Source organism: Pseudomonas sp. PARCl1 (genome assembly GCF_947311875.1).
Classification (GTDB): domain Bacteria; phylum Pseudomonadota; class Gammaproteobacteria; order Pseudomonadales; family Pseudomonadaceae; genus Aquipseudomonas; species Aquipseudomonas juntendi.
This window is the reverse complement of record NZ_CAMZMX010000017.1, coordinates 1-106,322: the sequence shown is the minus strand read 5'-3', so window position 1 is coordinate 106,322 and position 106,322 is coordinate 1. Positions and strand designations below refer to the sequence as shown.

Below are 106,322 nucleotides of genomic sequence, written 5' to 3'. Positions count from 1 at the left end.
CGGCTACGAACCGAGCGGTCGCAGGTTCGAATCCTGCTGAGTCCGCCACTTTTTGAAGTGGTTTTGCTTGCAAGGCTACTCAGTCAACCAGTGGTAATCTGGTCTAAAACTACCATCACGGACTCATAGCTCAGCTGGATAGAGTACTCGGCTACGAACCGAGCGGTCGCAGGTTCGAATCCTGCTGAGTCCGCCATACCCCATCAAAAAGCCCGCTCAACAGAGCGGGCTTTTTGTTTCTGCGTGTCACAGAATTGTCGACCATGGCCATCTAAGCTTTCCTGTAAAGGTTGTGCCGTGGCCGGGGCGCTTCGCAGTTCCAAGGCCGCACTGCCGCGACATATGCGAAATTCAATGTGCTTTCGTACCCACGACAACCGTCGCACTGTTGGCTTCGTGCGTTGTCCCAGCTTTATCGCGCAAACGATTGTTCTAGCCAAAAATTTAAGCGATCTGACAGCTTTAGCAGTGTATGATTGCGCCCGTCAGCCCCGCCGGGGCTTGTGGAAAACCACCATGGACTTACCCAGTAGTTACTCGCTAACACGATTCATACCGAAAGATCTGACCGATTGATTCTCCCGGCGTGCTCCGCTGGTGGGAGTGGAGTTCGCCTATGACCGAAGTAGAAGTAAAAAAAGCACAGGACAGCCTGCAGGACCGCCTGGCCCAGGTGATCGAGTTGCTGCAGCGCCAGCGTGTGGTTGAAGACCTGACCCACCGCCAGGAAGGTGCGCACAACGACCTGGTCGAGAACCTGGTCCACCGCCAGAACCTCGTCGAGTTGCAGCGCAAGCTCGATGACCTTCACCCCGCCGACGTCGCCTACATCCTCGAAGCCTTGCCCCTGGAAGACCGCCTGACGGTCTGGCAGCTGGTGCGCTCGGATCGCGACGGCGACATCCTGCTCGAAGTCTCCGACTCCGTACGTCAGTCGCTGATTGCCGACATGGACGACCACGAGCTGCTGGCGGCGGCCAAGGAAATGGACGCCGACGAACTGGCTGACCTGGCGCCTGAGTTGCCGCGTGACGTTGTCCACGAGCTGATGGAAACGCTGGATGCCCAGCAACGCGAGCGGGTGCGTTCCGCGCTGAGCTACGACGAGGAGCAGGTCGGTGCGCTGATGGACTTCGAGATGGTCACCATCCGCGAAGACGTTAGCCTGGAAGTGGTGCTGCGCTACCTGCGCCGCCTCAAAGAACTGCCCAACCATACCGACAAACTGTTCGTGGTCGATTACGACGGCATCCTCAAAGGGGTGTTGCCGATCAAGCGCCTGTTGGTCAACGACCCGGAGAAGAAAGTCGCGGAGGTCATGGCGACCGACCCCGTGTCTTTCCAGCCCGAGGAAGATGCCTACGATGCCGCGCAGGCCTTTGAGCGTTACGACCTGGTATCGGCGCCGGTGGTCGACAAGAGCGAGCGCCTGATCGGCCGTTTGACCATCGACGAAATGGTCGACCTGATTCGTGAGGAAAGCGAGAGCGAAGTCCTCAACATGGCCGGTCTGCGCGAAGAAGAGGACATCTTCGCCTCGGTCTGGCGTTCGTTCCGCAACCGCTGGGCCTGGCTGGCGATCAACCTGATCACCGCGTTTCTGGCTTCGCGGGTGATCGGCGTGTTCGAGGGTTCGATTGAAAAACTGGTGGCCTTGGCCGCGTTGATGCCGATCGTTGCTGGTATTGGTGGCAACTCCGGTAACCAGACCATCACCATGATCGTCCGTGCCATGGCGCTGGATCAGGTGTCGCCGGGCAATACCAGCCGTTTGATGCGTAAAGAGCTGGCGGTATCGCTGATCAACGGCCTGGTGTGGGGCGGGGTGATCGGTGCGGTGGCTTTCTGGCTGTATGGCAGCTGGTCATTGGGGGTGGTGATGACCGCAGCGATGACCCTCAACCTGTTGCTGGCCGCGCTGATGGGCGTGCTTATCCCGATGACCCTGGCGCGACTGGGCCGGGACCCGGCGATGGGCGCGAGTGTGATGATCACGGCTGTGACCGACAGTGGCGGGTTCTTCATCTTCCTGGGGCTGGCGACGCTATTCTTGCTGTAACCCCTTTCTTGCCTTGCGCGATCCCTGTAGGAGCGGCCTTGTGTCGCGATGGGGCGCGCAGCGGCCCCGGGTTCTGGCGTTACAGCCGACATTGCCGGGGCCGCGCTGCGGCCCTTTCGCGACACAAGGCCGCTCCTACAGGGGGGCGAATTCCCTGTAGTGACCCACAAAAAAGCCAGCTGACGCTGGCTTTTTTGTATCCGCTGGCAACCTTCAGGAAGCGTCGGCTGCCATCTCTGCATCGTGCGCGATCAGCGCAACCAAGGCGTTTTGCTGGCGGTGGGACAGCTGACGGAAACGTTGCAGCAACTCGCGTTCATGCAGGGACAGCTCCGGGCTGTCCAGGCGCATGCTCAGCTCGTCACCCAACGCGCCTTCCTGGATAAGGCTCTGCTCCAGGCGTGCGATGATTTCGGAGTTCATGCTGCGGTGATGGTTGCGCGCTACCTCGGCAATGCGCTCACGCATTCCGTCTGGCAGGCGGACGACGAACTTGTCAGCGGTGCGGCTCGAATAAATAGCCTGTTTCATTGGGCGCATATAAATTGACCGGATTTTGGTTCAGGGGAAGCGGTTCTCAAATTGGCCGCACGGGGGTGAAAATACGACCGTCGTGGCGACAAAATGTTCAACCGTCAGTGAAAATTGGATGCTCATCTTGCCTCAAGGTCGCCGTTTCCTTGGCGTCAATTATGTGACAAATAGTGAGCCGGGTAAAGGCTTTGTGCCAGTACCAATTATCAGAAATGAGTACTGGTTTGAAAAGTTTTACATGCTCCGGCTCGCCTGACCGTCAGCCTTTTGCCGTCAAAAACTGGTAAAAAACAGCAAAAGACCAGGAAAACCCCTAGAATGCGCCGGGTTCCCTCTATAGAGCATAGTGGCTATGCAACATGACGCAAGCGACCGCCGATCAGGGGCAGGGCGGCTGATATTTTTGATGGGCCCGTCAGGGTCTGGGAAGGATTCCATCCTGGAAGCTTCCCGTGAGCAACTGGCTGCCGCCGGCGTGGAAATCGCCCACAGGGTCATTACCCGCTCGGCAGAAGCGCGGGGCGAAGCGGCCCATGGCGTTACCCCGCAGCAATTTGCGGCCCTGCTCGCGCAGGGCGCGTTCGCCATGCATTGGCAGGCCAATGGCCTGGACTATGGCATTGCGGTGCAGGTGGACGCCTGGCTGCAGGCGGGCAGGCCGGTGCTGGTCAATGGCTCGCGCGCCTATTTGGCCGAAGCCCGTGCGCGTTACCCAGACCTGTTGGCGGTGCTGGTCGAAGTCAGCCCCGAAGTGCTGCGCGAGCGCTTGTTGGCCCGCGGGCGGGAAACGGCGGCGCAAGTCGAGCAGCGCCTGGCCCGTAATGCACGTTTACAGCACACCAGCGACCCCACCGTGCATGTGCTGGACAATTCCAACCGCCTGGAAACAGCCGTCGCCGGCCTGTTCACACTGCTGCGCGAAACGGGCGTGCTGCCCGGGGCGACGTAGTGCCAGAAAAGGATTACGCGAAAAAGCCCGGTACAGGCATGACAAACGCTGGCATGCTGGTTAACATGCTCGCCGTCCCGCTGTGCAGCGCTCGCTGCCGGTGTTTGCGTCTCAGTAGCTCAATTGGATAGAGCATCCCCCTCCTAAGGGGAAGGTTGCAGGTTCAATTCCTGCCTGGGACGCCATTTCCCCCCCTGTTTGCCTACCTCTCCAAAGCCCTGAGGCTTCCCGCCGATCAGGCCGTCATGGCCAGTAAAAATATACGCCGTTGGATCTCTTCCGGTCTCCCAGCGCCAGGCTTATGCTTGCCACTGACAGACATGATCTTGCCGCCTGCGGCAAACACATAATGTCGGCAGCCCCTTGATGGGCACGCAGTTGCTGGGCATCAGGGAGAGCGCATGAATCAGGAAACCAGGCCGGCGCCCGCCGGCTTCAGTGAACAGCAGTTGCACACCTTGTTCGAGTTGGTCAGCGATGGCATCTGGGACTGGAACGCCAACACCGGCTACGTTTATCGCAACCCCGGTTGGTACGCCATGCTGGGCTATGCCAACCATTCCAAGGCCAACTCGGTATTCACCTGGGAAAGTGTGATCCATCCCGAAGACTACCCCCGGGTGATGGCGCATTTCGAGGCCTACATCGAGCAGCGCACCGAGCGTTACCTTATCGAGTACCGTTGCCGCTGCCAGGATGGCAGTTACCTGTGGATCGAGGACACTGGCTATATCATCGACCGCAACGCCGATGGCTCGGTGGCACGCATGCTCGGTGCGCACCGCAACATTGACGCTGGCAAGCGCCTGGTTGCGCAGCTGCAACAGAAGAACCAATCACTGGAGAGCCTGGTTGCCGAACGCACCCGCGAACTGTCCTGGGTCAACCAGCAGTTGCAGCGCCAGCTGGATGAAAACCGCGAGCTGGCCGAACGCGATGCCCTGACCCGCGTCGCCAGTCGCTACCGGCTGGAAAAGGAGCTGCAACTGGAGTGTCAGCGCGCTCAGCGCTTTCGCCAGCCGTTGTCGCTGATTGCCATGGACATGGATGATTTCAAGCCGATCAACGACCGCTATGGCCACGCGCAGGGTGACAGGGCATTGGTGCAGGTGGCGGAAAACCTGCGCAGCTGCCTGCGTGATTTTGACCTGTTGGCGCGTTGGGGGGGTGACGAGTTCATCATCGTGCTGCCGCAGACCGCCCTGAGCGAAGCGTTGGACGTGGCAACGCGCCTGCGCCAGGCCGTACAGCAGCTGGAGCCGGTGGGCGACTGCCAGCTGACCATGAGCTACGGCGTGGTACAGCGGCGCGGCGGGGAAGACCAGGTCGAGCTGCTGGCGCGGGCGGACCAGGCGCTGTACCGGGCCAAGGGCAATGGCAAGAACGTCATAGCCGAGTAGCCTGTGCCGGCCCCGTGAGTAAAAAAAAGACCCGCGGCGCCTCACGGCGCAGCGGGCCAAATCGGCCTTGGCCGCTTCAGTGTCAGATATGCAGGGCGTGCCCCAAGGCGCGCAGTGCCGCTTCCTGTACCGCCTCACCCAGTGTCGGGTGGGCATGGATGGTACCGGCCACATCCTCCAGGCGTGCGCCCATCTCCAGCGACTGGGCAAACGCCGTGGACAGCTCGGAAACGGCCACGCCAACCGCCTGCCAACCCACGATCAAATGGTTGTCACGGCGCGCCACCACGCGCACGAAACCGCTTTTCGACTCCAGGCTCATGGCCCGGCCATTGGCGGCAAACGGGAACTGCGCGACGATGCAGTCCAGGCCCTGCTGGCTGGCCTGCTCCGGGGTTTTGCCGACTACCACCACTTCCGGGTCGGTGAAGCACACGGCGGCAATGGCTGCCGGTTCGAAACGGCGGGTTTTGCCGGCGATGATCTCGGCCACCATCTCGCCTTGGGCCATGGCCCGGTGCGCCAGCATCGGCTCGCCAGCCACGTCGCCGATGGCCCAGACATTGTGCATGCTGGTCTGGCAGCGCTCGTCGATGGCGATGCCGGGGCCGTTCATCTTCAGGTCCAGGCATTCCAGGTTGAAGCCGCGGGTGCGTGGTCGGCGGCCGACCGCCACCAGTACCTGGTCAGCCTCCAGGCGCAACTGCCCACCCTGGCCATCATTGGCCAGCAGGCAGCCATCTCGGTAACCCTCGACGGTATGGCCCAGGTGCAGGGCGATGCCCAGCTTTTTCAGCGACTCGGCCACCGGTGCCGTCAGTTCAGTGTCGTAAGTCGGCAGAATGCGCTCGCGCGCTTCCACCACGCTGACCCGCGCGCCCAGTTTGCGATAGGCGATACCCAGCTCCAGGCCGATGTAACCACCGCCCACCACCACCAGGTGTTGGGGCAGGGCTTTGGGTGCCAGCGCTTCGGTGGAGGAAATGACCGCGCCACCCAGCGGCAGCATCGGCAGTTCAACGCTGCTGGAGCCGGTGGCCAGCAGCAGGTGTTCGCACTGGATACGTTGGCCATCGACCTCGACCTGCTTGCCGTCGAGCAGCTTGGCCCAGCCATGCACAACCTTGACTCCGTGTTTTTTCAGCAAGGCGGCGACCCCGGTGGTCAGGCGGTCGACGATGCCGTCCTTCCAGGCCACGCTCTGGCCGATGTCCAGGCGCGCCGAAGCCACGCTGATGCCCAGCGGCGAGGCTTCGGTGTAGCGGGTGGCCTGGTGGTACTGCTCGGCCACGTGGATCAGTGCCTTGGACGGGATGCAGCCGATGTTCAGGCAAGTGCCGCCCAGCGCCTGGCCCTCGACCAGCACCGTGGGTATGCCCAGTTGCCCGGCGCGGATGGCCGCGACATAGCCGCCAGGGCCGCCGCCGATGATCAGCAAGGTGGTTTGTAGGGTTTGTTGCATGATCACTCCACGAACAGGCAGGCAGGTTGTTCGAGCAGGCCACGCACGGCCTGGATGAACAGGGCGGCGTCCATGCCATCGACCACCCGGTGGTCGAATGAGCTGGACAGGTTCATCATCTTGCGCACGACGATCTGGCCGTCGATCACCACCGGCCGCTCGACCATGCGGTTGACGCCGACGATCGCCACCTCCGGCGTGTTCACCACGGGCGTGCTGACGATACCGCCCAGCGCTCCGAGGCTGGTCAGGGTGATGGTCGAACCGGACAGTTCTTCGCGGTTGGCCTTGTTGTTGCGCGCGGCATGGGCCAGGCGTGTGATCTCGCTGGCGTTGGCCCACAGACTGCCTGCTTCGGCGTGGCGCAGCACCGGCACCATCAGCCCGTTGTCCCCTTGCGTGGCGATGCCGACATGCACCGCACCATGGCGGGTGATGACCTGCGCTTCGTCGTCGTAGGTCGCGTTGATCTGCGGGAAATCACGCAGCGCCACCACCAGCGCACGCACCAGGAACGGCAGCAGGGTGAGTTTGCCGCGGCTGTCGCCGTGCTTGCTGTTGAGTTGCTGGCGCAGGGCTTCGAGGGCCGTGACGTCGATTTCTTCCACGTAGCTGAAGTGCGCGACCCGGCGCTTGGCGTCCTGCATGCGCTGGGCAATCTTGCGGCGCAGGCCGATCACCGGCACCTGCTGGCTGTCGGTGCGCTTGGCATAGCCATTCGGCGCCTGCCCAGTGCTGCTTTGCGGCTTGCTCATGAAGGCGTCGAGGTCTTCGTGCAGAATGCGCCCGGCCGGGCCGCTGCCATGCACGTAGCGCAGTTCGATACCCGCATCCAGGGCGCGCTTGCGCACGGCGGGCGAAGCCAGCGGCTTGTCGCCCGGCTGACGCGGCACGATGGGCGCGGTTTCATGGTTGGCCGGTGCCTGGCAGGCGACCGGTTTAACGGGTTCCTGCGGCGCTGCCGGCGCAGCTGCAGTTTCCACCTGTTTGGCCTGCGGCACATCCACATGGTTACCGCTGCCTTCCACCTCGATGCGGATCAGCTCGCTGCCGACCGCCATCACTTCCCCGGGTTGGCCGCCCAAGGCCAATACTTTGCCACTGACCGGCGAAGGGATTTCCACAGTTGCCTTGTCGGTCATGACATCGGCCACCACCTGGTCTTCGGCGATGGTGTCGCCGACCTTGACGAACCATTCCACCAACTCGACCTGCGCAATGCCTTCGCCAATGTCCGGCATCTTGATGACGTGCGTGCCCATTCAGACCTCCATGACCTTTTTCAATGCCGCGCCTACCCGCGAAGGCCCAGGGAAGTAAGCCCATTCCTGTGCGTGAGGGTAGGGGGTGTCCCAGCCGGTGACACGCTCGATTGGCGCCTCCAGGTGGTGGAAGCAGTGCTCCTGCACCAGCGACACCAGTTCGGCACCAAAGCCACAGGTGCGGGTGGCCTCGTGCACTACCACGCAGCGGCCGGTTTTTTTCACCGATGTGACAATGGCCTCGAGGTCCAGCGGCCAGAGGCTGCGCAGGTCGATCACTTCGGCATCGACGCCGCTCTCTTCGGCTGCCACCTGGGCGACGTACACGGTGGTGCCGTACGTCAACACGGTCACGTCATTGCCTGGCCGGGCAATGGCGGCCTTGTCCAGCGGTACGCTGTAGTAGCCGTCGGGCACGGCACTGTGCGGGTGTTTCGACCAGGGTGTCACGGGGCGGTCGTGGTGGCCGTCGAACGGGCCGTTGTACAGGCGCTTGGGCTCCAGGAAAATCACCGGGTCGTCGCATTCGATCGAGGCGATCAGCAGGCCCTTGGCGTCGTATGGGTTCGATGGCATGACCGTACGCAGGCCGCACACCTGGGTGAACATGGCTTCCGGGCTCTGGCTGTGGGTCTGGCCACCGTAAATGCCGCCGCCGCAGGGCATGCGCAGGGTCAGCGGGGCGATGAATTCACCGGCCGAGCGGTAACGCAGGCGGGCCATTTCGGAAACGATCTGGTCAGAGGCAGGGTAGAAGTAGTCGGCAAACTGGATTTCCACCACCGGGCGCAAACCGTAGGCGCCCATGCCTACCGCGGTGCCGACGATACCGCTCTCGGAGATCGGCGCGTCGAATACGCGCGACTTGCCGTACTTGGCCTGCAGGCCTTCGGTGCAGCGGAACACGCCGCCAAAGTAGCCGACGTCCTGGCCGTACACCACTACATTGTCGTCGCGTTCAAGCATGACATCCATGGCCGAGCGCAGGGCCTGGATCATGGTCATGGTGGTGGTGGCCATGGCGGTTTCCGGGTTGATGCTGTTGTTGTGGTCGTTCATGTCAAACCCCCAGTTCCTGGCGTTGGCGGCGCAGGTGGTCGGGCATTTCCTTGTACACGTCCTCGAACATCGAGGCAGCGCTCGGGATGTGACCGTTGGCCAGGGTGCCGTATTGCTCGGCCTCTTTCTGCGCGGCGATCACCGCCGCTTCAAATTCGGCGGTGGTGGCCTGGTGTTCTTCTTCGGACCAGTGGCCGATCTTGATCAGGTGCTGCTTAAGCCGGGCGATCGGGTCACCCAGCGGGAAGTGGCTCCAGTCATCGGCGGGGCGGTACTTGGACGGGTCGTCAGAGGTCGAGTGCGGGCCGGCGCGGTAGGTGACCCACTCGATCAGGCTGGGGCCCATGCCACGGCGCGCGCGTTCGGCGGCCCAGCGCGAGGCGGCGTACACCGCGACGAAGTCGTTGCCGTCGACCCTCAGCGAGGCGATGCCGCAGCCCACGCCACGGCCGGCGAAGGTGGTCGATTCGCCACCGGCAATGGCCTGGAAGGTCGAGATGGCCCACTGGTTGTTGACCACGTTGAGAATGACCGGCGCCCGGTACACGTGAGCGAAGGTCAGGGCGGTGTGGAAGTCCGACTCGGCGGTGGCGCCGTCGCCGATCCACGCCGAGGCGATCTTGGTATCGCCCTTGATCGCCGAGGCCATCGCCCAGCCGACGGCTTGCACGAACTGGGTGGCCAGGTTGCCGCTGATGGTGAAGAAGCCGGCCTCGCGTACCGAGTACATGATCGGCAGCTGGCGGCCCTTGAGCGGATCGCGCTCGTTGGACAGCAACTGGCAGATCATGTCCACCAGTGACACGTCGCGGGCCATCAGGATGCTTTGCTGGCGGTAGGTGGGGAAGCACATGTCGGTGCGGTTCAATGCCAGTGCCTGGCCGCTGCCGATGGCTTCCTCGCCCAGGCTCTGCATGTAGAAAGACATCTTCTTCTGGCGCTGGGCAACTACCATGCGGCTGTCGAACACCCGGGTCTTGAGCATGGCGCGCATGCCCTGGCGCAGGACCTGCGGGTCGATGTCTGCAGCCCACGGGCCCTGAGCGTTACCTTGCTCGTCAAGGACGCGGACCAGGCTGTAGGAAAGGTCGGCGGTGTCGGCAGCATCGACATCCACAGGAGGCTTGCGGGCTTGACCTGCGTCGTTCAGGCGCAGGTAGGAAAAATCGGTCTGGCAGCCTGGCCGGCCGGTGGGCTCGGGCACATGCAAACGCAGGGGGGCGTACTCGTTCATGCTTTTTACGCTCGCTCGGGTATTTGTTTTTGTGAGCTTTGAAGCGGCCGCCGCTGAGTGCCGGCTTGTGACTGGCAGGTCAGCGTCACCTACATCTTAGTGGCCCGGCAGGAGAATTTTTCTCTCAAGTTGATTGCCTTTGCTGTGCGCGGCAGATAATCATTCCGTATAACCAAAAAAAACCGGTGATTTTGTCTCATGCGCAAACTCGATCGTACCGATATCGGCATTCTCAACAGCCTGCAGGAGAACGCCCGCATCACCAACGCCGAGCTGGCACGCTCGGTGAACCTGTCGCCCACGCCCTGTTTCAACCGGGTGCGGGCCATGGAAGAGCTTGGCGTGATTCGGCAGCAGGTGACGTTGTTGTCGCCCGAAGTGCTGGGGCTGGATGTGAACGTGTTCATTCATGTCAGCCTGGAGAAACAGGTGGAGCAGTCGCTGCATCGCTTCGAGGAAGAAATCGCCGAGCGGCCCGAGGTGATGGAGTGCTACCTGATGACCGGTGACCCGGACTACCTGCTGCGGGTACTGCTGCCAAGCATCCAGGCGCTGGAGCGGTTTCTCGATTACCTGACCCGGTTGCCGGGGGTGGCCAATATTCGCTCGAGTTTTGCCCTGAAGCAGGTGCGCTATAAAACCGCCCTGCCGCTGCCAGCCAATGGCATGACCTTGCGCGAGTGAGCCATGCAGCGCCGTTGGCGTGGGAACTGTTGAACTGCGAATTCATCGAAGGCTAGGTCGCCAGCAGCCGTGCCAAACAGCGCGTGCTGGCAGTACCAGCCTGATCGCGACACCACCTGCACCGGACACGCCGCCATGGCGGCAAATCGCTCAAGGGGGCCTGCGCCGAGCGGGTTTTGCCCTTATGCTGCTAGCAGCCCGCCACCTGACCAGGGAGCTCCTCGGTACCTATGCGAAATGTATGGAAGCCGTTTCAGTCGTTGTATTTCGCCGCGCTGATGATGTTGATCGGCTCGGGTCTGCTCAGTACCTACCTCGCCTTGCGCCTGGCTGCCGACCACGTCGACAGCCTGTGGGTCGGTGCCTTGATGGCGGCCAACTACTTTGGCCTGGCAGTGGGCGGCAAGGTCGGCCACCGGCTGATCGGTCGGGTCGGGCACATACGTGCCTATGCCACCTGCGCCGGCATCGTTGGCGCGGCGGTGCTCGGCCATGGCCTGACCGACTGGCTGCCGGCGTGGGTCGGCCTGCGCATGATTGTTGGCCTGGGCATGATGTGCCAGTACATGGTCATCGAGAGTTGGCTCAACGAGCAGGCGGATGTGAAGCACCGCGGCGCGGTGTTCAGCGGGTACATGATTGCCTCGTACCTGGGCCTGGTGCTCGGCCAGCTGATTTTGGTGGTGCACCCGGCGCTTGGCCCGGAATTACTGATGCTGGTGGCTATGTGCTTCGCCCTGTGCCTGGTGCCGGTGGCCATGACCCGGCGTATTCACCCGGCACCCTTGCGCCCGGCCCCGATGGAGCCGAAGTTCTTCATCAAGCGCGTGCCGCAGTCGCTCAGCACCGTGCTCGGCTCGGGGCTGATCGTGGGTTCGTTCTACGGCCTGGCGCCGTTGTATGCCTCCAGCCAGGGCATGAGTACGGAGCAGATCGGTTTGTTCATGGGTAGCTGCATCTTTGCCGGCCTGCTGGTGCAGTGGCCGCTGGGCTGGTTGTCCGACCGTTACGACCGGGCGGTACTGATCCGCAGCGTGGCGGTGGGCCTGGCACTGGCGGCAGCGCCGTTGGCGGTACTGCCCAGCGTGCCGCTGGAGTTGCTGTTCGGCATCGGCTTCGTGATTTCGCTGTTGCAGTTCTGCCTGTATCCGCTGGCGGTGGCGTTTTCCAACGACCACGTGGAAAGTGAGCGGCGGGTGTCGTTGACCGCGATGCTGCTGGTGACTTACGGCGTTGGCGCCTGTATCGGGCCATTGGCGGCTGGCGTGCTGATGAAGGTGCTGGGCGCGCAGATGCTGTATGCCTTCTTCGTGTTCTTTGCGCTGGTGCTGGTGTGGCGCATCCGGCCGAAGGCGGTTACCGGCTTGCACCAGGTGCAGGACGCACCGCTTGGTCACGTGGCGATGCCGGCGGCCGGTTCGCCATTGTCGGCGGCCCTGGACCCGCGCGTGGATGAGCAGACCGTGCAGGATGTAATGCAGGCACCGGTGGCGGCAGAGGATACCGAGGCGGAAGAGAAGGGGGCCGAGCAACAGGCGCCCGAGGCTGAAGACGCGAGCAAGTCAGTGTAAGCCTGTGCTGGCCTCTTCGCGGGCTTGCCGCTCTCACGGGGTCACTGCCAGCCTTGAGGGCAGTGCAATACCTGTGGGAGCGGGCGAGCCCGCGAAGGGGCCAGCACTGGAGAAACACAAACGAAAACGCCACCTCGAAAGGTGGCGTTTCTGCTTCAACCAGCCGACGGTCAGTAGTCGTCTTTGTCGAACCGCCGCGCCTCACGCTGCAGCTGGTACACGAAACTCTCGACCTTGCGCTGTGCAGGGCCGCTGAGGTTGTGGAAGCGTACGCCGGCAAAGGTGGTGTTGATGCGCTCTTCGTAATGCAGGTGGCGCAGCTCGACCATGGTGTCGACCAGGCCCAGCGGGTTACCCGCCTTGAAGCGCTCATACACCTGGCCCAGTTGCAGGCGGCTTTCGACATTGCCCTCGAAGCGCAGTTTGCAGCCGGTGGCGGAGATGTCCAGCAGCTTGCCGCGCAGGGCACCGTTGCCTTTGAGGTGGGTACCGTCAAGGATCACGTCGACCAGTTGCGACAGCTTCAGCGCGGCGCGGAAGGCATTGCGGCGCTGGTGGTAGGTCATCTCGACTGGCAAGGGGCCGCTGTAGCAGCGGTGGCCGTTGACTTCGCTGATCTTCAGGGCGTGGTTGCATTCCCAGGCAATACGCACGCCGTCGTGGAAGCCTTCGACACGGAAGTGTTCACCGCTCTCGATGAACTTCTCGGCGTCACGGGGGATCATTTCATCCAGCGCCAGGGTGTTGCTTTCACGGTCCACGTGCGTCACGTAGCTCTGGAAGCGGTGGCTGCGGTCATGGAAGGTGATGATCAGCGGGTCGTGGCTTTCTTGCAGTTGCCGCAAGTTGGCCGCAATCTCCAAAGGGGTGCTCAGCACCTTTGGCGGTTGCGGGGCATCTGATTCATTGAACACGGCTTATCGTTCTCCAGGCAAAAGCGACTCACGCAAGTAACGGCATTTTGCCAGTATGTTCCGTGCCTTGATAGAAAAATCAGACTTGGCTGAGGGCGCGTGGCTTGCTCAGCAGCGATGTGCCGCCACGGCTATTGTACAGCGACGGTGAATCGCCGCCTTGAAGGATGCGGATCTGGTTATTGGTGACGTGTTGCTGCACCTGGATGATACGGCCATTAGTCTCATTGACTTGCTGGCAGGCTTGCATCAGCTGGCTAATTACGTCGAGTTGCTGCAGTAGCAATGCGCCATTTGGCGATTGAGCGGCAACGGCCTCGACCCCTGCGCGATCGGCGCTAAGGCCTAGGCTGGTGAGCAGGTTGCCGCGACGGATCCCTTGCTGCTCGAGCAGCACGATCAAAGACTGCTTGCGCGCCAAGATGCTCTCCAGTGGCGACATGTCGCGACCATGCAAAGCAACGGCTTCTTTCTGCAGGAGCTCAAGCAGTTCCTGCAGCGGGGCAATGTCATCTTCGATCAGTTGCAGCAATGTGGTGTCGTGCATGGCTAACTCTTGGCTTTTCTAGCGTCCGTGAAGTCAGCGCGCCGCTCGGTCAGCGCTGGGCTTCGAAATCAAGCAGTTTGCTGGCGACCCGGCCGGCATCGACCTGGTAGCTGCCGTCGGCGATAGCCTGTTTCAACTGAGCCACACGGGCGCTGTTGACCACCGGTTCGTCGCGCAGCTTGTCGCTGATCTTCTGCAACTGCTGGGCCTCTTGGCTGAGGTGTACCGCTTCTCCGCTGGCGCCGGTGTCTTTCACCGCTTCCTGGCTGGCTGCCGGTTTTTCGGCGCTGCCGGTGGCGCTGTTACCGCGCACGCCGCCCGTGACGGACGGAGAGTTATTCAAACGACTGAAGTCGATGACCATGATCAGAAACCTCTGGGTATTTGGACGCTTGCCTTGTTTTCGGCCAACCCGATAGAAACTTTAGGCACAAATGCGTTGCCGCCTGTCAGCAAGCTCGCCACCCGTTTTCTGACACAGTTTAGGAAATGCGGTTCCGCACCGCCAGCGCCTTCTGGCGATTGGTCTACATGCTGACCTCGACCTGGCCAGGGCCGGTGACCCTGGCCTTGACCACCCGTTTCGAATTGAGGTTGCGTACCCTTATCTGCTCGCTGAGGCCGCCCTTGCTCAGGGCTTCGCCTGGCATGCGCACGCTCAGGCTACCGCTGCGCGCCACGATGACCACCTGATCACCCTTGCGCACCACCTCGGCCTGCTCCAGGTGCTGCGGGGTGAGCACCTGGTCGATCACCGTGGGGCGCAGCATCTTCATGCCCACGGCTTGGTCCAGTTCGCTGAGGAAGCCCTGGCCCAGGGTGCCGACATCCCGTTCGCGCAGGGCCACGTCGCCTTCACCAACGACGTTATCACGCTTGAGCGGGCGGGTTACCACCACCACGTCGCGGAACAGCCGCACCGTGGCGGGAACGAATACCGTCCACGGCGCGGCGCCATTGCAGCGCACCCGCACGGTCACCCGGCCCAGTGGCTGCGCGGGGCTTTCCAGCGAGGCGTCCAGTTGCTGGCTGCACAACGGCATGCGCAGGCGCGGGTCCAGCGAGCTGACCTCGATTTCATAGCGGCCGGCGGTCTGGGTACTGGCCAGATAATCTTCGACGGTAAATTCAAGAAACCCTTGGGTGACACCGATAAGCTGTTCAGGCAAGGTGAACGCGTCCGCTAGCGTGCGAACGCCGGGCATCAGCAGGCACAGCGTGGCCAGCGAGCCAGTCAGCAGGCGCGTCAATCGTCGGAAAAATGTCGTTTTCGTGTACATGACGCTCAAAAAAGCAAAGCCCGTGCCGACTCACTGTTCGAGTTGCAACGTAAGGCTGAAATGTTAAGGAGTCTGGCATGGCGGGTGTGATGGATTCGGTCAACCAGCGCACGCAGCTGGTGGGGCAGAATCGCCTGGAGTTGCTGCTGTTCCGCCTCAATGGCGAACAGCTTTACGGCATCAACGTATTCAAGGTCAGGGAAGTGCTGCAATGCCCTGCGCTGACCCTGCTGCCCAAGGCGCACCCGGTGGTGCGCGGGGTGGCCAACATTCGTGGGGCGACCATCCCGATCCTCGACTTGTCGATGGCGACCGGGCTGCGACCGCTGCAGGAAGACACGCGCAAGAGTTTCGTGATCATCACCGAGTACAACACCAAAACCCAGGGCTTTCTGGTGCATTCGGTCGAACGCATCGTCAACATGAACTGGGAAGAGATCCACCCACCACCCAAGGGTACCGGCCGGGACCACTACCTGACCGCCGTCACCCGGGTGGATAACCGCATGGTCGAGATCATCGACGTGGAGAAAGTGCTGGCCGAGGTGGCACCTTCTTCCGAATCGGTATCGGCCGGGGTGGTCGATGCCGAGGTGCAGGACAAGGCCGTGCTGCTGCGGGTGCTGACCGTCGACGATTCGTCGGTGGCACGCAAGCAGGTCAGCCGCTGCCTGCAGACCGTCGGGGTGGAAGTGGTGGCGCTCAATGACGGCCGCCAGGCCTTGAACTACCTGCGCCAGCTGGTAGAGGAGGGCAAGAAGCCGGAAGAGGAGTTCCTGATGATGATCTCCGACATTGAAATGCCGGAAATGGACGGCTATACGCTTACCGCGGAAATTCGCAGTGACCCGCGCATGCAAAAACTGCACATCTGCCTGCATACTTCGCTTTCCGGGGTGTTCAACCAGGCGATGGTCAAGAAGGTCGGCGCTGATGACTTCCTGGCCAAGTTCAAGCCGGACGACCTGGCCCAGCGGGTGGTCGACCGGATCAAGGCGGCGCATTGAAGCAGCCGGGGCAAGCCCTGGCACCAGTGATTGAAAAGAGGCGGCAGTAGTGTCTACGGGTAATTTGGATTTCGAACAGTTCCGGGTCTTCCTGGAGAAAGCCTGTGGCATCCTGCTGGGGGAAAATAAGCAGTACCTGGTTTCCAGCCGTCTCAACAAGCTGATGGAGCAACAGGGCATCAAGAGCCTGGGTGAGCTGGTGCAGCGCATCCAGACCCAGCCGCGCGGCGGCCTGCGCGAGCAGGTGGTCGATGCCATGACCACCAACGAGACCTTGTGGTTTCGCGACACCTATCCGTTCGAAGTGCTGAAGAACAAGGTCATTCCCGAGTTCATTCGCAACAACCCTGGGCAGCGGCTGCGCATGTGGTCCGCTGCCTGCTCGTCGGGCCAGGAGCCGTATTCCATCTCGATGGCCATTGACGAGTTCGAGCGCAGCAACCTCGGCCAGCTGAAGATGGGTGCGCAAATCGTGGCTACCGACCTCTCCGGTACCATGCTGACCAACTGCAAGACCGGTGAGTACGACAGCCTGGCGATTGCCCGCGGTTTGTCCCAGGAGCGCCTGCAGCGTTATTTCGACCCCAAGGGGCCTGGGCGCTGGGCGGTCAAGCCGGCGATCCGCAGCCGCGTCGAGTTTCGTGCCTTCAACCTGCTCGACAGCTATGCCAGCCTGGGCAAGTTCGACATCGTGTTCTGCCGCAACGTGTTGATCTACTTCTCGGCGCAGGTGAAGCGCGACATCCTGCTGCGTATTCACAGCACGCTGAAGCCGGGTGGCTACTTGTTCCTCGGCGCCTCGGAGGCGTTGAACGGGTTGCCGGACCATTACCAGATGGTGCAATGCAGCCCGGGGATCATCTACCAGGCCAAGTAAGCAGAAGGCCGGCGGCGAAAGTTGCCGGCCTTTTTGTTTGCCTGTACCGCCTTCAGGCTTGCATGGCCCCTGTGGGAGCGGGCATGCCCGCGAAGAGGCCGGCTCAGGAAAACCCTGACGTCAAATTTTTGTTTTGCCGCTTTTGCCAACCGGCAATTGCCGCTTTCACTGCCAAAGGCGGAAGGCCTTTGCCGCTTTTCTGGCATCACCCTGACAGCATGCCGCGCGCATACCCCATATTTCGGGGGGCAGGGGGGTTGGCACAGCCCTTGCTATAACTTGCTCAACAAAACTCCGGTCAACCTCTGAAGGTTTCCCCGATATGAGCATCAGTTTCGACAAGGCGCTTGGCATTCACGAAAAGGCCCTGGGCTTCCGCGCCCAGCGCGCCGAAGTGTTGGCCAACAACATTGCCAACGCCGACACGCCCAACTACAAGGCGCGTGACATGGACTTCTCTTCGGTGCTCGCCGCCGAAACCAGCAAGCAGCAAAGTGGCCGCTTTGCCATGGAGCGGACCAACAGCCGGCACATCGAAGCCGAAGGCCTGGCCGTCGCTGCTGACGACACGCTCAAATACCGCACGCCGCTGCAGCCTTCGATCGACCAGAACACCGTCGACGCGCAGATCGAGCAGTCGAACTACACCGAAAACGCCATTGGCTTCCAGGCCAGCTTCACCTTGCTCAACAGTAAATTCAAAGGGCTGGTTTCCGCCCTGCGGGGAGAATGACCATGTCCCTTTCCAGTGTCTTCAATATTGCCGGTAGCGGCATGAGCGCGCAGAACACGCGCCTGAACACCGTCGCTTCCAACATCGCCAACGCCGAGACAGTCTCGTCGAGCATCGACCAGACCTACCGCGCTCGCCATCCGGTGTTCGCCACGACCTTCCAGGATGCACAGGCTGGCGGCAGCCAGTCGCTGTTCGAGGACCAGGGTGAAGCCGGGCAGGGCGTGCAGGTAAAGGGCATCGTCGAAGACCAGAGCAACCTTGAAGCCCGCTACGAGCCGAACCACCCGGCGGCGAACAAGGACGGCTATGTCTACTACCCGAACGTCAACGTGGTCGAGGAGATGGCTGACATGATCTCGGCCAGCCGCGCGTTCCAGACCAACGCCGAGCTGATGAACACGGCCAAGAGCATGATGCAGAAAGTGCTGACTCTCGGGCAGTGATAAGGAATCCAGACCATGGCAATCGAGACTACCGGCGTCAACCTCAATGATGTGCTCACGGCGTCCGGTGTGGGTAGCAGTACGAAGAAAACCACGGATACCGCTTCCAAGACCGGCACTGATTCGTTGGGTAAAGATGCTTTCCTGCAGCTGCTTGTAACGCAGATGCAGCATCAGAACCCGCTGGACCCGCAGGACAACGGTGAATTCGTTGCTCAGTTGGCGCAGTTCAGCAGCTTGGAAGGTATTACCTCCCTGAACGAGTCGGTTAGCAGTATCACCAACGCCATGGCGTCGTCGCAGGCGCTGCAGGCTTCATCGTTGGTAGGCCGATCGGTGGTGGTGCAGAACGATAAAGCTGTGGTTGATACCACTGAAAGCTTCAATGCCCAGTTCGTTGTGCCTCAGGCTATCAGCGAAGCGAAGATCACCATCAAGGACAAGGACGGCAACACCGTCAAGACCATCGAGTTGGGTGAGCAGAAGGCGGGTTACGCTGACTTCATCTGGGATGGCACCAACAGCAGCGGGGAGAAAGTCGACCCGGGCACCTACACGTTCACTGCCACCACCACAGTAGATGGACAGTCGGTGCAGATGAACACCCTCTTGCCGGCCAAGGTGACCAGCGTCAGCTTCAGCGCAACGGGTGAAATGGTGCTCAACCTCGCCGGTGTCGGCAAGGTGTCTCTTTCCGACGTACAAACCATTGGTATCTAAGGCCCGTTAGCGCGGCACAAGGAGCGAATTCATGTCTTTCAATATCGGCCTTAGCGGTCTGTCTGCGGCGAACAAGCAGTTGGACGTCACTGGTAACAACATCGCCAACGTCAATACAACTGGCTTCAAGTCTTCGCGTGCCGAGTTCGCGGATGTCTACGCGGGTGCCAACCGCTTGGGTGTCGGCAAGAACCAAGTGGGCAACGGGGTGCGCCTGGCTGCCATTTCCCAACAGTTCACCCAGGGCGATGTAAACACCACAGGCAACGTGCTGGACATGGGAATTCAAGGGCAGGGCTTCTTCGTGTTGTCCGATAATGGCTCGCGTGTTTACACCCGTGCAGGTGCTTTCCAGGCCAGCAAGGACAACTTCGTGGTGACTTCCGACGGCTTGCGCCTGCAGGGCTATACCGCTGATGCGGCTGGCAACATTCAGAAGGGTGTACTGAAGGACTTGCAGATTGATACCTCGGCGCTGCAGCCAAAGGCGACCTCCCTGATCGATCAGGGTATCAACCTGAATTCTTCGGCCGCCGATATCCCTCTCGAGGTCGATGACGGCAATGGCGCGATGGTGCCTAACCTGCCGTTCGATCCTGCCAACGCGTCGACGTATACCAAGTCGTTCCCGACCAAGGTGTATGACAGCCAGGGCAACGAGCACACGCTGGAGCAGTTCTACCGCAAGACCGGCACCAACGAGTGGACCATGTATACGCTGGTCGATGGGCGCAACCCGTTCGATCCTTCTTCGACTATGCCACTGACGGGCACCATCAGCTTCAACAGCGATGGCTCGGTCAAGAGCATGACAGCTGATAATACTGGCCACCCGGCGGGTTCGTCTTTCACCGTGACCAACAACACATTCAGCATGACCGGTTGGGTGCCTGCGGTGGAAGATGCGCAGGGTAACTGGGCTTCCAACGGTGCCGTGGGTGACGTCGGTGGTATGCGCCTGGCGATGGACAGTACTACGTCTTACAACACCGAAACCGCGCGAATGTCGCAGTCTCAGGACGGTTACGCCACCGGTATTCTGTCGAGCCTGAGCATCGACGCAACAGGGGTATTGTTCGCCAGCTTCAGCAACGGCAAATCCAATGCCATTGGCCAGGTGGCGCTGGCGAGCTTTGCAAATGAGCAAGGCTTGCAGCAAATTGGCGGTACCCGCTGGACCGAAACCTTCACCTCGGGCATTCCCGGCATAGATGCGCCGAAGACTGGAACCTTGGGGGCTATCGAGTCCAACGCACTGGAAGGCTCGAACGTCAACCTGACCCAAGAGCTTGTTGAGCTGATAAAGGCGCAAAGCAACTATCAGGCGAACGCCAAAACCATTTCTACCGAAAGCACCATCTTGCAGACCGTCATCCAAATGGCCTGATGGCTGCTGTTTGATCGTGTGCACGCGAGCCCCTTTCTTTTTGAAGGGGCTCGTCGTTTTTGCAGGAGGGTTCATGGGCAAATTGCTGGTGGCGTTGTTGATCGCGTTCAGCCTCTACCAAGTGCAAGCTGGTACGGCTAACTGGTGGCGTTGGGAAAGCCAGATCGACGGCCGTCTGGTATGTGCACAATGGCCGCCAGGAGACGGCTGGAGGAAATTTGCCGGTCCCTACAGCAATGGTCGTTGCCGGGAACCTTGATGAGTGAGTGTCAGCGCCGTTCGTGGGCTGGCGCTCTTGGATAAAGCGCTGGCCATGGCGGCTCTGCTTGCTTTAGTGGGGCGGGCCTGGCGCCAGGTGGCTGGTACAAGCTTGCCGCAATCGGCAAGCCGGCGCCGGATAACCGGCGGGCATGGTGCGAATGCGATCCCGAAACCCCCGTATTCCCGGGGGGTTCTCCCAAAAACATGAAGTTGGTTCGGAACTTGCTTCTTTGCCAGTAAAGCAGCGGCGTACGGCAAACGAGCGCCAGTGCAGCGGAGGATGACTGTGGACAAGATGCTTTACGTGGCCATGACCGGCGCCAGCCAGAACGCGCTGGCGCAGAAGGCCCACGCCAACAACCTGGCGAACATTTCCACCAACGGTTTTCAGCGTGACCTGGAGCAGGCGCGTTCGATGCCGGTGTTTGGCGACAGCTTTCCGGCGCGCGCCTTTGCCATGACCGAGCGTCCGGCCACCGACTTCAGCGAAGGGCCGATGGTCGAAACTGGTCGAGATCTGGACGTGACAGTAACCGGCAAAGGTTTTATCGCTGTACAAGCCCCGGACGGTAGCGAGGCCTATGTTCGTACAGGCAGCCTGAATATCGATGCTTTGGGGGTGCTGCGTGCCGGCAACGGCATGCCCGTGATCGGCAACGGCGGCCCGATTGCCATCCCGCCAGAACAGAAGGTGGAGGTGGGCGCCGATGGCACCATCAGCATTCGTTCCATGGGTGAAGACCCGCGAGTGATGGCCGAGGTCGACCGTATAAAGCTGGTCAACCCGGACACCAAGGGTCTTACCAAAGGCCTCGATGGCATGATTCATACCACCTCTGGCCAGCCAGCCGACGCCGACGTCAACGTGCGGGTGGTATCTGGTTTTCTCGAGGGCAGCAACGTCAACGCCGTCGAAGAGATGACCTCGGTCCTGGCGCTGTCGCGTCAATTTGAACTGCACGTCAAGATGATGAATGCGGCCAAGGAAGGCGACGAAGCCATGGCGCGTGTTTTGCAAATCGGCTAATCACTTTTGAACGGGTGCCGTAAAACAGGCGCACGAGGAGAACACTAATGCTTCCGGCTCTTTGGGTCGCTAAAACCGGCCTGTCCGCCCAGGACACTAACCTCACGGTCATCTCCAACAACCTGGCCAACGTCTCGACCACCGGTTTCAAGCGTGATCGTGCCGAATTCCAGGACCTGCTTTACCAGATCAAGCGCCAGCCTGGCGCACAGTCCACCCAGGACAGCGAACTGCCCTCAGGCTTGCAGGTCGGTACCGGCGTGCGCATTGTCGGTACGCAGAAAAACTTCCAGACGGGTAGCCTGCAAACGACCGAGAACCCGTTGGACATGGCGGTCAACGGCCGTGGTTTCTTCCAGGTGCTGCAGCCTGACGGCACCGTTTCGTACACACGTGACGGGACCTTCCACCTGAACTCTGACGGCCAGATCGTCACTGCCAACGGTTTTGCCCTGGAACCCGCCATCGTTGTGCCTAACGACGCGCAGACCTTTACCGTCGGCCAGGACGGCACCGTGTCTATCACGACCGCCGGCAACCCTGCAGCGCAGGTGATCGGCAACATCCAGACCGCCGATTTCATCAACCCGGCCGGCCTGCAGGCAATCGGCGACAACCTGTTCCTGGAAACCGCGGCCAGTGGCGCGCCGCAAGTCGGCACCCCGGGCCTGAACGGTTTCGGCACCACCCTGCAGCAGACCCTGGAAAACTCCAACGTCAGCACCGTAGAAGAGCTGGTGAACATGATCACCACTCAGCGCGCCTACGAGATGAACTCCAAGGTCATCTCCACCGCCGACCAGATGCTGTCGTTCGTTACTCAACAGCTCTGAGGCCGGCAGCTCTGAGCCTGGTAGTTTTTTGCACTCGTGAGGTAAGCGTCATGAATCGTCTGTTGTCCGTTTTCGCCCTGGGGGGGGCGGTGTTGCTGGCAGGTTGCGTCGCGCCGACGCCCAAGCCCAACGACCCGTACTACGCGCCGGTTCTGCCGCGCACCCCATTGCCGGCAGCGGCCAACAACGGTTCGATTTACCAGGCCGGTTTCGAGCAGAACCTGTACAGCGACCGTAAAGCGTTCCGGGTGGGTGACATCATTACCATTACCCTCAACGAGCGTACATCGGCTAGCAAGAACGCCGGCTCGCAGATCGCCAAGACCAGCAAGACCGATATTGGCCTGACCTCGCTGTTCGGTGGCACACCGAACACCAACAACCCGTTTGGCGGCGGCGACCTGTCGCTGGAGGCGGGCTACAGCGGTGACCGCGCCACCAAGGGCGATAGCAAGGCGACCCAGGGCAACACCCTGACCGGCTCGATCACCGTAACGGTGGCCGAAGTACTGCCCAACGGCATCATCGCGGTGCGCGGTGAAAAGTGGCTGACCCTGAACACCGGCGAAGAGTTGGTGCGCATTGCCGGCATGGTCCGTGCCGATGACATCGCCACCGATAACACCGTACCGTCCACCCGTGTGGCCGACGCGCGCATTACCTATTCCGGTACCGGCTCGTTCGCCGATGCCAGCCAGCCTGGTTGGCTGGACCGCTTCTTCCTCAGCCCGCTTTGGCCTTTCTGAGTACGGATGACCATGTTCAACGTGAGGCAGCTGATTGCCGCAACCCTGCTCCTGTCCTGTGCCTGTGTGGCCCAGGCCGAGCGCCTGAAGGACATCGCCAGTATTTCTGGCGTGCGCTCCAACCAGTTGATTGGCTATGGCCTGGTGGTTGGCCTGAACGGTACGGGTGACCAGACCACCCAGACCCCGTTTACCTTGCAAACCTTCAACAACATGCTGTCGCAGTTCGGCATCAAGGTGCCGCCAGGCTCCGGTAACGTGCAGTTGAAAAACGTCGCTGCCGTGTCGGTGCATGCCGACTTGCCGCCGTTCGCCAAGCCGGGCCAGGTGGTCGACATAACCGTATCCTCGATCGGTAACTCGAAGAGCCTGCGCGGCGGCAGCCTGCTGATGACCCCGCTCAAGGGTATTGACGGTAACGTCTACGCCATCGCCCAAGGCAACCTGGTGGTCGGCGGCTTCGACGCCGAGGGCCGCGATGGCTCGAAGATCACCGTCAACGTTCCGTCGGCGGGTAGGATTCCAGGTGGTGCCAGCGTGGAGCGGGCCGTGCCAAGCGGCTTCAACCAGGGCAATACCCTGACCTTGAACCTGAACCGCCCCGATTTCACTACCGCCAAACGTATCGTCGACAAGGTCAATGACCTGCTGGGGCCAGGTGTGGCCCAGGCGGTGGACGGTGGCTCGGTGCGGGTCAGTGCGCCGATGGACCCAAGCCAGCGCGTGGACTATCTGTCGGTCCTGGAAAACCTGGAAATCGATCCCGGCCAGGCGGTGGCCAAAGTCATCATCAATTCGCGTACCGGTACCATCGTCATTGGCCAGAACGTGAAGGTTTCGCCAGCGGCGGTGACCCACGGCAGCCTGACCGTGACCATTACCGAAGACCCGATCGTCAGCCAGCCGGGCCCGCTCTCCAACGGCCAGACTGCCGTGGTGCCACGCTCGCGGGTCAATGCGGAACAGGAGGCCAAGCCGATGTTCAAGTTCGGCCCAGGCACCACGCTGGATGAAATCGTCCGCGCGGTGAACCAGGTGGGCGCAGCGCCCGGTGACCTCATGGCCATTCTCGAAGCCCTGAAACAGGCCGGCGCCCTGCAAGCCGACCTGATCGTGATCTGAGGACGGTACCGATGAACAGCAAAAGCCTGGTTTCTGGCAGCGGCGACAGCGGTGCTTACACCGACCTCAATCGCCTCAGTTCGCTCAAGCATGGTGACCGCGACAGCGATGCCAACGTACGCAAGGTGGCCCAGGAGTTCGAGTCGCTATTCATCAGCGAAATGCTCAAGGCCTCGCGCAAGGCCAGCGACGTGCTGGCCGACGACAACCCGATGAACACCGAAACGGTCAAGCAGTACCGCGACATGTATGACCAGCAATTGGCCGTGAGCATGTCCCGCGAGGGGGGCGGTATCGGCCTGCAGGACGTGCTGGTGCGCCAGTTGTCGAAAAAGAAGAGTGCATCGGTCAATACCAGCCCGTTCCCGCACGTTGAAGGCCGCGCCCCGGCGCTATGGGGCAACAAGGTGGCTGAGCCCGTGCAAGCCACCCTGGCGAGCGCTAACCGCAATGATGTAGCGGCGCTCAATTCGCGGCGCCTGGCCTTGCCGAGCAAACTCACCGACCGCCTTTTGGCTGGTATCGTGCCGTCGGCGGCCAGCCCGAACAACGCCGCCGTACCTGCCCGTGACGGCCAGCAACCGGCCAAGGTCTTTGCCGTGCCGGACAACGGCCTGCGTATTGTCGGTCGCGCGGTGGCCCAGCCGCCGTTGGCGCCGAAGAAGGCGTTCGCCGACAGTGATGAATTTGTCGCCACCATGCTGCCGATGGCCGAGCAGGCCGCCAAGCGCATTGGTATCGACCCTCGCTATCTGGTAGCCCAGGCCGCGCTGGAAACCGGTTGGGGCAAGTCGGTGATGCGCAACAGCTACGGCAGTAGCAGCCACAACCTGTTTGGCATCAAGGCAACTGGCAACTGGGAGGGCGGCGAGGCGAGAGCGATTACCAGCGAGTTCCGCGATGGCCAGTTCGTCAAGGAGACGGCAGCGTTCCGTTCGTACGATTCCTATCAGGACAGCTTCCATGACCTGGTGAACCTGTTGCAGAACAATTCGCGCTATCAAGATGCGGTGAAAGCCGCCGATAAACCTGAACAGTTCGTGCAAGAGTTGCAAAAGGCCGGGTACGCCACCGACCCGAATTACGCCAGCAAGATCTCGCAGATAGCAAAACAGATGAAGTCGTACGAGCACTACGCGCTGCTCGGTACCGCAACGAAAATCTAAAGGTAGGAAACCATGGCGAGTCTGATCAACATTGGTATGTCGGGGCTGGGTGCCGCGCAGTCGGGGATGTATACCCTCGGTAACAACATTGCCAATGCCGACGTCGAGAGCTACTCGCGCCAGCAGAACGTACAGAAGAGCAAGGGCGGTCAGCAGGTCGGCCAGGTCTTTATCGGCAGCGGGACGACGCTGGCCGATGTGCGCCGGGTGTACAACGCATTTCTGGAAAACCAGTTGCGCACTACCACCTCGCTCTCCAGCGACGCCAGCGCATACCTGAACCAGATCACGCCGCTGGACACCGCCCTGTCGGGCAGCGACACCGGCATTACCGCAGCGTTGCAAAGCTTCTTCAGTTCCATGCAGGATGCCGCGGCCAAGCCCACCGAGGACGCCTCGCGCCAACTGCTGCTAACCAGCGCGCAGTCCCTGGCCAAGCGCTTCAATACTTTGTCGGCACAGCTCAACCAGCAGAACAGCGACATCAACGCCAACATGGCGTCGCTCGCCGATCAGGTGAACAACCTGACCAAGAGCATCGCTGAGCTCAATGACCAGATTTCCCGCGTCAGCTCCATCTCCGGCCAGCCCAACGACCTGCTCGACCAGCGCGATGGTGCGGTACGTGAACTGAGCAAGTTGATCGGCGCCGATGTGGTAGAGCGCGATGGCAACTACGACATCTACCTGAAGAATGGCCAGGCCCTGGTGTTGGGCAAGACCACCCAGACCTTGGGCGTGGAGCCAAGCGCGACCGACCCGACCCGCATGAGCCTGATCCTCAACCGCGGTTCGACCAAGATGGACATCACCAGCAGCACCACCGGTGGCGAACTCGCTGGTTTGATTCGCTACCGCAAGGAAACCCTCGACCCCGCGCTCAACGAGTTGGGCCGCGTGGCCTTGGTGGTGGCGGATGCGATCAACGGCCAGCTGGCCCAGGGTATCGACAAGAATGGTGACTTCGGTGCCACCCTATTCGGTGATATCAACAGCGCCGCGGCCATCAGCCAGCGCAGTATCGCCAAGCAGGGCAACAGCGCCGGCTCCGGCAACCTCGATGTGACCATCAAGGACACCGGCAAGCTGACCACCAGCGATTACCAGGTGACCTTCACCAGCGACAAGCAGTACACCGTGCGCAAGTTGCCCGATGGTACCGATATGGGCAGCTATAACCTCGACGACGACCCAGCTCCGGTCATTGACGGCTTCAGCCTGGCGCTCAATGGCGGCGGCCTGAACGCGGGTGACAGCTTCAAGATCACCCCCACCCGCAATGCCGCGGCCGGCATCGATACCGTGCTGACCGATCCCAAGCGCCTGGCGCTGGCCGCGCCACTGACCGCCACCAGCGGCTCTGGCAACAAGGGCACTGGCGTAATTACCCAGCCGACGCTGACATCCGAGATGGACATCTACGATGCAGCCCAGCGTGCGCAGTTGCAGACCGGCCTGAAGTACTCGACCCCGGTCAAGCTCGTATTTGGTGACAACAGCACCTCGCCCCAGGCCTACAAGATGTATGACGCCAAGGGCACCGAGATCGGCAGCGGCACCATCGTGCCAGGCCAGGAGAACAAACTGCAGTTGTCGGTGCCGATGGTCGATGGCAACGGCAACTCGCTGGGCAGCAGCTTCACCTTCGAGATGAGCGTCTCCGGTGCCCCGCAGAACGGCGACAGCTACACCGTGGCGCTGACCGGCGCAGGTTCGGCGGACAACCGCAACAGCCAGTCGGTGATAGACCTGCAGACCAAGTCCACGGTCGAGGTAGGTGCCAACGGCAAGGGCATCAGCTTCACCGATGCCTACGCCAAGCTGGTGTCCAGTGTCGGCGGCAAGGTCGGGCAGGCACAGATGGACAGCGATGCCACCAGCGCCTTGCACACTTCCGCGCTGGACAGCCGCAACGGTCTGTCGGGCGTGTCGATCGACGAAGAGACCGGCAACCTGATCAAGTTCCAGCAGTACTACACCGCGTCGTCGCAGATCATCAAGGCGGCCCAGGAAACCTTCGCCACCCTGATCAACAGTCTTTAAGGAGCCGTAGATCGTGAGCGTACGCATCTCTACTTCGCAGTTCTACAACACCAATAGTGCCAACTATCAGAGCAACTTTGCCAAGACGGTGAAGACTCAGCAGGAGGCCAGCGATGGCATTCGCGTGCGTTCGGCCAAGGATGACCCGGTGGGGGCGGCGCGGTTGCTGCAGTTGGAGCAGCAGCAGAATATGCTCAAGCAGTACGCCACCAATACCGTCAATGTGCGTAATGCGCTGGGGACTGCGGAAAGCACGCTGACCTCGATTGGCAATATCTTGCAGCGGGTCAACGAACTGGCTATTGGCTCTGGTAACGGCGCGTTCACCGATGCTGATCGCAAGGCCAATGCTGATGAGCTGGCTTCGCTGGAGGATCAGCTGTTCAACTTGATGAACAGTCGGGACGAGAACGGCAAGTACATCTTCTCGGGTTCCAAGGGTGATACGCCGCCGTACGTGCGTAACGCCGATGGCACCTATAGCTACCAGGGCGATCAAGGAAAGCTGAACCTGCAAGTGGGCGACATGCTCAGCCTGGCTGCCAACGAGACCGGCTACGATGCTTTCGAACAGGCGCTCAATACCAGCCGTACCCAGACGCAGATGACTGCGCCGGCAACCAATGATGGCCGTGTCAACCTGTCCAATGGCCAAGTTTCCGGTAGCTCGACTTACAATGACCGGTTCCGTAGTGGAGAGCCGTATACGATCGAGTTCACCAGTAGCACTGAATACAAGATCACCGATGCCGCGGGTAATGACGTTACTCTCGAGGCTAGTCAGGGCGGTAAGTTCGACCCCAATGGCGATAACGCCAGCATCAGCTTCCGCGGTGTCGATCTGCGCCTGGATATTAACTTCAAGGACGGCGACAAGGGCAACGAAGATGCCGCTATTGCGGGGCATACGTTCAACTTGAGCTCCAAAGCCGATGAGGTGTCCGGCACCCGCAGCCTGGGCAACGCCTCGTCCGAGCAGGTTACTGGCGCGACCATCACCGACCAGGACGCCTACAAGGCAGCATTCCCGTCAGGGGGGGCAGTGCTCAAGTTTACCAGCAGCTCGACGTTCGAGCTGTATGCAACTCCGGTCACTGCCAATAGCCGCCCTGTAGCGTCTGGGGCGCTTGGCGGGGCGAGTGGCACTACCGCGACAGCGGCTGGCGTCAGTTTCGAACTGTCGGGCGCGCCAAGTGCGGGCGATTCGTTTGCGGTCAAGGTCGATACCCACCAGACCCAGAACCCGCTGGACACCATCAGCAAGCTGCGTACCGCATTGACCACGTCGATGGACAATGATCCGGTTGCTCGACAGAACTTCCTGGCTTCGCTGGATTCGGCCGTGGGTAACATTACCAGCGCTATCAATCAGGTTTCGTCGTCCGTCAGCGCCATCGGTGGTCGTGGACAGGCACTGGACGTTCAGTCGGAGACCAACGAGGCGCTGAGTACCGAGAACACTAAGACGCAGAGCTCGATCCGTGAAAGCGACCCGGCAGAAGTGATGCTACGCCTGCAGATGCAGACCAACATGCTGCAAGCTTCACTGCAAGCGTATGCGAAAGTCGCCGGGCTTTCGCTGGTCAATTACATCTGATCTTCCCCTCCTGTTTCAACTTCGCTGTGTCAGTGTGCCCGCTCTGACGCAGCCCCTTTTCTCAAGGCTCTAACGTGAACGAACAACCCCTCGTCAGCATCGTCATTCCTGCTTACAGCGCGCGCTTTTTCGCCGTGGCGTTGCAGAGCGCGGTGGGGCAATCCTACGAGAACCTCGAGGTCCTGGTCTGTGATGACAGTGAAGGGGATGAGATCGAAACGATCGTGCGTTGCGTTGAAGAGCAGAGCGGCAGGACGGTGCGTTATGTTTGTAACGAGCGCCGCCTTGGGTTTGTCGGCAATCTGATCCAAGCTGTGCAGATGGCATCGGGCGAGCTGGTCAAGGTGTTGTGTGACGATGACCGGCTGATGCCGCTATGCGTGGCGCGCCAGGCAAAGTGTCTGGCAGATGATAGCGAGGTCAGCCTGGTTCTCGCTCAGCGCATGTTCGTCGACGAGAACAGCTATGTACTGCCGATGCGCTTGGCCAATGCCCGGTTCGTTGACACCGACAGCCTGTTCAATGGCAATGACATACTGTCGATCCTGAGCGATAACCCGGCCAATTTCCTCGGTAACTTTTCCTCAGCGATGATGCGGCGTGAGCAGGCCTTGAGCTTCCTGTGCGCATTGACACAGGATGAGCAGGGATTTGTGGCAGTGCTGGATATGGCTCTCTTCTGCTGTCTGATGCGCACCGGGCAACTGATGCTGGTCGGCGACGTCCTGGTGGTTGAACGCCTGCATTCCGAACGCTTGAGCAAGCAGTCGGCGGTGAGGGCATCGCTCGTACTCGAATGGGGCTGGCTGCGTCAGATGCTGGAGCAGCGTGGTGGCGAGCAAGCCCCGGCGCAAGGGTGGGTACGTTATCGGGCGCTATCGGACACCTCGCTCATGCCGGGCCAATGGCGCGAGATGAATCTGGTGTTGCTGTTGGGCAACTGGCAGCAGACCATGCGTTGCCGTATTGGTAGTGACAGTGAAAGTTACGCCGAGCTTTACCAGGCTTGGGTGGATGAGCGTCAGCTGAGTGCTGCGCAGCTCAAGCGGCTGCCCCGTACCTTCGAGTCTTGGCCCCGCAAACCCCGAGTTGCCGTAGTGATACTGGATCTGGCCGGTAGCCTGGATGAGCTAAGTCAGACTGTGTACAGCGTTCAGGCGCAGTGCTACGCAGCCCAGGATTGCGTTGTGTTGTCTGATGTCAAAGGCTGTGTTTGGTCGGGGGTTGCCCAGCATGCGCTGGAGGGGGACTGGGTCGGTCAGATCAATCGAGTCCTAGCCGCTTTGCCTGAAAGCGATTGGGTCTACCTGTTGCATGCGGGTGACAGGCTTGTCGACGCCGCGTTGCTGTTGCTGGCGGAGCGCATCGCTGTCATGCCGGGGTTGGGCTGTATCTACAGCGATGAAGATACGTGGGCGGATGGCGCGCTCTGCGAGCCGATTTTCAAACCTGCTTTCAACATCGACCTGATGCGTAGCTATCCGTACGTCGGGCGAACGTTAGCCTTCGATCGAGCAGCGTTCGCTACTCTGGGCGGCCTAGATCCGCGTTTTGCAGACCTGGCGGCGCATGATCTGCTCTGGCGGTTGGTGGAGACCAAGGGCCCTCAGACAGTCGAGCATATTGCCGAGATTCAGGTGCATTCTACCCTCGGATATGCGAAGTGGCTGTCGCAAGATTCGGTGATTGCCCAGAGCGAGCGCGTGGTTCACGAGCACTTGAGTCGTCTGGGTGTCGCTCACCAGATACGTCACGATGAAGTGCCTGTACTTAACCGAGTCGACTATCTGCACACCGAGCAGCCGCTCGTCACGCTTGTGCTGCCCTGTAACCAGCCGTTGCAGATACTTCAGCGCTGCGTCATGTCGGTGCTGGAGCAGACCACGTATTCGCGCTATGAATTGGTACTGGTCGCGGCTGATGATATCGAGCCCGCTGCAGGCAACTGGCTTCAGGCAATGGCCGAGGTGGGCGGCGCGATGCTTCGGGTATTGCGTTTGAATGGGGCTGCCGATGTCGGGCGGATGATCAACGAAGCCGCTACGACAGCGCGCGGTGATTACCTGCTGATGTTTTCATCAGGGCTGCAAGTCCGCGAGGGCCAATGGCTAGGAGAGTTGCTCAACCATGCCCAGCGTCCAGAGGTGGCAATCGTCGGCGCCAAAGTGGTGGACGTGCATGACAGGGTCGTTCACGCAGGCTTGGTTCTGGGCGGCAGTGGCGGCGTAGGGCTGGTATGTGCGGGTGAAGAAGGGCAAAGTCGAGGCTATTTGCAACGTCTGCAGGTCACTCAGAACTGGAGTGCGGTGGCAGGTGACTGTCTGATTGTGCGCAAGTCAGTTTTCGACGCGTTAGATGGTCTGGATCTCACCCAGTTCTCCGCGGGGTTGAGTGAAGTCGATCTGTGCCTGCGCGCGAGAAGCCTGGGTTATCTGGTCGTCTGGACGCCCTATGCGTGTCTGTATGCGATTGGAGCAGCCTCTGGAGAGCCTCATGCAAACGCGACGCTCGAGCAGCAGTCGGTCTTTTTCGAGCGTTGGCGTTCGTTGGTCGTGCGCGATCCCGCATATAACCCTAACCTGGGGCTGGGGCGTGTCAATTTCGACCTGGATGCCAGCCAGCAAGGCAGTTGGGACCCATTCTGTGCGCGGACGCTGCCTTCGGTGCTCGCTTTACCTGTGAACGCCTCGGCAGTTGGCGCGTATAGGGTCACCGAACCGTTCGCCCGGCTGGAGGCTGGCGGGCGTATTGTCGGACGGGTTTCGTACGAGTCCCCGGATACCGTCCAGCTCGCCCGCATGAATCCCGATATCATCGTGGTGCAGTTGCGGCATAACGAAAACTCGGTTAGCGACCTTGAACGGCTGGCCAGGTTTTCCAGTGCGCGGCGTATCTACGAGATTGACGACTATGTGCTCAAGGCGCCGAAGAAGAACAAGCATGCCCGTAACAAACCGGCAGACATCGAGCAGCACCTGCGCCGCGCAATCGGATTGTGTGATCGTGTCGTCGTTACCACCCAGGCGCTGGCAGATGCGCTGGGCTCGATGCACAGTGATTTCCGTGTAGTCCCGAACATGCTCGACCCGCAGGTCTGGGACGCTTTCAAGTGCGAGAGGGCAACGGCCTCGAAACCACGTGTTGGTTGGGGTGGCGGCACCAGCCATTCGGGTGACCTGGAAATCATTGCCGAAACCGTTCAGCTTTTGGCGGATGAGGTTCATTGGGTGTTCTTCGGCATGTGCCCAGATGAGCTTCGCCCGTACGTGCATGAGTTTCATCCGCCAGTAGCCTTGGCCGACTATCCGGCCAAGCTTGCCAGCCTGAATCTGGACCTGGCCCTGGCCCCGCTGGAGTTCCATATCTTTAACGACTGCAAGAGCAACCTGCGCTTGCTGGAATACGGCGCCTGTGGTTACCCGGTCATCTGTACCGATACCGAGGCGTACCGCGGTTATTTGCCTTGCACGCGGGTGTATGGCAACAGCACCAAGGAATGGGTCGAAGCGATTCGCTCGCACCTCGCAGACCCGGCCGCCAGTTATCGCATGGGCGATGAGTTGCGCGAGGCGGTGATGCGTGATTTCGTTTTGCGCGATGACAACCTGCGCCATTGGGAGTGGGGCTGGTTGGCGGATTGATACGGCTCTCCGGCCACCGTGGTAGCGCTCTGCGTATTGTGATAAGGCTGCCTTGTGGCCCTTTCGGTTTGCTGCTCTGTTAACCCGCCAGTGTGTCGTTGCGGGAAGGGCCTGTGCTGTCTACCGCATCGGATCAAAAAACTGTTGGCCCTTCAAGCGGGTTGGCGCATTTCCTGCAAATACCCATCGATATCGCCATAAATCCTTCACCCTGGCGGTCCTGGGGCGCGAAGCACATGAGGAAATCGATGAAGGCAGTCATTCTGGCGGGTGGGCTCGGCACGCGTATCAGCGAAGAGTCACACCTCAAGCCCAAACCGATGATCGAGATCGGTGGCAAGCCAATTCTTTGGCACATCATGAAGCAGTACTCGGCGCACGGCATCCACGACTTCGTGATCTGCCTCGGCTACAAGGGCTACGCGATCAAGGACTTCTTCGCCAACTACTTCCTGCATACCTCCGACGTCACATTCGACATGCGTGCCAACCGTATGGATGTGCACCAGAACTACAGCGAGCCATGGCGTGTGACGTTGGTGGACACTGGTGACGATACCATGACCGGTGGCCGCTTGCGTCGTGTTGCCAGATATCTGGAAGACGAGGAGTCGTTTTGCTTCACCTACGGTGATGGCGTCTCTGATCTGAACATCGGTGCGTTGGTCGACTTCCATCTCGGTCACGGCAAACTGGCCACTGTCACAGCGGTACAGCCACCAGGTCGATACGGAGCACTGGAGCGCGAGGGCGACCGGGTGCGAGGTTTCAGCGAGAAACCGCGCGGTGATGGAGGTTGGATCAATGGCGGTTTCTTCGTGCTCTCTCCCAAGGTCATCCCCTATATTGTCGGTGATGCGATGCCGTGGGAGGCCGAACCGTTGGCCACCCTGGCCCAGCAAGGCCAGCTGATGTCGTTCGAGCACGACGGCTTCTGGCACCCGATGGATACCTTGCGCGACAAGAACCACCTCGAGCAGTTGTGGAGCAGCGGGGAGGCACCATGGAAGCAGTGGGTCTGAGTCCCGCGTTCTGGGCCGGCAAGCGCGTCCTGGTCACTGGTCACACTGGTTTCAAGGGCAGTTGGCTGGTGCTCTGGCTGCAGAGCCTGGGCGCTCAGGTCACCGGTTTCGCCCTCGACTCATCGACCGAGCCGAACCTGTTCGATCTGGCACGGGTTGGCGAGGGCATCGATGATCGCCGTGGTGATGTGCGTGATCTCGGCGTTCTGCTGGAACTGGTCGCCGAAGTGCAGCCGGAAATTGTCTTGCACCTGGCAGCCCAGCCGCTGGTACGTGAAGGGTACCGCGACCCGTTGGGCACCTATTCGAGCAATGTCATGGGGACCCTCAATCTGCTAGAGGCCGTGCGGCAGGTAGGCGGCGTGCGCGCCTGCGTGGTGGTCACCACCGACAAGGTCTACGCCAACCAGGAGTGGGTCTGGTCCTACCGCGAGAACGAAGCGCTCGGCGGCCATGATCCGTACAGCAGCAGCAAGGCTTGCTGCGAGATTCTTGCGCAGTCCTACGCGGCGTCATTCTTCCCGGCCGAGCGGTACGCCGAGCATGGCCTGAGCCTGGCTACCGCACGCGCCGGCAATGTGCTGGGCGGAGGAGACTTCTCGCCCGAACGGCTGATCCCCGACGTGCTCAAGGCGTGGTCTGCTGACGAGCCGGTGACGCTGCGTTTTCCCCAGGCGGTGCGCCCTTGGCAGCATGCCCTGGAGCCGCTGGCCGGATACCTGCTGCTGGCCGCCAGCCTATACGAGCAGGGCCAGCGCTATGCCGGTGCATGGAACTTCGGACCGGATGACGACGACATGCGCAGCGTCGGTGAGGTGGTCCAATTGCTGGCTAGGCAGTGGCCTCAGGCCCCAGGGGTCAACGTCGAGAAGAGCGACCTGCACGAAGCCGGGCTGCTACGCCTGGACAGCTCTCGGGCCCGCCAGCTGCTTGGCTGGCGCCCACGCTGGACGCTCAACGAATGCCTGGAGCGAACCCTGGGCTGGCACCTGGCCTGGCGTAAGGGCATGGACATGCGTGCAGTCTGTCTGACCCAGTTGAGCTTGTATCAGGAGTCGCTGTGAGCGAGTACACCTTGCACCCCTTGCCATTGCAGGGCCTCGCCCGCGTCGAACATCGCCGCCATGAGGATGCCCGTGGTGCATTCTCGCGGCTTTACTGCGAAGGAAGTCTGGAGCGTTTCGGCGCGCCGTTTCACATCCGCCAGATCAACCGCTCGCTGACTCGCGGGCGCGGTAGCGTGCGCGGTTTGCATTATCAGGTCGGGCCGCAGCCGGAGAGCAAGTACATCACCTGCCTGCAGGGTGAAGTGTGGGACGTGGTGGTTGACCTGCGTGCCGATTCGCCGACCTTCCTGCAATGGCATGCCGAGCACCTCAAGGCCGGTGAGGGCAACAGCTTGCTGGTACCGGCCGGTTTCGCCCACGGTTTCCAGGCGCTGAGCGACGATGCCGAGCTGCTTTACCTGCACAGCGCCGACTATGCCCCGGAACACGAGGGTGGTCTGTCGGTGCTTGACCCGCGCCTGGCCATCGCCTGGCCGTTGCCCGTGATCAACCTCTCGGCCCGGGATGAAATGCATCCTTGGCTGGACAGCCGCTTTACTGGAGTGACCGTATGAATTGCCGTGGTTGTGGCAGCGCCCTGCACCTGCCGTTGATCGATCTGGGCACAGCGCCGCCTTCCAACGCCTACCTACGTGCCGAGCAACTGGCCGGGGCTGAACAGTGGGTACCGTTGAGGGTTTCAGTGTGCGAGCAATGCTGGCTGGTACAGACCGAAGATTATACCCGCGCCGAGCAGCTGTTCGATGCGGACTATGCCTACTTCAGTTCCTATTCCAGTTCCTGGCTGGGCCATGCCGAAGCCTATGTGGCGAGCATGGCCGAGCGCTTCGCGCTGAGCGCCGACAGCCGTGTGGTGGAGATCGCTGCCAACGATGGCTACTTGTTGCAGTACGTCGCCCGGCGCGGTATTCCCTGCCTGGGGGTCGAGCCGACCCGCAGCACTGCCGATGCCGCGCGTGCCAAAGGGCTGGAGATCCGCGAAGTGTTCTTCGGTCGCGACGTGGCCACGCAACTGGTGGCCGAAGGCTGGAGTGCCGACCTGATGGCGGCCAACAACGTGCTCGCCCATGTGCCGGACATCAATGATTTCCTCGGTGGTTTCGCCACCTTGCTCAAGCCGGCCGGCGCGGCCACGTTCGAATTCCCGCACTTGCTGTCGCTGATCGCTGAGCACCAGTTCGACACGCTTTATCACGAGCACTATTCCTATTTGTCACTGACGGCGGTGCAGATCCTCTGCCAGCGCAACGGCCTGGAAATATTCGACGTGCAGGAACTGCCGACCCACGGTGGTTCACTGCGGGTGTTCGTGCAACGCACTGATGGTCAGCGCCGTACGGTGGAGCTGGCCGTCGCCGACCTGCTGGCGCTGGAAAACGACGTGGGCGTGCGTAGCGCTGGCTTCTACGGCACCTTGGCGCCTGCCGCCGAGCGTATCAAGCTGCAACTGCTGCGTTTCCTGCTCGACGCCAAGGCTGCCGGCAAGCGTGTGGTCGGTTACGGTGCTGCCGCCAAGGGCAACACCTTGCTCAACTACGCCGGGGTCAAGGCTGACCTGTTGGCCTGGGTGGCCGATGCCAGCCCACACAAGCAGGGCAAGTTCCTGCCTGGTAGCCGCATTCCGATAATGGCGCCCGAGCGCCTGGCCGAGGAACAGCCAGACTATGTGCTGGTGCTACCGTGGAATCTGCTGCATGAAGTCAGCGAGCAACAGGCTGGCATCCGCGAGTGGGGCGGGCAGTTCGTCATCGCCGTCCCCGAGTTGACCGTGCTATGACCGCGTTGCATGTACTGGTAACCGGCGCCACCGGTTTCGTTGGCCGCCATCTGGTGGCCGAACTGCTGGCCCGCGGTTGTCGCGTGCGCGCCTTGGCGCGTGACGTCGAGCGCGCACGGGGCATGGCGTGGTTCGACAAAGTGGAGTTCGTTGCCGGTGACCTGCAGTTGGCCGACGCCGCAGCGGTGGCCAGTTGGGTTGATGGTATCGACGCCCTTGCACACCTGGCCTGGCCGGGGCTGCCCAACTACCAGGCGCTGTTCCATCTGGAGCAGAACCTGATGGCCGACTACCGCTTCATCAAGCACGCGGTCGAGGCTGGTGTACGACAGGTGCTGGTCACCGGCACCTGCTTCGAGTACGGGATGCAGAGCGGCCCGCTGGACGAACAGTGTCCGGCGCGCCCGACCAACCCCTATGGCTTGGCCAAGCACAGCCTGCACCAGTTCCTTCAGGCATTGCAGTTGCATCAGCCATTCACTCTGCAATGGGCGCGACTGTTTTACCTGTACGGCCAGGGGCAGAACCCCAACAGCCTGCTGGCAGGGCTCGATCGAGCCATTGATAGCGGCGAGGCATCGTTCGCCATGTCCGGTGGCGAGCAGTTGCGCGACTTTCAGCCGATTACCGATGCTGCCCGCCAGTTGGCTGGCGTGTTGCACTGTCGCGAATTCTCAGGGGTGGTCAATTGCGCCAGTGGTCAGCCGGTTGCTGTGCGCAGTCTGGTCGAACAGCGTCTGCGTGAGCGAGGTGCCAGTCTGAGCCTGAATCTTGGTTATTACCCTTATCCAACCCATGAGCCGATGGCGTTCTGGGCGGTGACCGATCATTTGCAGCGCATGCTGCAATCCACTATCGAGCCCTTGCACCGCTGACGCTGCCGGGCCAACACTTTTCAAGAGGCTGCAAATGAGCGACAAAACGCCACTACAGGTATTTGCCGAAGAATGCCAGGCCGAGATCCGTGCCCAAGGCAGCGATGCGGCGCTGGGCGAACTGGCCCAGGTCTTCTACAACGAATCGGCCAAGCACAAATACACCTACCACTTCAGCTGGATGGGCCGCCCGATCATCCAACTGCCCCAGGACATGGTTGCCATGCAGGAGCTGATCTGGAAGCTCAAGCCTGACTTGATCATCGAATGTGGTATCGCTCATGGCGGCTCGATCATCTATTACGCGTCGATGATGGAGTTGGTGGGGCATGGTGAGGTCCTTGGCATCGATCGCGATATCCGCCCACATAACCGCGAAGCCATCGAAAGTCACCCAATGTTCAAGCGTATCAGCATGATCGAAGGCTCCAGCATCGATCCGGCCGTTGTCGAGCGGGTGTGGATGCTGGCCGAGGGCAAGAAGGTCATCGTCGTGCTCGATTCCAACCACACCCACGACCACGTGCTGGCCGAACTGCGCGCCTATGCGCCGTTGGTGTCGCAAGACTGCTACTGCGTGGTGATGGATACGGTGGTCGAAGACATGCCTGCCGATGCCTTCCCTGATCGGCCATGGGGTGTTGGCGACAACCCGCGCACTGCCGTGTGGGCCTACCTGAAGGAAACCGAGGACTTCGTCATCGATGCCGAAATCCACGACAAGCTGCTGATCACCGTGGCGCGTGATGGCTACCTGCGCCGAGTGCGCTGAACCAACCAACAGGCAGAAACAGATATGCAAGCACATGTACAGCACCGGGGCGACGCATCGCTCAAGGATCGCCTCACATTGGTGTTGCTTACCCACGATCGCCCAGACTTTCTGCGCCGGGCCTTGTGCTACTACCGCAACTACCCTGCCAGCATCCTGGTGCTGGATTCATCGCTGAAGGCTGACGATGAAATTGCTCGCGATTACCCTGATGTCGATTACCGCCATCTACCGCAGTTTTCTTACACTGCATTGTTGGAAAAGCTGGCTTTCGGGGTCAAGCAGGTCGTCACGCCGTTCATGCTCTTCATTGCGGTCGATGACTTTCTGCTGCATGACAGCATAACCCGCTCAGTGGAATTCCTTGAGCAGCACCCCGATTACGGTCTTTGCCATGGTTACGGGATGATGTATGTACCCGGTGGCGCGCAGGTCGAGTACTACAAACGTGATAATCGGGTGCAGGAAGACTACTGTTCGCAAGATCCAGAGCAGCGCTTGCTGGAGTTCATGGGCCAGTTCCTCCCACCTTTTTACGCCGTGACTCGCACTGACCTGTTGCAGCAGTGGTATGAGCTGCTGCCGTTGGGCACTAGCTTCGAATGGCAGGAAATCGGCCACGCTTTCTACCTGCTGGCCAATGCTAAGGCTCGAATTCTGCCGATTCCCTTTGCGGTTCGAGAGGGCAACTATGGCGGTTCGGAGCATGGCACCAACGTACTCACGGTGCTTGCCTTGCAGGACGAGAAGTCACGCCAGGGGCGTGAAGCCTTTGCAGAGTTTCTTGCATCGATTCCTACCGAGCTGAGCAGCAGGGGCGCCGCTGCAGTCAAGCAGATCGCCCTCGAAAGCTTCAAGAGCATGGCCGACGGGTTGCTGACGGGGCGTGCGCTACAAGCTTGCCCAATTGTTCGCTCCGAATGGCAGCGGCCGATGTACGAACCTAAACGAATCTTTGGCGAGCAGCAGTTCGTGGAACTTCCGTTCTACAACAAGGCGTTCTTCGACTTGCTGACCGAGATCGAATTCCATATTCATGCCATGCCGGCCGGGCGTCATCAGCTCACCGAACTGGAATCGATCCTGCAAAGGCAATGGCGCTTGCTCCAGGCGCGTGCCAGTGATGATGCCACTGCCCTGCGAGCTCGCCTCTGGGAGGCGCTTGTCATCAGTCCGTTCAACCGGACGGTGGTCGAACGCCTGTTGATGCAACTGGAGCAGGACGACCAAACCCAGGCCGAAGCGGAGCAGTTACGTGACTGGTTGTGCCGGTTGGAGTCGCTTCCTTGCTTCGACAGCGAGATGTTGTTAAGCAGTATGTCTTCGGGGCGTCTGCTTAACTGGCTCAAGGCTCGTGAGCCAGGCGACGGGTTGGTACGCCAGGCTGCCAAGCGTCTGGACAAGCATCACGGCGGTCCGAGCTTTGGCATTCTCTTGCTCGATCTGCAAGCCGACATCGTCAAGCTCCAGGCTACCTTCGACAGTCTCATGAACGGCCACTCGCGTGCCTTCAAGGTGGTTGTGTTGACCGCCGGAGAGCTGCCGTCGGTGACCAAGCCGCAGCAGACTGTGCATTTCATCAAGGTTACCGAGCAGGACCATGTCCAGCGCATGAACGAGGCGGCCAGGCAACTGAGCACTGACTGGATCATGCTGGCCGAAAGTGGTGATCAATTCACTGCCGGCGGCCTGATGCGTGCCGGGCTCGAGTTGCTAGGCGTCGAAGGGGTGCGCGCCGTGGCGATGGACGAATTGCAGGAGCAGGCCAACGGCTTGCTGAGCGATGTCATGCGTCCAGGCATCAACTTGGATCTGCTGCAGAGCGTGCCTGGACTGATGGCACGGCACTGGCTGGTGCGTCGCGACCTGTGGTTGGAGGCAGGTGGGTTCGACGCACGTTACCCGCAGGCGCTGGAGTTCGACCTGTTACTGCGCTTGATCGGCAAAGGAGGCATGGCGGGCCTTGCCCACCTGGCGGAACCACTGTTGCTCTGCGCTGCGCCTGACAATAGCCGGCACGATCAAGAGCGTGCCGTGCTGGTACAGCATGTGGCCCAGCGGGGGTATGCGGTGTCGGTCGGGTCGGTCCGTCCGGGAACGTTGGCCGTTGACTATCGGCATGAGGCGCGGCCGATGGTTTCGATCATCGTGCACTGCCAGGACAACTTCACAGCGTTGCAAGCGTGCCTACTCAGCGTGTTGCAGCGCACTCGCTATCAGCAGCATGAAATTCTCGTTGCTGACAATGCCAGCCAGTCGCCCGAGCTGTGCGATTGGCTGGCTAGCTTGCAGGTAGCAGGGAACCGGTTGCGGGTGGTCCGTAGCGAGCGGGCCCTGGCGCCTGTTGCGATGCTCAATCTGGCCATTCAGCAGGCTCAGGGCGAGTATCTGGTGCTGTTCGACAGCGAGCTCGAGGTGCTTAACGCCAACTGGCTGGAAGGTATGCTCAATCACGCCCAGCGTCCGGAAGTGGGTGTAGTGGGTGGCAAGTTGCTGAACCCCGAGGGGCGGGTGGTCGAGGCTGGGCTTGTGCTGACAGGGCAGGCGGGTGTACGTGCCGCGTTCGTCGGTGAATCCAGGGATGCGCTTGGTTACATGCAGCGCCTTCAAGTGGAACACGGTGTTTCGGCGGTGTCGGGTTGTATCATGCTACGTGCGGAACTGTTGCACGCTGTCGGTGGGCTCGAAGAGCAGTCACCGAATCTGCGCGCCGCGCACGTCGACCTGTGCCTGCAAGCGGTGGCGGCGGGCCTGTTGATAGTGTGGACACCACAGGCCCAGGCGGTACGGCATGCTCTGGTGAGCGACGATGCGATGGCCTGCCCGCACATGCGTGAGCGCTGGGCGCACGCATTGGCTCAGGACGCTTGCTATAACGCAAACCATAGTCTGGACGGCAATCTGTTCAGCGTTGATCTGGATGGCCGGGTCGACTGGCAGGCGTTGATCGCCTGACATCTGTTGCGGAACTACGCCGAGCCATGACCGCCTCGCGGCGGTTATGGCTTTTTTGGGGGGGGGCGCTGCCGCACCGGTTTGTCGATTCGACAAAAAAAGCGTGACTTGAGAGTCAGAACGCGCATCTTCACTGTATATTGTCGAAACCGGGAACCGCCGCGCCGCTCCGAACAAATTGTCAGGGATCGGAAACCACCGCATCGCCTGGCGTTTTGCCGTTTGGTTCCGTGGCGGGTATTTCGCTGTTATTGAATTGGGACGCCATATGATTGGCATTAAAAGCATCGCCAGTTACGTGCCGACTGAAGGCGTGGACAACTACGCCCAGGGCGCGAAATTCGGCAAGGACCAGGATTTTATCTTCGGCAAGATCGGTTCGACCTTTTTGCCACGCAAGGATGCTGCCCAGGAAACGTCCGACCTCTGTGTAGAGGCCGCGAAAAACCTGTTCGCTGTCAATCCATCCCTGGACCCGGCATCCATCGATGTGGTGATCGTGGTCACTCAGAACGGTGATGCCGAAGGTTTGCCGCATACGGCGGCGATCGTCCAGCACAAGCTCGGCCTGTCGACAGCGGTTGCCGCCTTTGACATGTCGCTGGGCTGCTCGGGTTACGTCTACGGCCTTTATGCGATGAAAGGCTTCATGGAGGCCGCAGGCCTGAGAAACGGCTTGTTGATCACCGCCGACCCCTATTCGAAAATCGTCGACCCCGAAGATCGCAATACCACCATGTTGTTCGGTGATGCCGCCACGGCCACTTGGATGGGTGAGGGTGCCGCCTGGCAGTTGGGCAGGTCGTTGTTCGGCAGCGACGGTGCCGGTGCCGAGCACCTACGTACCACCGACGGCAAGTTCTTCATGAATGGTCGCCAGGTCTACAACTTCGCCTTGGTCAAGGTGCCTGCACACCTGCAGCAGTTGCTCGAAGCCAGCAAGTTGCAGGCTGACGATATCGATCTGTACTGCTTGCATCAGGGGAGCGCCGCGATCGTCGACGCGGTGTCGTCGCGCTTTGTCGAAGGCGAATATAAGCAGAAGTTCGTCAAGGATATGGTGGAAACCGGCAACACGGTGTCGTCAAGCATTCCACTGCTGCTCGAAAAGCACGTGCTCGGTTCGCAGCACAGGCGCGTGGCGCTCAGCGGCTTTGGTGTGGGGCTGTCTTGGGGGTCGGCGATCCTCGAAAGGGCGCCTGAGTAAGATCGTGCCGATAGATCGTCCGATGCCACTGCAAGGCATCGGACGATTGTTGCGGTATCAGACGCGGAAATAGCCCACGGTCGAATCGAACGGGAGACGCTTGAGTTCGATTTTGTTCAGATCCAACACGTCGCGCAATGCGGCGGTCTCGCCGGGGAAGTTTCGGTAGGCGACTTCGTCGAGTACTACGATCGCACCTTTTGGCATGTAAGGCAGGAAGGTTTCCAGGGCCACTTTGGTCGAAGCATACAGGTCGGTGTCAAGAATCAGCATCGCCACCACGAGGTCGGGGCGGGTCTTGACGAAAGCAGGTACGGTCTCGAGGATGTCGCCTTTGACGATCTCGCAGCGCGGAATGCGATTGACCGGGCGCACCAGGTCATTGGTGTCGATCATTTCCTGAAGAATCGAGTCATCGGTGTCGGAGAACATCGTTTCGTTGATGTCCGTCGGATCATTCTCTTTGTCGATGCTGGCAAATCCTTGGAAAGTATCGAAACCAATGATCGAGCGATTGATTGCATACGGTTCCAGAATCATCGACAGGTGCATGTAGAGCATCAGTGAGTTGCCCTTGTAAACGCCGCATTCGACGATTGCGCCTGGCACGTCCTGCACCATCTTGAACAGCTCCATGCGCGATAGCGCGGCTGTCACGGTGATTCGGTTGGCAAACACGAACGGTGCATCGGCAACGTACTGCGCGTCTACCTTGCTCAGCACGGTGGCGCGTTTTTCGTTGTACTCAACTTCCGCAGCAGTCAGGCGGCGCTTTGTCATGGGTTGACTCCCTGGAATCTGGAAAAATCTTTGGCGTGGAAAAGGTCTTTAAAACCGGCGTGGGCGTCGACGCAGCCATTGTCTACGTTGGGTGCGCCGCGCTTGTTGATCAGATCTTGCAAGTGAATCAGGCGGAAATCGACACTGAAACGCACTTGATCGGTGGTGTTGGCTACGGTGCCATGCAAGTGGGAGCCACTGAAGATCAGCATCTCGCCGCTGTTGCCGGCAATGCGCAGCTCCGAGCGGTCATCAATTTCTTCCAAGGGAACCGGGTGAACGCGGTTTTCCTGTGTGATGTTTTCCTTGGCTTTGAAGCGTTGTTCGGTGATCCAGTGCTCCAAGCTCCAGCCGTCGGATGAGTTTTTCACCGGGCGGTTGAAGTAGGCAGGGTTGATCATCATGGTTTGCTCGGGCTTGAGCGAGTACAGCGGCATCCAGGTATTGATCTGGCAGTCGACATTGCCGTACCAAGTGTCCCGGTGGGGTTTGTAGGCATAACTGACGCCTGCATGCAGGTAATCGTAATGTGGCACTACCCGTACGCGTGGCACATCGAACAAGTATTCGCCCGGATCGGCGCCGATTTCCAGAATGAACGCCTGGATCAGCGCCTTGGCTTCTCCACCATTGGTGAAATGGCGTTTGAGGGCGGTTACTCGGTCAACGAAGCTTTCCACCGGCATCATTTTATGCAGCGATTGGTGATCGGTTTCTCCATCGAACGCTTGAGTGATAGAGGTCCGGGCAAGGGCGCATAGGTCGTATGCACTGCGCAGGGATGTGTCGAGAAAAATGTCGCCCTGGTAAATGTCGTCTCGCAGCGCCGGCCTGTTCTTCGTCTGGTTTATGTATAAATTCATGCCTGATCAGCTCTTGGAGGGTTCCAGAAGGTATCGAACCTTTGTTGCACGGCTCTATTCGGGTTCTGGCTGCCAGGCGCGGGCTTTCGCGTGCTGACAACGGAGAGTGAAAATGGGATCGGCCGCGTGACGGGCAACTTTAGAGTATGTTGACCATTTTCACTGGAGGCGGAGTGAGGCATCAATGGTCACGGCTGATGCCGCCTTTGAGGTGGTGCTCCATGCGTGCGAATTTTTTTGGCGTCAACTTATTGATTTTCTTGGGCTGGCAGGTGGCTAGTAATTTTTTTTAAAAAAAACCTCAAGCAACACGCCCTGACGACGATAACCATGACGAAGGTTCTCTGTGCCACACCCGGCGAATTGCCAAGGCCGGAAGCCGTAGTACCCAATCCAACGAGGAATTCGTCATGGCTTTGACCGTTAACACCAACACCACCTCTCTGGGTGTTCAGAAAAACCTGAACCGTGCTACCGATGCACTGAGCACCTCGATGACCCGTCTGTCTTCCGGCCTGAAAATCAACAGCGCCAAGGACGACGCCGCCGGCCTGCAAATTGCCACTCGTATGACCTCGCAGATTCGCGGTCAGACCATGGCTATCAAGAACGCCAACGACGGTATCTCCATCGCCCAGACCGCTGAAGGTGCGATGCAAGAGCAGACCAACATCCTGCAGCGTATGCGTGAACTGGCCATCCAGGCCAACAATGCTTCGAACAGCGAAAAGGACCGCGATGCTCTGAACACTGAGTTCGCCTCGATGTCCGACGAGCTGACTCGTATCGCCAACAGCACCCAGCTGAACGGCAAGAACCTGCTCAACACCACTGCCACCTTGAGCTTCCAGGTTGGTTCCAACACCGGTACTGAAAACCAGATCTCCATCAAGCTGGCTAACCTGACTGCTTCCGCCCTGGGTGTTAACTCGGGTGCTATTGCGATTTCTGGTGCTGACAGCGCCATCAGCGCTAACTTCAGCGCTGCTGTGAACGCGATCGACTCCGCTCTGCAGACCATCAACAGCACCCGTGCTGACCTGGGTGCTGCCCAGAACCGTCTGACCAGCACCATCAACAACCTGCAAAACATCAACGAGAACGCCGAAGCCGCGCGTGGCCGTGTACAGGACACCGACTTCGCTGCTGAAACTGCCCAGCTGACCAAGCAGCAGACCCTGCAGCAAGCTTCGACCTCGGTTCTGGCCCAGGCCAACCAGCTGCCATCGGCAGTGCTGAAGCTGCTGGGCTAATCTGCCTAGTTGCTGGCGGGGAAGTGCCCTTGCGGTGCTTCCCCGCCTTTTCATTGCGAGGTGGTGGACATGGACATGAGCGTCAAGCTGAACCTGTCTTATCCGGCCGCACGTCCGGCCGAGCAGGTTGCCGAAAAACCGGTTGCCCGGTCGACGGAACAAGTAAAGCTCGAAGACGACAAAAAAGACCTTTACGCGGTGCAGGATGCCGATAAGGTCAAGAGTGCCGTCTCGGAGATCGAAAAATTCCTGAAGGCGTCCCAGCGCAACCTGGAATTTTCCACGGATGAAGAATCCGGCAAGATCGTTGTCAAAGTCATCGCTACCGACAGCGGTGAGTTGATTCGCCAGTTGCCCTCCGAGGAGGCCTTGCGGATTGCTCACAGTCTGAGCGATGTCAACAGTGTTCTGTTCAACGCCAAGGTATGATTGGCGGGGAACATCAATGAAGTGATGCATGTCTGTCCCGCAGGAGTGGGCTGACGGTTAACGAGAGGGAGAACAGCATGGCAAGCCCAATCGCCTCCAGTACTGGCCTAGGGTCCGGTCTGGACATCGGTTCGATCGTCAAGGTCCTGGTCCAGTCCGACACTGCCGCCAAACAGGCGCAGATTACCCGGCAGACCAGTAACAACAGTGCGATGATCTCCGGCATCGGCTCGCTGCGTAGTGCCCTTACGGCCTTCCAGGCCGCCATGACCAAGCTCAACGACAAGACCGCGCCATCGTTCAATGCCTACGCTGCTACTTCGGCCAATGACAAAGTCGTTAAGGTCACCTCGGGCAACACCGCGGTTGCCGGTAGTTACGACATCCAAGTGACAAAGCTGGCAACAGGCTCGAAGGTGGCCAGCCAGGCGTTTTCCGAAGGCGCCTCCAAAGCGGTCGCCGCGGGAACCCTGACGATCGAGCAAGGCGATCTCGCGGACGGCGGCAAGGCCTACACGATCGAGGTCGGTGCTGGCGCCACGCTGCAGAGCGTGCGCGACCAGATCAACAAGGAAATGAGTGCCAACGGCATCAGTGCCAACATCATTACGGATGAGGGTGGCGCTCGTCTGGTGTTGACGTCTTCAACGACTGGCAAGGGCAATGATCTCTCCTTGAAGGGAGATGTCGGTCAGACTGAGCTGGATATTGTCGGCACCCAGAAGATGGTAGGGACGGGTGCAGGTTATATCACCGATAAAGCCCAGGACGCCGAGTTGACGATCGATGGCCTGAAGATTACCAGTGCCACCAATACCATCAATGATGCAATCAGTGGTTTGAGCCTGGAGTTGGTCGGCGAGAGCACGGCAGCAACCAAAGTCACCGTAGCAGCCAACAATGATGGCTTGAAGACCTCCATCCAAAGTTTTGTCGATGCCTACAACGCGCTGCAGAAGGCTATTACGTCGCTGACTTCGACCAGTCGTGATGACGATGACAACCTGGTGCTGGGGCCGCTGACCAACGACCCTACCACCCGCTCGCTGTTGGGTGATATTCGCAAGGTGCTTTCCGAAGTGGGAGCAGGCGATCAGCTGACCACTCTGAGTCAGTTGGGTATCAACACACAAAAAGACGGCACTCTGGAGTTCAACAGCACCAAATTCGCCGCAGCGATGAATGACAAGAAGTTGGGAGCGGAAGTGCAGGAGTTGTTCACCGGCACGAATGGCATTTTCGAGCGGATGAACAAGGCCATTGACCCGTACAATGCCACTGATGGTAGTTTAGCTAGCCGTAATAGCGCATTGAACAACGTTGCCAAGAACTTGAGTGAGCAGCAGGCTGCCCTCGATCGGCGCACCGACTCGTTGACCGAATCACTGACCAAGAAATACGTGGCCTTGGACGCTGCCCTAGGCAAGATGAAAGCCCAGGCCGACCAGATCACGTCGATCTTCGAGGCGATCAACGCCCAGGCCAAGAAGTCCTGATTAGTTGAATCTGCCAAAAGCCCTGCGGCTTCCACTGGATGCCCCGGGCTTTTGGCTTTTCCCTAAAGTTTTTTGGCGTAGCGGCGATACACAGGGTATACGCAACCTTTTCCGCAGCAACGAGGTAGATCCATGAACCCGATGTTGGCCCTTCGTCAGTACCAGAAAGTCAACGGTGTGGCGCAGACGTCCGAAGCCAGTCCCCATCGCCTGGTGCAGATGCTCATGCAGGGCGGCCTTGATCGCATGGCACAGGCCAAGGGGGCGATCGCGCGCAATGATATCGCCCAGAAGGGCATTCTCATCGGCAAGGCCATCGACATCATCGGCGGCCTGCGCGAAGGCCTGGATCTGGAAAATCACGCCGACACCCTGGCCGACTTGGATAACCTGTACACCTACATGAGCCGTCGCTTGATCGAAGCGAACGTCAAAAATGACCCGGAGATCATCGACGAAGTGGCACGCCTACTGATCACCATCAAGGAAGGTTGGGACGCGATCGGCGACCAGTCGACGGCTTCCTGAGCCAGGAGAATGACATGAGCGAGGTTATCGCCCGTATCGAGCACACCCGAGAAGCCTTGCTGGCGGCGCTGGCCGATCGCGACTGGGGTGCAGTTGGCGAACTCGACCTGGAATGCCGGCTTTGTGTCGACGATGTGCTCGCCGAGGCCCGTGAAAACGAAGCGGAAGTTCGTAGCAGTCTGGAGCAGTTGATGGCGGTCTATCGGCAGCTAATCGACGTTGCAAGTGGCGAGCGTCAATCCTTGGTCGATGAAATGACGAAAATCCGTCAGGCGAAAAACGCCACAAAGGTATACCATTTGTTCAGCTGACGCTGAGCGAAATAGCAAGGCGCGGCGCCATAAATTTGACTGCCTTGAAGTTTTTGACTTTACTAGCAGCTGTTTTCGAATTTCTGACGTCCAAACACTGACCATTTCAGTCGGAATGATGTCGAGCACGCCCACGAGGCGCCGATATGACTAGGGAAGTTGCTATTGCATGTGGCGTGAAACCAAGATCCTGCTGATCGACGACGACAGCGCGCGCCGCCGCGACCTGGCGGTGGTGCTGAACTTTCTCGGCGAAGAAAACCTGGCATGCTCCAGCCATGACTGGCAGCAGGCGGTCGAGCCGTTGTCCTCGAGTCGCGAAGTGCTGTGCGTGCTCATCGGCACCGTGAACGCTCCGGGCAATCTTCCTGGGCTACTTAAGACAGTGGCTGCCTGGGATGAGTTCCTTCCTGTTCTACTTTTAGGTGAAATTTCTTCTGCAGACCTGTCGGAGGAGCTTCGCCGCCGCGTCCTTTCCAACCTGGAAATGCCGCCAAGCTACAGCCAGCTGCTCGATTCGCTGCACCGTGCCCAGGTCTATCGCGAGATGTACGACCAGGCGCGTGAGCGCGGCCGCCAGCGCGAACCCAACTTGTTCCGCAGCCTGGTCGGCACCAGTCGTGCCATCCAGCACGTGCGGCAGATGATGCAGCAGGTGGCCGATACCGACGCCAGTGTGCTGATCCTGGGAGAGTCAGGCACCGGCAAAGAGGTGGTCGCGCGCAACCTGCACTACCACTCCAAGCGCCGCGAAGCGCCGTTCGTGCCGGTCAACTGCGGCGCGATCCCTGCCGAGTTGCTGGAAAGCGAGCTGTTCGGCCACGAGAAGGGCGCCTTCACCGGGGCGATCACCAGCCGTGCCGGGCGTTTCGAGCTGGCCAACGGCGGCACCCTGTTCCTCGACGAAATCGGCGACATGCCGTTGCCGATGCAGGTCAAGCTGCTGCGCGTGCTGCAGGAGCGCACCTTCGAGCGCGTGGGCAGCAACAAGACCCAGAGCATCGATGTGCGCATCATCGCCGCTACGCACAAGAACCTCGAGAACATGATCGAGGACGGCACCTTCCGCGAAGACCTGTACTACCGGCTGAACGTGTTCCCCATCGAGATGGCGCCGCTGCGCGAGCGGGTGGAAGACATTCCGCTGCTGATGAACGAGCTGATCTCGCGCATGGAGCACGAGAAACGCGGTTCCATTCGCTTCAACTCCGCTTCGATCATGTCGTTGTGCCGGCACGGCTGGCCGGGCAACGTGCGTGAGCTGGCCAACCTGGTCGAGCGCATGGCGATCATGCACCCGTACGGGGTGATTGGCGTGTCCGAGCTGCCGAAGAAGTTTCGTTACGTCGATGACGAAGACGAGCAGATGGTCGATAGCCTGCGCACCGACCTGGAAGAGCGTGTGGCGATCAATGGCAATACGCCGAATTTCGGCAGTCATGCGATGCTGCCGCCTGAAGGCCTGGACCTGAAGGACTACCTGGGTAGCCTGGAGCAGGGCCTGATCCAGCAGGCGCTGGACGATGCCAACGGTATCGTTGCGCGCGCGGCTGAACGTTTGCGTATTCGTCGCACCACGTTGGTGGAGAAGATGCGCAAGTACGGCATGAGCCGCCAGGGGGGCGAGGAGCAGGCGGAGGATTGATGGGGGCGTCGGGGTGTTCACCTCGACCTTTCTAGTGCCTGTTAGATCGAGCGCCGCCCGCGCGGCGCATCGCGAGCTGGCGCTCGCTCCTACGTTTGTTTCGGGCCAGTGAGGCCTGTGACAGGCGCGCGCGACCGCCTTGTTCGTACGACGCGATATTGAGCCATGCGCCAAGGCATTCGCGCGCAAATCCCCCAGGAATAATTGGCCCGAAACAAACGTAGGAGCGAGCGCCAGCTCGCGATGCGCCGCGCGGGCGGCGCTCGATTTGCGCCCCCGCCATAAATCTCAAGCCAAGCGTTATGCCCCCATCCCCGGCACGGCTATTGCTACACCGCTGGCACCACACCGTTTTTATGACGGTCAGCCACGCGAGAGAGCACGATGCCCCAGGCCGCCAAACTATCCCGAGCCCCCGGTCCGCAGGGGCATACCCCGGTCGAGCAGGACAGCCGCCAGGGTATCGAGCACACCTTCGCCCTGTTCAATCAGGTGTCCAGCCAGCTGAGCCAGTCCTACAGCCTGCTCGAAGCCCGGGTCAGCGAGCTGAAGGGCGAACTGGCGGTGGTCAGCGCCCAGCGCATCGACGAACTGAGTGAAAAGGAACGCCTGGCCAACCGCCTGCAGAACCTGCTGGACCTGCTGCCTGGCGGGGTGATCGTGATCGATGGCCAAGGCCTTGTGCGTGAAGCCAACCCGGCCGCCTGCCAACTGCTCGGCGAGCCGTTGCTCGGCCAGCTGTGGCGCCAGGTGATCGCCCGCAGCTTTGCACCGCGCAAGGACGACGGCCATGAAGTCTCGCTACGCGACGGCCGCCGCCTGTCCATCGCCACCCGTTCCCTGGACGCCGAGCCTGGCCAGTTGGTGCTGCTCAACGACCTGACTGAAACCCGACGCCTGCAGGACCAGTTGGCGCGCCATGAGCGCCTGTCGGCGCTGGGGCGCATGGTCGCCTCGCTGGCGCATCAGATCCGTACCCCCTTGTCGGCAGCCATGCTCTACGCCAGCCATCTGGCCGACAGCGCGCACGCACTGGATGCCGAAACCCGCCAGCGCTTTGCCGAGACTTTGAAAGAGCGCCTGCACGAACTGGAACACCAGGTGCGCGACATGCTGGTATTCGCCCGTGGCGAGCTGCCGCTGGGCGATCGGCTCACCCCCAAGGCCCTGTTCCAGGCCTTGCAGCAGGCCGCCCAGGCCCATGTGCAGGGCCACGCGGTGCGCTGGCAGTGCGACAGCCACCTGGGTGAGCTGCTCTGCAATCGGGACACCCTGGTGGGGGCGTTGCTCAACCTGATCGAGAATGCCTTGCAGGCCAGCGAAGGCCCGGCGCAGTTGAAAGTGCACCTGTACCGCCGCCAGCGCACCCTGCACCTGTGCGTGAGTGATGCCGGCAGCGGCATCGACGCCAGCTTGTTGGCGCGCCTGGGTGAGCCGTTTCTGACCACCAAGGCCACCGGCACCGGCCTGGGGCTGGCGGTGGTCAAGGCGGTGGTGCGGGCGCACCAGGGCAGCCTGAGCCTGCGCTCCAAGGTCGGTCGTGGCACCTGCGTGCGGGTCGAGCTGCCGTTGATCGACGGGCAATTGGCGGAGGGCGTGTAATGGCGATCAAGGTGCTGCTGGTCGAGGATGACCGCGTATTGCGCCAGGCCCTGGGTGACACGCTGGCAATCGGCGGCTTTGCCTACCAGGCAGTCGGCAGTGCCGAGGAAGCCCTGGAGGCCGTGCACAATGGCGCCTTCAGCCTGGTGGTGAGCGATGTGAACATGCCCGGCATGGATGGCCACCAGTTGCTCGCGCAGTTGCGCCGCCAGCAACCACAGTTGCCGGTGTTGTTGATGACCGCGCATGCGGCGGTCGAGCGTGCGGTGGAGGCCATGCGCCAAGGGGCTGCCGATTACCTGGTCAAACCGTTCGAGCCCAAGGCGCTGCTCACCCTGGTCGAGCGGCATGCGGCCGGCCGGGTCACGGGCGAAGAGGGGCCGGTGGCCTGCGAGCCGGCTAGCCGCCAGCTTCTGGAGCTGGCGGCGCGCGTGGCGCGCAGCGATTCCACCGTGCTGATTTCCGGTGAGTCTGGTACGGGCAAGGAAGTGCTGGCGCGCTACATTCACCAGCAATCCCCGCGGGCGGCACAGCCCTTTGTGGCGATCAACTGTGCGGCGATCCCCGACAACATGCTCGAAGCCACCTTGTTCGGGCACGAAAAGGGCGCCTTTACCGGTGCCATTGCTTCCCAGCCCGGCAAGTTCGAGCAGGCCGAGGGCGGCACCTTGCTGCTCGACGAAATTTCGGAAATGCCCATGGCACTGCAGGCCAAGCTGTTACGGGTGCTGCAGGAGCGCGAGGTAGAGCGGGTAGGCGGGCGCAAGCCGGTCAGTCTCGACATTCGGGTATTGGCCACCACCAATCGCGACCTGGCTGGCGAGGTGGCCGCGGGGCGTTTCCGTGAAGACCTGTACTACCGGCTTTCGGTCTTCCCCCTGGCCTGGCGCCCGCTGCGCGAGCGCCCTGGCGACATTCTGCAACTGGCCGAGCGCCTGCTGGCGCGGCATGTGGCGAAGATGAAGCATGCCCCGGTGCGCTTGTCGGCGCAGGCACAGGCCTGTTTGCAAGGCTACGCCTGGCCGGGCAACGTCCGTGAACTGGACAACGCCCTGCAGCGGGCGCTGATTCTGCAGCAGGGCGGGGTGATCGAAGTGGCGGATTTCTGTCTGGCAGGCGCCATTCCCTTGTCAGCTGGCAATGAGCCATTACCGACAGCCGCCGCCGAAGCCAGCGGCCTGGGGGATGACATGCGCCGCCACGAGTACCAAATGATCATCGATACCCTGCGCGCCGAACGTGGCCGCCGCAAGGAAGCCGCCGAACGGCTCGGCATCAGCCCGCGCACCCTGCGCTACAAACTGGCGCAGATGCGCGATGCCGGGTTTGACGTCGAGGCCAGCTTGTTCGGCTGACAGGCCCAGTTCCAACGCGCGACGCGGCCTGTGTGGGAGCGGGCGCGCCCGCGAAGAATCCAACCCGCTGCATGGCACCGGCTGCGCCGGTGTTCGCGGGCAAGCCCGCACGGGGATCGCATCAGGGCTGACAGGTGTTTGCCACAAGGTATGCAGCGCCTGTTAGAGCGAGCGCCGCCCGCGCGGCGCATCGCGAGCTGCGCTCGCTCCTACGTTTGTTTCGGGCCAATTATTCCTGTGGGATTTGCGCGCGAACGCCTTGGCGCATGCCTCAAAATCGCGTCGTACGAACAAGGCGGCCGCGCGCATCTGGCACAGGGGTTACTGGCCCGAAACAAACGTAGGAGCGAGCGCAGCTCGCGATGCGCCGCGCGGGCGGCGCTCAATCTCACAGGCACTGAAGATGCAGCGGCTACCCTTGCCAGGAACCATAGAATCTCCCTCAGGGGTGTGATGTTGCCTGAACGATAGAGGCTGGCACCTTTGTTGCTTTACGTAGGCTATTCGCTGCATGGGTGTCAAAAAAATGCGGCCGCAGGAGAGAGAAGGGTCATGAGCCAAGGTGTTGAATTCAATCGTCTGATGCTGGATATGCGTGCCATGCAGGCCGACGCCATGTCGCTGCCCAAGGTCACCGCTGCACCCGAGCTGGCGCCCGGTCAAAGCACCTTTGCCGACATGCTCGGCCAGGCCATAGGCAAGGTTCATGAAACCCAGCAAGCCTCGACCCAGTTGGCCAACGCCTTCGAAATCGGCAAGAGCGGCGTCGACCTCACCGACGTGATGATCGCTTCGCAGAAGGCCAGCGTGTCGATGCAGGCCATGACCCAGGTACGCAACAAGCTGGTCCAGGCGTACCAGGACATCATGCAGATGCCGGTTTGAGGACGGATGTAACCCATGGCTGAAGCAGTCGTCGATAACGCCCCCGCCAAGGCTGGTTCGCCAGCGGCCAAGCCGCCGCTGTTCGGCATGGCGTTTCTGGAAAACATCGCGCAGATGCCCATGCTGCGGCAGGTCGGCCTCATGGTCGGCCTGGCGGCCAGCGTGGCGATCGGCTTTGCCGTGGTGCTGTGGTCGCAGCAACCCGATTACCGTCCGCTGTACGGCAGCTTGTCGGGCATGGACACCAAGCAGGTCATGGACACCCTGGCTGCGGCCGACATTCCGTACAACGTCGAACCCAATTCTGGCGCCTTGCTGGTCAAGTCCGATGACCTCGCCCGCGCACGCCTGAAACTGGCCGCGGCGGGCGTGGCACCAAGCGACGGCAACGTGGGCTTCGAACTGCTCGACAAGGAGCAGGGCCTGGGCACCAGCCAGTTCATGGAGGCTACCCGCTACCGCCGCAGCCTGGAAGGCGAGCTGGCGCGCACCGTGTCGAGCCTGAACAACGTCAAGGCCGCCCGCGTTCACCTGGCCATTCCGAAAAGCTCGGTGTTCGTGCGCGACGAACGCAAGCCCAGCGCTTCGGTACTGGTCGAGTTGTACCCAGGCCGCGCCCTGGAGCCCGGGCAGGTGATGGCTATCGTCAACCTGGTCGCCACCAGCGTGCCGGAGCTGGACAAGTCACAGGTCACCGTGGTGGACCAGAAGGGCAACCTGCTGTCCGAGCAGATCCAGGATTCTGCGCTGACCCAGGCTGGCAAGCAGTTCGACTACAGCCGCCGGGTGGAAAGCATGCTCACCCAGCGTGTGCACAACATTTTGCAGCCGGTGCTGGGCAACGACCGCTACAAGGCCGAAGTGTCCGCCGACCTGGACTTCAGCGCGGTCGAGTCCACTTCCGAGCAGTTCAACCCCGACCAACCAGCGCTGCGCAGTGAGCAGTCGGTTGATGAGCAACGTGCCAGCAGCCAAGGCCCGCAGGGCGTGCCTGGGGCGCTGAGCAACCAGCCGCCCGGTGCGGCCACGGCGCCGCAGACCACCGGTGGCGCCGCCACCCCGGCAGCGGCCATTCAGCCTGGGCAACCGCTGGTCGATGCCAATGGCCAGCAGATCATGGACCCGGCCACCGGCCAGCCGATGCTCGCGCCGTACCCGTCGGACAAGCGTCAGCAAAGCACGAAGAACTTCGAGCTGGACCGCTCGATCAGCCACACCCGCCAGCAGCAAGGGCGCATGACCCGTCTGTCGGTGGCCGTGGTGGTCGACGACCAGGTCAAGATCGACCCGGCGACTGGTGACACCACCCGTGCCCCGTGGGGCAGCGAAGACCTGGCGCGCTTTACCCGCCTGGTGCAGGACGCCGTTGGTTTCGATGCCAGCCGTGGCGACAGCGTGACGGTGATCAACGTGCCGTTCGCGGCCGACCGTGGCGAGGAAATTGCCGACATCGCCTTTTACCAGCAGCCGTGGTTCTGGGATATCGTCAAGCAGGTGTTGGGCGTAGTGTTCATCCTGGTGCTGGTATTCGGTGTACTGCGGCCGGTGTTGAACAACATTACAGGGGGCGGCAAGCAAGCTGCCCCGGATAGCGACATGGAGCTGGGCGGCATGATGGGTCTGGATGGCGAACTGGCCAACGACCGCGTCAGCTTGGGTGGCCCGACAAGCATTCTGCTGCCTAGCCCAAGCGAGGGTTACGAGGCACAGCTCAACGCAATCAAAGGCCTGGTGGCCGAAGACCCGGGCCGTGTTGCCCAGGTCGTGAAAGAGTGGATCAACGCCGATGAGTGATAACCGAGCCGTTACCGCCAAGCTGAGCCGCGTGGACAAGGCGGCGATCCTGTTGCTTTCGCTGGGTGAAACCGATGCGGCTCAGGTGCTGCGGCACATGGGCCCCAAGGAGGTACAGCGGGTAGGTGTAGCCATGGCGCAGATGGGCAATGTGCACCGTGACCAGGTCGAGCAGGTGATGAGCGAGTTCGTCGACATTGTCGGCGACCAGACCAGCTTGGGCGTGGGCTCTGATGCCTATATCCGCAAGATGCTTAACCAGGCGCTGGGCGAGGACAAGGCCAACGGCCTGGTCGACCGCATCCTGCTGGGTGGCAACACCAGTGGCCTGGACAGCCTGAAGTGGATGGAGCCGCGCGCCGTGGCGGATGTGATCCGCTACGAGCACCCGCAGATCCAGGCCATCGTGGTCGCCTACCTCGACCCCGACCAGGCCGGCGAGGTACTGAGCAACTTCGACCACAAGGTGCGCCTGGACATCGTGCTGCGCGTGTCGTCGCTCAACACTGTGCAGCCAGCGGCCTTGAAGGAATTGAACCAGATTCTGGAGAAGCAGTTCTCGGGCAACTCCAACGCCGCGCGCACCACCCTGGGTGGCATCAAGCGCGCCGCCGACATCATGAACTTCCTCGACAGCTCCGTGGAAGGCGCGTTGATGGATGCGATCCGCGAAATCGACAGCGACCTGTCGGAGCAGATCGAAGACCTGATGTTCGTCTTCAACAACCTGGCCGATGTCGACGACCGCGGTATCCAGGCGCTGCTGCGCGAGGTGTCGTCGGACGTGCTGGTGGTATCGCTCAAGGGTGCCGACGAGCGCGTCAAGGACAAGATATTCAAGAACATGTCCAAGCGTGCCTCGGAGCTGCTGCGCGACGACCTGGAGGCCAAGGGCCCGGTGCGGGTCAGCGATGTGGAAACGGCGCAAAAGGAAATCCTCACCATTGCCCGGCGCATGGCCGAAGCCGGCGAGATCGTGCTTGGCGGCAAAGGCGCCGAGGAAATGATTTAAGCGGCAAGCTACAAGCGGCAAGCTAAAAGAAACAGCAGCCCTTGCGCAGCCTGCTTTTTCTTCAAACTTGCCGCTTGAAGCTTGCCGCTATGACCCACAGGCATTACCAATGTCCACCAAAGAACACCACCCCAGCGACCTGATCCGTGCCCGCGACCTCGAGGGCGTGGATGTATGGGCGTTGCCCAGTTTCGACCCGCAACCCGAGCCCCAACCTGAGCCAGAACCCGAGGTAATCGAGGACGAAATCGAGGAAGTGCCGCTGGAAGAAGTCCAGCCACTGACCCTGGAAGAGCTCGAAGCCATACGCCAGGAAGCCTACAACGAGGGCTTCGCCACCGGTGAGCGCGAGGGCTTCCATAGCACCCAGCTCAAGGTTCGCCAGGAGGCCGAAGAGGCGCTCAAGGCCAAGCTCGACAGTCTTGAGCGGCTGATGAGCAACCTGATGGCGCCGATTGCCGAGCAAGACACGCAGATCGAAAAGCAGCTGGTGCAGCTGGTCGCGCACATGACCCGCCAGGTGATCGGCCGTGAGCTGCGCACCGACTCCAGCCAGATCACCCAGGTGTTGCGCGAGGCACTCAAGTTGCTGCCCATGGGCGCGGACAACATTCGTATTCACCTCAACCCGCAGGATTTCGAGCTGGCCAAGGCCCTGCGCGAACGGCACGAGGAAAACTGGCGGCTATTGGAAGACAGCGCCTTGTTACCTGGGGGTTGCCGCATCGAAACCGCGCACAGTCGCATCGACGCGAGCATGGAAACGCGTACCGAAAAGGCCGTGGCGCAGTTGTTCGACCAGTTGCACGACCATTCCCTGCACCCGGCTCAACCCGACCTGGCGATAGACCTGGATGCGCCGCTCGAGCCTGCCGTGGACAACCCTGATGCGCCTTGAACGCACCAGTTTCAGCAAGCGTCTGGGCAGTTACGCCGAGGCCATTGCGCTGCCCGCCCAGCCCATCGTCGAAGGCCGCCTGCTGCGCATGGTCGGGCTTACCCTGGAGGCCGAAGGTCTGCGTGCCGCCGTTGGCAGCCGCTGCCTGGTGATCAACGACGACAGTTACCACCCGGTGCAGGTCGAGGCCGAGGTCATGGGCTTTGCCGGGTCCAAGGTGTTCCTCATGCCGGTGGGCAGCATTGTCGGCATTGCCCCGGGTGCACGCGTGGTGCCGCTGGATGACGGCGGCCGCCTGCCCATGGGCATGAGCATGCTCGGCCGGGTGCTGGACGGTGCGGGCCGCGCGCTGGATGGCAAGGGCGGAATGAAAGCCGAGGATTGGGTGCCGATGGACGGCCCGGTGATCAACCCGCTCAACCGCGACCCGATCAGCAAACCGCTGGATGTGGGTATTCGCAGCATCAACGGCCTGCTGACCGTCGGCCGGGGTCAGCGCCTGGGCCTGTTTGCCGGTACCGGCGTGGGTAAATCGGTATTGCTGGGCATGATGACCCGCTTCACCGAAGCGGAAATCATCGTGGTCGGCCTGATTGGCGAGCGGGGCCGCGAGGTCAAGGAATTCATCGAGCACATTCTCGGTGAGGAGGGCCTGAAGCGCTCCGTGGTGGTCGCCTCGCCGGCCGACGATGCCCCCCTGATGCGCCTGCGCGCCGCCATGTACTGCACGCGCATTGCCGAGTACTTCCGCGATAAAGGCAAGAATGTGCTGTTGCTGATGGATTCGCTGACCCGTTTTGCCCAGGCCCAGCGGGAAATTGCCCTGGCCATTGGCGAGCCGCCGGCCACGCGGGGTTATCCGCCGTCGGTGTTTGCCAAGCTGCCCAAGCTGGTGGAGCGGGCGGGTAATGGCTTGCCGGGCGGAGGGTCGATCACCGCGTTCTATACCGTGCTGTCCGAAGGTGACGATCAGCAAGACCCCATCGCGGATTCGGCGCGTGGTGTGCTTGACGGGCACTTCGTGCTGTCGCGGCGCCTCGCGGAGGAAGGCCATTACCCGGCCATCGATATCGAAGCCTCGATCAGCCGGGTGATGCCGCAGGTGGTGGATGCCGACCACTTGCGCCAGGCGCAGAAATTCAAGCAGCTGTGGTCGCGCTTGTCGCAAAGCCGCGACCTGATCAGCGTGGGTGCCTATGTGGCGGGCGGCGATCCGGAGACTGACCTGGCGATTGCCCTGCAGTCGAAGCTGGTGGGCTTCTTGCGCCAGGGCCTGCGTGAAAACGTGGGTATGGCGCTGAGCCGTGAAGAGCTGGGGGCGATCTTCACGCCCCCGGCCGGCTGATAGGCCATGGCCCTCCCTGGGCGCGCCGCGCGCCTGGCGCCGGTGGTGGACATGGCCGAAGAGGCCGAGCGCAAGGCCGCCCAGCGGCTGGGCCATTTCCAGCAGCAAGTTGCCGTCGCCCAGGCCAAGCTGGCCGAGCTGGAGCGGTTTCGCGAAGACTACCAGCAGCAGTGGCTCAACCGCGGTGGGCAGGGGGTCAATGGCAACTGGCTGGTGAACTACCAGCGCTTCCTTGGCCAGTTGGAAACGGCGATGACCCAGCAGCGGCAGAGCCTGGTCTGGCACCAGAACAACCTCGACAATGCCCGTGGTACGTGGCAGCAGGCCTACGCCCGGGTGGAGGGGCTGCGCAAGCTGGTGCAGCGCTACCTGGACGAGGCCCGCCGCGCCGAGGACAAGCGTGAGCAGCGCCTGCTGGACGAGTTGTCCCAGCGCCTGCCGCGGCAAGATCAGTTCTGAATCCGTGGCGTCGCTTTGTGAAGCGGCCTGTGGGCGCCGTGTTCTTGCCGCCCGTGCCATCGCCTGCTAAACCTTCAACAAGCTGTATTCGCCATCATCGAAGGAATCGCTCGCATGGCAGTGGAAACTGATCTCACGCAGGATGGGAAAACGTTGACGATCAAGATCAAAGGACGCTTCGATTTCAGCCAGCATCAGGAATTTCGCGGTGCTTATGAGCGCCAACCAGGCGGGCACGATCGCGTGGTTGTCGATTTGAAAGACACGACCCACCTCGACAGTTCGGCCCTGGGCATGCTGTTGCTGCTGCGTGACCATGCGGGCGAAACGGTCGAGGTGGAAGTGATGAATCCCAGCTCCGATGTGCGCAAGATTCTCGCCATCTCCAATTTCGAAAAACTCTTCAAGATCAGCTGAGCGCCGACATGCCGGCCGAACAGGCATTGACCGTACTGGTTGCCGAGGACGGTGCCGCCGACCGTCTGTTGCTGGCGCAGATCGTGCGCCGCCATGGGCACGAGGTTGTCACTGCGGAAAATGGTGAGCAGGCCGTGGCGCTGTTCGTCGAGCGGCGCCCGCAGTTGGTGCTGCTGGATGCGCTGATGCCGGTCATGGACGGCTTCGAGGCGGCGCGGCAGATCAAGGCCCTGGCCGGCGAGGCGCTGGTGCCGATCATTTTCCTCACCTCGCTGAACGAGGAGGAGGCCCTGGTGCGTTGCCTGGAAGCGGGCGGCGATGACTTCATGGCCAAGCCCTACAGCGCGGTAATACTGGCAGCCAAGATCCGCGCCATGGACCGCCTGCGTCGGTTGCAGGGTACCGTGCTGGCGCAGCGCGACCAGATCGCCCGGCACCACCACCACTTGCTCAACGAACAGCGGGTGGCCAAGGCCGTGTTCGACAAGGTGGCGCATGCCGGCTGCCTGGCGGCGCCGAACATCCGCTACCTGCAATCACCCTACGCCTTGTTCAATGGTGACCTGATGCTGGCGGCCTTCACGCCGGCCGGCGACATGCGTGTACTGCTGGGTGATTTTACCGGCCACGGCTTGCCGGCTGCGGTGGGTGCCATGCCGCTGGCGGAGGTGTTCTACGGCATGACCGCCAAGGGCTACGGCATGGCCGAGGTCCTGCGCGAGATGAACGCCAAGCTCAAGCGTATTCTGCCGGTCGACATGTTCTGCTGCGCGGTGCTGCTGAATCTGAGCATGCAGTGTGGCGCAGTAGAGGTATGGAATGGCGGCATGCCTGACGTCTACCACCTCTCGCTGGATGGCCAGGTGTTGTCGGTGCTGCAGTCTCGGCACCTGCCGCTGGGTATTCTGGCGGCCGAACGCTTCGATGCCAGCACAGAGATGTTGCCGCTGGTGCCAGGGGAGCGCCTGTTCCTGCTGTCGGACGGGGTGCTGGAAACTGCCGACGAGCAGGAGCGCCTGTTCGGCGAGCGGCGCCTGCGCGAGGTGCTGAACGCCAATCGTGACCCGGCCTGCTTGTTCGACGAGCTGCTGTTGGCCCTGGAGCGTTTTGGAGGGCACCCGCGCGACGATATCAGCCTGTGCGATATCCGCATGTTCGGTGCCAAAGAGCGGCCACCGATGCCGGTGGTGTACGCTGACAGCGGCCGGTCAAGCCCGCAGGACTGGTCGTTGGCGTTCGAGGTGCGGGGTGCCAGCCTCAAAAGTTTCAATCCGGTGCCCTACCTGGTGCAGTTGTTGCAGGAAATACCCGGCTTGCGAGCGCGCACTGGCCACTTGCACAGCGTGCTCAGCGAGTTGTATTCCAATGCGCTGGAGCATGGCGTGCTCGGTCTGGACTCGCAGCTCAAATGCGATGTGCAGGGCTTTGCCGACTATTATCAAGAACGGGCGCGGCGCCTGGCATCGCTGGCTGAAGGTTGTGTAAGCATCCGTTTCAGGGTTGAACCGTGTGGCCAGGGTGGGCGTCTGAGTATCGAAGTCAGCGACAGCGGTGCTGGTTTCGATGTGCCGAGCGTACTGGCACGGGCTGTGCCGGACCACGGCCTGAGTGGGCGTGGCCTGAAACTGGTGCGGCAGCTGGCCGGTGATGCGCGCTGGGCAGAGGGTGGGCGGTGTGCGCAGGTGGAATTCGAATGGTGAGCCCCGGGCGGGCTTGGGCATAATCTGCTTGATCAGGGAGTGAGCAAGTGATGGACATGCATATCGATCACCAGGTTCTCAAGGGCCTGCGTGAGGTCATGGAGGATGAGTATCTGACGTTGGTGGAGACGTTTCTCACGGACTCGGAGCGCCGCGTGGAGCAGCTACTCGCGGCGAAAAATGCGGCAGAACTCAGGATGGCTGCACACAGCTTCAAGGGCAGTAGCAGCAATATGGGCGCCATGGTGTTGGCCGGCCTGTGCCAGCAGCTTGAAGAGCGGGCGCGGCGGCCGCCGCTGTATGGCATCGAGGACCTGATCAGCCGCATTGATCGGGAGTATCAGGAGGTAAAGCGCTTTTATCGCGGTGAGAAAGATCGCATTTCTACCGGCTGACGACTAGTTGGCGCGAGTCTTGCTTTTCTCCGCCAGGAAGATACTCACGTTCTGGCGCGGAGACCGCTCGATGCCTGTCGCACCCAACCCTTTGCTGCAAGCCAATGCCCCCGCCAGTAGCGCGCGTTCAACTGCCCTGCAGGCAGACAAACCCGTGCAGGCGTTGGGCGACAAGGGCGACGGCTTCGACCAGGTCATGGCCCGGCAGCGGCGCAACCCGCCGGCTGGGCCCGATGACAAGGTTGCCCAGGCCAGGCCCAAGGACAAGCCGGAAGCGGCTGTTGGCGGCAAGAAAGACCCGGGCAGCAAGGCAGCGGTTGCCGATGACGGCAACAAATTGCCAGATGACGATACCGCCCAGGCCGATACCGGGCTGACGGACGCCAGCCTGGTGGCCGGGCAGGTCACCGATGGCCAGCCCGGCGGGCAGTTGATCCAGGCCCAGGCCGAGGCGGTGACGCCCGTGTTGCAAGCCGCCACGGCGCAAGCCCAACTGGCCACCGCAGTGCCGGCAGAACCCACCGAAGAAGCCTTCGACCCTGACGCCGACCCCTTGGCCAACCTGCCAACCCTGCGCCTGGCGCTGGAGCACAGCGCCCAGGCCAAAGGCAGTACTTCCGCACATGCCCTTGATCCGGCTCAGGCCCAGGGCGATGACGCCCGCGCTGCCGTCAATAGCTTGACGACTCTGGTCGAGCAAAGCGAGGGCGACGCTACCGAGTCCGGTGACGGGGCGTTCGGTGCCTTGCTCGAAGATGGCCTGAAAGACACCAAGAGCGCTGCCAGCGACACCCGTATCGACGACTTCGCCAATCGCCTGGCCAGCCTGACCCAGGCAGCCACGGCCAAGACCGCCAACGCGGTGCCGGCCAGTGCCAGCCCGCTGCACCAGCCCTTGCCGATGAACCAGAATGCGTGGGCTGAGGGCCTGGTCAACCGGGTCATGTACTTGTCCAGCCAGAATCTCAAGTCGGCGGATATCCAGCTGGAGCCGGCCGAGCTGGGCCGCCTGGACATTCGCGTCAATGTGGCGGCGGACCAGGCTACCCAGATCACGTTCATCAGCGGCCACGCGGGCGTGCGTGATGCCCTGGACAGCCAGGTGCACCGCCTGCGCGAGCTGTTCGCCCAGCAGGGGCTGGCGCAGCCCGACGTCAACGTCGCCGATCAGTCGCGGGGGCAGCAGCAGCAACAGGGCCAGGCACAGGACAGCAACCTGTCCGGGGTGGCGGCGCGACGGGCCGGGCAGGGTGGGGGCGAGGTTGTCGATAGCGCCCGGCCTGTGGAGCAGCAGGTGGTTGTCGGCGACAGTGCGATCGATTACTACGCCTGATGCCGGGTTGCCTGTTCCGGGCTGTTCGCGGGCTTGCCCGCTCCCACAGGGGTTTGCAACCTGTGCAGTACCTGTGGCAGGGGGCATGCCCGCGGATAAGACTGCAGCGCAGATCCTGCTGAAACCGAACCTCTGAATAAGCTGGCATAACACTTGCTCAGGCCAAGCCATCCTCCTTTGAACCCCCGATGGACGACGGATTATTGGCATGGCGAAGAGCGAAGCAGTCAAAGACCCCGCCACAAAAGGCAAACTCAAGCTGATCATCATGGCTGTCGTCGGCTTGTTGCTGGCGATTGGCCTTTCGGTGGGCGCTACCTGGTTCATCATGCACAAGAGCGAACCGGCGCCGGCCGCCGAGGCGGCAGCGAGCAACGTCAAGCCAGCAGCGATCTACCAGGCGCTGACCCCGGCCTTCGTGGTCAACTTCAACCAGAACGGGCGCCAGCGCTACATGCAGGTGAGCATCACCATGCAGGCGCGCAACCAGGCAGACCTGGATGCACTCAAGGTGCACATGCCGGTCATCCGCAACAACCTGGTGATGATGTTCTCCGGGCAGGGCTTCGACGCCCTCGCCAGCAGCCCTGTCGGCCAGGAAATGCTGCGCCAGAAAGCCACTGCCGTGGTCCAGGAAGTGGCGCAGAAGGAACTTGGCAAGCCGGTCATCGACCAGCTGCTGTTCACCAATTTCGTATTGCAGTAGGAGTCCGCCATGGCCGTACAGGACCTGCTGTCCCAGGATGAAATCGATGCCCTGTTGCACGGCGTCGACGACGGGCTGGTGCAGACCGAGACCGCCGCGGAGCCCGGCAGTATCAAAAGCTACGACCTGACCAGTCAGGACCGTATCGTGCGCGGTCGCATGCCGACCCTGGAAATGATCAACGAGCGTTTCGCCCGCTACACCCGCATCAGCATGTTCAACCTGCTGCGCCGCTCGGCCGACGTGGCCGTGGGTGGCGTGCAGGTGATGAAGTTCGGCGAGTACGTGCACTCGCTGTATGTGCCGACCAGCCTGAACCTGGTCAAGATCAAGCCATTGCGCGGCACTTCGCTGTTCATTCTCGACGCCAAGCTGGTGTTCAAGCTGGTGGACAATTTCTTCGGCGGCGATGGCCGCCATGCCAAGATCGAGGGCCGTGAGTTCACCCCCACCGAACTGCGCGTGGTACGCATGGTGCTGGACCAGTGCTTCGTCGACCTGAAGGAAGCCTGGCAGGCCATCATGCCGGTGTCTTTCGAGTACATGAACTCCGAGGTCAACCCGGCCATGGCCAACATCGTCGGCCCGAGCGAGGCAGTGGTGGTGTCCACCTTCCATATCGAGCTGGACGGTGGTGGCGGTGACCTGCACGTGACCATGCCGTATTCGATGATCGAGCCGGTGCGGGAAATGCTCGACGCCGGTTTCCAGTCCGACCTGGACGACCAGGACGAGCGTTGGGTCAAGGCCCTGCGCGAAGACGTGCTGGATGTTGCCGTGCCGATGACTGCCACCGTGGCCCGGCGCCAGTTGAAGCTGCGCGACATCCTGCACATGCAGCCTGGCGATGTGATACCGGTGGAGTTGCCCGAGCACCTGGTGTTGCGCGCCAATGGCGTGCCGGCGTTCAAGGCGCGGCTGGGCTCGCACAAGGGCAACCTGGCGCTGCAGATCATCGACCCGATCGAACGCCGCTGACGGCGTGCCGGTCGCCCCTAACGAATTGAATGCCTGTCGAGGAAACCATGGCTAACGAAAACGAGATCACCTCCCCAGAAGATCAGGCCTTGGCCGATGAGTGGGCCGCCGCGCTGGAAGAGACTGGTGCTGCCGGCCAGGCGGACATCGATGCGCTGCTGGGCGGTGACACCGGCAGCCACAGCGGCCCGGGCCGCCTGCCAATGGAAGAGTTCGCCAGCTCGCCCAAGCCGAACGAAAATGTCAGCCTCGAAGGCCCGAACCTGGATGTGATCCTGGATATCCCGGTGAACATCTCCATGGAAGTGGGCAGCACCGAGATCAACATCCGCAACCTGCTGCAGCTCAACCAGGGTTCGGTCATCGAGCTTGACCGCCTGGCCGGCGAGCCACTGGACGTGCTGGTCAACGGTACGTTGATCGCCCATGGCGAAGTGGTGGTGGTCAACGAGAAGTTCGGCATTCGCCTGACCGACGTGATCAGCCCCAGCGAACGCATCAAGAAGTTGCGCTGAGTGAAGGCCACGATACGCACCATCGCGGCACTTGCGGCCTTGTTGGGCAGCCACGCCTGCCTGGCAGCGGCCACCCCCACGGCCACGCCGGCAGCGGCGCCTGGCAGCCTGGGCGGGCAACTGGCGCAGATGGTCTTCGGCCTGCTGCTGGTGGTTGGCCTGATTTTCTTCCTGGCCTGGCTGCTGCGGCGTTTGCAGAGCACGGCGGTGAAGGGTGGGCAGGTGATCGAGATCGTCGGCAGCCGCGCCATCGGCCCGCGCGACCGCCTGTTGCTGGTGCAGGTGGGCAAGGAGCAGATACTGATAGGCCACACCCCGGGCAGCATCGAGGTATTGCATGTGCTGGCAGAGCCGGTGCAGGTGCCGGAAAACGCTCGCCAGGCGACGCCGGAGTTTGCCCAGCGGTTGATGGAGTTGATGGGCAAGAACCCTAAGGACAACAGGTGATGAGCGGCGCGCTGCGTAGGTTGTTGGGGCCGTTGTTGACAGTGGCGCTGTTGCTGGCCGCGCCGTTGGCGTTGGCCGCCGACCCGTTGTCGATTCCGGCCATTACCCTGTCCAATACTGCGGACGGGCAGCAGGAATATTCGGTCAGCCTGCAAATCCTGCTGATCATGACGGCGCTGAGCTTTATTCCAGCGTTCGTCATCCTCATGACCAGCTTCACCCGTATCATCATCGTGTTCTCGATCCTGCGCCAGGCCCTGGGCTTGCAGCAGACACCGTCGAACCAGCTGCTGACCGGCATGGCGCTGTTCCTGACGATGTTCATCATGGCCCCGGTGTTCGACCGGGTGAACCAGGATGCCTTGCAGCCTTACCTGAAAGAACAGATGACCGCTCAGCAGGCCATCGACAAGGCCCAGGGCCCGCTCAAGGACTTCATGCTGGCGCAAACCCGGCAAAGCGACCTGGACCTGTTCATGCGCTTGTCCAAGCGCACCGACATTGCCGGGCCCGATCAGGTGCCGCTGACCATCTTGGTGCCCGCATTCGTCACCTCCGAGCTGAAAACGGCGTTCCAGATCGGCTTCATGATTTTCATCCCGTTCCTGATCATCGACATGGTGGTGGCCAGTGTGCTGATGGCGATGGGTATGATGATGCTGTCGCCGCTGATCATTTCGCTGCCGTTCAAGATCATGCTGTTCGTGCTGGTCGATGGCTGGGCGCTGATCATGGGCACCCTGGCCAGCAGTTTCGGCGGCGTCTGACGCCGTCAAGGAGAGCCGCCGATGACACCTGAAGTCGCTGTCGACCTGTTCCGTGATGCCCTGTGGCTGACCACCCTGATGGTGGCCGTGCTGGTGGTGCCAAGCCTGCTGGTGGGCCTGGTGGTGGCGATGTTCCAGGCCGCCACGCAGATCAACGAACAGACCCTGAGCTTTCTGCCGCGCCTGCTGGTGATGCTGATCACGCTGATCGTTGCCGGGCCGTGGCTGGTGCAGAAGTTCATGGAGTACATCACCACGCTCTACACCAACATTCCGCAGCTCATAGGTTGATGCGCGGATGCTGGAGCTGACCGATACGCAGATCGGCACCTGGGTCGCCACCTTCATCCTGCCGTTGTTCAGGGTGACGGCGGTGTTGATGACCATGCCGATCTTCGGTACCCGCATGCTGCCGGCGCGGGTGCGCCTGTACGTGGCCGTGGCCATTACCGTGGTCATCGTGCCGGCGTTGCCACCGCTGCCTGAATTCGACCCGCTGAGCCTGCGCGGCCTGCTGCTGTGCGCCGAACAGATCATCGTCGGGACGTTGTTCGGCCTGGCGTTGCAGTTGCTGTTCCAGGCGTTCGTGATTGCCGGGCAGATTGTTGCGGTGCAGATGGGTATGGCCTTCGCCTCCATGGTCGACCCGGGGAACGGGGTCAACGTTACGGTGATCAGCCAGTTCATGACGATGCTGGTGAGTGTGCTGTTCCTGTTGATGAACGGCCACCTGGTGGTGTTCGAGGTGCTGACCGAAAGCTTCACCACGTTGCCGGTGGGCAATGCGCTGGTGGTCAACCACTTCTGGGAGCTCGCCGGGCGCATGGGTTGGGTGTTCGGTGCCGGCTTGCTGTTGATCCTGCCGGTGATTGCGGCGTTGCTGGTGGTGAACATTGCCTTTGGGGTGATGACCCGTGCGGCGCCGCAGCTGAACATTTTCTCCATCGGTTTCCCGTTGACCCTGGTCATGGGCATGTTCATCTTCTGGGTCGGCCTGGCCGATGTGCTGTCGCACTACCAGGCATTGGCCAGCGAAACGCTGCAGTGGCTGCGTGAATTGGCAAGGGCGGGCTGAGCATGGCTGAGAGCGAAAGCGGCCAGGACAAAACGGAAGACCCCACCGAGAAACGCAAGCGCGACTCCCGGGAAAAAGGCGAGGTCGCCCGCTCCAAGGAGTTGAACACGGTGGCGGTGACCCTGGCCGGCGCGGGTGGGCTGCTGGCGTTTGGCGGCCACTTGGCCGAAACCCTGCTGGCGTTGATGCGCATGAATTTCAGCCTGACCCGCGACATCATCGTGGACGAGCGGGCGATGGGCGCGTTTCTGCTGGCCTCGGGCAAGATGGCCATCTGGGCCGTGCAGCCGGTGCTGATCCTGCTGTTCGTGATCTCCTTCGTGGCGCCCATCGCGCTGAGCGGCTTCCTGTTCTCGGGCAGTTTGCTGCAGCCGAAATTCAGTCGCATGAATCCGTTGTCAGGCATCAAGCGCATGTTCTCGATGCATGCCTTGACCGAATTGCTGAAGGCGCTGGCCAAGTTTTTCGTGATCTTGGTAGTGGCGGTGGTGGTACTGATCAACGACCGTCAGGCGCTGCTGTCGATTGCCAACGAGCCGCTGGAGCAGGCGATCATTCACAGCCTGCAGGTGGTGGGCTGGAGTGCCTTGTGGATGTCGGCCGGGTTGTTGCTGATCGCGGCTGCGGATGTGCCGTTCCAGTTGTACCAGACGCACAAGAAACTGAAGATGACCAAGCAGGAAGTGCGCGACGAGTACAAGGACAGCGAGGGCAAGCCCGAGGTCAAGCAGCGTATTCGCCAGCTGCAGCGCGAAGTGTCGCAGCGGCGCATGATGGCGGCGGTGCCGCAGGCCGACGTGATCATCACCAACCCGACCCACTATGCGGTGGCCTTGCAGTATGACCCGGAGAAGGGTGGGGTGGCGCCGTTGCTGTTGGCCAAGGGCACGGATTTCATTGCCTTGAAGATTCGCGAAATTGGCGTGGAGCATAAGGTTCAGATCCTGGAATCGCCGGCCTTGGCGCGGGCGATCTATTACTCGACCGAGATCGAGCAGGAAATCCCCGCCGGCCTGTACCTGGCTGTGGCGCAGGTGCTGGCCTATGTGTTCCAGATCCGCCAGTACCGTGCGGGCAAGGGCAAGCGCCCTGAGCCGTTGAAGGATGACCTGCCGATCCCGCCAGACCTGCGCCGCGACAGTTGACCTTGTGCCAGGGCCTCTGGCCCTTTCGTTGACTCGCCTGCTCCCTCGGGTGCGACGCTGCCATTGAGCTCAGGCATCAGAGATGACACTCAGCAATTAGTCAATTTTTTCAATTGGTATTTTTGTCAGTTGTAGGCAGTGCGAAGGGTTGTGAATATTGTCACTCTGCACTAGGAGGGGCTTGCCATGAATTCACCTCGCCATGAATCCGCGACAACTGTGACGATCGGCTTATCAGAAAAAAACAACAAGACTGAGCGTACTGATGTGCGACAGCACTTTGCATTCACCCCGTATGGCTTTGCAGGGGGCTTGTTCTGTTATTTTTCATCCCTGGGATTCAATGGGCAGTGGGCAGAGGCACTGGCGAATTTATATTTTTTGGGTGCGGGTCGTCGGGGATATAGCACGGTTCTGATGAGGTTCCTAAGCTCTGATCGTGCCAGCCCATTTCGAGCAGGTGGCATCAACCCCTATGCATATTGTGAGGGCGATCCTGTCAATTACCACGATAACTCCGGGCTCAACCGTCGTCCTTCAATACGTAGGCACTGGATGAGCCCCAGTTTCGTAGAAGGCGGGCTTCAAAACAAAGGAAGGGCAGACGCCCGACCCTATCAAGTGGGGCAGCGCCGCCATTCGTTTAATGGATTTGATCGACCAGAGTCGAAAGCGCTCGTTGGGTTTCATGCTTCGAGAACGGAATATGCTGAAGCTATGACCGGAACTTTACAGGGCCGTAAAGACGTCTTGATGACTCCGCTTTCTCAGCATAAAAAATTCGGAGTGGATCCGCATTATTTCAGACCTGATAATGAGTTTGGAGCAGGTTTTTACGCTGGGGAGTATGGTGTTGCCAAGTTTTATGCAGCTAAGCGGGGCGCCCAGAGCCAATCCTCTACCACGGTGTTCAGTGTCTATGTAGACAACGCAGTAGGTATGCAGCCCGGCTTGCACTACCATGCAGGCTTGCTGAAGCACGGTGCGAAGCCTCCCTATCCGGAAACGCCCTATTTTTTTCAGTTCGCATTATTGCGAAGAGTGATATCGCGCGTTTCGCTTAAAATGGGAGTGGTGCGTGGTGAATCCCCGGTGCCGCTGAGGCCCAACGAAGTCTGACGCTATCAGTGGTTTGCCTCCTATGGATAGCAACCGGAGCACATGAAAGACAACCTGCGATTCCTGTCGGATCTGCGCCATTACTATTGACCTTGTGTCAGGGCTTATGGCCTTTTCGCGGGTAACCCGCTCCCACAGGCATTTCACGGATCTCAAACCCTATGCGGTACCAGTGGGAGATCACCCAGCACTACGGGCTGCGCTGTCGCGCAGAGAACTCGATTCGTAAGCGCGACGCTGCCTGTGTGAGAGCGGGCTAGTCGAGGCGTCGAACCGCCGCGACGAATCAAACGCGGTGGCTGGCACCGGCTACGCCGGTGTTCGCGGGCATGCCCGCTCCCACAGAGACCTCGCTAAATCCATAAGTTATGTGTTGCTCTATAAGGGCGGTTCACCCGCGAAGCGGCCGGCACACACAACATAAATCTTCTGTTGCGCAAAGTTGGAAGGCTTCTTGCAATGCCAGCCGCAGATGCCCCTTGGGCGTCAAAGTTTTGCATCAAGAGGACTCGCGGTGGATCGCACTCAGTTAATCAGCAACGCCCGTCATAACCTGGCCGGGCTCGGTCGGGGCAACCTGGGTGTACCGCTGCTGCTGCTGGTGATGTTGGCAATGATGATGTTGCCGATACCACCGTTCCTGCTCGACGTGTTCTTCACCTTCAACATCGCCTTGTCGATCGTGGTGCTGCTGGTCTGCGTCTACGCCCTGCGCCCGCTCGACTTCGCTGCATTCCCCACCATCCTGCTGGTGGCCACGCTGCTGCGCCTGGCGCTGAACGTGGCTTCCACGCGGGTGGTCATGCTGCACGGCCAGGAAGGCCACGGCGCCGCCGGCAAGGTGATCCAGGCCTTCGGCGAGGTGGTGATCGGCGGTAACTACGTGGTCGGTGCGGTGGTCTTCGCCATCCTCATGATCATCAACTTCGTGGTGGTGACCAAGGGCGCCGGGCGTATCTCGGAGGTGAGCGCGCGCTTCACCCTCGACGCCATGCCCGGCAAGCAGATGGCGATCGACGCCGACCTCAATGCCGGCCTCATCGACCAGGCCCAGGCCAAGCACCGTCGTGCAGAGGTGGCCCAGGAGGCCGAGTTCTACGGTTCGATGGACGGTGCCAGCAAGTTCGTGCGCGGTGACGCCATCGCCGGCTTGCTGATCCTGTTCATCAACCTGATCGGTGGCATGCTGATCGGCATGCTGCAGCATGGCATGAGCTTCGGCGATGCCGGCAAGGTGTACGCCCTGCTGACCATCGGTGACGGTTTGGTGGCGCAATTGCCATCACTGCTGTTGTCGACTGCTGCGGCGATCATGGTCACCCGCGCCTCGGGCTCGGAGGACATGGGCAAACTGATCAACCGGCAGATGTTCGACTCGCCCAAGGCGTTGGCGGTGTCTGCGGGGTTGATGATTGTCATGGGGCTGGTGCCGGGCATGCCACACGTCGCCTTCATCGGCCTGGGTCTGCTGGCCGGTGGCGGGGCTTATCTTGTATGGAAGAAACAACAGAAGGCCAAGGCCCAGGCCTTGCAGGAGGCGCAGCGCCAGCAAGACCTGCTGCCTTCGCCGCAGCGGGCGCTGGAAACCAAGGAGCTGGGCTGGGACGATGTGACACCGATCGACATGATCGGCCTGGAAGTCGGCTACCGGCTGATCCCCCTGGTGGACCGCAACCAGGGTGGTCAGTTGCTGGCGCGAATCAAGGGCGTGCGCAAGAAGCTGTCGCAGGACCTGGGCTTCCTCATGCCCACGGTGCATATTCGCGACAACCTTGACCTGCAACCCAGCGCCTATCGCCTGACGCTGATGGGGGTGATCCTGGCGGAGGCCGAGATCTACCCGGACCGCGAGCTGGCGATCAACCCGGGGCAGGTGTTCGGCACCCTCAACGGCATTGCCGCACGTGACCCGGCGTTTGGCCTGGAGGCGGTGTGGATCGACGTGGGCCAGCGCTCGCAGGCGCAGTCGCTGGGCTACACCGTGGTCGATGCCAGTACGGTAGTGGCCACCCACCTCAACCAGATCCTGCAGAAGCACTGCCATGAACTGATTGGCCACGAAGAGGTCCAGCAACTGTTGCAGGTGTTGGCCAAGGCTTCGCCTAAACTTGCAGAAGAACTGGTGCCGGGTGTCATTTCCTTGTCGGGGCTGCTCAAGGTCTTGCAGGCCCTGTTGTCGGAACAGGTACCCGTGCGCGATATTCGCAGTATTGCCGAAGCAATCGCGAACAACGCTGGCAAGAGTCAAGATACCGCCGCGCTGGTTGCGGCGGTGCGCGTCGGATTGTGTCGCGCCATCGTGCAAAGCATTGTCGGCGTTGAGTCGGAGCTCCCGGTGATCACCCTGGAGCCAAGGTTGGAACAGATTTTGCTCAATAGTCTGCAACGCGCCGGGCAAGGCCAGGAAGACGGTGTTCTTCTGGAACCGAGCATGGCCGAAAAGCTGCAACGTTCGCTGATCGAAGCGGCCCAGCGCCAGGAAATGCAGGGCCAGCCGGCCATCCTGCTGGTCGCCGGCCCGATCCGCGCCATGCTGTCGCGTTTCGGTCGCCTGGCTGTACCGAATTTGCATGTGCTGGCGTATCAGGAAATACCGGACAACAAGCAAGTCACCATCGTTGCCACCGTGGGCCCTAACGGCTGAGGTAGTGGATAATGCAAGTTAAGCGATTTTTCGCCGCCGATATGCGTCAGGCCATGAAACTGGTCCGTGATGAGCTGGGCGCCGATGCCGCGATCATTGGCAACCGTCGCATTGCCGGTGGTGTCGAGCTGACGGCCGCGCTGGACTACAAGCTGTCCGCCCTGGCCCCGCGCGTGCCCAATGCCGAGCTGGAAGAAGAGCTGCGCAAGACCCACACGCGCATTGCCACGGCCCAGGCCGAGCTGGGCCACCGCCAGGACAGCAGCGATAACAACCGCCAATTGTTCGCCGGGCAGTCGCTGACCGCTGCCGAGCCGCTGGTCGAGCCCCATGTCGAGGCTCCACAGGCGGCGGCCGCCACGGCGCCGGCGCCCGTTGACCCGCGCCTGTTCGATGCCATGCGCTCCGAACTGTCGGGCCTGCGCGAACTGCTGGAAGTGCAGCTCGGCTCGCTGGCCTGGACCCAGCTGCAGGGCAGCAAGCCACAACAGGCCAACATCTGGCGGCGCCTGCAGCGCATTGGCCTGTCCGGGCCGATTGCCCGCGAGTTGCTGGAGCTGACCGCCGAAATCGAAGAGCCACGCCATGCCTGGCGCATGTTGCTGGCGCACTTGGCGCGCATGATCGAAATTCCCGAGGTAGAGCCGATCGAAGAAGGCGGTGTGATCGCCATGGTCGGCCCGGCCGGCATGGGCAAGACCACCACCCTGGCCAAGCTGGCGGCGCGCTACGTGCTCAAGTACGGCGCGCAGAACATGGCGCTGGTGAGCATGGACAGCTTCCGCATCGGTGCCCAGGAGCAGCTCAAGACCCTTGGCCGCATCCTCAATGTCCCAGTCACCTATGTCGACCCAGGCCAGTCGCTGGCGGCAGCGCTGGAGCCGCTGCTGCGCAAGCGTGTGGTGCTGATCGACACCGCCGGCCTGCAGGCCAGCGACCCGGCCCTGCGCTTGCAGCTGGAAACCCTGGCCGGCCGTGGCATCGCCGCCAAGAATTACCTGGTACTGGCCACCACCAGCCAGAAGCAGGTGTTGACCGCCGCCTACCACAGCTACAAGCGCTGTGGCCTGGCCGGCTGCATCCTGACCAAGCTCGATGAAACGGCAAGCCTTGGCGATGTGTTGAGCCTTGCCATCAGTCATGATTTGCCTGTGGCCTATCTTACCGACGGCCCGCGCATTCCTGACGACCTGCACCTGCCCCGGGGGCACCAGCTGGTGTCCCGCGCGGTCAATGTGCAGCAGCAGGAGGAGCCCAGCGAAGAGGCAATGGCCGACATGTTCGCTGATCTCTACCACAACCCACGGCGAGCGGGTTGAGTATGAAACGTGTGCAAAGTAGCTATGCCAAGGGGTACGCAGAATTGCCCTACGTGTGGCCTGGGTCCCAGCGATACAAGGTAAATTACAAACATGGGTAGCATGCATCCCGTACAGGTGATCGCCGTGACCGGTGGCAAAGGTGGCGTCGGCAAGACTAACGTTTCAGTGAACCTGTCCCTGGCGTTGGCCGAACTCGGCCGCAGGGTCATGTTGCTGGATGCCGACCTGGGCCTGGCCAATGTCGACGTGTTGCTGGGCCTGACGCCCAAACGGACCCTGGCCGATGTCATCGAAGGGCGCTGCGAGCTGCGTGACGTGATATTGCAGGGCCCTGGCGGTGTGCGCATCGTACCGGCTGCCTCCGGTACGCAGAGCATGGTCCACCTGGCGCCGGCCCAGCATGCCGGGCTGATCCAGGCGTTCAGCGAAGTCGGCGACAACCTCGATGTACTGGTCATCGATACCGCTGCGGGTATCGGTGAGTCGGTCGTCAGCTTTGTCCGTGCCGCCCAGGAAGTGCTGCTGGTGGTGTGCGACGAGCCGACCTCGATCACCGATGCCTACGCGCTGATCAAGCTGCTCAACCGTGACTACGGCATGAACCGCTTCCGCGTGCTGGCCAACATGGCCCAGAGCCCTCAGGAAGGGCGCAACCTGTTTGCCAAGCTGACCAAGGTCACCGACCGTTTCCTGGATGTCGCCCTGCAGTACGTAGGCGCCGTGCCCTACGACGAGTGCGTGCGCAAGGCGGTGCAGAAGCAGCGTGCCGTGTACGAAGCCTTCCCACGCTCCAAGTGCGCGCTGGCCTTCAAGGCGATTGCCCAGAAGGTCGACAGCTGGCCGCTGCCGGCCAACCCACGTGGCCACCTGGAGTTCTTCGTCGAGCGCCTGGTGCAGCCGACCAGCGCGGGACCGGTGCTATGAACGCCAGCGGGTTCAAGATGTACAGCCGGGCGGCGAAAGACGCCCAGTACGAGTTGATCGAACGCTACGCCCCCCTGGTCAAGCGCATCGCCTACCACCTGTTGGCGCGCTTGCCGGCCAACGTGCAGGTCGAGGACCTGATCCAGGCCGGCATGATCGGCCTGCTGGAAGTGGCCAACAAGTACGACGCCAGCAAGGGCGCCAGCTTTGAAACCTATGCCGGCATTCGTATCCGCGGCGCCATGCTCGACGAAGTGCGCAAAGGCGACTGGGCACCCCGCTCGGTGCACCGCAACACCCGCATGGTCAGCGACGCGATGCGCGCCGTGGAGGCCAGAACCGGCCGTGACGCTAAAGATCATGAAGTTGCTGCCGAACTCCAATTGAGCCTCGATGATTACTACGCGATCCTCAACGATACCTTGGGCAGCCGTTTGTTCAGCTTCGATGACCTGCTGCAGGACGGTGAGCACGAAGGGCTGCATGAAGACGGCGCCAGCGGCCAGGTCGAACCTGCTCGGGGCCTCGAGGAGGAGCGCTTCCAGCTAGCCCTGACCGAGGCCATCGCCAACCTGCCCGAGCGTGAACGCCTGGTGCTGGCGCTGTACTACGACGAAGAGCTCAACCTCAAGGAGATCGGTGAGGTGCTGGGGGTCAGCGAGTCGCGGGTCAGCCAGTTGCACAGCCAGTGTGCCGCGCGTCTGCGTAGCCGCCTGGGGGAATGGCGGGCGCGCTGAGCCTGCTGGGGTTGCGGCTGTTTCCACGCGGTTTTCCACGTTGTACCGAATTGATTGAATGCGCGCTCGGGGCCGAGCGCGTTTGAGACTGCTTGGAGGTCTACTTGAACAAAGACATGAAAATCCTCATCGTTGACGACTTTTCGACGATGCGGCGGATCATCAAGAACCTGTTGCGTGACCTGGGCTTCACCAACACCGATGAGGCCGACGACGGCACCACGGCGCTGCCGATGCTGGAAAACGGCCATTACGACTTCCTGGTGACCGACTGGAACATGCCTGGCATGTCCGGCATCGACCTGCTGCGCAAGGTGCGTGCCCACGACCGGCTGAAAACCATGCCCGTGCTGATGGTGACCGCCGAAGCCAAGCGCGACCAGATCATTGAAGCGGCCCAGGCCGGCGTCAATGGTTACGTGGTCAAGCCGTTCACGGCACAGGTGCTCAAAGAAAAGATCGAGAAGATCTTCGAACGCGTCAACGGCTGAGTCACGTCAGGGGGCGCGCCATGGATTCATCACATAACTCTTTGGGCGAGTTCGAATCGACCCTGAAGAAACATGCCCAGGAGTTGGTCGAAAGCCTGGAGCGGGGCCGTTTCGGCGAGGCGGTGCAGCTGATTCACGAGCTGAACCAGACCCGCGACCGCGGCCTGTACCAGGAAGTCGGCAAGCTGACCCGCGAGCTGCACAGTGCCATCGTCAGTTTCCAGATCGACCCGACCATGCCGCAGGCCGAAGAGGTGTCGCAGATTACCGATGCCACCGAGCGCCTGTCCTATGTGGTCAAGCTCACGGAAGGCGCGGCCAACCGCACCATGGACCTGGTCGAGGCAAGCACCCCGGTGCTCAACGACCTGGCCAGCGAGGCCAAGGCCCTGAGCACCGACTGGCAACGCTTCATGCGCCGCGAAGTGGCGGCGGAAGAATTCCGCGACCTGGTCAAGCGGGTCGACAGTTTCCTCACGCACAGCGCCGAAGGTAATCGCAAGGTCGCCGGCCACCTCAATGACATTCTGCTGGCCCAGGACTATCAGGACCTGACCGGGCAGGTGATCAAGCGCGTCACCAACCTGGTGACCGAAGTGGAAAGCAACCTGCTCAAGTTGGTGCTGATGGCCAGTCAGGTCGACCGCTTTGCGGGCATTCAGCATGACCACGATCAATTGCGCGCAGAAAAAGATCGAGAAAAACATCCGACTCGGGGTGAAGGTCCGCAGATTCATGCCGATAAGCGTGAAGACGTCGTGTCCGGCCAGGACGACGTCGATGATCTGCTGTCCAGCCTGGGTTTTTAAGGAGCACCTTTGATGAGCTTCGGCGCCGATGAAGAAATCCTCCAGGATTTCCTGGTAGAAGCCGGCGAAATTCTTGAGCAACTGTCCGAGCAATTGGTCGAGCTGGAAAGCCGGCCCGACGATGCCGACCTGCTCAATGCGATCTTTCGCGGTTTCCACACTGTAAAAGGGGGCGCCGGCTTCCTCCAGCTGAACGAGCTGGTGGAGTGCTGCCATATCGCCGAGAACGTGTTCGACGTGCTGCGCAAAGGTGAGCGTCGGGTTGACGCGGAGCTGATGGACGTAGTGCTCGAGGCACTGGACACGGTCAACAGCATGTTTGGCCAGGTGCGCGAGCGCGCTGAAGTCACGCCGGCAACCCCCGAGCTGCTGGCGGCCTTGGCGCGCCTTGCCGAGCCGGGTGCGGCGCAACCGCAGGGTGGCGAAGAAGCGGTGGTGCCGGTGGCTGCGGCGCAAGCGCCTGCCGCGGCACCGGTGGTGGACCAGGAGCAGCACCAGGACATCACCGACAGCGAGTTCGAGCAGTTGCTCGATTCGCTCGATGCGGTCAAGGCACAAGCTGCGGCCGAGGAACAGCTGCAAGGCGAGAGCGTGAGTGGTGGCGGTGATGAAATCACCGATGCCGAGTTCGAATCGCTGCTCGACCAGTTGCATGGCAAAGGCCAGTTCACTGCCGAAGTTGCAGCGCCGGCTGCTGCCGTCAGCCATGAAGCGGCCAGTGACGAAATCACCGATGCCGAATTCGAGTCGCTGCTCGACCAGCTCCACGGCAAAGGCACCTTCCAGGCCGATGCCCTGCCTGCAGCCAAGGCGGCACCTGCCGAGGTGGCGCCTGACAGCACCGCCAGCGCCACCAGCGACGAAATCAGCGAGCATGAATTCGAAGCGCTGCTGGACCAGTTGCATGGCAAGGGCAAATTCGGCGGTGACGTCGCAGCAGTCCAGGCACCGCCTGCGGCCAAGGCGCCGGCAGCGGCCAAGCCGCAAAGCCCGGCGGCCGCCCAGCCAGCTGCGGCTCCTGCACCTGCGCCAGTGCCCGCGGCTGCGAGCAAACCTGCTGCAGCTGCGCGCACGCCGGCCCCGGTCGCCGACAAGCATGCGGTCAGCGAAGCGGAAACCACCGTACGCGTCGACACGGCGCGCCTGGACGAGATCATGAACATGGTCGGCGAACTGGTGCTGGTGCGTAACCGCCTGGTGCGCCTGGGCCTGAACAGCGGCGACGAGGCCATGTCCAAGGCCGTGTCCAACCTCGACGTGGTCACCGCCGACCTGCAGACCGCGGTGATGAAAACTCGCATGCAGCCGATCAAGAAAGTGTTCGGCCGCTTCCCGCGCCTGGTTCGCGACCTGGCGCGCCAGTTGAAGAAAGAGATCAACCTTGAGCTGGTCGGTGAAGAAACCGACCTCGACAAGAACCTGGTCGAGGCCCTGGCCGACCCGTTGGTGCACTTGGTGCGCAACGCCGTCGACCATGGTATCGAGATGCCCGATGAGCGCGATGCCGCAGGCAAGCCGCGCACGGGCCGCGTGGTGCTGTCGGCCGAGCAGGAAGGCGACCACATCCTGTTGTCGATTTCCGACGACGGCAAGGGCATGGACCCGAACATCCTGCGGGCCAAGGCGGTGGAGAAGGGCCTGATGGACAAGGACGCCGCCGAGCGTCTGAGCGAGTCGGACTGCTACAACCTGATCTTCGCCCCGGGGTTCTCGACCAAGACCGAGATTTCCGACGTGTCCGGGCGTGGCGTGGGCATGGACGTGGTGAAGACCAAGATCTCCCAGCTCAACGGTTCGATCAACATCTTCTCGGCCAAGGGCCAGGGCTCGAAGATCGTCATCAAGGTGCCGCTGACCCTGGCGATCATGCCCACCCTGATGGTGATGCTGGGCAACCAGGCATTCGCCTTCCCGCTGGTCAACGTCAACGAGATCTTCCACCTCGACCTGTCGCGTACCAATGTGGTCGATGGCCAGGAAGTGGTGATCGTGCGCGACAAGGCACTGCCGTTGTTCTACCTCAAGCGCTGGCTGGTGCAAGGCCAGGTGCACGAAGAGCAGCACGAGGGCCACGTGGTGATCCTGTCGGTCGGCACCCAGCGCATCGGCTTTGTCGTCGATCAACTGGTAGGCCAGGAAGAAGTGGTAATCAAGCCGCTGGGCAAGATGCTGCAAGGTACCCCGGGCATGTCTGGGGCCACCATTACCGGTGACGGTCGTATTGCGTTGATTCTCGACGTCCCGAGCATGCTCAAGCGTTACGCCGCGCGGCGTATTTGATTTCGGTGGCGCACCTTGGCAGGTCGCGCCGCCTAATGGAGTGTTTATGGCAGTCAAGGTCCTGGTGGTGGATGATTCCGGTTTCTTCCGCCGCCGCGTCTCGGAGATCCTCTCGGCGGATCCGACGATCCAGGTAGTAGGTACCGCGACCAACGGCAAGGAAGCGATTGACCGGGCGCTGGCGCTCAAGCCCGATGTCATCACCATGGACTATGAAATGCCCATGATGGATGGCATCACTGCGGTGCGCCACATCATGCAGCGCTGCCCGACGCCGGTGTTGATGTTTTCCTCGCTGACCCATGAGGGCGCCCGGGTCACCCTCGATGCGCTGGACGCGGGGGCAGTGGACTACCTGCCGAAGAACTTCGAGGACATTTCGCGCAACCCCGACAAGGTCAAGCAACTGCTGTGCGAGAAAGTGCATACGCTGGCGCGCAGCAACCGCCGGTTTGGCAGTTACGCCAGCCCTGCGCCGGCCGCAACGCCGGCACCTGCCAGCAGCCATGCGCCGACGGCGGGTGTGGGCAGCCCGGCAGCGGCGCGCAGTGCGCTGCCGGCCCGGGCCCCGGCAGCCGCGCCGGCGCCGGCTGCGGCACCTAAACGCAAGCCGTACAAACTGGTGGCCATCGGTACCTCCACCGGCGGCCCGGTAGCCCTGCAGCGGGTCTTGACCCAGCTGCCGGCCAACTTCCCGGCACCGATCGTGCTGATCCAGCACATGCCGGCTGCGTTCACCAAGGCGTTTGCCGAACGCCTGGACAAACTGTGCCGCATCAGCGTCAAGGAAGCCGAGGACGGTGACATGCTGCGACCAGGCCTGGCCCTGCTGGCCCCGGGTGGCAAGCAGATGATGGTCGATGGCCGTGGCACGGTGAAGATCCTGCCTGGCGATGAGCGCTTGAACTACAAGCCGTGCGTGGACATCACCTTCGGCTCGGCGGCCAAGTCATATGGCGACAAGGTGCTGTCGGTGGTGCTGACCGGCATGGGTGCCGATGGCCGCGAAGGCGCGCGCCTGCTCAAGCAGGGCGGCAGTACGGTGTGGGCCCAGGATGAAGCCAGCTGTGTGATCTATGGCATGCCCATGGCCATCGTCAAGGCCAACCTGGCCGACGCGGTGTATAGCCTGGACGAGATCGGCAAGCACCTGGTAGAGGCCTGCGTCTGATGGATGTGCTGAGCCTGATCGGCCTGATCCTCGCCTTCGTTGCCATTGTCGGTGGCAACTTCCTCGAGGGTGGCCATGTCGGTGCCCTGGTCAATGGGCCGGCGGCATTGATCGTGCTGGGCGGCACCTTGGCGGCAGCACTGCTGCAGTCACCGCTGGCCTCGTTCAAGCGGGCCCTGCAGATTCTGCGCTGGATCCTGTTCCCGCCCAGGGTCGACCTGGCGGGTGGCATCGACCGGGTGGTGAACTGGAGCCTGACCGCGCGCAAGGAAGGCTTGCTGGGCCTGGAAGGGGTGGCCGACAGCGAGCCCGACCCGTATGCGCGCAAAGGCTTGCAGCTGCTGGTCGATGGCGCCGAGCCAGAAGCCATTCGCAGCATCCTCGAAGTCGATTTCCTGACCCAGGAAAGCCGCGATATCCAGGCGGCCAAGGTGTTCGAGAGCATGGGCGGGTACGCGCCTACCATCGGCATCATCGGTGCGGTCATGGGCCTGATCCACGTGATGGGCAACCTGGCCGACCCGTCGCAACTGGGCAATGGCATCGCCGTGGCCTTCGTCGCCACCATCTACGGTGTGGCCAGCGCCAACCTGGTGCTGCTGCCGATCGCCAACAAGCTCAAGGCCGTGGTCATGCGCCAGTCGCGCTACCGCGAAATGCTGCTCGAAGGCCTGTTGTCGATTGCCGAGGGGGAAAACCCGCGCTCCATCGAGCTGAAGCTGCAAGGCTTCATGGAGTAAGCCATGCGCCGCCGCCGTCCTACCGAGGAACACGAAAACCACGAACGCTGGCTGGTGTCATACGCCGACTTCATTACCTTGCTGTTCGCATTTTTTGTGGTGATGTACTCGATTTCGTCGATCAACGAGGGCAAGTACAAGGTTATTTCCCAGGCGCTGCTCGGGGTGTTCAACGACCCTGAGCGCAGCATGAAGCCCATCCCTGTGGGCGAGGAGAAGCCATTGACCGTGCGCCCGGCCGAGCCGCTGGTCAACGACAGCGAGCAGACCGAAGCAGGCCTTGCGGCAACCAATACCGACCCGCTGAAGACCATCAGCGATGACGTGCGCGACGCTTTTGGCGACCTGATCAAAAGCAACCAGATGACCGTGCGCGGCAACGAACTGTGGATCGAGATCGAGCTCAATTCATCGCTGTTGTTCGGCAGTGGCGATGCCATGCCCAGCGACAAGGCGTTCGCCATCATCGAGAAGGTGGCCGATATTCTCAAGCCGTTCGCCAACCCGGTGCATGTCGAGGGTTTCACCGACAACCTGCCGATCCGCACCGCGCAGTACCCGACCAACTGGGAGCTGTCGTCGGCGCGGGCGGCGAGCATTGTGCGCCTGCTGGCCATGGAGGGGGTGAACCCGGCCCGCATGGCCTCGGTCGGCTATGGCGAGTACCAGCCGGTGGCCAGCAATGACACCGCCGATGGCCGGGCGCGCAACCGGCGGGTGGTGTTGGTGATTTCCCGTAACCTGGAAGTGCGCCGCAGCCTGACGGGCTCGGGCAGCGCCAATGCAACACCGGATGCTGCCCTGCGCCGGGCTGGCACACAAAGTGCACCGGCTACGCCAGCAAAGGTGGCGGGGCAGTGATTCGTCAATTCTCTGGCACTGCTACAAGCACAATTTTGACTGTGACGCCGTCCCCTGTGGGAGCGGGCGAGCCCGCGAAGCAGGCGACGCGGTGATTGGCACCGGCTTCGTCGGTGTTCGTGGGCTCGCCCGCTGCCACATCGATTGCACGCGCTTTCAAATCAATACATAGAGTTTGCTTGATGAGAGTCTGGGCAGTAGCCAATCAAAAAGGTGGCGTCGGCAAGACCACCACGACCATCGCTTTGGCCGGCCTGCTGGCCGAGGCCGGCAAGCGCGTGGTCGTCGTCGACCTGGACCCGCACGGTTCGATGACCAGTTACTTCGGCCACAACCCTGATGCCCTCGAGCACAGTTGCTACGACCTGTTCCTGCACAAAGGCAGCGTGCCTGAGGGCTTGCCGGGGCAACTGCTGCTGCACACCAGCGACGAGCGGATTTCGCTGTTGCCGTCGAGCACCGCGCTGGCCGTGCTGGAGCGCCAGTCGCCGGGGCAGAATGGCCTGGGCCTGGTGATCGCCAAGAGTCTGGCGCAGTTGTGGCAGGATTTCGACTTTGCCTTGATCGACAGCCCACCCTTGCTCGGCGTGCTGATGGTCAATGCCCTGGCCGCCAGCCAGCAGTTGGTGATCCCGGTGCAAACCGAGTTTCTTGCGGTGAAGGGGCTTGAGCGCATGGTCGCGACCCTGGCCATGGTCAACCGGTCACGCAAGCAGGCGCTGCCGTACCAGATCGTGCCGACACTGTTCGACCGCCGCACCCAGGCCTCGCTGGGCACCCTCAAGCTGCTGCGTGACACCTACGGCCAGCATGTATGGCAGGGCTACATCCCGGTCGATACGCGCCTGCGCGACGCCAGCCGCAAGGGCGTGACGCCTTCGCAGTTCGACGCCAAGAGCCGTGGGCTGGTCGCCTACCGGGCACTGCTCAAGCACCTGTTGACCTACAAACCCGCAGCGCAGGTGGCCTGATGACCCAGACCCGGTACACCGGCACCCGGCCACAGATGGCCTTGCAATCGTATCTGGATGGCCTGCTGCAGGAGGCCACCGAAGACGAGGCGCTGTTGCAGGCACCCGTGGAGCCCGCTGCAGCCGATGAGTTCGCTGAAGCCGTGCGCGAGGAGCAGGCCCGCGATGCCCGCCAGCCGCAACCTGCCGAACCGCTCGTGGCCGTTGCCCGCCCTGCGCCTCGGCCTTTCGCCGAACCCCGCCTGGCGGTATTGCCCAGCGTGATGCCGGTCGACCCGCCGGTGGTGACGGTGGTGGAGCAGGAGGTGGTGGCCGAGGCGGCCATTCCAGTGCTGGTCGAAGCGCCTGCGCTGGAACCGGCGCTGCCACTGGTCGACGTGCACCTGCCAGCGCCGCCCGTGCCACCGGCCACTGTCGACGGCCGCCCGGCCTGGGCCGCCGAACCCTTCGAATGCCTGTTGTTCGATGTCGCCGGCCTGACCCTGGCCGTACCACTGGTGTGCCTGGGCTCGATCTACACCCTGGCCGGCCAGGAGCTGACACCGCTGTTCGGTCAGCCCGAATGGTTCCTTGGCATCCTTACCTGCCAGGCGGGCAACCTCAAGGTCCTGGATACGGCGCGCTGGGTGATGCCCGACCGCTACCGCGACGATTTCCGCCAGGGCCTGCAGTACGTGATTTCGGTGCAGGGCTACGAATGGGGGCTGGCCGTGCACCAGGTCAGCCGTTCGTTGCGCCTGGACCCGTCGGAAATCAAGTGGCGCAGCCAGCGTGGCCAGCGCCCGTGGTTGGCCGGCACGGTTATTGAACACATGTGTGCATTGCTCGACGTTGCCGCGCTGGCCGAGCTGATCGCCAGCGGCGCGGTCAAGCAGCTGCGCGACAAACAAATGACACCGAACACAACCGCCAGAAAGCGGATTTAGAGGGCTAGGGGAATGAAAAAGTCGTCTGCACAAGGTTCTGAAGATCCAATCCTGCAGTGGGTAACCTTCCGGCTGGACAACGAGTCCTACGGCATCAACGTGATGCAGGTGCAGGAAGTGCTGCGCTACACCGAGATCGCGCCGGTGCCGGGTGCGCCCAGCTATGTGCTGGGCATCATCAACCTGCGAGGCAACGTGGTAACGGTGATCGATACCCGCCAGCGCTTTGGCCTGATGCCGACCGAAGTCACCGACAACACCCGTATCGTCATCATCGAGGCCGACAAGCAAGTGGTCGGTATCCTGGTCGACAGCGTGGCCGAGGTGGTCTACCTGCGCCAGTCGGAAATCGAAACCGCGCCGAACGTGGGTAACGAGGAGTCGGCCAAGTTCATCCAGGGCGTGTGCAACAAGAACGGCGAGCTGCTGATCCTGGTCGAACTGGACAAGATGATGACTGAGGAAGAGTGGTCCGAGCTGGAGAACATCTGAGTTGATCTTCGAGGTTGCGGTAATCTTTCTGGCGTTGCTGTGGGTCTTGAGCCTCTGGTTCTTCCTCAACTACAGCAAACGCCAGCGCGAAGTGGCCGCGCAGCAGGCCGTGGGCGATGCCCTGCGCGACCAGCGCATCAAGGACCTCGCCAAACGCCTGGATGACTACCAGAACGTCACAGTGCGCATGGGGGACGCGCTGCACGAGTTGAACGTGGCGGTTGCCCCCTTGCCGGACCGGATCCAGCAACTGGAGCAACGCGACCCTCATAACGTGACGTTTTCCCAGGCAGCCAAGCTGGTCGGCATGGGCGCCAGCATCGCCGAGCTGACCGAGAGCTGCGGCCTGACCCAGGCCGAGGCAGAGCTGATGAGCAAGCTGCACCGTAGTGACTGAGCCTGGCGGGCCGCTTCAAGGCCCGGTCAGGCCTGCGCCCAGGCTCAGGTCTGGACCCAGGAGTGATTGCCGCCGACCGTGGCGATGCGGTTGAGCGGCAATTGCTGGTGCACGGCCTCCCTCAGCGCGCTGGTGTTGATGAAGGTGGCGGTATTTATGCGCGGGATGTTGTACAGGTTGACCATCTGGCGCAAGGTTGCGAGGTTGGGCAATTGCTGGTCGATCACGTCGCTGAGCAGGCGCGGGCCGGTCAGGTAGCTCAGGCGGCTGGCATAACGGTAGAAGTTCGAGGGGTCTTCGGCCAGGCTGGGCTTGTGGTCATAGAAGTCCGAATGCAGGCGGAAGCGTGCGTGCATTTCCTCGCTGATCGCCTCCAGGGTCGGGTTGCCAGGGTGGCTACCGATCTGGCTGGTGTTGTACAGGCAGTTCATGCTCAGTTTCTCGTTGGCCATCGGCGGCGCCAGCAGCAAGCCATCTGCCGGGATGCACAGCGCTACGTCTTGAATCGCTTCGGTGGGCGGTGCCGGTGGTTCCCCCAGCTGGGGTTGCCCGGCCTTGCCTGGCACCCGTAGCGTGTCGTCGACGTCCATGTACAGCCCCCCTTCATGGTGCAGCAGCGGGTAGCGCAGCACATCGCTTGCCGACGCATAGTTGGTGGCCACGCCACCATTGCCGTCCAGGGCCGCGTCGTACTGGGCATAGTACTTGGTCTGCTGGAATGCCCTGAAGAACGCTTGCTCTTCCAGGGGTAGCACCTGCAGCCCCGGCGCCTGTTCGGCCAGCAGACGCAGGTTTTCTTCGTAAGCGCCAGGGTTGGCCGTGGACAGGAACAGGCGCAGGCTGTAATCACTGTTTTCCAGCGCCGCGACATTGTGGGCAAGGTTGCTCAGCAGGGCCGGGCGCAAGGTCTTGTCACCTACCCAGAGGCAGGAAATCCGCTTGGGGATGGGCAAGCTGTTGGCGGGGGCGTGTGGGATTTCACCCGGCAGCACCAGGTCGATACCCAGCGCGCGCAGGGTGGCGGTGCGCATCGCATCGGTGACTACGCGCTCGCGGGGCTCGGGTACCAGGCCGCGAGCATCAGGGCTTGCCACGTAGCCAACGGGCTCAACGTCGTTGATGTCCTCGTCCAAAATGAAGGCGTCCCGTTCAAGGTCATACACCACCTCCTTGATGTAGTCGTCGATCACCGATTCCAGGGTGTCCGGCATGCCGTTGTACCTCGGCCTGCGGATCACGGCGTCGGCGGTGAGCGGGTCGGCCTGCGGCAGCGGCGGGATCGGTTCGCAGATATGGAAGTAGGGCGCACCTTCGGGCGCTGGGGCTAGCAATACGGGGGGGCGCACCGGGCTCATTGGGTAACCGATCTGGTCGTTGAGCCGAATCGGCGGCACGAAGCCATCGCTTTTGAACGCGAACAGTGCCGAGGCTTTGGCCGCCCCAGTCAACAGCAATGGCACAGCATTGAACAGCCCCCAGGTGATGTTGGCGACACCGTCCTGCCGTGCCTGCAGGGTCTTGCCATTGATCGCATCATCCAGGCCAAGGCCCAACTGCGCAATGCCGCCGAGCGCCAACACCGGTGCCAGGCCGGGCACCACCAGGCACAGCGGTGCCAGCAAGTTGAGGGTGGTGAGCAGGTAGCCCCGCCACTTGGCCTTGCTGACCTGGCTGTCGCTGGTGATGATGAAGTCGGCGTCATCGAAGCTGCGTTGGCGTTGGCGCTCGGCCAGCGCCTGGAACAAGTCGCCGGTGATCCTCGGGTTGTAGCGGCTCGGCCGGTAGTTGACATAGGTGCGCGGCGGCCAGATACCGTCGTTGTTGAACATGCCGTGCTCCGGTGGCAAGGCGTGGCGCCGGGGATATTCGGCCAGTCCATCGAGTGCGGTATCCAACCCGCTGAAATCCACGCCCTGCGGCCTGTCGGCCAGGCTGAAATGCTGTTTCAGGGCTTCACGCTTGAGCGGGTCTTTGCATTGCTCGCCAATCCAGTCTTTCAGCGCGTTTTCACTGGCGAACTCCAGCAAGGGTGAACTGTTGCCAGGTAGGTAGAGCACTGTCAGGTCCGTGCCTGGGTTGCACAGGTACAGCAGGTCGGTGGCGGCGTAGCCATAGATGCTCAGGGTGCTCATGCGCAGCTTGTCGACCCGCGGCATCAAATCGGCCGCTTGCCACAGCAGTTTACGTGCCGCTTCGCTGAGGCTGCCTTCGCTGACCTGCTTGTTGCAGGCGGCAATGAAATTGAGCTTGCACGCCAGGCGGTGGGCGCCCATATGGTCGCGCCAGTAGGTGTGCAGGGTATTCTTGAAGGGTGCCTGGAAGTCCAGGTTCTCGATGAACTGCTGGAAGCTTTCGGCGGCTATCGGCACATGGGTGGTGGCGTCGTAGCGCGCTGGTTCGGTGCGGTGGAACAGCCCGTTGAACACCGAAAACTCGGCGCCATAGTGGTTGAAACCCCGGGCGGGCAGGGCGTTGACGATCCGCACCGGGCTTTCTGGCAAGGTGCCAGCCCAGGGCGCACGGAACAAGGCGCCGAACAGGTCGTTATTGCTTTCGCCCTGCCAGTTGCTGAGCACGGCCTGGGTCAGGCTGACGCATTGCCTGACCTCTGCCAGGCTGCCGCCTTTGTGGTCGGAACGGTAGTGCAGGGTCACCACATCGACCCGGTCGGGGTCGAGGTGGTGGCCCTGCTCGGCGAACCATTGCCTGACGGCCTGACTGGCCTGCCGATCGGGCCGAGGGACATGGTTCAGATGATCGCGGACATAGTGCACGCCAGTGGCGTTGATCCCGGTAGTGCGCATCGTGGTTACCTTGCGTGAGTGGGTGCTGCAAGGTTGCTGGATCACGCTGCACGCCAGTGGTAGATAACTACATACGCCCGCTATCACCCTTCAGTTCTGTTCCCAGCTATGTGCCCGGCCGGCCTCGAAGAAACGGTCGAGCGGCACATGCTCACGGATCAGTCGGGTCAACTGGCTGGTGTCCAGGGCGCCGTGAATGTCGTAGATGGGGGAAACCAGCAGCCTGCACATTTCGCGCAACTGCCGTAGCCAGGGCAGGCGCGCGTCGATCACGTCATTGAGTACCCCCGGCCCGCTCAAGCGGCTGAGGCGGCGGGCATAAGCGTTGAAAGCCACAGGGTTGAAGACCCGGTCGGGCCGTTCGGTGTAGAACGTCGGGTCTTGCTGGAAGCGTTGCAGGATCGCCTCGGAAATGGCGTCCAGGGTGGGATTGCCCGGGTGGCTGCCGATCATGCTGCTGTTGTACTGAATGTAGAAACCCAGTTGGTCATTGCAAACCGGGGGGTACAAAAGCAAGCCATCGGCGGTCGTGCGCAAGGTCTGGCTGGCCAGCGGTGGGTTGCCTGGCCCCGAAGCGGCGTTGAGCAGCCGGTCGTCGGCATCCAGATAGAACCCACCGATCTGCTTGAGCATGCGGTAGCGCAGGATGTCGCTGGCCGAGCTGAAATTGGTGATGCCTGGGTTGGTGATCCCCAGCGCCGCCTGGTACTGGGCGAAATAGGGCGAACTGGCGAACGCCTGGTAGAACGGTTGATCCTCGAGCGGCAGGACGCTCATGTGGAGTGTCCTGCTCCTGAGCAGCGTGAGGTTGGCGCTATAGGCCCTCGGGCTCTGCCGCGAAAGGAACAGTTGGTACTGGTACCCAGTGTCTTCCAGGGCTTCGGCATTGTGCACCAGCGCCTCCAGGAAAACCGGGGAAATGGCCTTGTCACCCACCCATAGACTGGAAACGATGCGCGGAATTGGCGTGCGCTCCAGGGTGTCGAAGTGCGTGTAGTCCATGGGTAGATCCAGCTGGATACCTAGCTGCCGTAGGGTGCCCATGCGCTGTGCGTCGGTGACGACCCGCTGGGCGTCGGCAATCCGCACCAGAGCTGCTGATCCGCCGCTGTCGATTACCCAGCGCTCAGGTGTGGGTTGCCTGTATTCAGAGAGCTTGATGAAACTGTCGGTGTGCAGGTCATACACCACGGGTTGCGTCTTGATGCCCTGGGGCGCCTGGAATGTACCCTCGAAGTAGTGGCCCAGATTATCCCCCACGCGGGTCACCACTACACTTTGCGAGCCTGTGGTAATCCGCACCGTGTCACGGAACGCCGCTTGTGCCGGTACCAGCTGCAACGCATCCGTTGGCACGCTTACATTGGCCGCTTCGCCCAGCACATCCGCCAACTGGGTCGGCCGTAGCAAACCTGGCAAACGGTAGTGGAACGCCTGGCTGGCGCGGGCAATGCCGATGGGCAAGGGCAAGGCATTGAACAGGCCGAAGACCTGGTTTTCGACCCCCTCGGCCTTTTCGTCCAGCGAGTGGCCGTTGATCACCTGGTCCATGCCCAGGCTGAATTGTGCCACGCCGCCCAGCACCATCACCGGCAGAAGCTCGGGTACCACCACGCATAAAGGCGCCAGCAGGCACTGGGCAACGTTCAGGTAGCTGCCCCAGTGCGTCTTGTTGACCTGGCGGTTGGTGATGACGCGGTAATCCAGGTCATCGTAGCTGCGCTGTTTCTGGCGATCGGCCAAGTGGTCGAACAGGTTACCGTCGATAGGCAAGCTGTGGGTGGGCGATCCGAATTCGATCGTCTCTTCAGGGTCCCATATGCCACTGGTGGCAAAGCCAGGTTGATCGTCGGGCAGGCGATGCGCCGCGGGATAGCAGCCCAGCCCTTTCAAGGCCGTGACGAGGCCGCTGAATTCCAGCCCGTCCGCCCAGTCCGCGGGCGAGAAGCATTGCTGCAGCCACTCGCGGCGGGTTGGGTCTTTGCATTGCTCGGCAAACCAGTGCTTGAGCGCAGACAGGTCCGGGAACTCGTGCAGGGGCGACGCGTTGCCCGGCAAATAAAGGACGACGGTGCTGCTGTCGTCGGCCTTTATGTAGATGATCGATGTACTGTGATAACCGTACACATTCAGCAGGCGGGTGGTTATCGCCCGCGTGTCCAGGGGCAACAGGCCGGCGGCCTGCCAGGCCAGGCGCCAGGCAGGGACACTCAGGCTACCCTCACTGACTTGGTTGTTGCAGGCGGTGATGAAGGCAATTTCCAGTGCGCGTGCGTAGTCTGTCCGGCTCTGCTGCCAATAGCTGTCCAGTTGCGCCTTCAGCCGTTCGTGCAGGTGCAAACCCCATACATAGTCCTGGAAGACTTCGGCGCGGATGGGCAGCAGTGTCGCCGGGCTGACCTCCTTTTCCGGGGTACGCCGATACAGGCCGTTGAAGATCAGGTAGGACATCGCGTTGGAAAGCAGGGGGGGTGGCCGCATACGGTCGACAAATGTCACCGCGTGCAGCGGCGCCATACCCGCCCAATCGCCAAAGTGGAATCCGCCACTGCCTGTACAGGGTTCCCCTTGCCAGTTGGCCAGCAGGGCGTCGGTCAGGCTGACGCGTTGAATCACCTTGGCCTGAGGGGGGAGCCAGGGCTGGCCTTCTTCGCGCTCTGCGTCCTGGTAGTGGAACGTGACGACGTCGATATCCGCGGGGGACAGGAGCACACCGCGTTGCGCTAGCCAATCGCGCAAAAGCTTGTCGGCCAATGTGTCCGGGCGCGGCATCTGGGCCAGCGCGCTGTGCAACAGGCGCTGCTTCATGGGTTGTGGGAAGTTCATCGTTGGGTGTCCGTGGCTATCGGGCGTTGCAGGGTAGCCAGCGGGCACACCGGTCAAGTGCTAATTAATGCTGTCATCCCCTGGCAGCACGTTCATCGGCGAAGGCGCAGGGGTAATGTCGCGCTCGCCCGGCGGTTCGTCGTCGAAGCCCACGGGCACCTTGCCACGCAGTTGCCAGGCAAAGGCGATGATTTCGGCGATGGTCAGGTACAGCGCCTCAGGGATCTGCTCGCCCAGTTCCAGGCGCGCCAGCAAGCGTACGAGTTCGGCGTTTTCATAGATCGGAACCTCGTGCTCGCGGGCCAGGGCCAGTATGGCCTCGGCTACGCTGTCGTCACCTTTGGCCGTCAGGCTCGGCGCCTGCTGGCCATCGTAGCTCAAGGCAATGGCCTGGCGGGGTTGTTGGTCGTTCATGCGTTTTCGTCCACCCAGCGTTGTTCTACTCGGGTACGGGGCCCTTGCGGTGGGATGCCCGCGCGGCATTCCAGGTCGCCGACCTCCAGGCCGCGGGCAAGCAAGCGTTCGCGCAGGCTGCCCAGCTGGCTGTCGATCAGGCGCGCCGTCGGCTCGCGCTCGGCCCACAGCTGGCCCGACAGCTGCCCTTGATTCAACTGGGCCTGGACCTGCATGGGGCCCAGCGGGGGCAGGTCGAAAGCCAGGTCGATACGCCAAAGGGCTCGCAGCGAGTCTGCTGCTTCCTTTTCACGATCGGCCTGCTGGCGCGGCGTTTCTTCGCGCTGCAGTTTGACCTGCAAGGGAATGAACTCCTGGCCGTGGCGAATCGGCACTTCGGTTTGCCACGTGGTCTGCAGGTTGCCGTTTTCCAGTGTGCCGCTTTGTTGCAGGCTGCTCATGGCGTGGCTCTGCAGGCGGGAAATGGCCGCAGCGGCCAGGCGCAGCAGCTGTTGCAGGTCGCCTTCGTCTTCCAGCGCATTCAGCAACCGCGACGGCAGCGGGAATGCCCCGGGCTGTGGCTTGGGGCTGACCCGTTCGAGCAGGCCCAGGGCTCCGCGTGCCACGGCGGGCATGGTCACGGCCAGGCTGTCCGGAGCCAGGCTTGGCGTGCCGGGCGGCAGGTTCGGTGCCTGCGCCACCAGCCGCAGCAGGTGGGCCTTGAGGTCGGTGGCGACAGCGGCTGGGTAGCCCCCCAGCAATTTTGCTTCAAGGAAGGCGCCGCTGTTGCCCAGGGCTTGTGCCACGCCTTTGGCGTCCGCCAGTTGCCGTACGTCCGGCAGGCCGGCCAGCAGGCGTTCGGCGCTGGCGCGCAGGTCGCCAGGGGCATCGGCGCTGCGGGTGAGCTGCTGCAGCGCGTCGAGCAGGCCGGACAGCGAGGCCTGGCGGTTCTGTTGGGTCATTAGCTGCTGAGCGATGCTCAGTTGGTCCTGCCTGCCGCTCAGTGGTACGAAGCGCAGTGACTGATCACCTTGCACCAGCGCGCTGAGCAGGCTGCCAACCGCCAGCGGGCGCGGGCTGTCGACGCTCAGGGTGGCGCCGGCCTGGGCGCTGTTGAGCAAACTGATCAGTGCCCGATAGACCGGCGCCTGCCCAGGCGCCTGGGCCAATGCCTGGTTGGTCAGGACCTTGCCTTGCAGGAGCGTGCCGACAGGTACCTCGCGGGTATCCAGGCGGGTCAGGGTGGCGACCTGGCTGGCTGTGGCCTGCTGCAATAAAATGGCCAGGCGATTGCCTTCGGTCTGGCTGACGGTAACCTGGCTACCTGGGGCGAGGGGTTGGCCGGCGCTGGCCTGCAGTTGGGTCTGTGCGCCGTTGGCCTGGACCAGCCGCAGGAGCAGCTGGAACTCCTGGCCGCTCTGGCGCAACGCCAGCACTTGGGCTTGCGCGGTTTCGCCGGGCGCCAGCAAACCAGGCTGGGGCTGGACCAGGCGCAGGACCTCGCCGGTCATGGCCGCCTTGGTGGCTTGGTTGCCAAGCGCAGTTTGTGCGCCGAGACTATTGATTTCAGTCATGATTGTATACAACCTGTCGGACCCGGCCTCTTGGCAGCGCAGCGGCGCGTGCAATAATGCCGACCGCCCGTGGTTGCCAGTATAACGGCAGCGCACCGGGCGACTTGAGACACGGGCTTCAGGTTGGCTCGCCTGCCAACCAGGCAACACCGACCTGAGGCCCTCTACACATAAGGCGAAACCGTGACCTTCCACCTCCAAGCCGCAGGCCTGGCCTGCGAGCGCGACTGGCGCCTGCTGTTCGAGCAACTCGATTTCGAACTGGGCGCGGGCGACATGCTGCAGATCAGTGGGCCCAACGGCAGTGGCAAGACCAGCCTGCTGCGCCTGTTGGCCGGGCTGATGCAGCCAACCGCCGGGCAGATTCTGCTGGGGGGCAAGCCGTTGGCTGAGCAGCGTCATGCCATGGCCAGCCTCCTGCTATGGATTGGCCATGCCGCCGGCATCAAGGACCTGCTGACCGCCGAGGAAAACCTCACCTGGCTGTGCGCCCTGCATCAACCGGCCAGCCGCGACGCTATCTGGGCGGCGCTGGCGGCGGTGGGCCTGCGCGGGTTCGAAGACGTGCCTTGCCACACCCTGTCGGCCGGCCAGCAGCGCCGCGTGGCCCTGGCCCGCTTGCACCTGGCCGGGCCGCCGCTGTGGATTCTCGATGAGCCGTTCACCGCCCTCGACAAGGAAGGCGTGGCGCAACTGGAAGCACACCTGGCGGCGCACTGCGAGCAAGGCGGCACCGTCGTGCTGACCACCCACCATACGCTGACGCGCAAGCCAGGCGGTTACCGTGAACTGAACCTGGGGCAATGGGCGGCATGAGCGTATTCATCCTGTTGCTGCGCCGTGAAGCGCGCCTGTTGTTCCGGCGCCCGGCCGAATTGGCCAACCCGCTGGTGTTCTTCGCCATCGTCGTTGCCCTGTTCCCGCTGGCGGTTGGCCCCGAGAGCCAATTGTTGCAAACCTTGTCGCCTGGCCTGGTGTGGGTGGCCGCGTTGCTGGCGGTGCTGCTGTCGCTGGACGGCCTGTTCCGCAGTGATTTCGAGGACGGCTCGCTGGAGCAGTGGGTGCTGTCGCCGCACCCGCTGGCGCTGCTGGTGCTGGCCAAGGTGCTGGCGCACTGGATCTTTTCCGGGCTGGCGCTGGTATTGTTGGCGCCGCTGCTGGCCTTGATGCTCGGCTTGCCCGGCCATTGCCTGCCGGTGCTGCTTGCTTCACTGCTGCTGGGTACGCCAGTGCTGAGCTTGCTGGGTGCGGTAGGCGCGGCGCTGACCGTTGGCCTCAAGCGCGGTGGTTTGTTACTGGCGTTGCTGATTTTGCCGTTGTATATCCCTGTATTGATCCTGGGCAGTGGTGCGTTGCAAGCGGCGTTGCAGAATATGCCGGCAACCGGCCATTTGCTCTGGCTCGCCAGCCTCACCGCCCTGGCCGTGACCCTGGCACCCTTTGCGATAGCGGCCGGGCTGAAGATCAGCGTCGGCGAATAACGAGTCCCGGGCTCTCAAGCCCGGCAAATACCCTGGATGTACCCTGATGAAAATAAGCTGGACGTGGTTCCACAAGCTGGGCTCCCCGAAATGGTTCTATGCCATCAGCGGCCGCATGCTCCCATGGCTGGCCTCTGCCGCCGTGCTTCTGCTGCTGGTCGGCATCACCTGGGGCCTGGCCTTCGCCCCCCAGGACTACCAGCAAGGCAACAGCTTCCGCATCATCTATATCCACGTGCCGGCGGCGATGCTGGCGCAGTCCTGCTATGTGCTGCTGGCCGTGGCCGGGGTGGTGGGGCTGGTGTGGAAGATGAAGCTGGCCGATGTCGCCCTGCAATGTGCCGCCCCGATCGGCGCCTGGATGACCGCGGTGGCGCTGGTCACCGGTGCCATCTGGGGCAAGCCGACCTGGGGCAGTTGGTGGGTGTGGGATGCCCGACTTACGTCCATGCTTATCCTGCTGTTCCTGTACTTCGGCATTATTGCGCTGGGCCAGGCGATCAGTAATCGTGACAGCGCCGCCAAAGCCTGTGCGGTGCTGGCGATCGTCGGCGTGGTGAACATCCCGATCATCAAGTACTCGGTGGAGTGGTGGAACACGCTGCACCAGGGCGCCACCTTCACCCTCACCGAAAAACCGGCGATGCCGGCAGAAATGTGGCTGCCGCTGCTGTGCACGGCGCTGGGTTTCTACTGCTTCTTCGGCGCTGTGCTGCTGCTGCGCATGCGCCTGGAAGTGTTAAAGCGCGAGGCGCGCGCCAGTTGGGTCAAGGACGAAGTCTTGAACAGCCTTGGGCGGAGGGCCGCACCATGAGCTTTGCCACCTTCGGCGAATTCCTTGCCATGGGCCACCACGGCCTGTACGTGTGGTCCGCCTATGGCATCTGCCTGGTGGTGCTGGCGCTGAATGTCGCCGCGCCGCTGCTGGCTCGCCGTCGCTACCTGCAAGAAGAGGCGCGCCGTTTGCGCCGGGAGAACAACCAGTGAATCCGCAGCGCAAGAAACGCCTGTTGCTCATCGCCGGCCTGTTGGTCGGCGTCGGGGTTGCCGTCGGCTTTGCCTTGAGCGCACTGCAGCAGAACATCAACCTGTTCTATACCCCCACTCAAATTGCCAATGGCGAAGCGCCGCTGGACACCCGTATCCGCGCGGGCGGCATGGTCGAGAAAGGCTCTGTGCAACGCTCGTCCGACTCGCTGGACGTACGCTTCGTGGTCACCGACTTCAACAAATCGGTGCCAATCACCTACCGCGGCATTCTGCCCGACCTGTTCCGCGAAGGGCAGGGCATCGTCGCCCTGGGCAAGCTCAATGACCAGGGCGTGGTGGTAGCCGATGAAGTCCTGGCCAAGCATGACGAGAAATATATGCCGCCCGAGGTTACCAAGGCCCTCAAGGAAAGCGGCCAGGCAGCCGCTGGCGGGGGGAGCAAGCCATGAACGCCGCACTGGTGATACCTGAACTGGGCCAGCTGGCGATGATCCTGGCCATCTGCTTTGCAGCTGTGCAGGCCAGCGTGCCGCTGCTTGGCGCCTGGCGCGGCGACAGCCTGTGGATGAGCCTGGCACGGCCTGCGGCCTGGGGGCAGTTCGCGTTCCTGGCGTTCGCCTTCGCCTGCCTGACCCACGCCTTCATGACCGACAACTTTTCGGTGGCCTACGTGGCCAGCAACTCCAACAGCGCCTTGCCGTGGTACTACAAGTTCAGCGCCGTGTGGGGCGCCCACGAAGGCTCTTTGCTGTTGTGGGCGCTGATTCTCGGTGGCTGGACCTTTGCCGTGTCGGTGTTCTCGCGGCAGTTGCCGCAGGTGATGCTGGCCCGCGTGCTGGCAGTGATGGGCATGATCAGCGTAGGTTTCCTGAGCTTTCTGATCATCACCTCCAACCCGTTCCAGCGCATGCTGCCGCAGGTGCCGACCGACGGCCGCGACCTCAACCCGCTGCTGCAGGACTTCGGCCTGATCGTGCACCCGCCCATGCTGTACATGGGCTACGTGGGCTTCTCGGTGGCCTTTGCCTTCGCCATCGCCGCCTTGCTCGGTGGCCGCCTGGATGCCGCCTGGGCGCGCTGGTCGCGGCCATGGACCATCGTCGCCTGGGCGTTTCTGGGGGTGGGCATTACCCTGGGCTCATGGTGGGCCTACTATGAACTGGGCTGGGGTGGCTGGTGGTTCTGGGACCCGGTGGAAAACGCCTCGTTCATGCCCTGGCTGGTGGGCACTGCGCTGATCCACTCGCTGGCGGTGACCGAAAAGCGCGGGGTGTTCAAGAGCTGGACCGTGCTCCTGGCGATTGCCGCGTTCTCGCTGAGCCTGCTGGGCACCTTCCTGGTGCGTTCCGGCGTGCTGACCTCGGTGCACGCGTTTGCCGCAGACCCGTCGCGGGGCATTTTCATCCTGATCTTCCTGCTGTTCGTGGTCGGGGGGTCGCTGACCTTGTTCGCCCTGCGCGCGCCGGTGGTCAAAAGCCAGGTGGGCTTTGCCCTGTGGTCGCGGGAAACACTGCTGCTGGCCAATAACCTGGTGCTGGTGGTGGCGGCATCCATGATCCTGCTCGGCACCCTTTACCCCCTGGTGCTCGATGCCCTTACCGGGGCCAAGTTGTCGGTGGGCCCACCGTATTTCAATGCGTTGTTCCTGCCGTTGATGGCGCTGCTGATGGTGGTGTTGAGCATTGGCGTGGTGGTGCGCTGGAAGGACACCCCGGGCAAATGGCTGGTGAGCATGATGAGCCCGGTGCTGGTGGGCAGCGCCATCCTTGCACCGCTGGCCGGCCTGATCGTCGATGACTTCGACTGGCCGACGCTGACTGCCTTCGCCCTGGCTGCCTGGGTGGTGCTCGGCGGGCTGCGTGACATCCTCGACAAGACGCGCCACAAGGGGCTGGTCAAGGGCCTGCCGGGGCTGGGCCGCAGTTACTGGGGCATGCAGCTGGCGCACCTGGGCCTGGCGGTGTGCGCGCTGGGCGTGGTGTTGTCGAGCAACAACAGCGCCGAACGCGACCTGCGCATGGCGCCGGGCGAGAGCGTCGAGTTGGGTGGCTACCACTTCCTGTTCGAAGGTGCCAAGCACTTCGAAGGGCCCAACTTCATCTCCGACAAAGGCACGATCGTGGTCAGCCGCGATGGCCGGGCTGTGACCACCCTGCACCCGGAAAAACGCCTGTACACCGTGCAGCAGTCGATGATGACCGAAGCCGGCATCGATGCCGGCTTCACCCGCGACCTGTACGTGGCCCTCGGCGAGCCGCTGGAGAACGGCGCCTGGGCGGTGCGCGTGCATATCAAGCCTTATGTCCGCTGGATCTGGCTGGGCGGTCTGTTGACTGGCCTGGGCGGGTTGCTGGCGGCCCTCGACCGGCGCTACCGCGTCAAGGTCAAGACCCGGGTGCGTGAAGCCCTGGGCGTGTCTGGAGCAGCTGCATGAAGCGTTGGATCATGGTAGTGCCCCTGGCAGTGTTCCTGCTGGTGGCGGTGTTTCTCTACAAGGGCTTGTTCCTCAAGCCAGACGAGCTGCCCTCGGCAATGATCGGCAAAGCGTTCCCGGCGTTTTCCCTGGCCTCGACCCAGGGCGACCGTACCCTGACCGAGGCTGACCTGCACGGCCGCCCGGCACTGGTCAACGTGTGGGCCACCTGGTGCCCGTCGTGCAAGGTGGAGCACCCGTACCTGAACCAGCTGGCGCAGCAGGGCGTGGTGATTCACGGGGTCAACTACAAGGACGACAACGCCGCAGCGCGCAAATGGCTGGCCGATTTCCACAACCCCTACCAGCTGGACATCCGTGACGAGCAGGGCAGCCTGGGCCTGGACCTGGGGGTGTACGGCGCGCCGGAAACATTCCTGATCGATGCCAAGGGCATCATCCGCTACAAGCATGTGGGCATCGTCGATGCCACGGTGTGGCGTGAGCAGCTGGCGCCGCTGTATCAGGGCCTGGTCGACGAGGCCACACCATGAGGCGTTGGCTGGCAGCGGTGCTGCTAGGCATGAGCCTGGCCAGTGTAGCCAAGGCGGCCATCGATACCTACCAGTTCCGCGACGAGGCAGAGCGCCAGCGTTACCAGGCGTTGACCAAGGAACTGCGCTGCCCCAAGTGCCAGAACCAGGACATTGCCGACTCCAACGCCCCCATCGCTGCCGACCTGCGCCGGGAGATCTTCCGCATGCTGGGCGAGGGCAAGAGCAACCAGCAGATCGTGGACTTCATGGTCGACCGCTATGGCGATTTCGTGCGCTACAAGCCGGCGCTCAGTGGTCGCACCTGGCTGCTGTGGTTCGGCCCAGGGCTGCTGCTGGTGGGCGGGTTCGTGGTGTTGGCGCTGATCGTGCGCCGGCGCCGTGGCAGTGCCACGCCAGGCACCGATGCATTGTCTGCTGAAGAACGCGAGCGTCTCGCCAAACTGCTGGAAAAAGAACCGACCCATGATTGAATTCTGGCTTAGCGCGGGCCTGTTGTTGCTCGCTGCCCTCAGCTTCCTGCTGATTCCGATCCTGCGTGGCCGTCGTCGCCAACAGGAAGAAGACCGTACCGCCCTGAACGTGGCCTTGTATCAGGAGCGGGTCGCCGAACTGGCTGCGCAGCAGGCTGCCGGGGTACTGGACGCAGCGCAGTTGGCCCAGGGCCGCGACGAAGCCGCCCGTGAGCTGCTGGCCGACACCGAGGGCGCTGACGCCCCGCGCCAAGGCCACCTGGGCAAGGCACTCCCCCTGCTGGCCGCGGTGTTGGTGCCGGTGCTGGCGTTGGGGTTGTACCTGCATTTCGGCGCAGCCGACAAGGTGGCCCTGACCCAGGAGTTTGCCCAGGCGCCGAAGTCGATGGAGGAAATGACCACGCGCCTGGAGCGTGTGGTACAAGCCCAGCCAGACTCGGCCGAAGCCGTGTACTTCCTCGGCCGTGCCTACATGGCCGAGCAGCGCCCGGCAGATGCTGCGCGTACCTTTGAACGTGCCGTGGCCCTGGCCGGGCGTCAGCCAGAGCTGCTGGGGCAGTGGGCGCAAGCCCTGTATTTTGCTGCTGACAAACAGTGGAGCCCGCAGCTGCAGGCCCTCACCGACGAAGCCTTGAAGGCCGACCCCAACGAAGTTACCAGCCTGGGGCTGCGCGGTATCGCCGCTTTCGAAGGCGAGCGTTACCAGCAAGCCATCGATTACTGGCAGCGTTTGCTGGCGCAGTTGCCCGAGGGCGATGCATCGCGTGCGGCATTGCAAGGCGGCATCGACCGCGCTGCCGAGCGCCTGGGCAGCTCGCCGGCGCGGGCGAACGAACCCGCGCCGGTCGCTGCGCGCCTGAAGGTGCGGGTGGAACTGGCGGCGGCGTTGCGGGACAAGGTCAAGCCGGACGACACGGTGTTCATCTTCGCCCGCGCCAGCAATGGCCCACCGATGCCGTTGGCGGCCAAGCGGGTGACAGTGGCGCAGTTGCCGATCGAGGTGGAGCTGTCTGATGCGGACGCGATGATGCCGCAGATGAAACTGTCCGACTTTGCCGAAGTCCAACTGATGGCACGTGTGTCGCGTGCTGGCCAGCCGACCCAAGGTGAGTGGATCGGCCAAGGTGCACCCCTGTCCAGCGCGACTAAGTCTACCCAACACCTGACCATCGACAGCCCCGATCCGTAAGAGAGCAATGCCATGCACAGCGCCGTCCGCCTGACCCTGATTACCCTGGCCCTGGGTTTGTCTGCGTGTACGACGCAGCAGCCCTACGAGCACCCCGAGCCGCCGATAGAGCGGGTGCCGCCCCAGGGGCCGGTGGTCAAGCCATTGCCCGGCGGCCAGCCTTCTACCCAGCCAGGCAAGCCGGCGGCCATTCCCAAGCCGATGCCGCGCACCTCGGCCAGCTTCGCGCCACCGCCGGGTGGTGCCAGCCACTGGGATCCGAAACTGGGCGTCTATGTGCTGGATAAACAACCCAACACGTTCTACCGGCAGCGCACCTACTACCGCTTCGACAATGGTTGGAGCTGGTCGCTGAGCCCGAATGGCCCTTGGCAGGAAACCGACAGCAGCGGGGTGCCAGGTGGGTTGGGGCGTGCATTCGCGCAGTAGCGCTTTTCCAAGACCCACGCTCCGCCGGGGTACCCGTACAGTACAGTTCAACCCGCAAATAGCGATTGACTGTACTGTAGTGTGAGTCCGCATAATGCCTCTTCGCGAACGGAGGTGGCATGCACAAGACAGTCCTGGTACTGGCGGAAACCGTCGATGATTACCTGCCTTTGCTGGAGCAGGCCGGTTACCGACTGATCCGTGCCCCATCACCCCAACAGCGGGCTGATGCCATTGGGCGCCACGCCAAACACACCCAGGCCCTGGTGCTGCGCAAGCTGCAGACATTCTTTGCCGGTGAGCCGGTATTGACGCCGGTACGCCCGTAACCCTATTCAGACATCTGCCTGGCAGCGCCCAGGCAACAAGGAGCGTGTGCATGCAACTCGAGATCTTCCAGGTCGATGCCTTTTCCGCTGAGCCGTTCGGCGGCAACCCGGCAGCGGTGATTCCCCTGCAAAGCTGGCTGCCGGACGATGTACTGCAACGCATTGCCGAAGAGAACAACCTGTCGGAAACCGCCTATTTCGTGCGCAATGGCGAAACCTACGACCTGCGCTGGTTCACCCCGGCCGTGGAAGTCGACCTGTGCGGCCACGCCACCTTGGCCTCGGCCTACGTGCTGTTCGAACAACTGGGCGAGCAGGCGCAGGTGCTGCGTTTCAATACCCGCAGTGGCGAACTGCGCGTCAGCCGCGGTGCGGACGGCCTGTTGGCCATGGACTTCCCGGCCAAGCAGCCACTCGCCGAAGACATGCCGCAGGGCCTGCTGCAAGCGCTGGGCCTGAGCCAGGCGCAGGCGCTGTACCGCAGTGACGACTATGTGGTGGTGATCGATGACGCATTGCTGCTCGATACCCTGAAGCCAGACTTCGTTGCACTGTCGGCCTTCGATGTGCGCGGCATTGCCGTGACTGCAGCAGGGCGTGGTTTTGATTTTGTCACCCGCTGGTTCGGCCCCAACGTGGGTGTGAACGAAGACCCGGTGACGGGTTCGGCGCATACCTCGCTCGCGCCAGTGTGGGCCGAGCGGCTGGGCAAGCAGGTGCTGGCGTGCGAGCAGGGCGGGGCGCGCAAAGGGCAGTTGCTGTGTGAAGTACCGGGTAATGGCCGGGTGATCATCAGCGGGCGGGCGGCGTTGTACCTGCGCGGAACTGTCTATATTTAACAGGCTGACACCGTCTGCCTGTAGGAGCGGCCTTGTGTCGCGATCGGGCCGCAACGCGGCCCCTCGATTTTCGCGTTGATGCGTCAATCCGGGGGCTGCTTTGCAGCCCGATCGCGACACAAGGCCGCTCCCACATGGCCCAACCCCTGTTCAAGGAGCCAGCCATGGCCCTGGAAAAACACGGCACCTGCCTGTGCGGCGCCACCCGGCTTACCGTCACCGTCGACAATACCCACATCAGCGCCTGCCATTGCAGCATGTGCCGCAAGTGGACCGGTGGCCCGCTGCTGGTGGTTGATTGCAGCAAGCCCCCGTTGATCGAGGGGCGTACACCCAGCGTTTATGACTCGTCGGACTGGGCACAGCGTGCTTTTTGTGGCCAGTGCGGCACGCACTTGTACTACCGGCTCAAGGCCAACGACTTCCATGCCATACCGGTCGGCCTGCTCGAGGGCGACCAGGACTGGGATTTCAACATGCAGATTTTCGTCGAAGAGAAACCCGCCTGGTACTGCTTCGCCAACCAGACCAAGGAACTGACCGGCGAGGAAGTCTTCGAGCAGAACAGCTGATTCAGGCCTGCGCCAGCAGCCACTCGGCAAACATTTGGGCGGTGTGCTGTGGTCGAAGCGCCAGCACGAAACACCACGCGCGCTTGCCAAACCGATGCATTCCTGAGAAAAGGGCGGCTTTGTTTTCAAGCGTTGGAGTATGCCCGTGAGCCAAGAACTGCAGATCATCGAACTGGTCGAGGGGGACGGCAAAGCCGCCGTCAAAGGCGCCCTGATCACTACCCAGTACACTGGCTGGCTGGCCGATGGCAGTGAGTTCGATTCGTCCTGGTCGCGCGGCAAGCCGTTCCAGTGCGTGATCGGCACCGGCCGGTTGATCAAAGGCTGGGACTTGGGCCTGATGGGCATGCGCGTGGGCGGCAAACGCAAGCTGCTGGTACCGGCGCACCTGGGCTATGGCGAGCGCAGTGTGGGGGCGATTCAGCCGAATTCGGCCCTGACCTTCGAGATCGAGTTGCTGGAAGTGCTGACGCGGGATGATTGAGCGGCCGTGGACGCAGGTGTTCCTGCGCCATGCCGAGAAACCGGGCGAGGGCTTGGGCCAGTTGAACTGCCAGGGCCCCAACCGTGCGCTGGACCTGGCCACGCTGCTGCCCGACATGAGGGTTTTAGTCCTTGGCTGTGGCAGTGCAGCGGTTGGCCCAGGTGATGTGTTGGCCTGTGCCGGCCTCTTCGCGGGCACGCCCGCTCCCACAAGATAACCACAAGCCTGAAAGCTGTGGGGGCCCTGTGGGAGCGGGCGTGCCCGCGAAGAGGCCGGTACTGGCAACTAAAGGACTAGCGGCCGAACCGCATCGGCCAACCCACCACCTTCTTCACCCGCGGCGTGGCATAGGTGCGCATCTTGGAGGTACTCAACCCCATGCGCACCAGCGACTCGGCAATGGTCACCGCCGCACTCACCCCATCCACCACCGGCACCCCGGTACGCTGGCGGATCTGCTCGTCCAGCCCGGCCATGCCGCCGCAACCCAGGCAAATCACCTCGGCCTTGTCTTCGCGTACGGCGCGTTCGGCCTGCTCCACAATCGCCTGCACAGCACGCTGTGGGTCGGCTTCCAGCTCCAGTACCGCCAGCCCGCTGGCCCGCACCGAGGCGCAGCGGTCATACAGGCCAGAAAGCTTCAGGCGGTCTTCGATCAGCGGTACGGTCCGGTCCAGGGTCGTTACCACCGAATAAGCATGGCCCAGGTACATTGCCGTGCTGGCAGCGGCATCGGTGATGTCTACCACCGGCACATTCAGCAGCTCCTGCAGGCCTTCGCGGCCGTGTTCGCCATAACCGGCCTGGATCACGGCGTCGTAGGGGCCCTCGTAGGCCAGTACCCGGTCCATCACCGCAATGGCTGCCAGGTAGCTTTCGAAATTGCCTTCCACCGATTCGGCGCCGAACCAGGGGGTGAGGCCGACGATTTCGGTGCCGGGCGCGGCTACCGTACGGGCCTGTTCGGCGATGGCCTCGGTGATGGCTGCGGTGGTGTTGACGTTGGCGATCAGAATACGCATGGGCAGTCTTCCCTGATTAATGGCTGCTGTGGTCGACGGCGATGCACTCGCCGCTGACATCGTGGTACTGGCGGTTGCGCGGCGCGATCAGCAGGTAGAGGGCGGCGGCGATGCCGGCTCCTATCAGCCAGGAAAACGGCGCCACACTGTGGAAGTTGGGCACCAGGGCCAGCACGATGGCCAGCAGTGCGGCCGGCACGAACGCGGCCACGGCGCGCAGGTTGATGCCTTTGCTGTAGTGGTAGGCGCCGGCCGGGTCTTCGCTGTACAGCTGCGGCACGTTGATGCAGCCTTTGCGCAGCAGCCAGTAGTCGGACATGATCACCCCGTACAGCGGGCCGAGCAGGGCGCCCAGCCCCGACAGGAAGTACACGATCACCAGCGGGCTGTTGTACAGGTTCCACGGCAGGATCAGCACCGCCACGGTGGCGCTGATCAGCCCGGCACGGCGGAAGTTCAGGTGGCGCGGCGCCAGGTTGCTGAGCACGAAGGCCGGGGCGACGAAGTTGGCCATGATATTGACCGCCACGGTGACGATCAGGAATGCCAGGCAGCCCAGTACCAGGAAGGGAGTGCTGGGAATGGCGGCGACGATTTGCGTGGGGCTGTCGATGACCTGCCCGTTGATCTGGAATTGCGCACCGCAAAGCACCACGGTGATCACCGCGAACACCAGGATGTTCACCGGCAGCCCCCAGAAATTGCCGACGCGGATGGTCTTGCGGCATGGCGAGGAGCGGGCGAAATCGCAGAAGTTCAGCACCAGGGTGCCGTAGATCGCCAGCCACAGGGCGCCGCCGGCGAAGATGTTGCGCCACATCTCGTAGCCGGTCAGGGGCTCGGCCACCGACCAGGCGATACGCGCGTCAGCCTTGGCGTACATGAACACCGCCAGCGCTGCCACGGTCAGCAAAATCACCGGGCCAGCGAAGCCTTCGTAGCGGCGTACCATTTCCATGCCGTAGGCAAGAATCACCAGCTGCACCAGCCAGATCGCCACGAAACACACCCAGCCCAGGCTCGACAGGCCAAGAATGCTGTCGTGGTCGTAGGCGGCCATGTGCGGCCATACGGCGGTAAGCAGTACCCGCAGCACGACCGAGGCCAGGTAAGTCTGAATGCCGAACCAGGCGATGGCGATGATCGCCCGGATCAGCGCCGGAAGCTGTGCACCATGGATACCGAAGGCGATGCGGCTGATGACCGGGAACGGCACCCCGGTTTTTTGCCCCATGTAACCGGACAAGTTCATGAAGAAGTACACCAGCGCGGCGCCAATGGCCAACGACAACAGAATTTGCCAGCCACCGAGGCCGAGGGCGAACAAGCCCATGGCGAATGAATAGTTGGCAATGTTGTGCACATCGTTGGTCCACAACGCGAAGATGCTATAGCCACCCCAACGCCGGCCTTCGCTTCGCGTGGGGGCAAGGTCGCGGTTATGCAGGCGTGGGCTCAAGGCCAGTTCGGGGTGCTGGCCGGCAAGGGTGGAATTGGGGTGGGTGCTGACGACGGATTGTTCAGGGGCAAGATCGAGGCTGCTACTCATTCCGGCGGGCTCCTGATGCACATGGACTGCGATGAGCGGGCATGCGCACGGGCTCGCCATCTCGTCGATGCAGCGTTGGCATCACAGGGTTGTAGGTGCGGCGGCCGGTAATGGGTCGGCGCCGCAAGTTATTGTGTATTTATGTTTTGTTTAAGTTGTATACAAAACATAAGCACACAAAAGCCATTTCTGTGCCAGATAGAATCCAGTTCTTGGTGGTGGATTTTTTAGGATTGAGTCAGGTGTGGGATAACTAGCTGAAATACAGGCGTTATAAATTGACCATTTGAACAAGTTTATTTTTTGGTTTGCAGGATAACTTGATCAAATGGTCAAAATTAGTTGTTGTGCGGGTGTAACGTATTGGGGCGCCGCTTGGAGAACTGCACACAAAAATGGCACTTAAGGTGACATTCTTGTGTACAAAAAATAGTCAGTCGTTCCCTTTCCCTGCTGGCTGGCCCCTCAGTCAGGGTTGTACTGGCCCCATCGGCGGCAACCGCCGTTTGACCGGGCTCTTCTTGATGATTGCGGTGTTGGTCTCGGCCAACACATTGATGCGGTCTAGCAGGGTGTCCAGCTGCTCCATCGAGCGCACATGCAGCCTGGCGATGAAGCAGTCCTCGCCGGTGACCTTGTCGCATTCGGTGAATTCGGGGATGGCAATGATCTGCCGCTCGACTTCCTGCAATTGCCCGGGCAGTGGGCGGATACGCACGATGGCTTGCAACTGGTAGCCGAAGGCACGTGGGTCGACATTGACCGTGTACCCGCGCAACACGCCACGTTCCTCCAGCCGGCGCAAACGCTCGCCGGCGCTGGGGGCAGACAGCCCACTTACCTGCGCCAGGGCCTTGAGCGAGCGGCGTGAGTCCTCCATCAGCGCGTTGATCAACAGTTGGTCGATGGCGTCGGTCATGTGCACCTCAAAGGGTAGGTCGCGGAATTTGCCTTGATAGTAAAGGCAAAACTATGGCTTTGCCTTGCTAATCGGCTGGAAGGTTGCACGGGGCCCCCTGCATACTGGTGCCATCGACGAGAGGAGGTGTGGGATGGACAATTCATTGCGCCGGGGGTCGCTGGAAATGGTAGCGGCCATGCTGATTTCCGGGACCATCGGCGGGTTCGTGCTGGCGTCCGGCCTGCCGGTACTGGAGGTGGTGTTCTGGCGCTGCGTGTTCGGTGCCGTGACCTTGCTGGTCATCTGTGCCGCGTTCGGCTTTCTGCGCCCCGGCGTGATCAGCCGCCCGGCGCTGCTGCTGGCGATGGCCAGCGGCGTGGCCATCGTCGGCAACTGGTTGCTGTTGTTTGCCTCGTATTCGCGGGCTTCGATTGCCATCGGTACCGCGGTGTACAACGTGCAGCCGTTCATGCTGGTGGGCTTGGCGGCGTTGTTTCTGGGTGAAAAAATCACCTTGGCCAAGCTGAGCTGGCTGAGCGTGGCGTTCCTCGGCATGCTGGCCATCGTCAGTGCCCATGGCGCCGCGCAGGGGGGTGGCGAGGACTACCTGCTGGGCATTGCCCTGGCGCTGGGTGCGGCGCTGCTGTACGCCATCGCGGCATTGATCATCAAGCGGCTCAGCGGTACGCCGCCGCATCTGATCGCGTTGGTCCAGGTGAGCACCGGCGTGGTGTTGCTGGCACCCTGGGCCAAGCTGGGCGGGCTGCCGGGTGAAATGCCGGCGCTGGCCAGTTTGCTGACATTGGGGGTTGTGCACACCGGCCTGATGTATGTGTTGCTGTACAGCGCCATCCAGCGCTTGCCCACGGCGTTGACCGGGGCGTTGTCATTCATCTACCCCATTGCAGCGATCCTGGTCGACTGGGTGGCCTTCGACCACCGCTTGACGCCGCTGCAATGGCTGGGGGTGGCGTTGATCCTGCTGGCGGCGGCAGGGATGCAGCAGGGGTGGTGGTTCAGACCCAAGTCGTTGGTCATCAAGGGCCATTGAGGCCGCGAAGCGCCCTTTCGCAGGCAAGCCAGCTCCCACAGGGATCGCCTTAGGGCTGACAGGTGTTTGCCACAAGGTATGGCAGCGCCTGTTAGAGCGAGCGCCGCCCGCGCGGCGCAATCGCGAGCTGCGCTCGCTCCTACGTTTGTTTCGGGCCAATTATTCCTGTGGGATTCGCGCGCGAACGCCTTGGTGC

General features: G+C 62.0%; 100 protein-coding genes, 2 tRNA genes and 3 pseudogenes. 87 read left to right on the top strand and 18 right to left on the bottom strand.

The window, feature by feature from the left end:
• Positions 1-119: 119 nt before the first annotated feature.
• A tRNA-Arg gene (locus QME24_RS12180) sits at positions 120-196 on the top strand.
• A 420-nt stretch (positions 197-616) separates the two neighbouring features.
• Positions 617-2,059 (top strand): magnesium transporter, encoded by a 1,443-nt coding sequence (gene mgtE, locus QME24_RS12175; RefSeq protein WP_009681472.1) that lies wholly within the window; start codon positions 617-619, stop codon positions 2,057-2,059.
• 213 nt (positions 2,060-2,272) lie between these two features.
• Here mgtE and QME24_RS12170 read toward each other — a convergent pair whose 3' ends face one another.
• Positions 2,273-2,599 carry an Arc family DNA-binding protein gene (locus tag QME24_RS12170; RefSeq protein ID WP_009681471.1) on the bottom strand — a complete coding sequence of 109 codons (327 nt, stop codon included), beginning with the start codon at positions 2,597-2,599 and terminating at the stop codon, positions 2,273-2,275.
• Between the two features lie 346 nt (positions 2,600-2,945).
• Between QME24_RS12170 and phnN the strand changes: the two genes are divergently transcribed.
• From phnN to QME24_RS12155, 3 genes are all read left to right on the top strand, one after another.
• Positions 2,946-3,542, top strand: coding sequence for a phosphonate metabolism protein/1,5-bisphosphokinase (PRPP-forming) PhnN (phnN, locus tag QME24_RS12165; protein ID WP_235767943.1), 597 nt, complete (start codon positions 2,946-2,948; stop codon positions 3,540-3,542).
• Positions 3,543-3,650: 108 nt separating this feature from the next.
• A tRNA-Arg gene (locus QME24_RS12160) sits at positions 3,651-3,727 on the top strand.
• Positions 3,728-3,943: 216 nt separating this feature from the next.
• Positions 3,944-4,942: a sensor domain-containing diguanylate cyclase gene (locus QME24_RS12155; RefSeq protein ID WP_182365447.1), complete on the top strand. Its 999-nt coding sequence runs from the start codon at positions 3,944-3,946 to the stop codon at positions 4,940-4,942.
• Between the two features lie 82 nt (positions 4,943-5,024).
• On the opposite strand, the gene lpdA is transcribed toward QME24_RS12155, so the two are convergent.
• Genes lpdA through QME24_RS12135 form a run of 4 tightly spaced genes read right to left on the bottom strand, consistent with a single transcriptional unit; the run spans position 5,025 to position 9,959 of the window.
• Positions 5,025-6,404, bottom strand: coding sequence for a dihydrolipoyl dehydrogenase (gene lpdA / locus QME24_RS12150; RefSeq protein ID WP_281690848.1), 1,380 nt, complete (start codon positions 6,402-6,404; stop codon positions 5,025-5,027).
• A gap of 2 nt (positions 6,405-6,406) precedes the next feature.
• On the bottom strand, positions 6,407-7,666 hold the full coding sequence (locus QME24_RS12145) for a dihydrolipoamide acetyltransferase family protein (protein WP_054904781.1): 1,260 nt from the start codon (positions 7,664-7,666) through the stop codon (positions 6,407-6,409).
• Complete coding sequence (locus tag QME24_RS12140) at positions 7,667-8,725, bottom strand: alpha-ketoacid dehydrogenase subunit beta (RefSeq protein WP_009684256.1); 1,059 nt, start codon at positions 8,723-8,725, stop codon at positions 7,667-7,669.
• A gap of 1 nt (position 8,726) precedes the next feature.
• A complete protein-coding gene (locus tag QME24_RS12135; RefSeq protein ID WP_029887003.1) occupies positions 8,727-9,959 on the bottom strand; it encodes a 3-methyl-2-oxobutanoate dehydrogenase (2-methylpropanoyl-transferring) subunit alpha in 1,233 nt (410 codons plus the stop codon).
• 198 nt (positions 9,960-10,157) lie between these two features.
• Here QME24_RS12135 and bkdR point away from each other — a divergent pair, with 198 nt between their 5' ends.
• A complete protein-coding gene (gene bkdR, locus QME24_RS12130) occupies positions 10,158-10,643 on the top strand; it encodes a Bkd operon transcriptional regulator BkdR (RefSeq protein WP_003254485.1) in 486 nt (161 codons plus the stop codon).
• 230 nt (positions 10,644-10,873) lie between these two features.
• The gene (locus QME24_RS12125; protein ID WP_054904782.1) at positions 10,874-12,214 is read left to right on the top strand and encodes an MFS transporter; all 1,341 of its coding nucleotides are present in this window, start codon (positions 10,874-10,876) and stop codon (positions 12,212-12,214) included.
• Between the two features lie 170 nt (positions 12,215-12,384).
• Here the strand turns inward: QME24_RS12125 and QME24_RS12120 are convergent, their stop codons facing one another.
• The 4 genes from QME24_RS12120 to flgA all read right to left on the bottom strand — a co-directional run bounded on the left by QME24_RS12120 (position 12,385) and on the right by flgA (position 14,955).
• A complete protein-coding gene (locus QME24_RS12120; RefSeq protein WP_281690847.1) occupies positions 12,385-13,128 on the bottom strand; it encodes a flagellar brake protein in 744 nt (247 codons plus the stop codon).
• 79 nt (positions 13,129-13,207) lie between these two features.
• The gene (locus QME24_RS12115; protein ID WP_054913401.1) at positions 13,208-13,675 is read right to left on the bottom strand and encodes a flagellar protein FlgN; all 468 of its coding nucleotides are present in this window, start codon (positions 13,673-13,675) and stop codon (positions 13,208-13,210) included.
• 49 nt (positions 13,676-13,724) lie between these two features.
• Complete coding sequence (gene flgM / locus QME24_RS12110) at positions 13,725-14,039, bottom strand: flagellar biosynthesis anti-sigma factor FlgM (protein ID WP_009684251.1); 315 nt, start codon at positions 14,037-14,039, stop codon at positions 13,725-13,727.
• Positions 14,040-14,202: 163 nt separating this feature from the next.
• On the bottom strand, positions 14,203-14,955 hold the full coding sequence (gene flgA, locus QME24_RS12105; RefSeq protein WP_054904786.1) for a flagellar basal body P-ring formation chaperone FlgA: 753 nt from the start codon (positions 14,953-14,955) through the stop codon (positions 14,203-14,205).
• 77 nt (positions 14,956-15,032) lie between these two features.
• Here flgA and QME24_RS12100 point away from each other — a divergent pair, with 77 nt between their 5' ends.
• The 23 genes from QME24_RS12100 (at position 15,033) to QME24_RS11990 (ending at position 42,236) form a co-directional block, all read left to right on the top strand.
• A complete protein-coding gene (locus QME24_RS12100) occupies positions 15,033-15,962 on the top strand; it encodes a chemotaxis protein CheV (protein WP_009684249.1) in 930 nt (309 codons plus the stop codon).
• Positions 15,963-16,011: 49 nt separating this feature from the next.
• Positions 16,012-16,839: a protein-glutamate O-methyltransferase CheR gene (cheR, locus tag QME24_RS12095; protein ID WP_009684248.1), complete on the top strand. Its 828-nt coding sequence runs from the start codon at positions 16,012-16,014 to the stop codon at positions 16,837-16,839.
• A 322-nt stretch (positions 16,840-17,161) separates the two neighbouring features.
• The gene (gene flgB, locus QME24_RS12090; protein WP_009684247.1) at positions 17,162-17,572 is read left to right on the top strand and encodes a flagellar basal body rod protein FlgB; all 411 of its coding nucleotides are present in this window, start codon (positions 17,162-17,164) and stop codon (positions 17,570-17,572) included.
• Between the two features lie 2 nt (positions 17,573-17,574).
• The gene (gene flgC / locus QME24_RS12085) at positions 17,575-18,018 is read left to right on the top strand and encodes a flagellar basal body rod protein FlgC (RefSeq protein WP_025340101.1); all 444 of its coding nucleotides are present in this window, start codon (positions 17,575-17,577) and stop codon (positions 18,016-18,018) included.
• Positions 18,019-18,033: 15 nt separating this feature from the next.
• Positions 18,034-18,738, top strand: a complete 705-nt coding sequence (gene flgD, locus QME24_RS12080; protein ID WP_054913399.1) for a flagellar hook assembly protein FlgD — start codon at positions 18,034-18,036, stop codon at positions 18,736-18,738.
• 31 nt (positions 18,739-18,769) lie between these two features.
• The gene (flgE, locus tag QME24_RS12075) at positions 18,770-20,125 is read left to right on the top strand and encodes a flagellar hook protein FlgE (protein ID WP_182337128.1); all 1,356 of its coding nucleotides are present in this window, start codon (positions 18,770-18,772) and stop codon (positions 20,123-20,125) included.
• Between the two features lie 73 nt (positions 20,126-20,198).
• Positions 20,199-20,384: a hypothetical protein gene (locus QME24_RS12070; protein ID WP_125855127.1), complete on the top strand. Its 186-nt coding sequence runs from the start codon at positions 20,199-20,201 to the stop codon at positions 20,382-20,384.
• 288 nt (positions 20,385-20,672) lie between these two features.
• The gene (locus QME24_RS12065; protein WP_054913402.1) at positions 20,673-21,413 is read left to right on the top strand and encodes a flagellar basal body rod protein FlgF; all 741 of its coding nucleotides are present in this window, start codon (positions 20,673-20,675) and stop codon (positions 21,411-21,413) included.
• Between the two features lie 47 nt (positions 21,414-21,460).
• Positions 21,461-22,246, top strand: a complete 786-nt coding sequence (gene flgG / locus QME24_RS12060) for a flagellar basal-body rod protein FlgG (RefSeq protein WP_015271239.1) — start codon at positions 21,461-21,463, stop codon at positions 22,244-22,246.
• Between the two features lie 50 nt (positions 22,247-22,296).
• Entirely contained in the window at positions 22,297-22,992 is a 696-nt protein-coding gene (gene flgH, locus QME24_RS12055; protein ID WP_281690846.1) for a flagellar basal body L-ring protein FlgH, read from the top strand.
• 6 nt (positions 22,993-22,998) lie between these two features.
• Positions 22,999-24,114 (top strand): flagellar basal body P-ring protein FlgI, encoded by a 1,116-nt coding sequence (locus QME24_RS12050; RefSeq protein ID WP_161891729.1) that lies wholly within the window; start codon positions 22,999-23,001, stop codon positions 24,112-24,114.
• A gap of 11 nt (positions 24,115-24,125) precedes the next feature.
• Positions 24,126-25,280: a flagellar assembly peptidoglycan hydrolase FlgJ gene (gene flgJ / locus QME24_RS12045; protein ID WP_280091473.1), complete on the top strand. Its 1,155-nt coding sequence runs from the start codon at positions 24,126-24,128 to the stop codon at positions 25,278-25,280.
• A 12-nt stretch (positions 25,281-25,292) separates the two neighbouring features.
• Complete coding sequence (gene flgK, locus QME24_RS12040) at positions 25,293-27,323, top strand: flagellar hook-associated protein FlgK (RefSeq protein WP_280091472.1); 2,031 nt, start codon at positions 25,293-25,295, stop codon at positions 27,321-27,323.
• 13 nt (positions 27,324-27,336) lie between these two features.
• Entirely contained in the window at positions 27,337-28,920 is a 1,584-nt protein-coding gene (locus QME24_RS12035; RefSeq protein WP_280091471.1) for a flagellar hook-associated protein 3, read from the top strand.
• Positions 28,921-28,994: 74 nt separating this feature from the next.
• Positions 28,995-32,561 carry a glycosyltransferase gene (locus QME24_RS12030; RefSeq protein ID WP_280091470.1) on the top strand — a complete coding sequence of 1,189 codons (3,567 nt, stop codon included), beginning with the start codon at positions 28,995-28,997 and terminating at the stop codon, positions 32,559-32,561.
• 248 nt (positions 32,562-32,809) lie between these two features.
• Complete coding sequence (rfbF, locus tag QME24_RS12025) at positions 32,810-33,583, top strand: glucose-1-phosphate cytidylyltransferase (RefSeq protein WP_280091469.1); 774 nt, start codon at positions 32,810-32,812, stop codon at positions 33,581-33,583.
• The gene (gene rfbG / locus QME24_RS12020) at positions 33,565-34,647 is read left to right on the top strand and encodes a CDP-glucose 4,6-dehydratase (RefSeq protein WP_280091468.1); all 1,083 of its coding nucleotides are present in this window, start codon (positions 33,565-33,567) and stop codon (positions 34,645-34,647) included. Before rfbF ends, rfbG begins: the two co-directional genes overlap by 19 nt.
• On the top strand, positions 34,644-35,204 hold the full coding sequence (locus tag QME24_RS12015; protein WP_280091467.1) for a dTDP-4-dehydrorhamnose 3,5-epimerase family protein: 561 nt from the start codon (positions 34,644-34,646) through the stop codon (positions 35,202-35,204). The genes rfbG and QME24_RS12015 overlap by 4 nt, the downstream gene beginning before the upstream one ends.
• Complete coding sequence (locus tag QME24_RS12010; protein WP_280091466.1) at positions 35,201-36,427, top strand: class I SAM-dependent methyltransferase; 1,227 nt, start codon at positions 35,201-35,203, stop codon at positions 36,425-36,427. Before QME24_RS12015 ends, QME24_RS12010 begins: the two co-directional genes overlap by 4 nt.
• On the top strand, positions 36,424-37,302 hold the full coding sequence (locus tag QME24_RS12005) for an NAD(P)-dependent oxidoreductase (RefSeq protein WP_280091465.1): 879 nt from the start codon (positions 36,424-36,426) through the stop codon (positions 37,300-37,302). The genes QME24_RS12010 and QME24_RS12005 overlap by 4 nt, the downstream gene beginning before the upstream one ends.
• A gap of 34 nt (positions 37,303-37,336) precedes the next feature.
• Positions 37,337-38,074 carry a cephalosporin hydroxylase family protein gene (locus QME24_RS12000; protein ID WP_280091464.1) on the top strand — a complete coding sequence of 246 codons (738 nt, stop codon included), beginning with the start codon at positions 37,337-37,339 and terminating at the stop codon, positions 38,072-38,074.
• Between the two features lie 24 nt (positions 38,075-38,098).
• A complete protein-coding gene (locus QME24_RS11995; protein ID WP_280091463.1) occupies positions 38,099-41,029 on the top strand; it encodes a TIGR00180 family glycosyltransferase in 2,931 nt (976 codons plus the stop codon).
• Positions 41,030-41,297: 268 nt separating this feature from the next.
• The gene (locus QME24_RS11990) at positions 41,298-42,236 is read left to right on the top strand and encodes a ketoacyl-ACP synthase III (protein ID WP_280091475.1); all 939 of its coding nucleotides are present in this window, start codon (positions 41,298-41,300) and stop codon (positions 42,234-42,236) included.
• Between the two features lie 57 nt (positions 42,237-42,293).
• On the opposite strand, the gene QME24_RS11985 is transcribed toward QME24_RS11990, so the two are convergent.
• Positions 42,294-43,016 (bottom strand): TylF/MycF/NovP-related O-methyltransferase, encoded by a 723-nt coding sequence (locus tag QME24_RS11985; protein ID WP_280091462.1) that lies wholly within the window; start codon positions 43,014-43,016, stop codon positions 42,294-42,296.
• Entirely contained in the window at positions 43,013-43,879 is an 867-nt protein-coding gene (locus QME24_RS11980; RefSeq protein WP_280091461.1) for a hypothetical protein, read from the bottom strand. The genes QME24_RS11985 and QME24_RS11980 overlap by 4 nt, the downstream gene beginning before the upstream one ends.
• Before the next feature lie 410 nt (positions 43,880-44,289).
• On the opposite strand from QME24_RS11980, the gene QME24_RS11975 reads away from it, so the two are divergent.
• From QME24_RS11975 to QME24_RS11775, 41 genes are all read left to right on the top strand, one after another.
• Complete coding sequence (locus QME24_RS11975) at positions 44,290-45,132, top strand: flagellin domain-containing protein (RefSeq protein WP_280091460.1); 843 nt, start codon at positions 44,290-44,292, stop codon at positions 45,130-45,132.
• 69 nt (positions 45,133-45,201) lie between these two features.
• Positions 45,202-45,561 carry a flagellar protein FlaG gene (locus QME24_RS11970; protein WP_280091459.1) on the top strand — a complete coding sequence of 120 codons (360 nt, stop codon included), beginning with the start codon at positions 45,202-45,204 and terminating at the stop codon, positions 45,559-45,561.
• Positions 45,562-45,638: 77 nt separating this feature from the next.
• Positions 45,639-47,057 carry a flagellar filament capping protein FliD gene (fliD, locus tag QME24_RS11965; RefSeq protein WP_280091458.1) on the top strand — a complete coding sequence of 473 codons (1,419 nt, stop codon included), beginning with the start codon at positions 45,639-45,641 and terminating at the stop codon, positions 47,055-47,057.
• Positions 47,058-47,189: 132 nt separating this feature from the next.
• Positions 47,190-47,585 carry a flagellar export chaperone FliS gene (fliS, locus tag QME24_RS11960; RefSeq protein ID WP_280091457.1) on the top strand — a complete coding sequence of 132 codons (396 nt, stop codon included), beginning with the start codon at positions 47,190-47,192 and terminating at the stop codon, positions 47,583-47,585.
• Positions 47,586-47,599: 14 nt separating this feature from the next.
• On the top strand, positions 47,600-47,896 hold the full coding sequence (gene fliT, locus QME24_RS11955; RefSeq protein WP_280091456.1) for a flagellar protein FliT: 297 nt from the start codon (positions 47,600-47,602) through the stop codon (positions 47,894-47,896).
• 169 nt (positions 47,897-48,065) lie between these two features.
• On the top strand, positions 48,066-49,541 hold the full coding sequence (gene fleQ / locus QME24_RS11950; RefSeq protein WP_280091455.1) for a transcriptional regulator FleQ: 1,476 nt from the start codon (positions 48,066-48,068) through the stop codon (positions 49,539-49,541).
• A gap of 384 nt (positions 49,542-49,925) precedes the next feature.
• Positions 49,926-51,143, top strand: a complete 1,218-nt coding sequence (locus QME24_RS11945; RefSeq protein ID WP_054906299.1) for an ATP-binding protein — start codon at positions 49,926-49,928, stop codon at positions 51,141-51,143.
• Positions 51,143-52,498 (top strand): sigma-54 dependent transcriptional regulator, encoded by a 1,356-nt coding sequence (locus QME24_RS11940; RefSeq protein ID WP_054906300.1) that lies wholly within the window; start codon positions 51,143-51,145, stop codon positions 52,496-52,498. The genes QME24_RS11945 and QME24_RS11940 overlap by 1 nt, the downstream gene beginning before the upstream one ends.
• 552 nt (positions 52,499-53,050) lie before the next feature.
• Positions 53,051-53,383: a flagellar hook-basal body complex protein FliE gene (fliE, locus tag QME24_RS11935; protein ID WP_003254438.1), complete on the top strand. Its 333-nt coding sequence runs from the start codon at positions 53,051-53,053 to the stop codon at positions 53,381-53,383.
• Positions 53,384-53,398: 15 nt separating this feature from the next.
• Positions 53,399-55,177 carry a flagellar basal-body MS-ring/collar protein FliF gene (fliF, locus tag QME24_RS11930; protein ID WP_054904678.1) on the top strand — a complete coding sequence of 593 codons (1,779 nt, stop codon included), beginning with the start codon at positions 53,399-53,401 and terminating at the stop codon, positions 55,175-55,177.
• Positions 55,170-56,189, top strand: coding sequence for a flagellar motor switch protein FliG (gene fliG, locus QME24_RS11925; RefSeq protein WP_003254434.1), 1,020 nt, complete (start codon positions 55,170-55,172; stop codon positions 56,187-56,189). The genes fliF and fliG overlap by 8 nt, the downstream gene beginning before the upstream one ends.
• Positions 56,190-56,298: 109 nt before the next feature.
• Entirely contained in the window at positions 56,299-57,087 is a 789-nt protein-coding gene (gene fliH, locus QME24_RS11920) for a flagellar assembly protein FliH (protein WP_280091433.1), read from the top strand.
• Positions 57,077-58,432, top strand: coding sequence for a flagellar protein export ATPase FliI (gene fliI, locus QME24_RS11915; protein WP_280091434.1), 1,356 nt, complete (start codon positions 57,077-57,079; stop codon positions 58,430-58,432). The genes fliH and fliI overlap by 11 nt, the downstream gene beginning before the upstream one ends.
• A 6-nt stretch (positions 58,433-58,438) precedes the next feature.
• Positions 58,439-58,891: a flagellar export protein FliJ gene (fliJ, locus tag QME24_RS11910; protein WP_054881275.1), complete on the top strand. Its 453-nt coding sequence runs from the start codon at positions 58,439-58,441 to the stop codon at positions 58,889-58,891.
• Between the two features lie 114 nt (positions 58,892-59,005).
• Entirely contained in the window at positions 59,006-59,308 is a 303-nt protein-coding gene (locus QME24_RS11905) for an STAS domain-containing protein (RefSeq protein WP_054904675.1), read from the top strand.
• Between the two features lie 8 nt (positions 59,309-59,316).
• Positions 59,317-61,008 carry a fused response regulator/phosphatase gene (locus QME24_RS11900; protein ID WP_280091435.1) on the top strand — a complete coding sequence of 564 codons (1,692 nt, stop codon included), beginning with the start codon at positions 59,317-59,319 and terminating at the stop codon, positions 61,006-61,008.
• A gap of 47 nt (positions 61,009-61,055) precedes the next feature.
• Entirely contained in the window at positions 61,056-61,403 is a 348-nt protein-coding gene (locus tag QME24_RS11895; protein ID WP_280091436.1) for an Hpt domain-containing protein, read from the top strand.
• A 70-nt stretch (positions 61,404-61,473) separates the two neighbouring features.
• Positions 61,474-62,736, top strand: coding sequence for a flagellar hook-length control protein FliK (locus QME24_RS11890; protein WP_280091437.1), 1,263 nt, complete (start codon positions 61,474-61,476; stop codon positions 62,734-62,736).
• A gap of 208 nt (positions 62,737-62,944) precedes the next feature.
• The gene (gene fliL, locus QME24_RS11885) at positions 62,945-63,442 is read left to right on the top strand and encodes a flagellar basal body-associated protein FliL (protein ID WP_009683213.1); all 498 of its coding nucleotides are present in this window, start codon (positions 62,945-62,947) and stop codon (positions 63,440-63,442) included.
• 9 nt (positions 63,443-63,451) lie between these two features.
• Positions 63,452-64,420, top strand: a complete 969-nt coding sequence (fliM, locus tag QME24_RS11880) for a flagellar motor switch protein FliM (protein ID WP_009683214.1) — start codon at positions 63,452-63,454, stop codon at positions 64,418-64,420.
• A gap of 47 nt (positions 64,421-64,467) precedes the next feature.
• The gene (gene fliN / locus QME24_RS11875) at positions 64,468-64,935 is read left to right on the top strand and encodes a flagellar motor switch protein FliN (protein WP_029885654.1); all 468 of its coding nucleotides are present in this window, start codon (positions 64,468-64,470) and stop codon (positions 64,933-64,935) included.
• Positions 64,936-65,382, top strand: a complete 447-nt coding sequence (fliO, locus tag QME24_RS11870) for a flagellar biosynthetic protein FliO (RefSeq protein WP_280091438.1) — start codon at positions 64,936-64,938, stop codon at positions 65,380-65,382. It abuts the gene before it with no gap.
• Positions 65,382-66,149, top strand: coding sequence for a flagellar type III secretion system pore protein FliP (fliP, locus tag QME24_RS11865; RefSeq protein WP_054881279.1), 768 nt, complete (start codon positions 65,382-65,384; stop codon positions 66,147-66,149). The genes fliO and fliP overlap by 1 nt, the downstream gene beginning before the upstream one ends.
• A 21-nt stretch (positions 66,150-66,170) precedes the next feature.
• The gene (gene fliQ, locus QME24_RS11860) at positions 66,171-66,440 is read left to right on the top strand and encodes a flagellar biosynthesis protein FliQ (RefSeq protein WP_012273497.1); all 270 of its coding nucleotides are present in this window, start codon (positions 66,171-66,173) and stop codon (positions 66,438-66,440) included.
• 7 nt (positions 66,441-66,447) lie between these two features.
• Positions 66,448-67,224 (top strand): flagellar biosynthetic protein FliR, encoded by a 777-nt coding sequence (gene fliR / locus QME24_RS11855; RefSeq protein ID WP_054881280.1) that lies wholly within the window; start codon positions 66,448-66,450, stop codon positions 67,222-67,224.
• A gap of 2 nt (positions 67,225-67,226) precedes the next feature.
• Positions 67,227-68,369, top strand: coding sequence for a flagellar biosynthesis protein FlhB (flhB, locus tag QME24_RS11850; RefSeq protein WP_009683221.1), 1,143 nt, complete (start codon positions 67,227-67,229; stop codon positions 68,367-68,369).
• 186 nt (positions 68,370-68,555) lie between these two features.
• Positions 68,556-69,488 (top strand): RHS repeat-associated core domain-containing protein, encoded by a 933-nt coding sequence (locus QME24_RS11845; protein ID WP_082414625.1) that lies wholly within the window; start codon positions 68,556-68,558, stop codon positions 69,486-69,488.
• A 514-nt stretch (positions 69,489-70,002) separates the two neighbouring features.
• A complete protein-coding gene (gene flhA, locus QME24_RS11840; RefSeq protein WP_054881281.1) occupies positions 70,003-72,132 on the top strand; it encodes a flagellar biosynthesis protein FlhA in 2,130 nt (709 codons plus the stop codon).
• Positions 72,133-72,143: 11 nt separating this feature from the next.
• Positions 72,144-73,451 (top strand): flagellar biosynthesis protein FlhF, encoded by a 1,308-nt coding sequence (flhF, locus tag QME24_RS11835; protein WP_232892647.1) that lies wholly within the window; start codon positions 72,144-72,146, stop codon positions 73,449-73,451.
• Positions 73,452-73,535: 84 nt separating this feature from the next.
• Positions 73,536-74,378 (top strand): flagellar synthesis regulator FleN, encoded by an 843-nt coding sequence (fleN, locus tag QME24_RS11830; protein WP_172828404.1) that lies wholly within the window; start codon positions 73,536-73,538, stop codon positions 74,376-74,378.
• Positions 74,375-75,115 (top strand): RNA polymerase sigma factor FliA, encoded by a 741-nt coding sequence (fliA, locus tag QME24_RS11825; RefSeq protein ID WP_009683227.1) that lies wholly within the window; start codon positions 74,375-74,377, stop codon positions 75,113-75,115. Before fleN ends, fliA begins: the two co-directional genes overlap by 4 nt.
• A 116-nt stretch (positions 75,116-75,231) precedes the next feature.
• Positions 75,232-75,606, top strand: coding sequence for a chemotaxis response regulator CheY (locus QME24_RS11820; protein WP_166524971.1), 375 nt, complete (start codon positions 75,232-75,234; stop codon positions 75,604-75,606).
• Between the two features lie 20 nt (positions 75,607-75,626).
• Positions 75,627-76,415 carry a protein phosphatase CheZ gene (locus QME24_RS11815; RefSeq protein WP_054881284.1) on the top strand — a complete coding sequence of 263 codons (789 nt, stop codon included), beginning with the start codon at positions 75,627-75,629 and terminating at the stop codon, positions 76,413-76,415.
• Between the two features lie 12 nt (positions 76,416-76,427).
• The gene (locus QME24_RS11810) at positions 76,428-78,695 is read left to right on the top strand and encodes a chemotaxis protein CheA (protein ID WP_235767932.1); all 2,268 of its coding nucleotides are present in this window, start codon (positions 76,428-76,430) and stop codon (positions 78,693-78,695) included.
• A gap of 46 nt (positions 78,696-78,741) precedes the next feature.
• On the top strand, positions 78,742-79,866 hold the full coding sequence (locus tag QME24_RS11805; RefSeq protein ID WP_054904667.1) for a chemotaxis response regulator protein-glutamate methylesterase: 1,125 nt from the start codon (positions 78,742-78,744) through the stop codon (positions 79,864-79,866).
• The gene (locus QME24_RS11800) at positions 79,866-80,606 is read left to right on the top strand and encodes a flagellar motor protein (protein WP_009681920.1); all 741 of its coding nucleotides are present in this window, start codon (positions 79,866-79,868) and stop codon (positions 80,604-80,606) included. Before QME24_RS11805 ends, QME24_RS11800 begins: the two co-directional genes overlap by 1 nt.
• 3 nt (positions 80,607-80,609) lie before the next feature.
• Positions 80,610-81,467: a flagellar motor protein MotD gene (gene motD / locus QME24_RS11795; protein WP_054881287.1), complete on the top strand. Its 858-nt coding sequence runs from the start codon at positions 80,610-80,612 to the stop codon at positions 81,465-81,467.
• A gap of 182 nt (positions 81,468-81,649) precedes the next feature.
• Positions 81,650-82,438, top strand: coding sequence for a ParA family protein (locus tag QME24_RS11790; RefSeq protein ID WP_054881288.1), 789 nt, complete (start codon positions 81,650-81,652; stop codon positions 82,436-82,438).
• The gene (locus QME24_RS11785) at positions 82,438-83,364 is read left to right on the top strand and encodes a CheW domain-containing protein (RefSeq protein ID WP_054881289.1); all 927 of its coding nucleotides are present in this window, start codon (positions 82,438-82,440) and stop codon (positions 83,362-83,364) included. Before QME24_RS11790 ends, QME24_RS11785 begins: the two co-directional genes overlap by 1 nt.
• Positions 83,365-83,376: 12 nt before the next feature.
• The gene (locus QME24_RS11780) at positions 83,377-83,856 is read left to right on the top strand and encodes a chemotaxis protein CheW (protein ID WP_003254393.1); all 480 of its coding nucleotides are present in this window, start codon (positions 83,377-83,379) and stop codon (positions 83,854-83,856) included.
• Between the two features lies 1 nt (position 83,857).
• The gene (locus QME24_RS11775; RefSeq protein WP_054881290.1) at positions 83,858-84,253 is read left to right on the top strand and encodes a DUF2802 domain-containing protein; all 396 of its coding nucleotides are present in this window, start codon (positions 83,858-83,860) and stop codon (positions 84,251-84,253) included.
• 44 nt (positions 84,254-84,297) lie between these two features.
• Here the strand turns inward: QME24_RS11775 and QME24_RS11770 are convergent, their stop codons facing one another.
• From QME24_RS11770 to QME24_RS11755, 4 genes are all read right to left on the bottom strand, one after another.
• The gene (locus QME24_RS11770) at positions 84,298-87,057 is read right to left on the bottom strand and encodes a DUF6543 domain-containing protein (protein WP_280091439.1); all 2,760 of its coding nucleotides are present in this window, start codon (positions 87,055-87,057) and stop codon (positions 84,298-84,300) included.
• 90 nt (positions 87,058-87,147) lie between these two features.
• A complete protein-coding gene (locus QME24_RS11765; protein ID WP_054881292.1) occupies positions 87,148-89,883 on the bottom strand; it encodes a DUF6543 domain-containing protein in 2,736 nt (911 codons plus the stop codon).
• 60 nt (positions 89,884-89,943) lie between these two features.
• Positions 89,944-90,297, bottom strand: coding sequence for an EscU/YscU/HrcU family type III secretion system export apparatus switch protein (locus QME24_RS11760; RefSeq protein ID WP_054881293.1), 354 nt, complete (start codon positions 90,295-90,297; stop codon positions 89,944-89,946).
• A complete protein-coding gene (locus QME24_RS11755) occupies positions 90,294-91,850 on the bottom strand; it encodes a flagellar hook-length control protein FliK (RefSeq protein WP_054881294.1) in 1,557 nt (518 codons plus the stop codon). The genes QME24_RS11760 and QME24_RS11755 overlap by 4 nt, the downstream gene beginning before the upstream one ends.
• 183 nt (positions 91,851-92,033) lie before the next feature.
• Here QME24_RS11755 and ccmA point away from each other — a divergent pair, with 183 nt between their 5' ends.
• The 15 genes and pseudogenes from ccmA to QME24_RS11680 all read left to right on the top strand — a co-directional run.
• The gene (ccmA, locus tag QME24_RS11750; protein ID WP_054881295.1) at positions 92,034-92,666 is read left to right on the top strand and encodes a cytochrome c biogenesis heme-transporting ATPase CcmA; all 633 of its coding nucleotides are present in this window, start codon (positions 92,034-92,036) and stop codon (positions 92,664-92,666) included.
• On the top strand, positions 92,663-93,331 hold the full coding sequence (gene ccmB / locus QME24_RS11745; RefSeq protein WP_029885661.1) for a heme exporter protein CcmB: 669 nt from the start codon (positions 92,663-92,665) through the stop codon (positions 93,329-93,331). The genes ccmA and ccmB overlap by 4 nt, the downstream gene beginning before the upstream one ends.
• A gap of 46 nt (positions 93,332-93,377) precedes the next feature.
• Complete coding sequence (locus QME24_RS11740; protein WP_054881296.1) at positions 93,378-94,145, top strand: heme ABC transporter permease; 768 nt, start codon at positions 93,378-93,380, stop codon at positions 94,143-94,145.
• Positions 94,142-94,318: a heme exporter protein CcmD gene (gene ccmD / locus QME24_RS11735; RefSeq protein WP_009681933.1), complete on the top strand. Its 177-nt coding sequence runs from the start codon at positions 94,142-94,144 to the stop codon at positions 94,316-94,318. Before QME24_RS11740 ends, ccmD begins: the two co-directional genes overlap by 4 nt.
• On the top strand, positions 94,315-94,770 hold the full coding sequence (gene ccmE, locus QME24_RS11730; protein ID WP_009681934.1) for a cytochrome c maturation protein CcmE: 456 nt from the start codon (positions 94,315-94,317) through the stop codon (positions 94,768-94,770). Before ccmD ends, ccmE begins: the two co-directional genes overlap by 4 nt.
• Positions 94,771-94,781: 11 nt before the next feature.
• Positions 94,782-96,755: a heme lyase CcmF/NrfE family subunit gene (locus QME24_RS11725; protein WP_172828403.1), complete on the top strand. Its 1,974-nt coding sequence runs from the start codon at positions 94,782-94,784 to the stop codon at positions 96,753-96,755.
• Entirely contained in the window at positions 96,752-97,288 is a 537-nt protein-coding gene (locus QME24_RS11720) for a DsbE family thiol:disulfide interchange protein (protein ID WP_054881297.1), read from the top strand. The genes QME24_RS11725 and QME24_RS11720 overlap by 4 nt, the downstream gene beginning before the upstream one ends.
• Complete coding sequence (locus QME24_RS11715; RefSeq protein ID WP_054881298.1) at positions 97,285-97,761, top strand: cytochrome c-type biogenesis protein; 477 nt, start codon at positions 97,285-97,287, stop codon at positions 97,759-97,761. Before QME24_RS11720 ends, QME24_RS11715 begins: the two co-directional genes overlap by 4 nt.
• Complete coding sequence (gene ccmI, locus QME24_RS11710) at positions 97,754-98,950, top strand: c-type cytochrome biogenesis protein CcmI (protein ID WP_280091440.1); 1,197 nt, start codon at positions 97,754-97,756, stop codon at positions 98,948-98,950. Before QME24_RS11715 ends, ccmI begins: the two co-directional genes overlap by 8 nt.
• A gap of 12 nt (positions 98,951-98,962) precedes the next feature.
• Positions 98,963-99,379: a hypothetical protein gene (locus tag QME24_RS11705; protein WP_054881300.1), complete on the top strand. Its 417-nt coding sequence runs from the start codon at positions 98,963-98,965 to the stop codon at positions 99,377-99,379.
• A 119-nt stretch (positions 99,380-99,498) separates the two neighbouring features.
• Positions 99,499-99,627, top strand: a pseudogene (locus QME24_RS11700) (2-hydroxyacid dehydrogenase); the annotation flags it as partial.
• A gap of 131 nt (positions 99,628-99,758) precedes the next feature.
• Positions 99,759-100,547: a PhzF family phenazine biosynthesis protein gene (locus tag QME24_RS11695; protein WP_054881302.1), complete on the top strand. Its 789-nt coding sequence runs from the start codon at positions 99,759-99,761 to the stop codon at positions 100,545-100,547.
• Positions 100,548-100,711: 164 nt separating this feature from the next.
• Complete coding sequence (locus QME24_RS11690; RefSeq protein WP_054881320.1) at positions 100,712-101,119, top strand: GFA family protein; 408 nt, start codon at positions 100,712-100,714, stop codon at positions 101,117-101,119.
• Between the two features lie 145 nt (positions 101,120-101,264).
• Positions 101,265-101,603 (top strand): FKBP-type peptidyl-prolyl cis-trans isomerase, encoded by a 339-nt coding sequence (locus QME24_RS11685; RefSeq protein ID WP_232892642.1) that lies wholly within the window; start codon positions 101,265-101,267, stop codon positions 101,601-101,603.
• Positions 101,604-101,613: 10 nt separating this feature from the next.
• Positions 101,614-101,718: pseudogene (locus QME24_RS11680) on the top strand (histidine phosphatase family protein); the annotation flags it as partial.
• A gap of 178 nt (positions 101,719-101,896) precedes the next feature.
• Here QME24_RS11680 and QME24_RS11675 read toward each other — a convergent pair.
• The 3 genes and pseudogenes from QME24_RS11675 to QME24_RS11665 form a co-directional block, all read right to left on the bottom strand.
• On the bottom strand, positions 101,897-102,625 hold the full coding sequence (locus tag QME24_RS11675) for an aspartate/glutamate racemase family protein (protein WP_232892641.1): 729 nt from the start codon (positions 102,623-102,625) through the stop codon (positions 101,897-101,899).
• Between the two features lie 16 nt (positions 102,626-102,641).
• Positions 102,642-104,084 (bottom strand): annotated as a pseudogene (locus tag QME24_RS11670) (NCS1 family nucleobase:cation symporter-1); the annotation flags it as partial.
• 559 nt (positions 104,085-104,643) lie between these two features.
• Positions 104,644-105,093, bottom strand: a complete 450-nt coding sequence (locus QME24_RS11665; protein ID WP_232892639.1) for an Lrp/AsnC family transcriptional regulator — start codon at positions 105,091-105,093, stop codon at positions 104,644-104,646.
• Between the two features lie 133 nt (positions 105,094-105,226).
• On the opposite strand from QME24_RS11665, the gene QME24_RS11660 reads away from it, so the two are divergent.
• Positions 105,227-106,126, top strand: a complete 900-nt coding sequence (locus QME24_RS11660; RefSeq protein WP_280091441.1) for a DMT family transporter — start codon at positions 105,227-105,229, stop codon at positions 106,124-106,126.
• Positions 106,127-106,322: the final 196 nt, after the last annotated feature.

Coding starts and splice junctions, on each gene's coding strand:
- mgtE (WP_009681472.1), top strand. CDS start 617: ATGACCGAAGTAGAAGTAAAAAAAGCACAGGACAGCCTGCAGGACCGC.
- QME24_RS12170 (WP_009681471.1), bottom strand. CDS start 2,599: ATGCGCCCAATGAAACAGGCTATTTATTCGAGCCGCACCGCTGACAAG.
- phnN (WP_235767943.1), top strand. CDS start 2,946: ATGCAACATGACGCAAGCGACCGCCGATCAGGGGCAGGGCGGCTGATA.
- QME24_RS12155 (WP_182365447.1), top strand. CDS start 3,944: ATGAATCAGGAAACCAGGCCGGCGCCCGCCGGCTTCAGTGAACAGCAG.
- lpdA (WP_281690848.1), bottom strand. CDS start 6,404: ATGCAACAAACCCTACAAACCACCTTGCTGATCATCGGCGGCGGCCCT.
- QME24_RS12145 (WP_054904781.1), bottom strand. CDS start 7,666: ATGGGCACGCACGTCATCAAGATGCCGGACATTGGCGAAGGCATTGCG.
- QME24_RS12140 (WP_009684256.1), bottom strand. CDS start 8,725: ATGAACGACCACAACAACAGCATCAACCCGGAAACCGCCATGGCCACC.
- QME24_RS12135 (WP_029887003.1), bottom strand. CDS start 9,959: ATGAACGAGTACGCCCCCCTGCGTTTGCATGTGCCCGAGCCCACCGGC.
- bkdR (WP_003254485.1), top strand. CDS start 10,158: ATGCGCAAACTCGATCGTACCGATATCGGCATTCTCAACAGCCTGCAG.
- QME24_RS12125 (WP_054904782.1), top strand. CDS start 10,874: ATGCGAAATGTATGGAAGCCGTTTCAGTCGTTGTATTTCGCCGCGCTG.
- QME24_RS12115 (WP_054913401.1), bottom strand. CDS start 13,675: ATGCACGACACCACATTGCTGCAACTGATCGAAGATGACATTGCCCCG.
- flgM (WP_009684251.1), bottom strand. CDS start 14,039: ATGGTCATCGACTTCAGTCGTTTGAATAACTCTCCGTCCGTCACGGGC.
- flgA (WP_054904786.1), bottom strand. CDS start 14,955: ATGTACACGAAAACGACATTTTTCCGACGATTGACGCGCCTGCTGACT.
- QME24_RS12100 (WP_009684249.1), top strand. CDS start 15,033: ATGGCGGGTGTGATGGATTCGGTCAACCAGCGCACGCAGCTGGTGGGG.
- flgB (WP_009684247.1), top strand. CDS start 17,162: ATGAGCATCAGTTTCGACAAGGCGCTTGGCATTCACGAAAAGGCCCTG.
- flgC (WP_025340101.1), top strand. CDS start 17,575: ATGTCCCTTTCCAGTGTCTTCAATATTGCCGGTAGCGGCATGAGCGCG.
- flgD (WP_054913399.1), top strand. CDS start 18,034: ATGGCAATCGAGACTACCGGCGTCAACCTCAATGATGTGCTCACGGCG.
- flgE (WP_182337128.1), top strand. CDS start 18,770: ATGTCTTTCAATATCGGCCTTAGCGGTCTGTCTGCGGCGAACAAGCAG.
- QME24_RS12070 (WP_125855127.1), top strand. CDS start 20,199: ATGGGCAAATTGCTGGTGGCGTTGTTGATCGCGTTCAGCCTCTACCAA.
- flgG (WP_015271239.1), top strand. CDS start 21,461: ATGCTTCCGGCTCTTTGGGTCGCTAAAACCGGCCTGTCCGCCCAGGAC.
- flgH (WP_281690846.1), top strand. CDS start 22,297: ATGAATCGTCTGTTGTCCGTTTTCGCCCTGGGGGGGGCGGTGTTGCTG.
- QME24_RS12050 (WP_161891729.1), top strand. CDS start 22,999: ATGACCATGTTCAACGTGAGGCAGCTGATTGCCGCAACCCTGCTCCTG.
- flgJ (WP_280091473.1), top strand. CDS start 24,126: ATGAACAGCAAAAGCCTGGTTTCTGGCAGCGGCGACAGCGGTGCTTAC.
- flgK (WP_280091472.1), top strand. CDS start 25,293: ATGGCGAGTCTGATCAACATTGGTATGTCGGGGCTGGGTGCCGCGCAG.
- rfbF (WP_280091469.1), top strand. CDS start 32,810: ATGAAGGCAGTCATTCTGGCGGGTGGGCTCGGCACGCGTATCAGCGAA.
- rfbG (WP_280091468.1), top strand. CDS start 33,565: ATGGAAGCAGTGGGTCTGAGTCCCGCGTTCTGGGCCGGCAAGCGCGTC.
- QME24_RS12010 (WP_280091466.1), top strand. CDS start 35,201: ATGAATTGCCGTGGTTGTGGCAGCGCCCTGCACCTGCCGTTGATCGAT.
- QME24_RS12005 (WP_280091465.1), top strand. CDS start 36,424: ATGACCGCGTTGCATGTACTGGTAACCGGCGCCACCGGTTTCGTTGGC.
- QME24_RS12000 (WP_280091464.1), top strand. CDS start 37,337: ATGAGCGACAAAACGCCACTACAGGTATTTGCCGAAGAATGCCAGGCC.
- QME24_RS11995 (WP_280091463.1), top strand. CDS start 38,099: ATGCAAGCACATGTACAGCACCGGGGCGACGCATCGCTCAAGGATCGC.
- QME24_RS11990 (WP_280091475.1), top strand. CDS start 41,298: ATGATTGGCATTAAAAGCATCGCCAGTTACGTGCCGACTGAAGGCGTG.
- QME24_RS11985 (WP_280091462.1), bottom strand. CDS start 43,016: ATGACAAAGCGCCGCCTGACTGCTGCGGAAGTTGAGTACAACGAAAAA.
- QME24_RS11980 (WP_280091461.1), bottom strand. CDS start 43,879: ATGAATTTATACATAAACCAGACGAAGAACAGGCCGGCGCTGCGAGAC.
- QME24_RS11975 (WP_280091460.1), top strand. CDS start 44,290: ATGGCTTTGACCGTTAACACCAACACCACCTCTCTGGGTGTTCAGAAA.
- QME24_RS11970 (WP_280091459.1), top strand. CDS start 45,202: ATGGACATGAGCGTCAAGCTGAACCTGTCTTATCCGGCCGCACGTCCG.
- fliD (WP_280091458.1), top strand. CDS start 45,639: ATGGCAAGCCCAATCGCCTCCAGTACTGGCCTAGGGTCCGGTCTGGAC.
- fliS (WP_280091457.1), top strand. CDS start 47,190: ATGAACCCGATGTTGGCCCTTCGTCAGTACCAGAAAGTCAACGGTGTG.
- fliT (WP_280091456.1), top strand. CDS start 47,600: ATGAGCGAGGTTATCGCCCGTATCGAGCACACCCGAGAAGCCTTGCTG.
- fleQ (WP_280091455.1), top strand. CDS start 48,066: ATGTGGCGTGAAACCAAGATCCTGCTGATCGACGACGACAGCGCGCGC.
- QME24_RS11945 (WP_054906299.1), top strand. CDS start 49,926: ATGCCCCAGGCCGCCAAACTATCCCGAGCCCCCGGTCCGCAGGGGCAT.
- QME24_RS11940 (WP_054906300.1), top strand. CDS start 51,143: ATGGCGATCAAGGTGCTGCTGGTCGAGGATGACCGCGTATTGCGCCAG.
- fliE (WP_003254438.1), top strand. CDS start 53,051: ATGAGCCAAGGTGTTGAATTCAATCGTCTGATGCTGGATATGCGTGCC.
- fliF (WP_054904678.1), top strand. CDS start 53,399: ATGGCTGAAGCAGTCGTCGATAACGCCCCCGCCAAGGCTGGTTCGCCA.
- fliG (WP_003254434.1), top strand. CDS start 55,170: ATGAGTGATAACCGAGCCGTTACCGCCAAGCTGAGCCGCGTGGACAAG.
- fliH (WP_280091433.1), top strand. CDS start 56,299: ATGTCCACCAAAGAACACCACCCCAGCGACCTGATCCGTGCCCGCGAC.
- fliI (WP_280091434.1), top strand. CDS start 57,077: ATGCGCCTTGAACGCACCAGTTTCAGCAAGCGTCTGGGCAGTTACGCC.
- fliJ (WP_054881275.1), top strand. CDS start 58,439: ATGGCCCTCCCTGGGCGCGCCGCGCGCCTGGCGCCGGTGGTGGACATG.
- QME24_RS11905 (WP_054904675.1), top strand. CDS start 59,006: ATGGCAGTGGAAACTGATCTCACGCAGGATGGGAAAACGTTGACGATC.
- QME24_RS11900 (WP_280091435.1), top strand. CDS start 59,317: ATGCCGGCCGAACAGGCATTGACCGTACTGGTTGCCGAGGACGGTGCC.
- QME24_RS11890 (WP_280091437.1), top strand. CDS start 61,474: ATGCCTGTCGCACCCAACCCTTTGCTGCAAGCCAATGCCCCCGCCAGT.
- fliL (WP_009683213.1), top strand. CDS start 62,945: ATGGCGAAGAGCGAAGCAGTCAAAGACCCCGCCACAAAAGGCAAACTC.
- fliM (WP_009683214.1), top strand. CDS start 63,452: ATGGCCGTACAGGACCTGCTGTCCCAGGATGAAATCGATGCCCTGTTG.
- fliN (WP_029885654.1), top strand. CDS start 64,468: ATGGCTAACGAAAACGAGATCACCTCCCCAGAAGATCAGGCCTTGGCC.
- fliP (WP_054881279.1), top strand. CDS start 65,382: ATGAGCGGCGCGCTGCGTAGGTTGTTGGGGCCGTTGTTGACAGTGGCG.
- fliQ (WP_012273497.1), top strand. CDS start 66,171: ATGACACCTGAAGTCGCTGTCGACCTGTTCCGTGATGCCCTGTGGCTG.
- fliR (WP_054881280.1), top strand. CDS start 66,448: ATGCTGGAGCTGACCGATACGCAGATCGGCACCTGGGTCGCCACCTTC.
- flhB (WP_009683221.1), top strand. CDS start 67,227: ATGGCTGAGAGCGAAAGCGGCCAGGACAAAACGGAAGACCCCACCGAG.
- QME24_RS11845 (WP_082414625.1), top strand. CDS start 68,556: ATGAATTCACCTCGCCATGAATCCGCGACAACTGTGACGATCGGCTTA.
- flhF (WP_232892647.1), top strand. CDS start 72,144: ATGCAAGTTAAGCGATTTTTCGCCGCCGATATGCGTCAGGCCATGAAA.
- fliA (WP_009683227.1), top strand. CDS start 74,375: ATGAACGCCAGCGGGTTCAAGATGTACAGCCGGGCGGCGAAAGACGCC.
- QME24_RS11820 (WP_166524971.1), top strand. CDS start 75,232: ATGAAAATCCTCATCGTTGACGACTTTTCGACGATGCGGCGGATCATC.
- QME24_RS11815 (WP_054881284.1), top strand. CDS start 75,627: ATGGATTCATCACATAACTCTTTGGGCGAGTTCGAATCGACCCTGAAG.
- QME24_RS11810 (WP_235767932.1), top strand. CDS start 76,428: ATGAGCTTCGGCGCCGATGAAGAAATCCTCCAGGATTTCCTGGTAGAA.
- QME24_RS11805 (WP_054904667.1), top strand. CDS start 78,742: ATGGCAGTCAAGGTCCTGGTGGTGGATGATTCCGGTTTCTTCCGCCGC.
- QME24_RS11800 (WP_009681920.1), top strand. CDS start 79,866: ATGGATGTGCTGAGCCTGATCGGCCTGATCCTCGCCTTCGTTGCCATT.
- motD (WP_054881287.1), top strand. CDS start 80,610: ATGCGCCGCCGCCGTCCTACCGAGGAACACGAAAACCACGAACGCTGG.
- QME24_RS11790 (WP_054881288.1), top strand. CDS start 81,650: ATGAGAGTCTGGGCAGTAGCCAATCAAAAAGGTGGCGTCGGCAAGACC.
- QME24_RS11785 (WP_054881289.1), top strand. CDS start 82,438: ATGACCCAGACCCGGTACACCGGCACCCGGCCACAGATGGCCTTGCAA.
- QME24_RS11780 (WP_003254393.1), top strand. CDS start 83,377: ATGAAAAAGTCGTCTGCACAAGGTTCTGAAGATCCAATCCTGCAGTGG.
- QME24_RS11770 (WP_280091439.1), bottom strand. CDS start 87,057: ATGCGCACTACCGGGATCAACGCCACTGGCGTGCACTATGTCCGCGAT.
- QME24_RS11765 (WP_054881292.1), bottom strand. CDS start 89,883: ATGAACTTCCCACAACCCATGAAGCAGCGCCTGTTGCACAGCGCGCTG.
- QME24_RS11760 (WP_054881293.1), bottom strand. CDS start 90,297: ATGAACGACCAACAACCCCGCCAGGCCATTGCCTTGAGCTACGATGGC.
- QME24_RS11755 (WP_054881294.1), bottom strand. CDS start 91,850: ATGACTGAAATCAATAGTCTCGGCGCACAAACTGCGCTTGGCAACCAA.
- ccmB (WP_029885661.1), top strand. CDS start 92,663: ATGAGCGTATTCATCCTGTTGCTGCGCCGTGAAGCGCGCCTGTTGTTC.
- QME24_RS11740 (WP_054881296.1), top strand. CDS start 93,378: ATGAAAATAAGCTGGACGTGGTTCCACAAGCTGGGCTCCCCGAAATGG.
- ccmD (WP_009681933.1), top strand. CDS start 94,142: ATGAGCTTTGCCACCTTCGGCGAATTCCTTGCCATGGGCCACCACGGC.
- QME24_RS11720 (WP_054881297.1), top strand. CDS start 96,752: ATGAAGCGTTGGATCATGGTAGTGCCCCTGGCAGTGTTCCTGCTGGTG.
- QME24_RS11715 (WP_054881298.1), top strand. CDS start 97,285: ATGAGGCGTTGGCTGGCAGCGGTGCTGCTAGGCATGAGCCTGGCCAGT.
- ccmI (WP_280091440.1), top strand. CDS start 97,754: ATGATTGAATTCTGGCTTAGCGCGGGCCTGTTGTTGCTCGCTGCCCTC.
- QME24_RS11705 (WP_054881300.1), top strand. CDS start 98,963: ATGCACAGCGCCGTCCGCCTGACCCTGATTACCCTGGCCCTGGGTTTG.
- QME24_RS11695 (WP_054881302.1), top strand. CDS start 99,759: ATGCAACTCGAGATCTTCCAGGTCGATGCCTTTTCCGCTGAGCCGTTC.
- QME24_RS11690 (WP_054881320.1), top strand. CDS start 100,712: ATGGCCCTGGAAAAACACGGCACCTGCCTGTGCGGCGCCACCCGGCTT.
- QME24_RS11675 (WP_232892641.1), bottom strand. CDS start 102,625: ATGCGTATTCTGATCGCCAACGTCAACACCACCGCAGCCATCACCGAG.
- QME24_RS11665 (WP_232892639.1), bottom strand. CDS start 105,093: ATGACCGACGCCATCGACCAACTGTTGATCAACGCGCTGATGGAGGAC.
- QME24_RS11660 (WP_280091441.1), top strand. CDS start 105,227: ATGGACAATTCATTGCGCCGGGGGTCGCTGGAAATGGTAGCGGCCATG.